The sequence below is a fragment of the Bacillus sp. G16 genome, from assembly GCF_021282335.1.
GTDB lineage: Bacteria > Bacillota > Bacilli > Bacillales > Bacillaceae > Bacillus > Bacillus inaquosorum.
The window spans coordinates 1-113,032 of the sequence record NZ_JAJSOZ010000008.1 but is presented as its reverse complement, the minus strand read 5'-3'; the positions used below and the strand labels follow the sequence as shown (position 1 = coordinate 113,032).

At 41.9% G+C, this 113,032-nt stretch carries 128 protein-coding genes, 5 pseudogenes and 1 other annotated feature (1 of these 134 cut by a window edge); of the genes and pseudogenes, 28 read left to right on the top strand and 105 right to left on the bottom strand.

Features of this window, described 5'->3' with window-relative positions:
- The 4 genes from LWH95_RS12455 to LWH95_RS12440 all read right to left on the bottom strand — a co-directional run.
- A protein-coding gene (locus LWH95_RS12455) for a 5-formyltetrahydrofolate cyclo-ligase (protein ID WP_232919692.1) crosses the window boundary here: on the bottom strand, positions 1-23 show its 5' portion. Its footprint begins 541 nt before the window's first position; 23 of the gene's 564 nt are visible here — the first part of the coding sequence; it begins with the start codon at positions 21-23; the stop codon falls past the left edge of the window.
- Positions 24-107: 84 nt separating this feature from the next.
- Entirely contained in the window at positions 108-257 is a 150-nt protein-coding gene (gene rpmG / locus LWH95_RS12450; RefSeq protein ID WP_003153056.1) for a 50S ribosomal protein L33, read from the bottom strand.
- Between the two features lie 83 nt (positions 258-340).
- The gene (locus LWH95_RS12445; RefSeq protein WP_232919691.1) at positions 341-1,420 is read right to left on the bottom strand and encodes a glycosyltransferase family 4 protein; all 1,080 of its coding nucleotides are present in this window, start codon (positions 1,418-1,420) and stop codon (positions 341-343) included.
- Positions 1,417-1,887, bottom strand: a complete 471-nt coding sequence (locus LWH95_RS12440) for a hypothetical protein (RefSeq protein WP_232919690.1) — start codon at positions 1,885-1,887, stop codon at positions 1,417-1,419. The genes LWH95_RS12445 and LWH95_RS12440 overlap by 4 nt, the downstream gene beginning before the upstream one ends.
- A gap of 179 nt (positions 1,888-2,066) precedes the next feature.
- Here LWH95_RS12440 and LWH95_RS12435 point away from each other — a divergent pair, with 179 nt between their 5' ends.
- A complete protein-coding gene (locus LWH95_RS12435) occupies positions 2,067-2,420 on the top strand; it encodes a hypothetical protein (RefSeq protein WP_003226272.1) in 354 nt (117 codons plus the stop codon).
- On the top strand, positions 2,417-2,881 hold the full coding sequence (locus tag LWH95_RS12430) for an endolytic transglycosylase MltG (RefSeq protein ID WP_232919689.1): 465 nt from the start codon (positions 2,417-2,419) through the stop codon (positions 2,879-2,881). The genes LWH95_RS12435 and LWH95_RS12430 overlap by 4 nt, the downstream gene beginning before the upstream one ends.
- Before the next feature lie 31 nt (positions 2,882-2,912).
- Here LWH95_RS12430 and pstB (LWH95_RS12425) read toward each other — a convergent pair whose 3' ends face one another.
- From pstB (LWH95_RS12425) to LWH95_RS12385, 9 genes are all read right to left on the bottom strand, one after another.
- The gene (gene pstB, locus LWH95_RS12425; RefSeq protein ID WP_003237005.1) at positions 2,913-3,695 is read right to left on the bottom strand and encodes a phosphate ABC transporter ATP-binding protein PstB; all 783 of its coding nucleotides are present in this window, start codon (positions 3,693-3,695) and stop codon (positions 2,913-2,915) included.
- A 10-nt stretch (positions 3,696-3,705) separates the two neighbouring features.
- Complete coding sequence (gene pstB, locus LWH95_RS12420; protein ID WP_232919688.1) at positions 3,706-4,515, bottom strand: phosphate ABC transporter ATP-binding protein PstB; 810 nt, start codon at positions 4,513-4,515, stop codon at positions 3,706-3,708.
- Between the two features lie 20 nt (positions 4,516-4,535).
- Complete coding sequence (gene pstA, locus LWH95_RS12415) at positions 4,536-5,420, bottom strand: phosphate ABC transporter permease PstA (RefSeq protein ID WP_003237008.1); 885 nt, start codon at positions 5,418-5,420, stop codon at positions 4,536-4,538.
- Entirely contained in the window at positions 5,420-6,349 is a 930-nt protein-coding gene (pstC, locus tag LWH95_RS12410; protein ID WP_060399034.1) for a phosphate ABC transporter permease subunit PstC, read from the bottom strand. The genes pstA and pstC overlap by 1 nt, the downstream gene beginning before the upstream one ends.
- Positions 6,350-6,417: 68 nt before the next feature.
- Positions 6,418-7,320: a phosphate ABC transporter substrate-binding protein gene (locus LWH95_RS12405; RefSeq protein WP_003237013.1), complete on the bottom strand. Its 903-nt coding sequence runs from the start codon at positions 7,318-7,320 to the stop codon at positions 6,418-6,420.
- Between the two features lie 154 nt (positions 7,321-7,474).
- Complete coding sequence (gene pbpA / locus LWH95_RS12400; RefSeq protein WP_119914027.1) at positions 7,475-9,628, bottom strand: penicillin-binding protein 2A; 2,154 nt, start codon at positions 9,626-9,628, stop codon at positions 7,475-7,477.
- Positions 9,629-9,741: 113 nt separating this feature from the next.
- Positions 9,742-11,034: an MFS transporter gene (locus LWH95_RS12395; protein WP_225514202.1), complete on the bottom strand. Its 1,293-nt coding sequence runs from the start codon at positions 11,032-11,034 to the stop codon at positions 9,742-9,744.
- Between the two features lie 108 nt (positions 11,035-11,142).
- Positions 11,143-11,751, bottom strand: a complete 609-nt coding sequence (gene sodA / locus LWH95_RS12390; RefSeq protein ID WP_232919687.1) for a superoxide dismutase — start codon at positions 11,749-11,751, stop codon at positions 11,143-11,145.
- Between the two features lie 179 nt (positions 11,752-11,930).
- Positions 11,931-12,413, bottom strand: a complete 483-nt coding sequence (locus tag LWH95_RS12385) for a DUF456 domain-containing protein (protein ID WP_003237020.1) — start codon at positions 12,411-12,413, stop codon at positions 11,931-11,933.
- Positions 12,414-12,523: 110 nt separating this feature from the next.
- On the opposite strand from LWH95_RS12385, the gene LWH95_RS12380 reads away from it, so the two are divergent.
- The 3 genes from LWH95_RS12380 to ispG all read left to right on the top strand — a co-directional run bounded on the left by LWH95_RS12380 (position 12,524) and on the right by ispG (position 14,933).
- Positions 12,524-13,285 carry a DUF1189 domain-containing protein gene (locus LWH95_RS12380; protein WP_232919686.1) on the top strand — a complete coding sequence of 254 codons (762 nt, stop codon included), beginning with the start codon at positions 12,524-12,526 and terminating at the stop codon, positions 13,283-13,285.
- 93 nt (positions 13,286-13,378) lie between these two features.
- Positions 13,379-13,678 (top strand): LysM peptidoglycan-binding domain-containing protein, encoded by a 300-nt coding sequence (locus tag LWH95_RS12375; protein WP_232919685.1) that lies wholly within the window; start codon positions 13,379-13,381, stop codon positions 13,676-13,678.
- A 121-nt stretch (positions 13,679-13,799) separates the two neighbouring features.
- Positions 13,800-14,933: a flavodoxin-dependent (E)-4-hydroxy-3-methylbut-2-enyl-diphosphate synthase gene (gene ispG / locus LWH95_RS12370; RefSeq protein WP_080010835.1), complete on the top strand. Its 1,134-nt coding sequence runs from the start codon at positions 13,800-13,802 to the stop codon at positions 14,931-14,933.
- A 25-nt stretch (positions 14,934-14,958) separates the two neighbouring features.
- On the opposite strand, the gene LWH95_RS12365 is transcribed toward ispG, so the two are convergent.
- On the bottom strand, positions 14,959-15,348 hold the full coding sequence (locus LWH95_RS12365) for a DUF308 domain-containing protein (protein ID WP_232919684.1): 390 nt from the start codon (positions 15,346-15,348) through the stop codon (positions 14,959-14,961).
- Positions 15,349-15,481: 133 nt separating this feature from the next.
- On the opposite strand from LWH95_RS12365, the gene LWH95_RS12360 reads away from it, so the two are divergent.
- Positions 15,482-16,063 (top strand): hypothetical protein, encoded by a 582-nt coding sequence (locus LWH95_RS12360; RefSeq protein ID WP_148981987.1) that lies wholly within the window; start codon positions 15,482-15,484, stop codon positions 16,061-16,063.
- A gap of 41 nt (positions 16,064-16,104) precedes the next feature.
- Here LWH95_RS12360 and zur read toward each other — a convergent pair whose 3' ends face one another.
- Both zur and LWH95_RS12350 read right to left on the bottom strand, forming a co-directional pair.
- Positions 16,105-16,542 (bottom strand): zinc uptake transcriptional repressor Zur, encoded by a 438-nt coding sequence (zur, locus tag LWH95_RS12355; RefSeq protein ID WP_003237031.1) that lies wholly within the window; start codon positions 16,540-16,542, stop codon positions 16,105-16,107.
- Positions 16,543-16,679: 137 nt separating this feature from the next.
- The gene (locus LWH95_RS12350) at positions 16,680-17,561 is read right to left on the bottom strand and encodes a YitT family protein (protein WP_003237036.1); all 882 of its coding nucleotides are present in this window, start codon (positions 17,559-17,561) and stop codon (positions 16,680-16,682) included.
- 115 nt (positions 17,562-17,676) lie between these two features.
- Between LWH95_RS12350 and LWH95_RS12345 the strand changes: the two genes are divergently transcribed.
- The gene (locus tag LWH95_RS12345; protein WP_003237038.1) at positions 17,677-17,931 is read left to right on the top strand and encodes a DUF2624 domain-containing protein; all 255 of its coding nucleotides are present in this window, start codon (positions 17,677-17,679) and stop codon (positions 17,929-17,931) included.
- 27 nt (positions 17,932-17,958) lie between these two features.
- Here the strand turns inward: LWH95_RS12345 and LWH95_RS12340 are convergent, their stop codons facing one another.
- Both LWH95_RS12340 and cshB read right to left on the bottom strand, forming a co-directional pair.
- On the bottom strand, positions 17,959-18,852 hold the full coding sequence (locus tag LWH95_RS12340; RefSeq protein ID WP_019258915.1) for a deoxyribonuclease IV: 894 nt from the start codon (positions 18,850-18,852) through the stop codon (positions 17,959-17,961).
- Between the two features lie 9 nt (positions 18,853-18,861).
- Complete coding sequence (gene cshB, locus LWH95_RS12335; RefSeq protein WP_019258916.1) at positions 18,862-20,178, bottom strand: DEAD-box ATP-dependent RNA helicase CshB; 1,317 nt, start codon at positions 20,176-20,178, stop codon at positions 18,862-18,864.
- A 168-nt stretch (positions 20,179-20,346) separates the two neighbouring features.
- On the opposite strand from cshB, the gene LWH95_RS12330 reads away from it, so the two are divergent.
- Both LWH95_RS12330 and LWH95_RS12325 read left to right on the top strand, forming a co-directional pair.
- Positions 20,347-21,069 (top strand): YqfQ family protein, encoded by a 723-nt coding sequence (locus LWH95_RS12330; protein WP_003237044.1) that lies wholly within the window; start codon positions 20,347-20,349, stop codon positions 21,067-21,069.
- Between the two features lie 122 nt (positions 21,070-21,191).
- On the top strand, positions 21,192-22,136 hold the full coding sequence (locus LWH95_RS12325; protein WP_019258918.1) for a 4-hydroxy-3-methylbut-2-enyl diphosphate reductase: 945 nt from the start codon (positions 21,192-21,194) through the stop codon (positions 22,134-22,136).
- A gap of 22 nt (positions 22,137-22,158) precedes the next feature.
- Here the strand turns inward: LWH95_RS12325 and LWH95_RS12320 are convergent, their stop codons facing one another.
- The 25 genes from LWH95_RS12320 to rpsU form a co-directional block, all read right to left on the bottom strand.
- Entirely contained in the window at positions 22,159-23,280 is a 1,122-nt protein-coding gene (locus tag LWH95_RS12320; protein WP_148981990.1) for a Nif3-like dinuclear metal center hexameric protein, read from the bottom strand.
- Positions 23,273-23,923, bottom strand: coding sequence for a tRNA (adenine(22)-N(1))-methyltransferase TrmK (gene trmK / locus LWH95_RS12315; RefSeq protein WP_003237050.1), 651 nt, complete (start codon positions 23,921-23,923; stop codon positions 23,273-23,275). Before trmK ends, LWH95_RS12320 begins: the two co-directional genes overlap by 8 nt.
- Positions 23,924-24,179: 256 nt before the next feature.
- Positions 24,180-24,542 carry a cytochrome c550 gene (gene cccA / locus LWH95_RS12310; protein ID WP_003237051.1) on the bottom strand — a complete coding sequence of 121 codons (363 nt, stop codon included), beginning with the start codon at positions 24,540-24,542 and terminating at the stop codon, positions 24,180-24,182.
- Positions 24,543-24,870: 328 nt separating this feature from the next.
- Positions 24,871-25,986, bottom strand: coding sequence for an RNA polymerase sigma factor RpoD (gene rpoD, locus LWH95_RS12305; protein WP_003226225.1), 1,116 nt, complete (start codon positions 25,984-25,986; stop codon positions 24,871-24,873).
- Positions 25,987-26,185: 199 nt separating this feature from the next.
- Positions 26,186-28,000: a DNA primase gene (gene dnaG / locus LWH95_RS12300; RefSeq protein WP_003237053.1), complete on the bottom strand. Its 1,815-nt coding sequence runs from the start codon at positions 27,998-28,000 to the stop codon at positions 26,186-26,188.
- 33 nt (positions 28,001-28,033) lie between these two features.
- Positions 28,034-28,528, bottom strand: coding sequence for a YaiI/YqxD family protein (locus tag LWH95_RS12295; RefSeq protein ID WP_003237054.1), 495 nt, complete (start codon positions 28,526-28,528; stop codon positions 28,034-28,036).
- 253 nt (positions 28,529-28,781) lie between these two features.
- Positions 28,782-29,594, bottom strand: a complete 813-nt coding sequence (locus tag LWH95_RS12290) for a pyruvate, water dikinase regulatory protein (RefSeq protein ID WP_003237056.1) — start codon at positions 29,592-29,594, stop codon at positions 28,782-28,784.
- Positions 29,595-29,619: 25 nt separating this feature from the next.
- Positions 29,620-30,258: a transcriptional regulator CcpN gene (ccpN, locus tag LWH95_RS12285; protein ID WP_003237058.1), complete on the bottom strand. Its 639-nt coding sequence runs from the start codon at positions 30,256-30,258 to the stop codon at positions 29,620-29,622.
- 133 nt (positions 30,259-30,391) lie between these two features.
- Positions 30,392-32,431, bottom strand: coding sequence for a glycine--tRNA ligase subunit beta (gene glyS, locus LWH95_RS12280; RefSeq protein ID WP_232919683.1), 2,040 nt, complete (start codon positions 32,429-32,431; stop codon positions 30,392-30,394).
- Positions 32,424-33,311 carry a glycine--tRNA ligase subunit alpha gene (gene glyQ / locus LWH95_RS12275; RefSeq protein ID WP_003226213.1) on the bottom strand — a complete coding sequence of 296 codons (888 nt, stop codon included), beginning with the start codon at positions 33,309-33,311 and terminating at the stop codon, positions 32,424-32,426. Before glyQ ends, glyS begins: the two co-directional genes overlap by 8 nt.
- Before the next feature lie 82 nt (positions 33,312-33,393).
- Positions 33,394-33,569: a binding site (T-box leader), on the bottom strand.
- 39 nt (positions 33,570-33,608) lie between these two features.
- Positions 33,609-34,376, bottom strand: a complete 768-nt coding sequence (gene recO, locus LWH95_RS12270) for a DNA repair protein RecO (RefSeq protein ID WP_133486911.1) — start codon at positions 34,374-34,376, stop codon at positions 33,609-33,611.
- A gap of 36 nt (positions 34,377-34,412) precedes the next feature.
- Complete coding sequence (locus tag LWH95_RS12265; protein ID WP_003230053.1) at positions 34,413-34,556, bottom strand: YqzL family protein; 144 nt, start codon at positions 34,554-34,556, stop codon at positions 34,413-34,415.
- Between the two features lie 143 nt (positions 34,557-34,699).
- Positions 34,700-35,605: a GTPase Era gene (gene era, locus LWH95_RS12260; protein ID WP_003226207.1), complete on the bottom strand. Its 906-nt coding sequence runs from the start codon at positions 35,603-35,605 to the stop codon at positions 34,700-34,702.
- Positions 35,586-35,996, bottom strand: a complete 411-nt coding sequence (locus LWH95_RS12255; protein ID WP_003237067.1) for a cytidine deaminase — start codon at positions 35,994-35,996, stop codon at positions 35,586-35,588. The genes era and LWH95_RS12255 overlap by 20 nt, the downstream gene beginning before the upstream one ends.
- 120 nt (positions 35,997-36,116) lie before the next feature.
- Positions 36,117-36,488 carry a diacylglycerol kinase family protein gene (locus LWH95_RS12250; RefSeq protein ID WP_232919682.1) on the bottom strand — a complete coding sequence of 124 codons (372 nt, stop codon included), beginning with the start codon at positions 36,486-36,488 and terminating at the stop codon, positions 36,117-36,119.
- Entirely contained in the window at positions 36,469-36,942 is a 474-nt protein-coding gene (gene ybeY / locus LWH95_RS12245; protein ID WP_003237071.1) for an rRNA maturation RNase YbeY, read from the bottom strand. Before ybeY ends, LWH95_RS12250 begins: the two co-directional genes overlap by 20 nt.
- Positions 36,943-39,078 carry a cyclic-di-AMP phosphodiesterase PgpH gene (gene pgpH, locus LWH95_RS12240; RefSeq protein WP_232919681.1) on the bottom strand — a complete coding sequence of 712 codons (2,136 nt, stop codon included), beginning with the start codon at positions 39,076-39,078 and terminating at the stop codon, positions 36,943-36,945.
- A 78-nt stretch (positions 39,079-39,156) separates the two neighbouring features.
- Entirely contained in the window at positions 39,157-40,116 is a 960-nt protein-coding gene (locus LWH95_RS12235) for a PhoH family protein (protein WP_060399048.1), read from the bottom strand.
- Positions 40,113-41,309: a sporulation protein YqfD gene (gene yqfD / locus LWH95_RS12230; RefSeq protein WP_019258924.1), complete on the bottom strand. Its 1,197-nt coding sequence runs from the start codon at positions 41,307-41,309 to the stop codon at positions 40,113-40,115. Before yqfD ends, LWH95_RS12235 begins: the two co-directional genes overlap by 4 nt.
- Before the next feature lie 18 nt (positions 41,310-41,327).
- On the bottom strand, positions 41,328-41,609 hold the full coding sequence (yqfC, locus tag LWH95_RS12225) for a sporulation protein YqfC (protein ID WP_003237082.1): 282 nt from the start codon (positions 41,607-41,609) through the stop codon (positions 41,328-41,330).
- Positions 41,610-41,665: 56 nt separating this feature from the next.
- The gene (locus LWH95_RS12220; protein WP_232919680.1) at positions 41,666-42,082 is read right to left on the bottom strand and encodes a hypothetical protein; all 417 of its coding nucleotides are present in this window, start codon (positions 42,080-42,082) and stop codon (positions 41,666-41,668) included.
- Positions 42,083-42,106: 24 nt separating this feature from the next.
- Entirely contained in the window at positions 42,107-43,102 is a 996-nt protein-coding gene (floA, locus tag LWH95_RS12215; RefSeq protein ID WP_232919679.1) for a flotillin-like protein FloA, read from the bottom strand.
- Positions 43,103-43,123: 21 nt separating this feature from the next.
- The gene (locus LWH95_RS12210) at positions 43,124-44,437 is read right to left on the bottom strand and encodes an NfeD family protein (protein WP_232919678.1); all 1,314 of its coding nucleotides are present in this window, start codon (positions 44,435-44,437) and stop codon (positions 43,124-43,126) included.
- Between the two features lie 130 nt (positions 44,438-44,567).
- On the bottom strand, positions 44,568-45,014 hold the full coding sequence (locus LWH95_RS12205; protein WP_003230022.1) for a GatB/YqeY domain-containing protein: 447 nt from the start codon (positions 45,012-45,014) through the stop codon (positions 44,568-44,570).
- A gap of 14 nt (positions 45,015-45,028) precedes the next feature.
- On the bottom strand, positions 45,029-45,202 hold the full coding sequence (gene rpsU / locus LWH95_RS12200; RefSeq protein ID WP_003152957.1) for a 30S ribosomal protein S21: 174 nt from the start codon (positions 45,200-45,202) through the stop codon (positions 45,029-45,031).
- A 172-nt stretch (positions 45,203-45,374) separates the two neighbouring features.
- Between rpsU and LWH95_RS12195 the strand changes: the two genes are divergently transcribed.
- The gene (locus LWH95_RS12195; RefSeq protein WP_232919721.1) at positions 45,375-46,298 is read left to right on the top strand and encodes a Na/Pi symporter; all 924 of its coding nucleotides are present in this window, start codon (positions 45,375-45,377) and stop codon (positions 46,296-46,298) included.
- 34 nt (positions 46,299-46,332) lie between these two features.
- On the opposite strand, the gene mtaB is transcribed toward LWH95_RS12195, so the two are convergent.
- From mtaB to gpr, 12 genes are all read right to left on the bottom strand, one after another.
- Positions 46,333-47,688: a tRNA (N(6)-L-threonylcarbamoyladenosine(37)-C(2))-methylthiotransferase MtaB gene (gene mtaB / locus LWH95_RS12190; protein WP_232919677.1), complete on the bottom strand. Its 1,356-nt coding sequence runs from the start codon at positions 47,686-47,688 to the stop codon at positions 46,333-46,335.
- Complete coding sequence (locus tag LWH95_RS12185; protein ID WP_232919676.1) at positions 47,688-48,458, bottom strand: 16S rRNA (uracil(1498)-N(3))-methyltransferase; 771 nt, start codon at positions 48,456-48,458, stop codon at positions 47,688-47,690. Before LWH95_RS12185 ends, mtaB begins: the two co-directional genes overlap by 1 nt.
- Positions 48,459-48,480: 22 nt before the next feature.
- Positions 48,481-49,416 carry a 50S ribosomal protein L11 methyltransferase gene (gene prmA, locus LWH95_RS12180; RefSeq protein ID WP_019258930.1) on the bottom strand — a complete coding sequence of 312 codons (936 nt, stop codon included), beginning with the start codon at positions 49,414-49,416 and terminating at the stop codon, positions 48,481-48,483.
- 24 nt (positions 49,417-49,440) lie between these two features.
- Positions 49,441-50,568: a molecular chaperone DnaJ gene (dnaJ, locus tag LWH95_RS12175; protein WP_003237095.1), complete on the bottom strand. Its 1,128-nt coding sequence runs from the start codon at positions 50,566-50,568 to the stop codon at positions 49,441-49,443.
- A 199-nt stretch (positions 50,569-50,767) separates the two neighbouring features.
- A complete protein-coding gene (gene dnaK, locus LWH95_RS12170) occupies positions 50,768-52,603 on the bottom strand; it encodes a molecular chaperone DnaK (protein WP_069839515.1) in 1,836 nt (611 codons plus the stop codon).
- A gap of 23 nt (positions 52,604-52,626) precedes the next feature.
- Positions 52,627-53,190 (bottom strand): nucleotide exchange factor GrpE, encoded by a 564-nt coding sequence (gene grpE / locus LWH95_RS12165; RefSeq protein WP_003237097.1) that lies wholly within the window; start codon positions 53,188-53,190, stop codon positions 52,627-52,629.
- Between the two features lie 71 nt (positions 53,191-53,261).
- Entirely contained in the window at positions 53,262-54,293 is a 1,032-nt protein-coding gene (gene hrcA, locus LWH95_RS12160; protein WP_003237098.1) for a heat-inducible transcriptional repressor HrcA, read from the bottom strand.
- A gap of 80 nt (positions 54,294-54,373) precedes the next feature.
- Positions 54,374-55,513, bottom strand: a complete 1,140-nt coding sequence (gene hemW, locus LWH95_RS12155) for a radical SAM family heme chaperone HemW (protein ID WP_232919675.1) — start codon at positions 55,511-55,513, stop codon at positions 54,374-54,376.
- Between the two features lie 52 nt (positions 55,514-55,565).
- The gene (lepA, locus tag LWH95_RS12150; RefSeq protein WP_003237100.1) at positions 55,566-57,404 is read right to left on the bottom strand and encodes a translation elongation factor 4; all 1,839 of its coding nucleotides are present in this window, start codon (positions 57,402-57,404) and stop codon (positions 55,566-55,568) included.
- A 132-nt stretch (positions 57,405-57,536) separates the two neighbouring features.
- On the bottom strand, positions 57,537-57,875 hold the full coding sequence (locus LWH95_RS12145; RefSeq protein ID WP_003237101.1) for a YqxA family protein: 339 nt from the start codon (positions 57,873-57,875) through the stop codon (positions 57,537-57,539).
- Between the two features lie 16 nt (positions 57,876-57,891).
- Positions 57,892-59,097, bottom strand: coding sequence for a spore autolysin SpoIIP (spoIIP, locus tag LWH95_RS12140; RefSeq protein WP_003237102.1), 1,206 nt, complete (start codon positions 59,095-59,097; stop codon positions 57,892-57,894).
- A gap of 62 nt (positions 59,098-59,159) precedes the next feature.
- Positions 59,160-60,266, bottom strand: a complete 1,107-nt coding sequence (gene gpr, locus LWH95_RS12135; RefSeq protein ID WP_003237103.1) for a GPR endopeptidase — start codon at positions 60,264-60,266, stop codon at positions 59,160-59,162.
- Positions 60,267-60,468: 202 nt separating this feature from the next.
- Between gpr and rpsT the strand changes: the two genes are divergently transcribed.
- Positions 60,469-60,735: a 30S ribosomal protein S20 gene (rpsT, locus tag LWH95_RS12130; protein WP_003229989.1), complete on the top strand. Its 267-nt coding sequence runs from the start codon at positions 60,469-60,471 to the stop codon at positions 60,733-60,735.
- Between the two features lie 14 nt (positions 60,736-60,749).
- On the opposite strand, the gene holA is transcribed toward rpsT, so the two are convergent.
- Positions 60,750-61,793 carry a DNA polymerase III subunit delta gene (holA, locus tag LWH95_RS12125; RefSeq protein WP_232919674.1) on the bottom strand — a complete coding sequence of 348 codons (1,044 nt, stop codon included), beginning with the start codon at positions 61,791-61,793 and terminating at the stop codon, positions 60,750-60,752.
- A gap of 39 nt (positions 61,794-61,832) precedes the next feature.
- The gene (locus tag LWH95_RS12120; protein ID WP_003229985.1) at positions 61,833-61,982 is read right to left on the bottom strand and encodes a hypothetical protein; all 150 of its coding nucleotides are present in this window, start codon (positions 61,980-61,982) and stop codon (positions 61,833-61,835) included.
- Between the two features lie 40 nt (positions 61,983-62,022).
- Between LWH95_RS12120 and LWH95_RS12115 the strand changes: the two genes are divergently transcribed.
- On the top strand, positions 62,023-62,157 hold the full coding sequence (locus tag LWH95_RS12115) for a YqzM family protein (protein ID WP_003229983.1): 135 nt from the start codon (positions 62,023-62,025) through the stop codon (positions 62,155-62,157).
- Positions 62,158-62,196: 39 nt separating this feature from the next.
- Here LWH95_RS12115 and LWH95_RS12110 read toward each other — a convergent pair whose 3' ends face one another.
- From LWH95_RS12110 to LWH95_RS12100, 3 genes are all read right to left on the bottom strand, one after another.
- Entirely contained in the window at positions 62,197-64,527 is a 2,331-nt protein-coding gene (locus LWH95_RS12110) for a DNA internalization-related competence protein ComEC/Rec2 (protein ID WP_232919720.1), read from the bottom strand.
- Positions 64,528-64,530: 3 nt separating this feature from the next.
- Complete coding sequence (locus tag LWH95_RS12105) at positions 64,531-65,100, bottom strand: ComE operon protein 2 (protein WP_232919673.1); 570 nt, start codon at positions 65,098-65,100, stop codon at positions 64,531-64,533.
- A gap of 66 nt (positions 65,101-65,166) precedes the next feature.
- Complete coding sequence (locus LWH95_RS12100; protein ID WP_232919672.1) at positions 65,167-65,784, bottom strand: helix-hairpin-helix domain-containing protein; 618 nt, start codon at positions 65,782-65,784, stop codon at positions 65,167-65,169.
- An 83-nt stretch (positions 65,785-65,867) separates the two neighbouring features.
- Here LWH95_RS12100 and comER point away from each other — a divergent pair, with 83 nt between their 5' ends.
- A complete protein-coding gene (comER, locus tag LWH95_RS12095; RefSeq protein WP_232919671.1) occupies positions 65,868-66,689 on the top strand; it encodes a late competence protein ComER in 822 nt (273 codons plus the stop codon).
- Between the two features lie 65 nt (positions 66,690-66,754).
- On the opposite strand, the gene LWH95_RS12090 is transcribed toward comER, so the two are convergent.
- Genes LWH95_RS12090 through LWH95_RS12055 form a run of 8 tightly spaced genes read right to left on the bottom strand, consistent with a single transcriptional unit; the run spans position 66,755 to position 71,767 of the window.
- Positions 66,755-67,498 carry a class I SAM-dependent DNA methyltransferase gene (locus tag LWH95_RS12090; protein ID WP_232919670.1) on the bottom strand — a complete coding sequence of 248 codons (744 nt, stop codon included), beginning with the start codon at positions 67,496-67,498 and terminating at the stop codon, positions 66,755-66,757.
- A complete protein-coding gene (gene rsfS, locus LWH95_RS12085; RefSeq protein WP_003237112.1) occupies positions 67,495-67,851 on the bottom strand; it encodes a ribosome silencing factor in 357 nt (118 codons plus the stop codon). The genes LWH95_RS12090 and rsfS overlap by 4 nt, the downstream gene beginning before the upstream one ends.
- A 17-nt stretch (positions 67,852-67,868) precedes the next feature.
- Entirely contained in the window at positions 67,869-68,429 is a 561-nt protein-coding gene (gene yqeK / locus LWH95_RS12080) for a bis(5'-nucleosyl)-tetraphosphatase (symmetrical) YqeK (RefSeq protein WP_232919669.1), read from the bottom strand.
- On the bottom strand, positions 68,419-68,988 hold the full coding sequence (locus LWH95_RS12075; protein WP_019258940.1) for a nicotinate-nucleotide adenylyltransferase: 570 nt from the start codon (positions 68,986-68,988) through the stop codon (positions 68,419-68,421). Before LWH95_RS12075 ends, yqeK begins: the two co-directional genes overlap by 11 nt.
- 11 nt (positions 68,989-68,999) lie before the next feature.
- Positions 69,000-69,290, bottom strand: coding sequence for a ribosome assembly RNA-binding protein YhbY (yhbY, locus tag LWH95_RS12070; protein ID WP_003226133.1), 291 nt, complete (start codon positions 69,288-69,290; stop codon positions 69,000-69,002).
- The gene (aroE, locus tag LWH95_RS12065) at positions 69,284-70,126 is read right to left on the bottom strand and encodes a shikimate dehydrogenase (protein ID WP_060399063.1); all 843 of its coding nucleotides are present in this window, start codon (positions 70,124-70,126) and stop codon (positions 69,284-69,286) included. The genes yhbY and aroE overlap by 7 nt, the downstream gene beginning before the upstream one ends.
- A gap of 18 nt (positions 70,127-70,144) precedes the next feature.
- Positions 70,145-71,245 carry a ribosome biogenesis GTPase YqeH gene (gene yqeH / locus LWH95_RS12060; protein ID WP_003237122.1) on the bottom strand — a complete coding sequence of 367 codons (1,101 nt, stop codon included), beginning with the start codon at positions 71,243-71,245 and terminating at the stop codon, positions 70,145-70,147.
- 3 nt (positions 71,246-71,248) lie between these two features.
- Positions 71,249-71,767 (bottom strand): YqeG family HAD IIIA-type phosphatase, encoded by a 519-nt coding sequence (locus tag LWH95_RS12055; RefSeq protein WP_003226126.1) that lies wholly within the window; start codon positions 71,765-71,767, stop codon positions 71,249-71,251.
- Positions 71,768-72,128: 361 nt separating this feature from the next.
- On the opposite strand from LWH95_RS12055, the gene LWH95_RS12050 reads away from it, so the two are divergent.
- The gene (locus LWH95_RS12050) at positions 72,129-72,269 is read left to right on the top strand and encodes a sporulation histidine kinase inhibitor Sda (RefSeq protein ID WP_003226124.1); all 141 of its coding nucleotides are present in this window, start codon (positions 72,129-72,131) and stop codon (positions 72,267-72,269) included.
- Between the two features lie 345 nt (positions 72,270-72,614).
- On the opposite strand, the gene LWH95_RS12045 is transcribed toward LWH95_RS12050, so the two are convergent.
- Both LWH95_RS12045 and LWH95_RS12040 read right to left on the bottom strand, forming a co-directional pair.
- Positions 72,615-73,346, bottom strand: a complete 732-nt coding sequence (locus LWH95_RS12045; RefSeq protein ID WP_148982002.1) for an SGNH/GDSL hydrolase family protein — start codon at positions 73,344-73,346, stop codon at positions 72,615-72,617.
- 252 nt (positions 73,347-73,598) lie between these two features.
- Positions 73,599-74,351, bottom strand: a complete 753-nt coding sequence (locus LWH95_RS12040) for a peptidoglycan recognition protein family protein (RefSeq protein ID WP_232919668.1) — start codon at positions 74,349-74,351, stop codon at positions 73,599-73,601.
- A gap of 194 nt (positions 74,352-74,545) precedes the next feature.
- Between LWH95_RS12040 and LWH95_RS12035 the strand changes: the two genes are divergently transcribed.
- Positions 74,546-75,172: a TVP38/TMEM64 family protein gene (locus LWH95_RS12035; protein WP_003237129.1), complete on the top strand. Its 627-nt coding sequence runs from the start codon at positions 74,546-74,548 to the stop codon at positions 75,170-75,172.
- An 18-nt stretch (positions 75,173-75,190) separates the two neighbouring features.
- On the opposite strand, the gene gnd is transcribed toward LWH95_RS12035, so the two are convergent.
- Positions 75,191-76,084 carry a phosphogluconate dehydrogenase (NAD(+)-dependent, decarboxylating) gene (gene gnd, locus LWH95_RS12030; protein WP_232919667.1) on the bottom strand — a complete coding sequence of 298 codons (894 nt, stop codon included), beginning with the start codon at positions 76,082-76,084 and terminating at the stop codon, positions 75,191-75,193.
- Between the two features lie 311 nt (positions 76,085-76,395).
- Here gnd and LWH95_RS12025 point away from each other — a divergent pair.
- Positions 76,396-76,967 (top strand): annotated as a pseudogene (locus LWH95_RS12025) (YqeB family protein).
- Between the two features lie 32 nt (positions 76,968-76,999).
- On the opposite strand, the gene LWH95_RS12020 reads toward LWH95_RS12025, so the two are convergent.
- A complete protein-coding gene (locus LWH95_RS12020) occupies positions 77,000-77,410 on the bottom strand; it encodes a NucA/NucB deoxyribonuclease domain-containing protein (RefSeq protein ID WP_003237136.1) in 411 nt (136 codons plus the stop codon).
- 194 nt (positions 77,411-77,604) lie between these two features.
- Between LWH95_RS12020 and LWH95_RS12015 the strand changes: the two are divergent.
- Positions 77,605-77,955 (top strand): annotated as a pseudogene (locus LWH95_RS12015) (sigma-70 family RNA polymerase sigma factor); the annotation flags it as partial.
- A 27-nt stretch (positions 77,956-77,982) separates the two neighbouring features.
- On the opposite strand, the gene spoIVCA reads toward LWH95_RS12015, so the two are convergent.
- Positions 77,983-79,443, bottom strand: a complete 1,461-nt coding sequence (gene spoIVCA / locus LWH95_RS12010; RefSeq protein WP_232919719.1) for a site-specific DNA recombinase SpoIVCA — start codon at positions 79,441-79,443, stop codon at positions 77,983-77,985.
- Positions 79,401-79,579 (bottom strand): annotated as a pseudogene (locus LWH95_RS21725) (hypothetical protein). The gene spoIVCA and the pseudogene LWH95_RS21725 overlap by 43 nt, the downstream one beginning before the upstream one ends.
- A 146-nt stretch (positions 79,580-79,725) precedes the next feature.
- Between LWH95_RS21725 and LWH95_RS12000 the strand changes: the two are divergent.
- Together LWH95_RS12000 and LWH95_RS11995 are read left to right on the top strand one after the other, a co-directional pair.
- Positions 79,726-81,798: a S8 family serine peptidase gene (locus LWH95_RS12000; protein WP_232919666.1), complete on the top strand. Its 2,073-nt coding sequence runs from the start codon at positions 79,726-79,728 to the stop codon at positions 81,796-81,798.
- Between the two features lie 13 nt (positions 81,799-81,811).
- Entirely contained in the window at positions 81,812-82,759 is a 948-nt protein-coding gene (locus tag LWH95_RS11995) for a S8 family peptidase (protein ID WP_225045804.1), read from the top strand.
- A 22-nt stretch (positions 82,760-82,781) separates the two neighbouring features.
- On the opposite strand, the gene LWH95_RS11990 is transcribed toward LWH95_RS11995, so the two are convergent.
- Positions 82,782-83,549, bottom strand: a complete 768-nt coding sequence (locus LWH95_RS11990) for a DNA/RNA non-specific endonuclease (protein ID WP_332880191.1) — start codon at positions 83,547-83,549, stop codon at positions 82,782-82,784.
- Positions 83,550-83,929: 380 nt separating this feature from the next.
- On the opposite strand from LWH95_RS11990, the gene rapE reads away from it, so the two are divergent.
- The 7 genes and pseudogenes from rapE to LWH95_RS11955 all read left to right on the top strand — a co-directional run bounded on the left by rapE (position 83,930) and on the right by LWH95_RS11955 (position 88,820).
- Positions 83,930-85,057 (top strand): response regulator aspartate phosphatase RapE, encoded by a 1,128-nt coding sequence (gene rapE / locus LWH95_RS11985; RefSeq protein ID WP_232919664.1) that lies wholly within the window; start codon positions 83,930-83,932, stop codon positions 85,055-85,057.
- The gene (phrE, locus tag LWH95_RS11980) at positions 85,047-85,181 is read left to right on the top strand and encodes a phosphatase RapE inhibitor PhrE (RefSeq protein ID WP_101169556.1); all 135 of its coding nucleotides are present in this window, start codon (positions 85,047-85,049) and stop codon (positions 85,179-85,181) included. Before rapE ends, phrE begins: the two co-directional genes overlap by 11 nt.
- A gap of 223 nt (positions 85,182-85,404) precedes the next feature.
- A complete protein-coding gene (locus LWH95_RS11975) occupies positions 85,405-87,297 on the top strand; it encodes a T7SS effector LXG polymorphic toxin (RefSeq protein WP_232919663.1) in 1,893 nt (630 codons plus the stop codon).
- A 21-nt stretch (positions 87,298-87,318) separates the two neighbouring features.
- Complete coding sequence (cdiI, locus tag LWH95_RS11970) at positions 87,319-87,678, top strand: ribonuclease toxin immunity protein CdiI (RefSeq protein ID WP_040082462.1); 360 nt, start codon at positions 87,319-87,321, stop codon at positions 87,676-87,678.
- Positions 87,679-87,729: 51 nt separating this feature from the next.
- Positions 87,730-88,053: pseudogene (locus LWH95_RS11965) on the top strand (tRNA-Val4).
- A 60-nt stretch (positions 88,054-88,113) separates the two neighbouring features.
- Positions 88,114-88,554: an SMI1/KNR4 family protein gene (locus LWH95_RS11960; RefSeq protein ID WP_232919662.1), complete on the top strand. Its 441-nt coding sequence runs from the start codon at positions 88,114-88,116 to the stop codon at positions 88,552-88,554.
- A 92-nt stretch (positions 88,555-88,646) separates the two neighbouring features.
- Positions 88,647-88,820 carry an RNase A-like domain-containing protein gene (locus LWH95_RS11955; protein ID WP_326353974.1) on the top strand — a complete coding sequence of 58 codons (174 nt, stop codon included), beginning with the start codon at positions 88,647-88,649 and terminating at the stop codon, positions 88,818-88,820.
- A 98-nt stretch (positions 88,821-88,918) separates the two neighbouring features.
- Here the strand turns inward: LWH95_RS11955 and LWH95_RS11950 are convergent, their stop codons facing one another.
- Positions 88,919-89,242: a hypothetical protein gene (locus LWH95_RS11950; RefSeq protein WP_039076474.1), complete on the bottom strand. Its 324-nt coding sequence runs from the start codon at positions 89,240-89,242 to the stop codon at positions 88,919-88,921.
- 159 nt (positions 89,243-89,401) lie between these two features.
- Between LWH95_RS11950 and LWH95_RS11945 the strand changes: the two genes are divergently transcribed.
- Positions 89,402-90,049 (top strand): hypothetical protein, encoded by a 648-nt coding sequence (locus tag LWH95_RS11945; protein ID WP_041054790.1) that lies wholly within the window; start codon positions 89,402-89,404, stop codon positions 90,047-90,049.
- Between the two features lie 74 nt (positions 90,050-90,123).
- Here LWH95_RS11945 and LWH95_RS11940 read toward each other — a convergent pair whose 3' ends face one another.
- The 16 genes from LWH95_RS11940 to LWH95_RS11865 all read right to left on the bottom strand — a co-directional run bounded on the left by LWH95_RS11940 (position 90,124) and on the right by LWH95_RS11865 (position 103,713).
- A complete protein-coding gene (locus LWH95_RS11940) occupies positions 90,124-91,098 on the bottom strand; it encodes an N-acetylmuramoyl-L-alanine amidase (RefSeq protein WP_232919661.1) in 975 nt (324 codons plus the stop codon).
- 44 nt (positions 91,099-91,142) lie between these two features.
- Complete coding sequence (locus LWH95_RS11935; RefSeq protein WP_019715076.1) at positions 91,143-91,565, bottom strand: phage holin family protein; 423 nt, start codon at positions 91,563-91,565, stop codon at positions 91,143-91,145.
- 45 nt (positions 91,566-91,610) lie between these two features.
- Positions 91,611-92,504 carry a phage-like element PBSX protein XepA gene (gene xepA, locus LWH95_RS11930; protein WP_041054785.1) on the bottom strand — a complete coding sequence of 298 codons (894 nt, stop codon included), beginning with the start codon at positions 92,502-92,504 and terminating at the stop codon, positions 91,611-91,613.
- An 87-nt stretch (positions 92,505-92,591) separates the two neighbouring features.
- Positions 92,592-92,756 carry an XkdX family protein gene (locus tag LWH95_RS11925; protein ID WP_041054784.1) on the bottom strand — a complete coding sequence of 55 codons (165 nt, stop codon included), beginning with the start codon at positions 92,754-92,756 and terminating at the stop codon, positions 92,592-92,594.
- Entirely contained in the window at positions 92,753-93,088 is a 336-nt protein-coding gene (locus LWH95_RS11920) for an XkdW family protein (protein WP_041054783.1), read from the bottom strand. Before LWH95_RS11920 ends, LWH95_RS11925 begins: the two co-directional genes overlap by 4 nt.
- A 9-nt stretch (positions 93,089-93,097) precedes the next feature.
- Positions 93,098-94,198 (bottom strand): pyocin knob domain-containing protein, encoded by a 1,101-nt coding sequence (locus tag LWH95_RS11915; RefSeq protein ID WP_041054781.1) that lies wholly within the window; start codon positions 94,196-94,198, stop codon positions 93,098-93,100.
- A gap of 3 nt (positions 94,199-94,201) precedes the next feature.
- The gene (locus LWH95_RS11910; RefSeq protein ID WP_032722163.1) at positions 94,202-94,474 is read right to left on the bottom strand and encodes a hypothetical protein; all 273 of its coding nucleotides are present in this window, start codon (positions 94,472-94,474) and stop codon (positions 94,202-94,204) included.
- Complete coding sequence (locus LWH95_RS11905; protein WP_041054779.1) at positions 94,471-95,049, bottom strand: YmfQ family protein; 579 nt, start codon at positions 95,047-95,049, stop codon at positions 94,471-94,473. The genes LWH95_RS11910 and LWH95_RS11905 overlap by 4 nt, the downstream gene beginning before the upstream one ends.
- Positions 95,033-96,079: a baseplate J/gp47 family protein gene (locus LWH95_RS11900; protein ID WP_232919660.1), complete on the bottom strand. Its 1,047-nt coding sequence runs from the start codon at positions 96,077-96,079 to the stop codon at positions 95,033-95,035. The genes LWH95_RS11905 and LWH95_RS11900 overlap by 17 nt, the downstream gene beginning before the upstream one ends.
- Positions 96,072-96,497: a DUF2634 domain-containing protein gene (locus tag LWH95_RS11895; protein ID WP_017697465.1), complete on the bottom strand. Its 426-nt coding sequence runs from the start codon at positions 96,495-96,497 to the stop codon at positions 96,072-96,074. Before LWH95_RS11895 ends, LWH95_RS11900 begins: the two co-directional genes overlap by 8 nt.
- Positions 96,498-96,509: 12 nt before the next feature.
- Positions 96,510-96,776: a DUF2577 family protein gene (locus LWH95_RS11890; RefSeq protein WP_024122153.1), complete on the bottom strand. Its 267-nt coding sequence runs from the start codon at positions 96,774-96,776 to the stop codon at positions 96,510-96,512.
- Positions 96,773-97,753, bottom strand: coding sequence for an XkdQ/YqbQ family protein (locus LWH95_RS11885; protein WP_232919659.1), 981 nt, complete (start codon positions 97,751-97,753; stop codon positions 96,773-96,775). Before LWH95_RS11885 ends, LWH95_RS11890 begins: the two co-directional genes overlap by 4 nt.
- Positions 97,754-97,765: 12 nt before the next feature.
- Complete coding sequence (locus LWH95_RS11880) at positions 97,766-98,425, bottom strand: LysM peptidoglycan-binding domain-containing protein (RefSeq protein WP_021480096.1); 660 nt, start codon at positions 98,423-98,425, stop codon at positions 97,766-97,768.
- Positions 98,418-103,082, bottom strand: coding sequence for a phage tail tape measure protein (locus tag LWH95_RS11875; RefSeq protein ID WP_232919658.1), 4,665 nt, complete (start codon positions 103,080-103,082; stop codon positions 98,418-98,420). The genes LWH95_RS11880 and LWH95_RS11875 overlap by 8 nt, the downstream gene beginning before the upstream one ends.
- A gap of 2 nt (positions 103,083-103,084) precedes the next feature.
- Complete coding sequence (locus LWH95_RS11870; RefSeq protein WP_232919657.1) at positions 103,085-103,222, bottom strand: hypothetical protein; 138 nt, start codon at positions 103,220-103,222, stop codon at positions 103,085-103,087.
- A gap of 41 nt (positions 103,223-103,263) precedes the next feature.
- Positions 103,264-103,713 (bottom strand): phage tail assembly chaperone, encoded by a 450-nt coding sequence (locus LWH95_RS11865; RefSeq protein WP_232919656.1) that lies wholly within the window; start codon positions 103,711-103,713, stop codon positions 103,264-103,266.
- Between the two features lie 726 nt (positions 103,714-104,439).
- Between LWH95_RS11865 and bsrH the strand changes: the two genes are divergently transcribed.
- Positions 104,440-104,529, top strand: coding sequence for a type I toxin-antitoxin system toxin BsrH (gene bsrH, locus LWH95_RS11860; protein ID WP_075058862.1), 90 nt, complete (start codon positions 104,440-104,442; stop codon positions 104,527-104,529).
- Between the two features lie 293 nt (positions 104,530-104,822).
- Here the strand turns inward: bsrH and LWH95_RS11855 are convergent, their stop codons facing one another.
- From LWH95_RS11855 to LWH95_RS11795, 13 genes and pseudogenes are all read right to left on the bottom strand, one after another.
- Entirely contained in the window at positions 104,823-105,266 is a 444-nt protein-coding gene (locus tag LWH95_RS11855; protein WP_003229930.1) for a phage tail tube protein, read from the bottom strand.
- A 2-nt stretch (positions 105,267-105,268) separates the two neighbouring features.
- Positions 105,269-106,669 carry a phage tail sheath family protein gene (locus LWH95_RS11850; protein ID WP_232919655.1) on the bottom strand — a complete coding sequence of 467 codons (1,401 nt, stop codon included), beginning with the start codon at positions 106,667-106,669 and terminating at the stop codon, positions 105,269-105,271.
- Entirely contained in the window at positions 106,670-106,861 is a 192-nt protein-coding gene (locus LWH95_RS11845; protein ID WP_021480103.1) for a hypothetical protein, read from the bottom strand. It lies immediately after the preceding gene.
- Positions 106,858-107,295, bottom strand: a complete 438-nt coding sequence (locus tag LWH95_RS11840; protein ID WP_232919654.1) for a phage tail terminator family protein — start codon at positions 107,293-107,295, stop codon at positions 106,858-106,860. The genes LWH95_RS11845 and LWH95_RS11840 overlap by 4 nt, the downstream gene beginning before the upstream one ends.
- A 12-nt stretch (positions 107,296-107,307) precedes the next feature.
- On the bottom strand, positions 107,308-107,811 hold the full coding sequence (locus tag LWH95_RS11835) for an HK97 gp10 family phage protein (protein ID WP_101861098.1): 504 nt from the start codon (positions 107,809-107,811) through the stop codon (positions 107,308-107,310).
- Positions 107,808-108,170: a YqbH/XkdH family protein gene (locus LWH95_RS11830; protein ID WP_163116820.1), complete on the bottom strand. Its 363-nt coding sequence runs from the start codon at positions 108,168-108,170 to the stop codon at positions 107,808-107,810. Before LWH95_RS11830 ends, LWH95_RS11835 begins: the two co-directional genes overlap by 4 nt.
- Positions 108,167-108,562, bottom strand: a complete 396-nt coding sequence (yqbG, locus tag LWH95_RS11825) for a protein YqbG (RefSeq protein WP_075748306.1) — start codon at positions 108,560-108,562, stop codon at positions 108,167-108,169. Before yqbG ends, LWH95_RS11830 begins: the two co-directional genes overlap by 4 nt.
- A 4-nt stretch (positions 108,563-108,566) precedes the next feature.
- Positions 108,567-108,878: a YqbF domain-containing protein gene (locus tag LWH95_RS11820; protein WP_059352322.1), complete on the bottom strand. Its 312-nt coding sequence runs from the start codon at positions 108,876-108,878 to the stop codon at positions 108,567-108,569.
- 10 nt (positions 108,879-108,888) lie between these two features.
- Positions 108,889-109,824 carry a phage major capsid protein gene (locus LWH95_RS11815; protein ID WP_061573747.1) on the bottom strand — a complete coding sequence of 312 codons (936 nt, stop codon included), beginning with the start codon at positions 109,822-109,824 and terminating at the stop codon, positions 108,889-108,891.
- 18 nt (positions 109,825-109,842) lie between these two features.
- A complete protein-coding gene (locus LWH95_RS11810) occupies positions 109,843-110,817 on the bottom strand; it encodes an XkdF-like putative serine protease domain-containing protein (protein WP_024122165.1) in 975 nt (324 codons plus the stop codon).
- A 5-nt stretch (positions 110,818-110,822) separates the two neighbouring features.
- Positions 110,823-111,695 (bottom strand): hypothetical protein, encoded by an 873-nt coding sequence (locus LWH95_RS11805; RefSeq protein ID WP_024122166.1) that lies wholly within the window; start codon positions 111,693-111,695, stop codon positions 110,823-110,825.
- A 56-nt stretch (positions 111,696-111,751) separates the two neighbouring features.
- Positions 111,752-112,666 carry a phage head morphogenesis protein gene (locus LWH95_RS11800; RefSeq protein ID WP_221777060.1) on the bottom strand — a complete coding sequence of 305 codons (915 nt, stop codon included), beginning with the start codon at positions 112,664-112,666 and terminating at the stop codon, positions 111,752-111,754.
- Positions 112,663-113,032, bottom strand: a pseudogene (locus LWH95_RS11795) (phage portal protein); the annotation flags it as partial. The pseudogene LWH95_RS11795 and the gene LWH95_RS11800, both read right to left, overlap by 4 nt.

Sequence of the window (113,032 nt, the reverse complement as noted above, 5' to 3'; positions counted from 1 at the left end):
TTTTTTCTTAATTGTGATTTCATCTCTCATCCCCCTCGAAATAGAAAAAAAGCCAGAACCTTTTTCAAAGCTCTGGCTTTTTTCTTACACCTTAAACAGCTAGGCTGTTATTTTGTTTCACGGTGTAACGTAGATTTTTTATCACGTGGGCAATATTTTTTAAATTCAACGCGGTCTGGATTGTTGCGTTTGTTCTTTTTAGAAATATAGTTACGCTCACCACATTCAGTGCAAGCCAAAGTAATATTAACGCGCATTATTTTCCCTCCAAACTAAAATCATTTACTTATTCAGACTTATATATAATACCACTATAATGGACGGAAAGCTAGGCTGTTTTTCAATGAATTGCTGAATTATTGATGATACGCTTATAAAGCTGCAAATATGATTCCGTAATAAGCCGGGGATGGTGAAGTTTGATCACTTGTTGTCTGCCGGCATCTTTTATCCGGCATGCTTTTTCCCGGTCTATTAATAACCTGTCCAGCAGAACAGCCGCTTCCTCTGCACGCGTAAAATCAACGGTGATTGCCGTTTTGTCATGAACCGAATAGTCACAAAAACCGCCCGATGGAGAAACAGCAGTCAGCACACCTTGTTCCATGCTTTCTTGCGCGGCAAGCCCAAACGGCTCATAAAAACTAGGGAATACAGCCATTTCACAGTGAGACAGAAACGCTCTGATGTCTCTTCTGTGCAAAAACGGCAGGAACATGACACGGTCCTTCAAGTTCAATGCCTTAGCCAATTTCTCATAGGAGGACAAAGACGGCCCTTCCCCAGCCAGCACCAAATGCAGGTCAGGCTGACGCTGCCTCAAGATAGCAAACACCTTTAACAGCCGAGAAAACCCTTTTTCCGGAACAAACCTTCCAAATGAAAATAGGAACCTTCTATTCATGCTCTTTGGTATTTTCCCCTTTTCTTCTTCCATAGATGCAGGGCTTGGGATAACGGATATTTTTTTACCTGCTGTCTTATCAATAGACCGTTTCATAAAAGTGCTTAATACAATCAGTGCATCAGCAGATTCTATAAGGAGCCGTTCGGTCTGCAGTCGGTATGGGTGCGGTGCTTCTTGGCACGCCTTCTTCCTTTCGCTTTCAAGACCATGGATTGTCGCAGCAAGTGGAAGACCAAGCTGTTGTTTCAAATAATGAGCAGCAGGGGCTGTCATGTCGTCATGAGCATGAATCAGATCAAAGCGTTCATTGCAGGATAACATATGCTGAACCATTGCAAAGTTGGCATCAGCTATGAAATCTTCAAACTGCGCATATGAAAACAGCTTCCTGCTTGGAGTGCAAACCGTTATGTTGATATGCGGTTTTAAATAGGAAATGAGACGGTTTAAATGGACCCCGAGCCCGCTTTTCGGCTCATGAGGATGTTCTAGAGTCAGCATGAGAACGTTCATCGTTCTTTTTCCCCTCTCCCATAACAGGTGTAAGCAGAAAATTGCTTCTCCCATCTGGTGTGCCCGTCCTCAATCTGAAAGCTGTTTATATCGCTAACCCCATTTTCCGCAAGATAGATGTCCTCTGTATCGGCGAGCTTGAGCGTCACATTCATAGAATTAACGATTCTGTACTCAGCCCGATATACAGCATCACCAGCCAGCTGTCCAATCGTCCATTCCCCTTTATCATATGTTGTGCGATTCGTCCTGACAGCTTCGATGCCTTTTCTTTTGATGACAATGCGCAATTCTTTTATCATATCCTGCGTTTTTTCGAAAAGCACCGCTTCAGCCAGCCGCATTGTTTCTTCTGAGATCTCCCAGCGTACGGTCAAGGTGTGAGCGTTTTGAATAATCATGTCGAATGTGTCCCTAAAAAAAGAAAGCCTATGTCGTATATTATAGAGAAATGGATGTTTATCCATAGACTCCTAACATTCTCCTTTCCTATCGTTCACTCGGTGTCCCTATTAAACCATTACATAGCGAGGAAGCAAAGAAAGATTTCTCGACAAAATCTCGTTTTTTTCGCGAATTCCTTTAGAATCCATTGGTTTTATGGTATAAAAAAGAAGGATAAAAAAAGAATAGAAGGTGATGAAACGTGGAAATTGCTATTATTGCGTTGTTTATCGTCAGTATAGCGCTAATTGCATTCTCATATTCTCAAAGAGATCCGATGAAAGATGTAGAACAGGAGCTCGAAACACTGCAGCTTTCTGCGATGCAGGAAATTTACAAGCTCAAAAAGAAAATGACAGTGCTTGAGGAAGAATTACTGGAAACAAACCTTGTCATCCGCAAATCAAAGCATAGCGACATCAATCAAAAGATCGCCAAACAAATACTTTCTAAATATAATAACGGCATGTCCGCTGAAGCGATTGCTAAAGCTGAGCATGTATCAGTGGAAGACGTAAATACGATTATCAAAGATAACGAGAAGGTGCTCGTATGACAAAACGGGGCATTCAGGCATTTGCTGGCGGCATTATTTTAGCGACGGCCGTTCTCGCAGCTGTTTTTTATCTGACAGACGAAGATCAGGCCGCTGCTGTAAAAGAAAGTAAAACAGTAACCGAACAAGACGTGAACAATTACCTTGATTCTAAAAAAATGGTTTCTGTTAACCGTGATGAATATCAAAAACTTCTAGACTCAAAAGAGAAATCCTTGAGCAATGACAGCAGCTCAGGCACGAAAACAGACAAAGTAAAAACGTACAAGCTCACCATTAAAGATGGCATGAGCACTGCAGATGTATCAGATATTCTTGAAAAAGAAGGCATCATCTCCTCGGCTCAAGACTTTAACGACTATGTCATCGATGCCGGCTATCACAAAGAAATCCGCGCCGGAGAGTTTAAAGTAAAATCAGACATGAGCTTCAAAAAGATCGTAAAAACGTTAACACGATAAAAAAACAGGCTGACTGTCAGCCTGTTTTTATTTACCCAAACTTTCCTGTAATGTAATCGAGAGTTCTTTGATCCTGCGGGTTTGAGAACATTTTATTGGTATTGTCGCATTCAACAAGCTCGCCCATGTAGAAAAAGGCGGTTTGATCAGAAACCCTTGCTGCCTGCTGCATGTTATGCGTGACGATTACAATGGTATATTTATTTTTCAGCTCAAGAATGAGTTCTTCAATTTTTCTCGTTGAGATTGGATCCAGTGCAGATGTCGGTTCATCCATCAGCAAAATATCAGGATTTGTCGCTAGCGCTCTGGCGATACAAAGACGCTGCTGCTGGCCGCCTGATAACGAAAGAGCGGATGAATGCAAACGATCCTTCACCTCATCCCATAACGCCACGTCTTTTAATGACTTTTCCACAATGTCTTGAAGCTTCTTTTTATTTTTGGTGCCGTGGACTCTCGGTCCGTAAGCGACATTATCAAAAATGGATTGCGGAAACGGGTTCCCTTTTTGGAATACCATGCCGATATTTTTTCGTAAATCCACGATATCCACTTTATCCTTTAAAATGTTGCTGCCATTATAGTTCAGCTCACCTGCAAGCTTTACATTCGGCGTCATTTGAATCATTAAGTTCAGTGTTTTGATGAAGGTTGATTTCCCGCATCCTGATGGCCCGATGATCGCCGTGACCTCGTTTTCATGAATGCTCAAATTGATATTTTTTAAGGCATGATTCTGTCCATACCATAAGTTCATTCCATTGACTTGATAAACTTCCTGTTTCATTACAGCTTCGGTAGCAATACTCATTGCCGCCCTCCTATCCGAATTTCCCGTTAATATAATCCTCTGTTTTTTGCTGCTTCGGACTTGTAAAAATCTGTTCAGTCTGTCCGTATTCTACAAGCTCGCCGTTTAAAAAGAACGCCGTCCGGTCAGAAACCCGCAGAGCCTGCTGCATATTGTGCGTGACAATAATAATCGAGTATTCGCTTTTCAATTCTGTAATTAATTCTTCTATTTTTGCATTTGAAATCGGATCAAGCGCTGAAGCTGGTTCATCCAGCAAAAGAACAGCCGGCTTCATCGCAAGCGTTCTCGCGATGCATAAACGCTGCTGCTGGCCGCCTGATAATGAGAGTGCAGATGAATGCAAACGGTCCTTCACCTCAGCCCAGAGCGCTGCTTTTGTTAAGCTTTCTTCCACAATCTCATCTAAAACAGCTTTATTCCGCTCTCCGGCATATTTCAATGCATGTGTGATATTGGCATAGATCGATTTCGGAAATGGATTCGGTTTTTGGAAAACCATTCCGATTTCTCTTCTTAAGCTGACAACGTTAATATTGCTGCCCAGTATATTTAGTCCTTCATAAAGGATTTCACCTTCAGCTCTTGCAGAAGGAATTAAATCATTCATTCGGTTAATATTTCTCAAAAAAGTAGACTTTCCGCATCCTGACGGCCCAATCAAAGCGGTCACCGCGTTCTTTTCAATATCCATATTCACGTGGTGAACTGCTTGTTTATTTCCGTAAAATATAGACAGATCTTTCACTTCAAGCACGTGGCGCTGCTTCGGAACGAAAACAGCACGCTCAGGCTTTTCTTTTACCATTTGTTCAGACATGTTTTTCGCCTCTTTCCGTTCTAATTTGCCGTAAGCTTTTTGTAGATCATCGTGCCAAGCCATCTCGCTGCAAGATTAAACACAAGAACAGAAATCACCAGCACCGCAGAACCACCGTTGGCAATCGCTTCAGCATCCGGAATCATTCCTTGCGTATTTACGTTCCAAATGTGCACCGCCAGTGTTTCAGCGGGCCTGAAAATATTAAGCGGCGATGTTTCAGAAAACGGGTTCCACTCTGTAAAATTAAGACGTGGCGTTGTCAGACCGGCTGTAAATAATAGTGCCGCCGCTTCCCCGAACACCCTTCCTGACGCCAAAATTGCTCCTGTGATGATAGAAGGGATCGCACTTGGAATTAAAACTGTTTTTACGGTATGCCAGCGTGAAACACCTAAAGCGAGAGATGCTTCCTTCAGATCTTTAGGGACTGTACGAATCGCGTCTTCTGTCACACGCACCATGACAGGAAGGTTAAAAACAGTTAACGCAAGCGCACCGCCTATGATCGTATATCCCCAGCCTGTTAAGTTGACAAACATCAGTAATCCAAACATCCCAATGACAATAGACGGAAGAGATGAAAGCACCTCTATACATGTTCTGATGAAATCAGTCACTTTGTTATTAGGCGCGTACTCAGCCATGAACACTCCGCCGCCCACACCGAGCGGGATTGTAATCAGCATGGTAATAAACAAGATATAAAAGGAGTTAAACAGCTGGTCGCGTATTCCTCCTCCAGCTGCAATAGCACTCGATTTTGTTGAAATAAAGTCGAAGCTGAGCTGAGAAACACCGTTGATAATAATATAGGAAAACAAGCCTACTAGAATTGCAGCGATAATGGCTGCACACAAACCAAACATTCCAGTCGCCAGTTTATCTGTTATTTTGCGGTTCATTACACTTTCCTCCTAGATGACAAGTAGCGAATAAGCAGGATGAACAAGAATGACATCACCAGAAGCACTAGTCCCATTGACCAAAGCGTATTATTTTCAACGCTGCCGTATGTGGTGTGGCCCATGTTCAGCGTGATGATCGTTGTCAGTGTTCCGGCAGTGTCAAACAGGCTTTCCGGCAGTACTCTTGTATTTCCAATGACCATCTGAACAGCCAAAGCTTCACCAAACGCCCGTGCCATACCAAGTACAACAGCTGTCATTAATGTTGGAAAAGCTGCAGGCACAAGTACTTTTCTGATCGTCTGCCATCTTGTCGCACCAAGCGCGTAAGAACCTTCTCTTAAACTCTTCGGAAGAGAAGCCATTGCATCTGCAGAGATCGATGTGATGGTCGGCAGAATCATGACGGAAAGGACAATCGTTCCCGCCAATAAACTGTGCCCTGTCCCGCTCGATTTGAATTGGGCGATAAACGGTACCAATACTGTAAGACCTATGAATCCATAAACAACAGATGGAATGCCGACTAAAAGCTCAATCACCGGCTGCAGCACTTTCTTTCCCCAATTCGGCGCAATTTCTGTCATAAAAATCGCACCTGCAATGCCAAGCGGCGCAGCAATGAGTGCAGAAAGAATCGTTACTGCAAATGATCCAAAAATAAATGGCAGCACGCCATATTTCGGATCAGCATCTGTAGGGTTCCAATTTAGACTCGTTAAGAATTCAATTGGGCTTACACCATTTACTAGAAAAGATTGCAGCCCCTTAACGCCGAGGAAAATGGTGATCGCAACAGATGCCGCAATCATAATAAGCGCACAAGCTGTCACAATCATTCTTCCCCGAACTTCATCCAATTGCCGATTTTGCCTTGAGCTGATTAAACGCTCGCTCACAGACATATTTTCTCTATTGTTTATCATTGTTTTACACTCCTATGAATGTGTTAAGAGGAGAAACGGTTGTCCCCGCACTCCTCTTTTTATTAAGATCAGCTTTGCTTCCCGTTGGCATCGCGTGTCACTTTCATATCAGTAACCGGAATGTAGCCTTGGTCAGTAACAATGCTTTTTTGAATGTCTTCACTCTTTAGATAATCTAGAAATTCTTTGGCTAAATCTGTCGCTTCACCTTTTGTATAAGAATGTTGATAAGCCCAGATCGGATACTCGCCAGTTGTCACATTTTTTGCTTCAGGTTTTACACCATCAATAGATAGAGCAGTTACTTTGTCATCTGTTAAATATGAGAATGCAAGATATCCAATCGCTCCCGGAGTATCAGCAATGATTTTTTTCACAGTGTTGGAGGAATCTTCAGTAATGCCTTCTGCAGGTTCTTCTCCGTCAAGCGCATATTTCACAAATGTAGCACGTGTGCCAGAAGAATCAGGACGGTTTACAAGTGTAATCTTTTGGTCTTTGCCGCCAAGCTCTTTCCAGTTTTTGATTTTACCAGTGAAGATTTTTTTCAATTCATCTTTAGAAATATCCTTCACACCAGCATCAGGGTTTACAGCTGCTGCCATACCAACGACTGCGACTTGATGATCGACAAGCGCTTTTGCATCGATACCTTCTTTTTCTTCAGCAAAAACGTCTGAATTCCCGATCTGAACAGCTCCTTCAGAGACTTGAGAAAGCCCTGTTCCAGAACCGCCAGCTTGCACCTGTATATCAGCATCAGGGTTTTCTTCCATAAATTTTTCTGCGGCTGCAAGTACTAATGGCTGCATAGCCGATGAACCAGAAATGGTTAAAGAACCTGATGCCTTTCCTTCTCCTTTTGCAGAATCGCTATTCGATTTTTCACTTTCTCCTGCATTTCCGCATGCAGCTGCAATGATCATAAAAGCAGCCATCAGAAGCATAAGCACCAATTTGTTTTTTTTCATTTCCTGAATTCCCCCTGCGTATAATGTGTAATTTGTCCTACACGTATAGAGTAAAGGTTCTATGTAAAAAGGGTTTGAACCGAATGTTAAGGTTTTGTAAATCAATGCGTTTTTTTGTATAAAAAAAACGCCCACATCATGTGAGCGTTTCTTTTTAGTTATCAGAAGACGTTGTGTTCTCTGCATTTTCTTCGATTTTATCTTTATTCTTTTGTTGCGTATCTTCTTTGTCCTGCTTCGATTTCAGCTCAAAATATTTATCCATTACCTCTCTGCCGATTTCGTTTGTAATGGTATATTTAGCGCTGTAATCAATATAAGCCCAAGGTACTACGACAGAGATCGCAATTTCAGGATTATCAGCCGGCGCATAAGCGACAAGTGTCGTATTATATGTCGCTGTTCCTGTTTTTGATTTATCAGGCCCGTCATAGAACGATTGTGCTGTTCCTGTTTTCCCGGCAGGCTGATATGATGCTGACGCAAATTGGCTGGCAGCTGTCCCTTTTGTCATCACTCGTCTGAATCCGGCCTGTACTTCTTTAATGTATTCACTCTTCATGTCGATTTTATTCAGCACTTCCGGCTGAACGGATTGCACGACAGCACCAATCCCTTTTTCAGCATTAGGTTCTCTGACTTCTTTTACTAGCTGAGGCTTCAAGCGGTAGCCGCCATTTGCAATCGTTGATACATATTGTGCCAGTTCCAGCGGTGTATACGTATCGTACTGGCCGATTGCATAGTCAAGCAAGAATCCCGTTAATCTGTCTGTTCCTTTATAGCCTGTCATTTCATTCGGAAGATCAATTCCAGTTTTAACTCCCAATCCAAATTGGCTGAAATAATTCCGGAATGTATCAAAGGCCGTTGTATCAATCGGTAAAGCTTGATGCGGTTTATATTCACCTTTTCCGAGTGCAATCGCCGTTTTAAACATAAATACGTTGGAAGACTGCTCTAAGGCTCTTTGAATATTGACCGGTCCTAAGTTCGTCCATGACTTTTTACCATTTTTATCCTGGCTACCAATATACAATGGTTCATCCTGAAAAACGGTATTCAGGTTGATGGCACCGGTTTGCAAGCCCGTCAGCACGGTTGCACCTTTGACAGCCGAACCCATGGCATAAGATGACGTCATATTTCCTAGCGCGTAATCATCAATTTTATATTTCCCATTTTCTTGTTTAATCTGCTTACCCGCCATTGTCAGCACTTCACCGTTTCTCGGGTCCATCATGACAACGAATGCCCGGTCTAATAACCCAGTGCTTGGTCTTGCTTTAGCAGATTTGAGATTCTTCTCAATGATTTTTTCCACTTCTTTTTGCAAATCAATGTCAATCGTAAGTACGAGATCTTTACCGGCTTTCCCTTCAGAAACGGTTTTTGTTCCCGTGACATTGCCGTTTGAATCCGTGATGTTTTCCACCTTTGCTTTTTGTCCCTGCAGAAGACTTTCGTACTGGTATTCAATATAACTTTTTCCGACCCTGTCATTTCGGCTGTAGCCAAGAGACAGATAATGGTCGAGCAAGTTGGACGGCAATCCTTCATCAGAGCTGGAAACACTTCCGAGCACTGAGCGAAGAAGGTTTTTATACGGATATTCGCGTTCCCAATCGGACGTGACATCAACACCCGGCAGTTCGTCTAAATGTTCACTTACAACTGCCATTTCTTTCGCTGATACATCTTCGTTTTTGATATATTGAGGGGTCAATGCATATCCTGAATCCATCTGTCTTTTGATGGCTAGGATCTGCATGTCTTTATCCGTCAGTTCATTCAGCTGCTTATCAGTAATTCGTTTTAGCTGGAGCTGATATAAATCGTCATCGGATAATGTTTTGTCTTCAACCTGCTTTCTTTCTTTAGCGGTAATCAACTTTTTGGCTTCTTTCGGCCTAGTTAAAATCCAATAATCCTTTTTATCCCGTTCTGTTACTTTTTTTGTATCAACTTTAATCATATCAGACAGCTTTTTTGCGATCTTTAAACGCTGGTCTTGCGTGGTCGATTTAGATCTGGTGTATGTGATTGCATTTAAAGCCTTATTTGTCACGATGGCATTAAAGTTTCGATCATAAATTTTCCCGCGCGGCACCGCCGAGCTGACTTCACTTTGTTCCTGCTGATTGGCTTGGTTTTTGTAATCATCGCCTTGTACGATCTGCTTGATGCCTAATTCCACAATGATCCAGGTGAATATGACAAAGGCAGCCAAGAATAAAATATTCAGCCGGATCGGAAGCGACTTCTTTTTCTCTTTATGATTTTGCTTTTTTGGTTTATTTCTCCTCATAACATCACCTTTTTCTATTTACAGAAAGAAAAGACACTCAAGTAAGAGTGCCAGTTTTCATTCTAAAGGTTTTTTCGACTTTTTTCTACAGATAACCCCTTTTTGACAAAAAATTATCTTTCACCTTTTAAAAGATTCGGTTCAGTTACCCGTTTTTGGCCGTCTTCTTCCATGGTTTCATTTTCCTCTTCTTTCTCCTTAAAACGGATATCCTTAACAAAGTAATAAATCAGCGGATGTCCTATGCCCAATATAGCGAGTGACAAAGGAATTCCCACATCCTCTTTCAGAAGGGCCACGATCAAGAGAAAGCATAAAATGGAGACAATCCTGCCGGCGTTTAAAAACAGTTCCCTCAGCACGATATATTCAATTCTTGCTTTTCTGGCATGCCGCGCCCGGCCTATCACATCATATGTAAGTGATACATATGGCACGAGCAAAAGAGGATAGCCGATGGCAATAAAAACGCCGTACGTCAATAATGTCGTAAAGCTCATATGAAACAGAATCAAAAACAGCGCGCCATACAGAATAAGGCCGCCCAGCAAGATTGATTTTTTTCTGGCCTTTTTCTTAATCAGCCTGGATGCAAAGTAGTAGGCAAAGAAGGAAACAGCTGAGTTGACAAGGCCGAATGTGCCGAGGGCCAGTTCGCTGTTTGTCTCAATAAATACAAATACACTGATTAAGAAGACAAAAATCCCTTCTCTCAAGCCTTGAAAAAAATGCGCATTCGTAATTCTCCGCCAATTCATATTGCTATGGCGCTCTCCAAATACTTTGCTCAGCATAAAACGGCCCTTTGATTCTCTCCGTTTTAAAAAAAAGCTCATCACGACAGCCAAGGCAAATAAACTGAGGGAGAGACTGAAAATTAATGTGTAACCCGTATTATTTTCAAGCCTTGAGATAACAAATCCCGCTACAATCGGACCGATCATCCCTGCAGAGGAAGACAGAATGCCCATAAATCCGTTGAAAAAGTCTCGCGTCTCCGGCTCTGTTATTTCAAAGGTCAGCACGTTAAACGCTAGCCAATAAAAGCCATAGCCCACTCCGAGCACCGCACCGATCAGCACGAGCCGGCTGGCCGCCGTTTCTCCGGCTAAAAGCACACTTAAATAAAAGGCGGCTAAAAAAATGACGCCGAACCTTAAAATGAACACCCTGTCTATTTTTTTGGCTAACCGTCCAGCCAAATAAAAGGTTAACGGCTGCATTGTCACAATGGATAAATTATATATCGCCAAATCAATAAATTTCCCTGACTGCTTCCAAAGGTACACATTAACAAATGTATTGGACAATGCAATTCCCAGCGAATAAAGCCCGCCAATGGTCAGCAGAAAGAGTAACCCTTTGTTTACGTCTACATCGCCAATTACTTTTTTTAGTTTGCTCATTACTGACTCCCCTTTACTATCCCTTAGTCTGTCTCACTCAAACCGAGATATGTAAAAAGAAGACAGAAAAAAACAAGGCCCCCCCTATTGAGGACCTTGCTTGTGTCATTATTTTACTTCGCTGTATAGACGAGCCACTTCGTCCCAGTTCACAACTTTCCAGAAAGCTGAAATGTAATCAGGACGGCGGTTTTGGTAGTTAAGGTAGTAAGCATGCTCCCAAACGTCAAGTCCTAAGATAGGCGTTTTGCCTTCAGAAAGCGGAGAATCTTGGTTTGGTGTGCTTGTGATTTCAAGCTTACCGTTGTTCACAACAAGCCATGCCCAGCCAGAACCGAAGCGTCCAGCTGCTGCAGCTGCGAATTGCTCTTTGAATTTGTCAAAGCTTCCAAATACACTGTTGATCTCCTCAGCAAGCGCGCCAGTCGGCTCGCCTCCGCCGTTTGGAGATAAAAGTGTCCAGAATAATTTGTGGTTCGCGTGTCCGCCGCCATTGTTGCGGACTGCAGTGCGGATGTTTTCAGGAACAGAATTAAGATCTGCAACAAGCTCTTCAACTGATTTGTTTGCAAGAGCCGTGTTTCCTTCAACCGCTTTGTTTAAATTTGTAACGTATGTGTTGTGGTGTTTCGTATGGTGAATAGTCATAGTTTCCTTATCAATATGCGGTTCTAAAGCATCGTACGCATAAGGTAATTCTGGAAGTTCGTAAGCCATGATAAATTCCTCCTTAATATATATGTACTGAAATGCCGCTTCACAGCGAGCCTTTCTTCATTCAATGTAACAAAAGAACGCTGTGTAATCAATGAAAATGCTCACATTTTGGCTCATTTCAGCGGACATATTTCACTTTAACCGATAATCCGCCCCATTAAACCTGCCGCCGGCAATTCTTATAGGACCGTCCATAAAAAATATCCGATCATCAAAAGCTGTATGATGCCCTTTGCAATAACCCCTGTTAAAAAGCCAATGAGTGAGCCGAGACCAATTTTAAACGCTGACTTTAAGTCCTTTTGATGAACGATAAGTTCTGCACAAACAGCCCCGATAAACGGCCCTAATATGATCCCCGCAACCGGAATGACGAAAGGCCCGATTAATAAACCGATCGTGCTTCCCCATATGGCGGCTTTGCTTCCGCCAAACCTTTTTACTCCAAGCAGATTAGACACGTAATCTGCTGCGAATAATACTGCGGCAAAAACAGCTTCAACGAGCCAGAACATATATGAATACGGACTGAATGAAAACAAAAATCCGTACAATACAAAGCCGGCAACGATAAATACTACGCTCGGAATAACGGGATACACCAGCCCTATAAAAGCGATGATAAATACCGCCGCAATCACCAGCCAATATAACATATCCATAAAATCCATCCTCCCTTTTTACATCTATCTTCTTCATGTCTTCCTTGTATTCACACGCAGGCAACGATACAATAAGCAACATATATTAGTATAGCTAGGAAGTGAAGATAGTGAATGTATTTCAGCTTTTCATCAAAAGTACATACTCTCCCCGTGATATTGCAAAAACAAGATTTCAAGGAATCGGAAAAGCGATTCTTTATGTATTTTTGCTCTCTGTCCTTTTTGCAATTCCTACCGCTTATTATGTAAGCTCAGGGACCGTCAAATCAATGAACGGCTTTAAAACTGTTTTACACAAAGATTTCCCTGATTTCAAAATTTCAAACGGCAAACTTCAAACCGATGAAAAAAAAGCCACGGAATCACAGGCAAATGGCTTCGTTATCGTGTTTGATCCGACAGACGCCTACGGCACTGAACAAATCGAAGCAAAGCAAAACGCGATCGGCATCCTTCAGGACAAATTTGTTTTGGCCATTGACGGACAAGCCCAAGAAATGCCTTACTCAATGATGCCATCAGATTTAACAAAAAAAGATGTGATTGCGGGTTTAAACCAAAATAAAACGATGATCACAACTGTTCTTTCATTTCTCATTTTTCTCGTAACAGCGGCAGGAAAATTTATTGAAGTATCATTCTTAGCGCTTATCGGGGTAATCATGAAGAATGCACAGAAAAAGCATCTGTCCTACCATCAGCTTTGGAAGCTTTCTGCCTATTCGATCACCCTTTCGACTGTGTTCTTTACGATCATGCGGGCATTAGAAGCAACAGTTCCAAGTGAATTTTTACTGAACTGGTTTGTCAACTTTGTCATCCTGTTTCTTGTTTTGAAAGAGATCCCGTCCAAAAAAGCTGTTGCATAATCTGAGACTGCCTTCGCAGTCTCTTTTCTTTTGTCATGAATCGAAATGGACAAGCATACTATAGTATAAATTTCGTATGCGGGAGGAAAAGCGATGAAGCGTCTCACTTTTGTATGCAGCATTGTTTTTATTCTTTTTATTCTTTTTTATGATCTTAAAGTTGGAACGATCCCCATCCAGGACCTCCCTGTCTATGAAGCATCAGCAAAAACGGCTGAACAGGAACCAGCCTATAAAACGGTGAAGGTACAGCCGGGTGACACCGTTATGTCAATTGTCGGACCAGCAGGTTCTCCTGACGACATTGTAAAGGATTTTGAAACACTGAATCCGAATGTGAAAGCCAACTCCATTCAAGCGGGAACAGCGTACAAATTCCCGGTCTACCCTTAATTAACGTTAATTTCTTGTCAGTTCGGCGAAGACACTGTTACAATGTAATTTGTAAAATAAATTCACATAAACCATACTAGAATTGTTATATCTAGAAGCGGCAACTACAATTAAGGAGCGATTGCAAGTGAGTGAAATCACACATCGTACAAAAACGCGTCCCGTCAAAGTGGGACCTTTAACAATAGGCGGCAACAATGAAGTTGTTATCCAAAGCATGACAACAACAAAAACACATGATGTAGAAGCAACGGTTGCGGAAATTAACCGTCTGGCTGAAGCCGGATGCCAAATCGTCCGGGTAGCATGTCCGGATGAACGGGCGGCAAATGCCATCGCGGATATTAAAAAACGCATTTCCATTCCGCTCGTTGTTGACATACATTTCGATTATAAACTTGCGTTAAAAGCCATTGAAGGCGGCGCAGATAAAATCCGAATCAACCCAGGCAACATCGGCCGCCGTGAAAAAGTCGAAGCGGTCGTTAAAGCGGCGAAAGAAAAAGGGATTCCGATCAGAATCGGAGTAAACGCTGGTTCACTTGAAAAACGGATTTTAGAAAAATACGGTTATCCGACAGCAGACGGAATGGTAGAGAGCGCACTTCATCACATTAAAATTCTTGAAGATCTTGATTTTCACGATATTATTGTCAGCATGAAGGCATCTGACGTCAACCTTGCGATCGAGGCTTATGAAAAAGCAGCGAAAGCATTTGACTACCCTCTGCATCTTGGGATCACTGAGTCAGGAACACTGTTTGCCGGTACAGTAAAGAGCGCAGCAGGACTCGGCGCGATTTTAAGCAAGGGCATCGGGAACACCATGCGTATTTCATTAAGCGCAGATCCTGTGGAAGAAGTAAAAGTAGCAAGGGAGCTTCTGAAATCTTTCGGCTTAGCCTCCAATGCTGCCACACTCATCTCATGTCCGACTTGCGGCCGTATTGAGATTGATTTGATCAGCATCGCCAATGAAGTGGAAGAATACATTTCTAAGGTGAAAGCGCCGATTAAAGTCGCTGTTCTCGGCTGTGCAGTAAACGGACCTGGTGAAGCGAGAGAAGCTGATATCGGAATCGCAGGAGCACGTGGTGAAGGACTGTTGTTCCGGAAAGGAAAAATTGTCCGTAAGGTTCCAGAGGAAACAATGGTAGAGGAACTCAAGAAAGAAATCGACATTCTTGCTGAGGAACACTACGCAAAGCTTGAAGCTGAAAAAGCAAAACTAAAAGAAGAAACACAAAAAGCTTGACGGGAACCCGTCAAGCTTTTTTGTGTTAGAAAAATGGAATAATAAATATTCCAAGCACTAATGAGACGACACCGATACCCATCGCCCAAGCTCCTAGGCCTTGGGCACCTCTTCTTCTTGCGATATAGCCGACAATAATACCGGCAGCTCCCAATAAAACAGGCAGTACAAACAATGAAATAATGGACAAGGCTAATGCAATATAGCCTATTCCCCGCCCTTCATTGACATTGCCGCCGCTGCGGTCATTGTCTCGGTCATTGCTGCGGTCAGTAGCACGGTAAGGCTCTGCGATTTCAGCAGCCGTTTCCTCAAAAAAACCATCGTTGTCGCGGGTAATATTTGATCCTTCAGAACCATGATCTACATAGTAGCTGTTGTTATCACGTTTTTCGTAATCGTTTGCCACCTTCAATTCCCCCTTCTGTTTTTATTAAAGGAGCTTTTATAGTTTGATCTATTTTGCCTGATTCATGTTTGCTAAACTTTTCTGTTAATGTCAATTGTTTATGTTACACTGGAAGGGATGAAACTGAAGGAGTGTGGGCATGTTACGCTTAGGAATAGATATTGACGGCACAATCACGGCTCAGGATACATTCGTCCCTTATTTGAACCGCTCGTTTAATCTTTCCATTTCATTAAACGATATGACGGATTATGATTTGACAAAACTGTTAAACATTACGCAGGAAGAATTTTGGGATTGGATGAATCAAAATGAAGCCATCATATATAAGGAAGCATTGCTTGCGCAGCATGCAAAACAGTCACTTGACCTCCTCAAAGAGGAGCACAAGCTTATTTATATTACAGCGAGACGGACTCATTTAACTGATATTACTTATGAATGGTTTGACAGACAAAATATTCATTACGACCACATCGAACTCGTTGGCGGTCATCATAAAGTTGAGGCAGTCAAAAAACACAACATTGACTTGTTTTTTGAGGATCATCACGGAAACGCAATGATGATTGCGAAAGAAGCCGATATACCGGTGATTTTATTCAATTCCCCTTATAATCAGCTTCCGCTTGATTCAAACATCATCAGAGTCAGCAACTGGCTTGAAGCCGTTCAATGGATTAACAAAAATAAACATCATATCATACGTGTCAACAACTGAAAAAGGAGCCCAACCGGGGCTCCTTTTTCTCATATAAACAATTACGCAGTAGTGTTTTCTTGGTTTTCCGCTGTACAATCAGGGCATGTGCCGTAAATCTCAAATTTATGTCCGCTGATCTGATAGCCATCCAAATCATCACAAAGCTTGTCCATCGGGCATGATTCAATTTCTTTTGTTTTGCCGCAGGCAAGACAAATAAAGTGATGGTGATGGTGGGTAAATGAACACTTAAATCGGAAGAGTTTTTCACCGGACAGCTCAGTTGTTTCCAAAATACCAAGTTCTTCATATAAAGAAAGATTTCTGTAGATTGTATCAAAGCTTAAGCCGGGATAATCATCATTTAATGCAGACAGTACGTTTTTAGCGGTAAGATACCTGTCTGAATCAGCAAAAAGCTGCAGCATATCTTCACGTTTATTTGTATATTTATATCCGTTTTCTTTCAGTAGGTTCAGCGCTTCTTGTACGTTCATGAAGGGTCCCCCTTTTCGCTTTGCTTAAGAACGTATCACATGTATGAAAAAGAAAATGGCAGCTGTCTGACCAGCAAGCCATTTTCTTTACTGCAGATAAAATTATACCCATAAAATGAATAAAAGTAAATGAAAGCCTAGTGGATTGCGTTTTTGAATTTTCCGCCTCTCGTTTCATGCGTATTCATAATCGTAATGAATGCATTTTGATCGACTTCAAACACGATCGATTTTAGCTTAGTCACTTCCAGCCTTGTGACAACCGCGTAAATCACGTCCTTTTCTTCGTCCGTATATCCGCCTTTCCCCTTCAGCTTGGTTGTTCCGCGACCGAGACGGTGCAAAATCGCGTCGGAAATCTCATCATACTGATCAGACACAATAATGACAGCTTTTGTTTCATCAAGCCCCTGGATCACGGCATCAATGGTTTTCATCGCAATATAATAAGTCATGAAAGAGTACATCGCTTGCTCAGGACCGAACACAAAACCAGCCCAAATGAAAATGAATACATTGATGAGCATGACGAACTCACCAACTGAAAATGGCAGCTTTTTCGTCAGCAAAATACCGAGAATTTCTGTACCATCCATTGAACCTCCGTTTCGAATAACGAGCCCGACGCCAAAGCCGAGCAAAAGACCTCCGAACACAGTGGCCAAAATAGGCTGAGTTGTAATGGCTTCTACATGATGAAGCGAGGATTCAATAACGGCAAGCCCGACAATTCCAATCATCGTAGAGACAAGGAAGGTCTTACCGATATATTTATAGCCGAAGATCATAAAAGGAATATTTAAAATGACAACGAATAAAGCGAAATTCAAAAAGGGGTTTGACATAAAGAGGTGGTCTAAAATAAGTGATACACCGATAATCCCGCCATCAATAAAATCGTTAGGGATTAAAAATAATTCAATACTTACAGCCGCAGATGCAGCTCCTGCCAGAATCATGAAGACCCTGAAAATAAAATGGGAAAATGTTTCTCTCTTATGTTGTTTTGTTGGGGTCATAAAATCTCCTTTCCTGCAATAACTATTTTAAATACATTATAAATCTATTTTACCATTAAACACTGACACATTTTACTGATTTGCCCATACATTAAGTCTGGAGGTGGAATGGTCGATGATTTTATTTCAAAGAATTATTTTGCAGCGGCTTAACCAGGCTACTGCTGACGATTTGCTGAAGTACTCAAAACAATACGGAATCAGCCTAACAAGACCGCAGGCCGTTGAAGTAGCAAACCTGCTATACGGGAAAAATGTGAACATCTTTAATGAGAGTGAACGAATGCGGCTGCTGAAACAAGTAGAGGCAATTACATCGAAAGAAACAGCCCAAACCGTTAATGAACTATTCAAACAATTTACAAGCTGAAAAAATGGGGGACTTATCCCCCATTTTTTATTGCTGTAAAATCTTTTCAAGCAATGTGTCATCAAATTGTTTTTCTTTCAGCATTTCAATCTCAAAACGGTATGGCGGTTTTTTATTCTTTTTATCTTCACCGACATACGGCGTTTCAAGGATTTTCGGAATGTCTTTTAACTGCTCATGGTGAACAACATACTGCAGTGCGTCAAATCCGATTTCACCAAAGCCGATGTTTTCATGGCGGTCTTTTCTTGCGCCTTTGACATTTTTGCTGTCATTAATATGAAGCACTTTAATACGGTCAATACCGACGATTTTATCAAACTCAGTCAACACTCCATCAAAGTCTTCGACAATGTTATATCCCGCATCATGTGTATGGCACGTGTCAAAGCATACTGACAGATGCTCATTGTGTGTAACGCCATCGATAATCTGCGCAAGCTCCTCAAAGCTTCTGCCGCATTCAGATCCTTTTCCTGCCATTGTTTCTAATGCAATCTGGACATTTTGATTCGGATCAATCACTTCATTTAAGCCTTCAATAATTTTCTTGATGCCTGCTTCAGCTCCCGCTCCTACGTGAGCGCCTGGGTGAAGGACAATTTGCTTCGCTCCGATGGCAGCTGTCCGTTCAATTTCAGAACGAAGAAAATCGACACCAAGCTCAAAAGTGGACGGATTTGTCGTGTTGCCAATATTAATAATATAAGGCGCGTGTACGATAATCTCGTCAATACCGTTTTCTTGCATGTGTGCCCGGCCAGCTTCTATATTCAAGTCTTCAATTTTCTTTCGGCGCGTATTTTGCGGTGCGCCTGTATAGATCATAAACGTGTTCGCCCCATAAGAAACTGCCTCCTGGCTTGCTGCCAGAAGCATATGTTTTCCGCTCATAGAGACGTGTGAGCCTATTCTCAACAACAGGTTCCCCTACTTTCTTTTTTTAGATTGGTTTCTTCTCTGTTTTTTCTTGATTTTCTCCATCTCGTAGCTCATTTTCTTTTTATATCCAGGCTTAACCTTCTTCGGCTTTTTCACGAGACGATGCGCAATTTCATCCGCTTCGTTCGACGTTTTTTTACGCTTTTTGCGGCGCTGGCGGTCATCGCCTTTTTTCCACTCGCCCTTTTCAAGCTCCAAGTAATCAAATTCAATGCCCATTTTCTCAAGTCTGACTAATGAATCCTCATCAGAGAGCTCATAAATGGTCATCGCTTGTCCTGATGAGCCGGCGCGAGCCGTTCTGCCCACACGGTGAACATAAAAATCGAGATCATCCGGCAGCTCATAGTTGATAACATGGCTGACACCTTTAATATCAATGCCTCTTGCGGCAAGGTCAGTCGCAATGACATAAGTGAATTCCAAATCATTGATCTGCTTCATGACTTTTTTCCGCTCACGAGGCGTTAATCCGCCGTGCAGCAGCCCGATTTTCATGCCTTTTCCAGTCAAATATTGAGCGATATGGTCAGCCGTGTTTTTCGTATTGGCAAACACAATGCCCAGGTATGGATTCAGATGAGACATGATGTCAAAAAGGAGCTTGTCCTTGTCACGATGTTTCGAAGGAATGAGGATATGCTCGATCTTCGCAGCAGTCACCTGTTTTGGCTCCACGTGGGCGTATTTCGGATTTTCCATATATTTTTTCAAAAATGGTTTCAGCTTTTCCGGAATGGTCGCTGAGAACACAAGCATTTGCAGATCCTCAGGCATGCGTGAACCGATGTAATCTACATCTGCAAGGAATCCCATATCCAGCATTAAATCCGCTTCATCAATGACGAGAGATTCCGCTTTATAAACACTTAACGCCTGTTCTTTGATTAAATCGGCAATACGTCCTGGCGTACCGACGACAAGATGAGGCTGTGTTTTCAATTTATCAATTGATTTTTGTTTATCTGTGCCTCCGATAAAACATTTCGAGCGAATCTGACTGCCTTCTTCACCTTGTGTGATTTTAAGTGCTTCCTGATGAATCTGGTTGGCAAGCTCTCTTGTCGGAGCCGTAATGACAACCTGAACGACATCCTTAGCAGGATCGATTTTGTTTAATAAAGGCAGTAAATAAGCGTGAGTCTTTCCGGTTCCCGTCTGAGACTGGCCGATGACGCTTTCTTTTTTTAACACTGCAGGAATCAGCCTTTTCTGAATATCAGTCGGTTCATAAAAACCAAGGCGGTGCACTGCATCTATAATAAACGGTTTCAATTCATAAAGTTCAAATTTAGTTTCTTTCATTTTTCCCAGCTCCTTAAAGCGGCACATTATGTGTCCATCATCACATTATACCCGATTTTGCTTAAAAACACCACGTTTGGAAGGCGTTTGTTTTATTCAGTTATGTAAAGCAAATACCGCAGCCCATGCATATTCTAATAGCAGAGAGAGCTGAAAGGAGGTACAAGTATGTTTTCACCGCAGCAGCCGATGAGAAATTATCCGCAGCCCGGACCGCCCCGCCCCATGCCAAATCAGCGAATGATGGGCAGAAGACCGCCTAATTTGCAAAGACCTTCATTTGGACCGCAGCAGCAAGGTTTTCAGCAATCCGGACAATTTCTTCCTCAGGCAAATGCCGGAGCGAGAAATGGTGCGGGCGGAGGCTTAAAAGGAATGCTGTCAAAGTTCTTACCCGGAGGAGGAGGCACTGGCGGCGCCGGAGTTCCAGGAGCAGGCACAGCAGCGAGCGGAGGAGCAGGTCTGCAAGGCATTCAAAATATCGCCAATCCTGCATCTTTATCCAGTATGCTTGGGAATGTGCAAAAAGTGCTTGGCATGGCGCAGCAAGTCACCCCCATGATCCAGCAGTACGGCCCATTAGTCCGCAATCTGCCAGCAATGATGAAGCTGTACAGCCAGTTAAGTAAAAGTGATGATACAGAGAGCAATGAGGAAAATGAAAAGCAAACAGAGTCAGAAGAAACCTCGGAAATCGAGAACGAGGCTGAAGCAAAAACATCAGATGGGAACAAAAAATCAAAACCAAAAAGTTCTTCTCCACCGAAGAAATCAAAAACATCTGACAGTAAAGAACAAGAATCAAAAACATCTGCCCCGAAGAAAAAAGAAGCTGTCTCTCCTGCTTCGAAAAGAACATCAGGCAGATCAAAGCCGAGATTATATATTTAACATTCTTTGATATCTGAAGTGAGATTGGCTATAATGAGATCAGAAGAATGCAAGAATAGAGCCGTTTGATTACGGCTTTTTATATTGCCTTTACTCACTTCAGTATTGGAGGACTACCGAAAATGGACGTAATTAAAATTTCACCGCGCGGCTATTGCTATGGCGTTGTTGATGCTATGGTCATTGCCAAGAACGCGTCACTTGATAAAAGCTTGCCAAGACCCATCTATATACTCGGGATGATTGTTCATAATAAACACGTTACTGATGCGTTTGAAGAGGAAGGAATCTTTACTTTGGACGGCGCTAATCGTCTGGACATCCTGAAGCAGGTTGACAAGGGAACTGTCATTTTCACTGCGCACGGCGTTTCTCCCGAAGTCAGAAAAATCGCTGAAGAAAAAGGATTAGTCGCAATTGATGCCACATGTCCGGACGTGACAAAAACTCACGATTTAATTCTAGAGATGAAAGAAAAAGGATATCACGTGATCTATATCGGCAAAAAAGGTCATCCGGAGCCAGAAGGAGCCGTTGGCGTAGCGCCTGAGATCGTTCACTTAGTTGAAACGGAAGAAGATGTGAAAAACCTTGATATCCAAGCAGAGAAATTAATTGTAACCAATCAAACAACGATGTCTCAATGGGATGTTTACGACATCATGGAGCTTGTAAAAGAGAAATATCCGCATGTCGAATACCACCAAGAGATTTGCCTGGCTACTCAGGTACGGCAGGAAGCTGTATCAGAACAGGCGAAAAAAGCGGACTTAACGATCGTTGTCGGTGACCCTAAAAGCAACAATTCAAATAGGCTTGCTCAAGTGTCAGAGGAAATAGCCGGCACAAAAGCATACCGAATCGGCGACCTAAGCGAATTAAAGCTCGAATGGCTTAAAGGCGTGAATACTGTTGCCGTTACTGCGGGGGCTTCAACACCAACGCCGATCACAAAAGAAGTCATTCGCTTTTTGGAGCAGTATGATCATGAAGATCCATCAACTTGGACAATCGAACACAATGTACCGCTCAAAAAAATACTCCCGAAAGTAAAAGCAAAAAACTGAGGCTGTTAAAGCCTCAGTTTTTTTATAGAAATGTAAATGGATTTGTATCTGTCTCAGAAATAAAGATATTTACGTCCAGCTTTTTATCTTTGCACATTGCCGTCAGTTTTCTCGTGACGCCTTTTTTCATGATTTTTTCCGCATAATGGCCCGGATCAACAACATTCAGGCCAAGCATCATCGCATCATGGGCCACATGGAAGTATAAATCTCCTGTAACGTAAACATCGGCGCCCTTCCGTTTCGCATGATGAATATACTTGTTACCATCTCCGCCAAGAACAGCTACCTTCTTCACTATGCTGTCAGCCTCACCCACCATTCTAACGCCATTTACTTCAAGCTTGTCTTTCACAAATAAAGCGAATTCCTTGAGCGTCATCTCATTTTTAAGTGTTCCGACACGGCCGAGCCCTTTTTCGGCAGGAGACTGCTCAACAGGATAAATGTCGTAAGCGACTTCTTCATATGGATGGCTTTTTATCATTGCTCTTATAACAGCTTTTTCGATGCTTTTAGGAAACACAGTCTCAAGCCTTATCTCATGAACAAGCTCAAGCTCTCCCACTTCACCAATAAAAGGCTTGGCGCCGTCTAATGGCTTAAAGCTGCCGATTCCTTCAGACGAAAACGCGCAATGGCTGTATTCGCCGATATGGCCGGCTCCTGCATTTCCGAGCGCCGCTCTGACCTGCTCTTCATATTCCTTCGGCACATATACGGCCAGCTTTTTCAGAGGATCAGTATAAGTAGGCGCCAGCACTTCCGTCTCACTCAGCTCTAATGCTTCAGCAAGCAAATCATTCACGCCGCCGTCCGCAACGTCTAAATTTGTATGAGCTGCATAAACTGCGATATCATGCTTCAAACACTTTTCAATTAACCTTCCGGCAGGCTGATCTGTTGAAATATGCTTTAGCGGCCTGAAAATAGGAGGATGGTGTGCAATAATCAAATCAACCTCTTTTTCAATTGCTTCATCGATAACGCTTTCCAGCACATCAAGTGTAACCATCACATTTTTAATCGGTTTGTTTAAGGTGCCGATTTGCAGTCCGATTTTATCGCCTTCGACAGCATAGGCTTTCGGGGAAAATTGTTCAAACAGCTGGACGATCTGCTGCCCATTTACTGTTTTAGCCATGATCGATAACCTCCTTTAGCAGCTCCATTCGATCGGCGAGCTCCTTTAATTTTTGTTTATTTTGCTCTGTAGTTGCAGCTCGGCTGATCTGTTCATAAATGCTTTGTGTGTGCTCAAGCTCTTGTGTCCATTTTTTCAAAAAGACAGCATTCTTTTCTTTTGCCAAGAAAGGGCCGACGAGCATTCCGGCTGATAAAGAAATACCGGCATAAGCCGCATCTCTGTCTCCCGCTTCGGCGACAAGCACCTCATAGCACTTTCCGTCCTCTTCAAGGATCACCTCGTCTATCAACGCATATCCTTCTTTATAAAGCCACTCTCTGATATGAACAGCATGAATATTCGGCTGTAAAATAAGCCGTTCCTTTCCCGTTAATTTGTCTTTACCCGCTTCTAAAATGTGAGCGATCAAAGATCCGCCCATCCCGGCAATCGTAATGGCATCGGCTTCACCTTTTTTAATGACTTCCAGGCCGTCTCCCTGCCTTACAGAAATGTGCGAGCTTAAGCCTGATTTTTCAACCTGCCGCTTGGCAGACAAAAATGGGCCGTCTGTTATTTCTCCGGCAATTGCTTTGCTTGCTTTATGATTCAGCACCGCATAACAAGGAAGGTAAGCATGGTCAGACCCGATATCGGCCATCACCGCTCCATTCGGTATGTACTCAGCTACTGTTTGCAATCGTTTAGATAATTTTAATTCGTTCACTTGTCATCACAACTTTTCTCAATCATTTTTTCCTTTTCTATCATATAAAAAATCAGCCAGGAATCCAAGCTGAGCGAATGATTTTAAGATTATTTCTTTTGATGCGGCTCTACTACGCGGCAGACAAAAATAAAAGGCTGTCGAGAACATCTCGGCGGCCTGAGAACGTATAAGGAGAAAGATAGATCTTTTATTTAATTTTTGATACCCATTCTGCCATATCATCCAGCTTATCGGCCGGAACAAGACCGGAAGGCATTCCATTACCGCCTTTTTCGATCTTTGTTTTAATTTCAGCGACATCTTTCTTATCCCCTACACCTTTTAAGCTAGGACCCGAAACACCTTCATAATTTTCACCGTGGCACGCGATACAGTTTGCCTTGTATATATCCTCCGGTGAAGCGTTTGCATCATCTTTTTCAGCAGATTTGCTTTCTCCGCCGCTTGCAATCTCCCGAGAGTCATCAAGCCCCTTTACTGATAAAAAGAAAGTCAGACCAATACCTAAAACAGCGATCAGTAAAAATGGAATAAGCGGATTCCATTTCATTTCCCTTCCCCCTTTTTGATCCTTCCCCCTATGTAAACACTTCTAATTCTAACTTATTTTTACAAAAAGTAAATGGATTGATATACAAAAGTTTTTTATTCACACTTTATACAAAATTGAATAGAAACATGCTTATTTCTCTGATATCCTTTTTATTCTATTGTATAATGTATTGTATACGCTTACAATAGAAAATATGGATTCAGTTTTGAAATTTTTCGCCACAATGTTCATTTGCAAATGACATCATTTTTCAGTAAAATAAAGACATATTATCCATATATCTTTTTTAAAAAAAGAAGAACGGATCTGCAAGACCCGTTCCATCTTATTCGAGGAAATCTTTCAAACGTTTACTTCTGCTAGGATGTCTTAGTTTCCGCAACGCTTTAGCTTCGATTTGTCGAATACGCTCTCTCGTTACTCCAAATACCTTGCCGACCTCTTCTAATGTTCTTGTACGGCCGTCATCAAGACCGAATCGAAGACGCAATACATTTTCTTCACGATCAGTTAACGTATCAAGCACATCTTCCAGCTGCTCTTTTAATAGCTCATATGCGGCGTGGTCTGAAGGTGAAGTTGCTTCTTGGTCTTCAATGAAATCACCAAGATGCGAGTCATCCTCTTCACCAATCGGTGTTTCCAGCGATACCGGCTCTTGTGCAATCTTTAAGATTTCGCGTACTTTTTCAGGTGTTAAATCCATATCTTCCGCAATTTCTTCAGGTGTTGGTTCTCTTCCTAAATCTTGCAGTAATTGACGCTGCACACGGATTAATTTATTAATGGTTTCAACCATATGAACGGGAATCCGGATCGTTCTCGCCTGATCGGCAATGGCGCGAGTAATCGCCTGTCTGATCCACCACGTAGCATACGTACTGAATTTATAACCTTTGCGGTAATCAAATTTTTCAACGGCTTTCATCAGACCCATGTTGCCTTCCTGAATCAGGTCAAGGAACAGCATTCCGCGTCCGACATACCGTTTTGCGATACTGACAACAAGCCGCAGGTTCGCTTCAGCCAATCTGCGTTTAGATTCTTCGTCACCTTCTTCAATCTTCTGAGCGTAGGCGATTTCTTCTTTTGCAGAAAGAAGGTTAACCCGGCCGATTTCCTTTAGATACATACGAACTGGGTCATTGATTTTGACACCAGGCGGTACACTTAGGTCATTAAGGTCAAATTCTTCTTCGGCTTTGGCAAGCTGCTGAATATTAGGATCTTCTGTTTCTTCATTCTCACTAATTAATTCAACACCTTGTTCACCTAAAAATTCATAATACTCATCCATTTGGTCTGATTCAATTTCAAAGCTGGACATACGCTCGGCAATTTCTTCATATGTCAAAACGCCACGTTTTTTACCAGACTCTGTTAATTGCTCTTTTACTTGGTCGAATGTTAATTCTGTCTCGTGGGTTTGTTTATCAGCCATTATGGATCCCTCCTTCCAAAGCTTGCAACGAATTCTATAAGCGGTATGATTCTTATTCGGTCCATTCAGGCGTTTTCTATGTGAACTGCCTTTAACAATGTGCGAATAATGAAATGACAATTCATGATGAGGTCAAGCGATCTATTTGCTCCTCCGCAAGGAATCATTGCCAATAAATGCTTCTCACCAGTTTATCTAGTTATTTTAAAGATCGGTTCAATGTAACGATTTCTTGAGCCAGAGAAGCAGCTCTTAAAAAATCTTTTTGCCTTTCGGCTTCGGCTCTTTCCGCCTCTTTTTCTTTTATCATTGACCAATTTCTGTGATTCAACACTTTTTTTACATAATCTGATAACTCGGCTTCGCTGAGCTCTTGATTGACCTGGAGCATTAAAATATCAGACAAGAGCTGGCTTATATGATCATCCGTCACTCTGGCCATCAGATGCTGAGGCGTCAGCTCGGCTCCCTCCTCATAAAAAGCGTAAAGATAGGCGGCTAATGCGCGATGCTCATCAATATTAAATTGAAAGCCTACCCGGTCAATCACTTTTTTGATGACGCTTCGATCTCGAAGCATGTGGGCGAGTAACAGCCTTTCCGCATTTTCATACGCCGGACGCAGACGTTTTTGCCTTGCTTTTGTCGTCAGATGCGCTCGCCGTGTTTTCGTTTCACCGCCACCATTGTCAGCAGGTTTGTTTTGCTTGCTGAAAACAGTCAGCTGCTCAGTTAAAGACTCCTGTGAAAGCGAAAACTCTGAAGCAAGCTGTTTTACATAGACTTCCTGCTCAAGAGACCCTGAAAGCGTGCTGATTTCTTTCAGTACGTCTTTAATGTAAGCTAAGCGATCGCCTTCATCGGACAGGTTCTTTCCTTTTCGGAAATATTGCATTTTGAACGCCATCACGGTGACACTAGCGTCGATAATGTCGTTTTTAAATTTGTCCCCGCCGAACTTTTTGATGTAATCATCAGGGTCCAATCCGTCAGGAATCATTGCAACTCTGACTTTGCAGCCTTTATTTTGCAGAAGCTCAGAAGCTTTTAAGGTGGCTTCATAACCGGCTTTATCAGAGTCATAGCAAAGAATGATTTCTTCGACATTTCTTCTCAGTATCTTGACATGATCATCTGTCAGAGACGTTCCCATCGTGGCTATGCTCTCTTTTACACCCGAGCTTACGGCCGATATGACATCGGCAAACCCTTCAAATAAGACTGCTCTTTCCTGCTTTCTGATATGAAGGCGGGCCTTATAAAAATTGTAAAGCAGTTTACTTTTATGAAAGAGCGGTGTTTCTGGACTATTCATATACTTAGGCTGCTGGCTGCCAAGAGCCCTGCCTGAGAATGCAATAACAGCCCCGTGATGATCATGGATCGGAAACATGACGCGGTTTCTGAAACGGTCAAAATATCCGCTTCCGTCTTCGCGTCTGATCAGGAGTCCCGCTTTTTCCATTTGCGCCTCACTAAAGCCCCTCTTCACGAGAAATTTCGTGATGAAGTCCCAAGAATCAAGGGCATAGCCGATCTGAAATTCATCAATCAGCTCTTTTGTAAAGCCCCTGGAAAGCAGATAATCCAATGCCTCTTGACCTTCTTTTGTATTTATTAACAAATGATGGTAAAATTTCTTCAGGAGCTCATGAGCCTCAGCCATTTTTTGATCTCCAGAAGATTCTGGCCGAGCTCCGGAATGGACTGTTATATCATCTGGAAAATCAATTTGGTATTTGTCAGCAAGGTGAGAAACAGACTCAGCAAATGAATAGCCTTCCATCTGCCTTAAAAAAGAGAAAACATTGCCGCCCGCTCCGCAGCCAAAGCAATGAAAAATCTGTTTGTCGGGCGATACGGAAAACGAAGGTGTGCTTTCTCCATGAAAAGGACAGAGTCCAAAGTAGTTTCGGCCTTGCTTCTTTAATTGAACATAATCACCTATGACTTCAACGATATCTGCCGACTTTTGTACCTGATCCACAATTTCATCTGGTATCCGATTTCCCATCTTATAACACTCCGTCGTACATTATTCGATGCTTTAGTGCAAAATCCCTTCATCGTTCGACAGGATTTTTTGCAGCAGTGTAATAAATCGTTCTCGATCTTCATTATTCAATTTTTTAGGCCCTTTGGCGTATATGCCTTTTCTCCTTTGTTTGCCTGAAAAATGACGGCTCTCAAGAGCAAAATCAATCGTGTCTTCTTTGTAAAGACGCCCTCTTTCCGACATGACGGAGACATTTCTGTTCAACAGCAGGGATGCTAATCCGATGTCCTGCGTTACAACGATATCTCCCGGTTTTACGTGATTTGCGATATATAAATCAGCAGCTTCTTTATGAGGATCAACATACTTCCATTTTTCTTCCTTGCTTCTGGAAAGCTGATAATGTTCAAATGAAGCGACAAAAAGAACTTGGACTTCATAATCGGATGCTGTTTGTAAAATTTCATCTTTTACCGGACAGGCATCAGCATCGACAAAAATCGTCTTTTCTTGTTCATTAAGAAGAGTAATTCTCCATCCCTCCATTAAACTCCTGCATAAAAGCAAGCAAAATCGCACATCCTTTATCATTGCGGATGTACATAAATTTGTCGAAAAATTTCCGGGAGAAATTCTTGACATCTTACCCATAATAGTTTATTCGTATCACACGAACCTTAAACCTAAAATTAATCATTTTATCACAATTTTTTATTATAATACAAACTTCACAAAGATGCTATTGTTTTTCATTATTCCCTTTTGGCATAGCCAAAAACCCAGGATAGAGCGTCCTGAGTTACATGTTTTTTGTTTTGAGATGATGGATGATATTCGCTGTTTCTTCAACCGCTTTATTTGAAACATCAACAACCTGGCACCCGATCCGATCCACAATCTTTTCGAAATATTCCAGTTCCTCTTTGATTCTGTTGATATTTGCATAGATCGCTTTGTCATTAAGCCCGAGTGATTTTAACCGTTCTTTTCTGATATGATTCAGTTTATCCGGGCTAATCTTTAAGCCGATGCATTTTTTCGGATCAACATTAAAGAGTTCTTCCGGCGGGTCAACCTCGGGAACAATCGGAACATTGGCAACCTTCAGGCGCTTGTGGGCGAGATATTGAGACAGCGGTGTTTTAGACGTTCTTGATACGCCGATCAAAACGATATCAGCTTTTAAAATCCCTCTTGGATCACGTCCATCATCGTATTTAACTGCAAACTCGATGGCCTCCACTTTTTTGAAATAGTCTTCATCAAGCTGTCGCACCCGCCCCGGTTCGTATTTCGCTGTTAAACCGTAGGCTGTTTCCATTTTATCAATTAACGGGCCGATAATATCATAATATAAAACATTTGCTTTTTCCGCTTCGGCAATCAAATATTCTCTGATTTCCGGCACCACAAGTGTAAAACAGATAATGCCGCCGTCTGCCTTTGCAAGTGAAATCACTTCATTGATAGTGCCTATATCTTCAACATAAGGAATTCTTCTTACATGTGTATCGTCCGCTGAACCGTTAAATTGGCTGAGCGCTGCTTTTACTACCAATTCAGCCGTTTCACCGACTGAATCCGATACGACATAGATGATGCGGTTATTCATATTATCCCCCCGTTAGTTTGCGATCTTATAGGATTTCATTTTCAGATAAACTGACAAGTATTTTTGTCATATTCGTTTTTGTCACTCTGCCGATCACTTCAAAGCCTTTATCGGTATCTTTGATGACAGGCAGTGCATCAATTTGTTTTTCTATTAAGTGCTTTGCAATGTCCATCACATAATCCTCGCGCCTGCACACCGTAATATTCGGCATCCTTGTCATAATGATGTGAACAGGGACTGATGTAAGCTCCTGCTGGCCAATGCTCGCTCTCAGCAAGTCTTTTCGTGAAAGCACCCCGACTAAAACAGCATCGCGGTCCACCACAAACAGAGTACCTACATCTTCTAAAAACATGGTGCAAATCGCATCGTACACAGAAACGTTTTCGTGAATCACAACGGGGATAGATTGAAAGTCTTTCACCTGAAGCTTTTTGAGTTTATCTGCCAAAAGCTGTGTGCCGGTTTTTCCAGTGTAGAAATAACCGACTCTCGGGCGCGCCTCGAGGAATCCTGACATGGTGAGTATGGCTAAATCCGGACGCAAGGTTGCCCTGGTTAGGTTCAGCTTTTCTGCAATATGCTCCCCTGTAATCGGCCCGTTTTCTTTTACAATCTGCAAAATATGTTCTTGCCGTTTATTTAGTTCGATCGTACTCACCACCTTTTCACTTCATATCTATGTAAAGAAACAATAATCCATATTATATCGTAAATATCTTGTAATCAAACAAAAAAACTTATAAATGGGGAAAAGACGATTACCGATCACACAGCAACCGCCTTTTCTCTCTTTATTTTACAATAAGGGCATTCATATTCGCAAAGGACTTGATCTCATCCGCCAAGTTTACCATTTGCGCTAGTCGGTTTGCCTTTAATGTCTCGTTATCCGCTATAACCATTGTATGATCGAAGTATGCATCGATCGGTTCTTTTAAGGCTGAAAGTGAAGAAAGGGCCGCCTCGTAATCTTTTTTACTGAAGCTTTCCTGCAGATTTTGCTTCGCTGTTTGATAGGCATCAAACAGTTTTGCTTCGTATTCATTTTCAAATAGATCAGGCTGAATGTCTCCGCGGACTCCTTTTTTGCTGATAGAAATCACTCGGCCTAAAGCTTCCGCTGTTTCCTTAAAGCCCGGCGCACCAAGTTTTTGTTCCAGCACTTGTGCTTTATGCAGGGCTGAGTACGGCTCAAGCTCAGAGCTTTCCAGCACGGCATCGATGACATCGTGTCTGATCTGTTCAGCATTCAAGACATATTTCAGGCGCTGAGTGAAGAAATCCAGCAATTCATTTTCTTTATCGGTTTGTACAAAAGTAAGCAACTCTTCAAACGAAATTCCCCAGTTGCGGTCAAGAAGAATTGCAACGATACCGCTCGCTTGGCGGCGCAGCCCGTAAGGATCCTGAGAACCGGTCGGAATAACACCGATAGAGAAGAATGAAGCGATTGTGTCAAGCTTATCCGCCATTGCTACAACTGCTCCGATGAAAGTAGAAGGCGTTTCTCCGCCTGCTGATCTAGGCATATAGTGTTCGTTGACTGCCGTAGCCACTGCTTCATCTTCACCAAGCATTCTCGCATACTTTTCACCCATAATTCCTTGAAGCTCAGGGAATTCGTATATCATATGAGTGACAAGGTCGAATTTAGAAATTTCAGCAGCTCGCTTCACATGTTTTAATGTATCTTCATCAGCTTGAAGACGAACGGCAAGCTTCTCTGCGATTGAAGTGACTCTTCTAACCTTATCAGCAAGAGAACCAAGATCTTCATGGAAAACAATGTTTTCAAGCTTCTTCACGTTTGCATCAATGTTTAGTTTCTGATCTTCCTTGTAGAAGAATGAAGCATCAGATAAACGCGCGCGCAGCACTTTTTCATTGCCTCGGGCCACATTTTCGATCGCGTGGCTGTTGCCGTTTCGGACTGTGATAAAGTGCGGCAGCAAATCACCGTTCTTGTCTTTGACAGGGAAGTAGCGCTGATGCTCTTTCATTGTCGTGACAAGCACTTCCTCAGGAATTGACAGAAACTCAGATTCAAATGAACCGTAAAGAGCTGTCGGATATTCTACTAAATGATTCACTTCATCAAGAAGGTCTTCGTCAACTGGAATGCTCCAATTGTTTTCTGCAGCCATCGCTTCCAGCTGAGATTGAATCATTCGCTTCCGGACGTTAGGATCAGCAATAACGTGCTGTTCTTTCAGCTGCTCTTCATAAGCTGAAGGTGATTCAATTGACACTTCATGTCCAAGGAAACGGTGTCCCTGTGTTGTTCGTCCAGACTCAACGTTTGTGATCGAAAATGGAATGACATCCTGTCCAAATAAAGCAACAATCCATTTGATTGGCCGGATATAACGCAAATCTTCATTTCCCCAGCGCATGTTCTTCGGGAAATGCAAGCTCGTAACTAAGCCGCTCAGTTCCGGAAGAAGCGATTTCGTTTCTTGGCCGGCTTGGAATTTTTGCACGAATACATACTCTGTGCCTTTCACTTCTTTAATGTACAGGTCTTCCACATTCGCGCCTTGGCCTTTTGAAAAGCCGATCACCGCTTTTGTCCAGTTACCGTCTGCATCAAGAGCAATTTTTTTCGCAGGCCCTTTCGCTTCTTCTTTTATATCAGCCTGTTTTTCTGCTACATCTTTTACAAAGACAGCGAGACGTCTCGGTGTATTGAAGAGCTTTACTTCACCGTGATTAATATTTTTTTCTGTAAGCCAGCCTGTCAGCTTCTCACCAAGCTGAACCATGCTTTCATTCAAAAAGCGCGCCGGCATTTCCTCTAATCCGATCTCTAAAAGTAAATCCTGTTTACTCATGAGAAGAACCCTCCCCTTTAAGCATTGGGAACCCTAGTTTTTCTCGTTCCTCATAATAGGTTTTTGCTACTTTTCTCGCTAAATTCCGCACTCTTGCGATATAGCCTGTCCGTTCGGTAACAGAGATCGCACCTTTGGCATCAAGCAGGTTGAAGGTGTGCGAGCATTTCAGCACATAGTCATATGCAGGGTGAACAAGTCCGTTGTCCATTTGCTTAATCGCTTCTTTTTCATACGTGCTGAACAATTGGAACAGCATATCGACATCTGACGTTTCAAACGTATAAACGGAATGCTCGTATTCCGCCATCATGAATAAATCTTTCACTGTAAAGCCGGACGTCCATTCCAAGTCGAAAACATTTTCTTTATCCTGGATATAAGACGCAAGACGCTCAATTCCGTACGTAATTTCTACAGAAACCGGTTTACATTCAAGTCCTCCGACCTGCTGGAAATACGTAAATTGTGTAATTTCCATTCCGTCAAGCCATACTTCCCAGCCTAGACCCGCGCAGCCTAAAGATGGATTCTCCCAGTTGTCTTCAACAAAGCGGATATCATGCTCAAGCGGATCAATTCCAAGAGCGCGCAATGAATCTAAATACAGCTCTTGAATGTTATCCGGGGATGGTTTAATAATGACCTGAAATTGATGATGCTGATACAGTCTGTTCGGGTTCTCCCCGTATCGGCCGTCAGCAGGGCGTCTGGAAGGCTCTACATAAGCCACTTTCCACGGCTCAGGCCCAATACTGCGCAAAAATGTATACGGGCTCATCGTACCGGCCCCTTTTTCTACATCGTAAGCCTGCATAAGCACACAGCCCTGACTGGACCAATGCTTTTGCAAGGTTAGAATCATGTCTTGAATGTTCATTTCAAGCACCTCCACTTTTCCTTCATAAGATGACTGCGGCAGCAACCAAAAAACTCCCGTCTCTATGCTTGCCAGCCGCAAACATAGGGACGAGAGTTCTCCCGCGGTTCCACCCTAGTTGCTGAGATCAAAATCCCAGCCTCTTTTTTTAAAATTGCTCAAGAATGCCTTTCGTTGCGCGCTCATCCTTAGCTTACACCGCCCTAAGGTCGCTTTCATGAGGTAAACGCAAGTACTTCTTTCTCTCACTGCAACATATTTTATAATAAATGATCATATAAAAAGATGGACCAGATGTCAACTTTTGTTTTCACCCATAAGATGTTTCATGCTTTCCATTTGATCTAAAAAGCGCTTTGATTTTAAATATAACCCTGAATATTCCTCATAATATAAATCAATCACTTGCTTCAATTCAGCTTTTGTTTCCTGTTTTAAGGACACAGTGCCCAGCCTCGACAGATCGAAGTAATAAAACAGCCTCAACAGCCTTGCCGTTTGCGGTTTAATCGGAATCCTGTAAGGATCTTTTTCAAAACAGCGATGGCAAATAAACCCGTTATCACGGACAGAGAAATGAAATGTCCCGTCCTGGCTTTTACAATGCACACAGTGATTCAGCTCAGGATACAGCCCCATGACACCGAGCATCTTCATTTGAACAATGAAGATGATGACATCCGGATCTGTTCCTTCATTCAGCTGTTTAAACGATTCTAAAATGAATTCAAACAAGAAAGGGTTTGGCTTTTTTTCTTCTGTGCCTCTGTCGACTAGCTCAGCAATATACGCAGCATATGCTGTTAAAAACAAATCTTCCCTGATGCCTCTCATGCTGAGGATCATTTCACCCTGCTGAAGCGTTCCGAGGCCCGTTGTTTTTTGCATTAAGAATGAACCATACAAAAAGGGCTGGCTGACTGCTGATAAACGGCTGTTCGGTTTTTTGGCGCCTCTTGCCATAACACCTATTTTTCCGTGTTCTCTTGTCAGTAAAGTAACGATTTTATTCGTCTCTCCGTAATCGTTTGTGCGAAGAACGATTCCTTCACATTTTGTCAGCATTTCCGCACCTTCCTAAAGCAGGAGCGGCCAAGAGGTTTATAAAATTGGATAATCAAATCGGGCTAGCTCATCTTCTAGTTCTTCGGGTCTTTCCATGTTCTCTTTTTCCAGCTCTTTAAAAAGAAGATACGTATCAACATTTCCTGTTTGAGAAAATACGTTCCAGGTAAAATTCAACACAAGAAACCCACCTTTCTGTAGTTAAACTAGCTTACCTAAACTCCAAATTCTTACCTTTATCTTGACCAGATGTCCTCCATTTCATGTTAAACAAAATTTGCTAATGCATCCCTGTTCCTGTGAGATAATGACACAGCAAGAGATTAATATTCGTCCTCTTTGAAGCCAAAATCGCGAAGCTGGGACATTTTATTGCGCCAGTCTTTCTGCACTTTGACCCACAATTCAAGGTAGACACGGGAGCCTAACAATGCTTCAATATCCGCTCTCGCTCTTTTTCCGACCTCTTTCAGCAGACTTCCTTTTTTCCCGATCACAATGCCTTTTTGAGAATCACGTTCGACCACAATCGTTGCCGCTACATGCACAGAACCGTTGTCCTGCCCTTTTATGGATTCGATGGCCACCGCAATGCTGTGCGGGATTTCTTCTCTCGTCAGATGCAGCACCTTTTCTCTGATTAATTCAGAAATGATAAAGCGCTCCGGGTGGTCAGTTACCTGGTCACTTGGATAGAATTGCGGCCCTTCCGGCAAATATGCTTCAATCTGGGCGAGCAATGTTTCGATATTATTTCCTTCTAAAGCAGAAATCGGAACAATTTCCTTAAAAGGATAACGTCCGCGGTATTCGTCAATTAACAGAAGCAATTGATCAGGATGAATTTTGTCAATTTTGTTTACGATTAAAAATACAGGCGTAGACATCTTCTGCAATTTCTCAATGATGAATTCGTCGCCCTTCCCGTAGCCTTCCTCTGCATTGATCATAAACAAGATCAAATCGACTTCTTTTAATGTATTTTGTGCCACTTTCATCATAAAGTCCCCAAGTTTATGCTTAGGCTTATGAATCCCTGGTGTGTCAATAAAAATCGTTTGTGATGTGCCTGTCGTCAGAACTCCTTGCACCTTGTTTCTCGTCGTTTGGGGCTTATCGCTCATGATCGCAATTTTTTGTCCAATGACTCTGTTCAAAAATGTAGACTTTCCTACGTTTGGTCTTCCAATAATGGATACAAATCCTGATTTAAAACTTTCGTTCGTCATGTAAATCCTCCGATGAAAATGCGCCTGGCAATAATTCTTCCACAGTCATTTCTTTTATTTGTCCTTGTAAATTAGTCAGTACGACAATAACGTCCTTTGTGCAAAGCTCAGAAATCACCTGGCGGCAGGCTCCGCACGGAGATACCGGTCCAGGGGTGTCAGCCGCAACGGCCAGCATCTGAAACTCTGTATCCCCTTCAGAAACAGCTTTAAATAAAGCGGTACGCTCAGCGCAATTGCACATGCTGTATGCCGCGTTCTCGATGTTGCAGCCTTTGTACACTTTTCCATCCTTGGTAAGAAGAGCGGCTCCTACTTGAAACTTGGAATACGGCGCATATGCCATATCACGCGCTTTTAAAGCTTCTGTTATTAATTCTTGTTTGTTCATGTGTACATGTTCCTCTCTTACCTTTAATGGTACCGCTATCACTTTATATTTTACATAATCGCGCGCTTTTTTTCACGCCCATTTCTAAAAATGTAAAATAAATGTAAGAATTTTCAGCCATTACAGCTTTGGCAAAAAAATAAGTAAACCAATGATACACGAAATGACAGCAAAAACGCAAACAGCCCCGGCGGCAGCGTCCTTAGCCGCTTTAGCAAGAGGATGATGTTTGTCTGTTATTAAATCAACCGTATGTTCAATGGCTGTATTTAAAAGCTCAAGCGAAAACATTCCGCCGATCAATAGGAAAATAATCGCCCACTCAATCGGGCTGAGCTCCACTAGGGAGCCGCAAATGAGAACAGCGCAGGCAGCCGCGGCATGAAATTGGAAATTTCGCTCCGTCCGCGCTGTTTCCCATATGCCCCGGCCTGCATGCACGAAGCTTTTGAAGAATCGCTTCAGCTCATTTCTATGATCTCTTGAGTCCATAGGCGTCCAGCAAATCCTTTTGCTTAGTAAACATCTCCTCTTCTTCCTCTTTCGTCATATGGTCATATCCTAAAAGATGCAGAAATCCGTGCACGGCAAGAAACCCGAGCTCTCTCTTAAAAGAATGATTATACTCTTCGGCCTGCTCCCTTGTGCGATCTGCACTGATGATAATATCACCTAAAACCGGCGGCATTTCCGCGCCTACGATTTCAACCTCGCCTTCTCCCTCTTCTTCAAGAGCAAATGAGATGACGTCTGTCGGCGCATCCTTTCCGCGATAGTCTTTATTAATCTGCTGTATGTCTTCATTGGTAACAATCGTGACAGAAACTTCAGCCTGATCCTGAACACCTTCACGCTCAGCGGCAAATTGAAGCAGATTTTCTACTTCTTTGAGCATCTCTTCTGAGACACTCCCCGTTTCATCAACGATATCAATCAGTAAACTCATCTATTTCACCTTCTTAGTAGCCTCCGGATATTCGATCCGGGAGTGGAAAATTCCTTTTAATGTTGCACAGAGCGTTTTTGCGATTGTATCAAGCTCTTTAAATGTCAAATCGCATTCGCTAAACTGTCCGTCCTGCAGCTTATCGGATATAATACCCCGGACAAGCTTTTCAATTCGTTCAGGGTTTGGGTTATGCATGGATCTGACGGCCGCTTCAACACTGTCAGCCACTGATATAATCGCGGCTTCCTTTGACTGCGGCTTCGGTCCCGGATAACGGAACTCTTCTTCTGTAATCTGATCGCCTTTTTCCTTCGCTTTATAATAAAAGAACTTTAAAAGCGAGGTTCCATGATGCTGCTCAGCAATGTCGACAAGCTCTTTCGGAAATTTATAGCTTCTTAGCATGTTCGCACCGTCAGTGGTATGCGAAATGATGATATTTTTACTTAGCTGAGGAGACAGCTTGTCATGCGGATTATCAATATTCATTTGGTTCTCAATAAAATATTGCGGCCGCTTTGTTTTTCCGAGATCGTGGTAATACGCGCCGACTCTTGCAAGCAAGCCATTAGCCCCAACCGCCTCACAGGCTGCCTCTGACAAATTGGCGACCATTACACTGTGATGATATGTACCTGGTGTTTCTGTTAGTATTTTACGCAGCAGCGGATGGTTAGGATTAGACAGCTCGATCAGCCTCATAGTGGATAAAATGCCAAAGCCTGTCTCAAAAAACGGCATCAGCCCGATGATCAATACAGACGAAGCAAATCCCGATACAACCCCCATCAGCATTAACGTGCCGATTTCAAGACCCGACAGCGCAGTGTTTTGGATCAATAATAAGGAAAGAACGACAACCATATTGATAAACGCCACGAAAAGCCCTGTCTGCAAAATCTTTGATCTGGCATTGTGTTTTCCTAAAAATAAAACACCTGAAATCCCGCTGATCAAATAATAAATTCCGATGACATAATTAAATGTACCTGTCACACCCTGATTAAACATCATACTTCCGCAAATCGCAAGAATGATACTTCCCAAAATGGCGATGCGTTCATTCATCAGCAGTTTGATTAGAATCGCGCCGGCCGCAATAGGAACAAGATAACCGATATTATTATATTCCATCTTCTGAAATAAACTGACAACCTCCATGATAACAAGCAAAAGCGTTGTGATAATGGAGAAAAGCAGGATGGATTGGTTTTTAACCTTCAGGTTTTGTTTCTGTTTTTCAAAATAATATACAAGTGTTGCAATGAAAAGTCCGATCATAATCAATAGGCCGCTGATCGGCTTAAAGAGATTTGAGTTATTTAACAACCCGGTCAGCTCGAGTTTTCTGTACACTTCCCGATCAATGAGGTCATTTTCTTCCACGAGCACCTGGCCCTGTTTGATCTGAACCTGCTGGACATTGTCTGACGCTTCCTGACGCTTTGCCTCTGTCGCTTTCGGATCGAAGACGTAATTCGGAATAATAGCAAAACGCCCGATTTCTGTCGCTGCTCCCAAGTATTTAGACGGAATAGAATTGCTCTTTAGCTCTTTTTCTACTTTATCCTTTGCATCAGATAGTTTATCCGACGGGATTTCACTGCTCATGACCGTATTCACTGCCGTAATGACCGTATCTCTGACGAAAGAAAAGTCTTCACTGTCTGCTTTCAGCAATGTCTTGATGGAATCCTCTGAAATAGAATCATTCACATCTGACGTCAGTTTGTTCTTTACAGACTTAACCATTGATTTTTCTGACGATGATTTGCTGTCTTCTTCCGCTGATTTTTTCACTTCGCTGATACTGTCGAATATAGATGACACAAGGTCAATCCGATTGTCTGTATATTCTTTTTTCAATGTATATTGATCTTCAACCGCGTCCTCAGCGGCTTGCTTCTTTTCCTCTGTGGCTTTTTGATCTTCCACGGTTGCCGGAGCATAAATGGTCTTGTCGCTGACTGAAAACAGGTCTAAATCAAGTGTTTCCGGCTTAACATGTACAAAGAGCAAAGCAAACATAATGGCAGCCAGCAGAAGATACAGCAGGACATGCATGGAGCGGGCATTTTTAAAGCTGCTCCATTTGTTTGGTCTGCTTTTGGTCTTCCCCTTCTTTTTCAACACAAGAACCTCCTCTTGAAACATCAAGCCCATAAGCAATCATAAAAATGACCCGATAACGCGCGATCGGGTCATTCAGCATTAATTTTGCTTATCGTATGCTTCAATAATTTTCGCAACAAGCGGATGTCTGACCACGTCTGTCTGGTCTAGCTCAATCATAGAAATGCCGTCTATTCCTCTCAGCATCTCCTTCGCTACTGCAAGTCCCGATTTGACGCCTTTCGGCAGATCAATTTGGCTAACGTCACCTGTAATGATCATTTTAGAGCCAAAGCCCAGTCTCGTCAAAAACATTTTCATTTGAGCAGGCGTGGTATTCTGTGCTTCATCAAGTATAACATAAGCATCATCAAGCGTCCGTCCTCTCATATATGCAAGCGGAGCAATTTCAATGATGCCTCTTTCCATCAGACGTTCTGTATGATCTGCCCCAAGCACATCATGAAGAGCGTCATACAGCGGGCGCAAATAAGGATCTACTTTCTCTTTGAGGTCACCTGGCAGAAAACCGAGGCTTTCACCGGCTTCCACGGCAGGTCTTGTTAAAATGATTTTTTTGATATGTCCGTTTTTTAAAGCATGGACTGCTTTTACGACAGCCAGGTACGTTTTCCCGGTTCCCGCCGGACCGATGCCGAATACAAGGTCATTCCGCTTCATGGCGGCCACGTATTCCCGCTGTCCTATCGTTTTTACACGGATTGATTTGCCTTTTGCGTTTTTTGTAATTTCTTCTTCGTACATGCTTTCAAAGTATTCAAGTTCATTCTTCTTTGCCATTTTGACGGCGTAAATCACATCACGTTCAGAGATCTCTATCCCCTTGCGAATTAAAGCGAGGAGCGATCCCAGCAGCTTATCTGCAATCTGAAACGATTCTTCATCGCCTGAAACATAAATCGTTTCGCCGCGCGTAATGATATTTACATTCAGATCTTTCTCCATCAATTTCAAAAAAGAATCTTGGTTCCCGAACAGTGAAAGCGCCTCGTCCGGGCTTTTCAGTTTTTGATTCATCGCAAGTAAATGTTCTGTCATTCTTCAGTCTCCCTGACAATAGGTGTGGTTTGAACGATATCTTCTATAACTTGGTAGAGAATAATCAACTTTACTTTACCATTCTCAACAGTCTGGTGCAAAACTTTTTCACTTTTCACCTCGCCGTTTTCGCCTATTTTATCCTCTACATCCAGTTTACCCATTTTTATGCCTTCTTGAACTGCTTCTTCTTTCGTATATTTTCGCAAAGCTTCTTCACTTTCTCTCGTTTGCTCTTTGATATAGGATATAGGGAGCTTAAATCCGAGAAAATTCAGCGAATGCTTTTCTTGTTCTGTTTTTGGGTGCTTCAATTCCTCTTTTTTAAATGTCATACCCCAGATCGGGATGGCCAAAGAGCCAAAAGAAAGCTTGTGCTTTGTCCTTACTTTGCCCGTATAGACGTTAAATAATGTTTCAAGCGGGACTGTCACTTCAGATTTGTACCAGGTTTCTCCGTAGATTTCTGCTTTTGAGGCGACTTCCTGCTGTTGCTCTTCGCTGCCGATGAGTCCTGAAACAAGTAGCTGTCCCTTTTCCACATGATCGTGGATTGCGGCCATCGGCTGTCCTTTTTGTACAAACATTCTTGTAATGGTTGCTTTCTTTTTGGCGACAATATCGCGCGGGCTTACATACTTTTCTTTTTCGGGCTCATTTTTCTCCACGACTTTCATATGAATGGTCGTCCCCTTCAGATCAACACCGACCCAGGTGATATTGTCTATTCCATTGGTTAACGATTTTTGTATTTTTTCGGGCGACATCATTAAAAACTGCAGACGCCCCTTTTTGACGCCGATTTCATTAAGATGCTGCATCATTTGATGTTCCGTTTCCGGCTTAGCGCCTGTCACATCAATTTTCCACACCATATTGGAAAGCAAAAACAAAAGGATGAAAAACATTGCAAAACCGATCGTAAACCCTATATTCAGCTTTGATTTCAGTAACAGGAAAGGGAATCCCTTCCTATTAATAAATCGGGCTTTACATTTAAATTTTCTTCTCACCCGCCGAAAGGCATGTACATCCTGAAGCTGTATATATAACGATACGGCTTCTTTCTTTTTTTTGACATGAAAGACCGGAATCCCCTGTCTTGTGCATTCATTAAGAAGCCGTTCAATCCCTCTTCCCGTCAATTCAAGCTGGACCTTACCCGAAAAAAAAGACAACCATTTATTTTTCACAACATTTCCCCCTCGGCTTTATGACTCAACATATCGAACGACATCAATCGTACCCTCCAAAAGAATTTCTTCCGGAAGAATCGCCTTGATGACAAAGTTTTTTCCTGATATGATGCACTGGCCCTGCTTCAGCATCAGCCTCACTTCATTCTCACTGAAAAGCAAAAGACCTCTATGGTTTTCTATGTAGATATGAAGTCTGCCAACCATTGTAATCCGCGGCAGATCCATCATAACGTCCGGGGGAATTTCCAATGCTCTTGTCAGCCAAGCTTTCACACGATTCTTTCTTTGCCCCATACAAAAAGAACCCCCTTTCATCTCATATGTATGATTTGAAAGGAGGTTCTAACACTTTAATTTTTACGGGCCGAGCGCATCGTATGGTGAGGTTTTTTCGCCCTTGGAGGCCCGAATACCTCTCCTAAGACGATCCCCTGTACCACAGTGTCTTTATTAACCTGGAGCATTTTTTGTTTTGTGTATACTGCTTTTTGTTTACCTGCAGTAAGATCACGTTCCAGCCCTTTCAGGTTTCTTTCTGTTTCCCTGCGTCTTTCTTCCGCTTCCCGTCTTACCTGTTCCATGCGGTTAGGAATAGGGGCAGATACTTCTTCTGCCTGCTTCTTTTGAGGAGAAGCAGTTTGCATCTGCTGAGGCTTTTTTCTGTTTTGGCTACTTTTCTTTTCTTCTTTGTTCTTTTTGCCGAAAATCGCAGAAATGATTCCGATAATCGCTGCAATAATAAGCGGATTGGTCAGTATATCTTCCATCAGAGTTCTCCCTTCTTAGAGAGATTATGATTTGCGGTCTTCATCAGACGAATCTTTCGTCAGCTTGCCGAATGAATCACGCATTTCTGTGTCAGCATCGATGTTTTTGATATTCATGTAGTCCATGACGCCAATATTCCCTTCACGTAAAGCTTCTGCCATCGCAAGCGGTACTTCCGCTTCGGCTTCTACCACTTTCGCGCGCATTTCTTCTACGCGGGCGCGCATTTCCTGTTCCTGAGCGACAGCCATCGCACGGCGTTCTTCCGCTTTTGCTTGCGCGATGTTTTTATCAGCCTCAGCCTGATCGGTTTGTAAGATCGCACCGATATTTTTACCGATGTCAACATCAGCAATATCAATCGAGAGAATTTCAAACGCAGTTCCTGAGTCCAATCCCTTTCCAAGGACTGTCTGAGAAATCATATCAGGGTTTTCAAGCACTTTTTTATGATTATCTGATGAACCGATTGTAGAGACAATCCCTTCGCCGACACGGGCTACAATGGTTTCTTCCCCTGCTCCCCCGACGAGGCGTTCGATATTCGCTCTTACTGTGATTCTCGCTTTCGCTTTCATTTCAATCCCGTCCATGGCAACACCGGCAATAAATGGTGTTTCAATCACCTTAGGGTTAACACTCATCTGCACGGCTTCCAATACGTCACGGCCGGCAAGATCAATAGCAGCACAGCGTTCGAATGTGAGTTCAATGTTGGCTCGCTGAGCAGCGATCAGGGCATTGACAACTCTGTCAACGTTTCCTCCTGCAAGATAGTGGCTTTCAAGCTGATTGGTAGCAACATTAAGCCCAGCCTTATGCGCTTTAATCAATGGGTTCACAACTCGGTTTGGTATAACGCGGCGAAGCCTCATCCCTACAAGAGTGAAAATACTGATTCTCACTCCGGCTGCTAACGCTGAAATCCAAAGCATCACAGGCACAAATGTAAAAAATACAGCTAAAACAATGATTCCTACTACGATAATAGCCAGAATCATGAGTGTTGATGGATCCATATCTATTCTCCTCGTTTCTGTTTAAATTTCTCGCACGACAATGCGTGAGCCTTCTACTTTAATCACTTTTACTTTCTTATCTTTTTCTGTAAACGATCCCTCTGAAACGACGTCAAGACGTTCATCATCAATAATGACGGTACCGGCGGGACGCAGCGGTGTAAAGGTTACACCCACTTTGCCCATTAAGTCCGTGCGTGTTTGATTTGATACGTAGCCGCTCTCCGTATTTGTAGAATCATTTAATATCAATTTCTTAAAGAATTTCATACGCTTTCCCAACACCCTTGTCAGTAAAATGAAAGCTGTAATAGAAACAGCTGAGGCGATCAAGAGAGAAACCGCCATGACAGTGAAGCTTCCCGCGGCTAAAAACAGGCTCGCAATAATCGCTCCTAAGCCCAGTAATCCAATGATTCCCCCGGGAAGGAAAATCTCAAGCAGGATGAGGATCACCCCTGCTATAAAGAGGAGAACCGTTTCGTATCCTGCAAGGCCGGCTGCGAGATGCCCGTAAAAGAACAGCAGCAAAGCAATGAATCCAATCGTTCCAGGTATGCCGACACCCGGGGAAAAAAGCTCCACCGTCAGACCTAAAAAAGCGATTGTCAGCAGAATAGGAACAATGACCGGGTTCGTCAGCCATCTTGCTGTCTTTTCCGCTAAGCTTTCCTTTGCATAGCTGATGTGTGCTTTTTCAAACCCAAGCTTCTTTACGAGCACGGATAAATTGTCAGCATTGCCTTCTGAATAGCCAACATCAATCGCCTTATCAGCATTAAGTGTCAGCAGATCACCCTTCGGCGCGCCGACTTCCTTGGCATCTATATCCGGGTCAGCCATTGCGAGCGCATATTTTGGATCGCGATTATTTTTCACTGCGGCATCTTCCATCTCTGCAAGCCAAAGCGATTCAGCTTTTTGGTCAGCGGCATTGCCTTTACCGTCAATAATCGCGGCCGCTCCCATTTTTCCGCCGGGCGCCATATAAATGTTATCGGCTTGCAGGGCAATATATGCACCAGCTGACAACGCGCGTTTGTTTACATATGCAGTTACAGGGATCTCGCTTTCGGTTATCAAATCCGCTATATCAATAGCTGATTTGACCAATCCTCCCGGCGTATTGATATCAAGAATAATATGATCTGCATGGGCTTCTTTTGCATCCTGTAATGAACGGGACAAAAACGAGGCGAGACCCTGTTCGACATTTTTTTCAATCGGGATCACATAAACCGTTTGTTTTTCTGCTTTTGCGTTCAGCTGTACGCCTAATAAAGAAAGTAAAAATATGCTCAATAGAGCAACACGGAATCCTTTGATGTGAAGCAAGGGCGGTGTATCCCTCCTTCCTTTAATAATAAGTGCCTTCTCTTCATACGTAACAAATGTATCAAAGGTTTCATTTTTTTATGTATAAAAAAAGACATCTCTCTTAGAAAGATGTCCTTTTCTTTGCCATTTAAGACAGTTGACTGCTCACAAGTTTATTAATTAAACTTCCGTCAGCTTTACCTTTTACTTTAGGCATAATTGCCCCCATCACTTTGCCCATGTCCGCTTTTGAGCTCGCACCGACCTCCGCGATGGTTTCATTTACGATTGTACGCAGCTCTTCTTCTGACAGCTGCTCAGGTAAATAAACTTCTAAAATGTCCAGCTCTTTTTGAACTTTATCTACTAAATCTAAACGATTAGCGTTTGAAAATTCCTGGAGGGAGTCTTTACGTTGCTTAAGTTCACGAGAAAGGACAGTGAGTTCCTCATCCTCGGTCAAACTGTCTTTCTTAAGCTTAATTGCTTCATTTTGAAGTGAAGCCTTAACCATTCGAACGACAGTCAGTTTGTCTTTCTCACGGTTTTTCATATATAGCTTCATATCCTGGTTAAGACGCTCAAGAAGACTCATAAATCCACCCTCTTTTAGAATTTGCGTTTTCTAGCAGCTTCAGACTTTTTCTTGCGCTTTACGCTAGGTTTTTCATAAAATTCACGCTTTCTTGCTTCTTGCAAAGTACCTGTCTTTGATACACTGCGTTTGAAGCGACGAAGAGCATCTTCAAGCGATTCGTTTTTTCTAACGACCGTTTTTGACATTCTCTTTCCCTCCCTCCGAATACACCAATCGACTACCTTTAAGTTACACATATAAACATGTACTTTGACATTATAATATAAGCCATCAGTCAGGTCAACTAAGTGAGTTCACTTTTCCGTCATGAGCGCGACTGCCTGTCTATATAATGATGGAAAGGGGTTGGTGAATAAGATGGTGATTCTGATCAGTTTTACTGCTCTTATATTATTCTTTCTCGCAGGCATGAACATGCTTCGAAAAGGCTTAATTTCAATGGCGTACTCAAAAATTGAAGAACGTTTGCTTTTATTTACGAACCATCCGTTAAAAGCGTTTCTTATCAGTATTGTATTTACGGGGATTCTTCAGAGCAGTTCAGCCTTTATGGTTATTGTCATTGGCTTTGTAAGTGCAGGCGTTCTTTCTTTTAAGAGAACGATACCGATGATTCTAGGAACAAATGTCGGGTCGACCTTTACAACTGAATTTATTGCCATCAAAATGGATGTGTTGATTTGGATTCTTTTGATAGGCGGTTTATTGTTTTTTCTGACTGGCAGGTATCCCTTAAGACAGCTGGGAACAAGCTTCCTCGGACTGGGCATCATCTTTTTTTGCATCAGCGGGTTTAGCCACCTTGCAGGACCGCTTACAAAGCTGAAAACGGGAGCCAACGTTCTATACCACGTTAACGACTCAAACTGGTCCGCTTTGCTCATCGGTATGGTGTTAACTGCCATCATTCACTCAAGCTCCGTCTGCATCGGCATTTTGATGAGCTTTATGAATGAAGGCATTATCGGACTGACACAGGCGATGAGCGTCGTACTCGGGTCAAATATCGGGACATGCATTACAGCTGTCATGGCTGCTGTATCCGGCGGATATGCAGCGAAACAGACAGCGTATGCCCATGTGGTATTTAACGTGCTGGGCGTGGCTATTGTTTTTCCTTTTCTGACAGCAGCGACCGGCTTTGTAGAACAGTTATCACCTGATCCCGCACAAAGGATCGCGCATTTCAGCCTTTTATTTAATGTGGTAACAGCTCTTTTATTTCTTCCGCTTACAAACTTGTTTTACCGCTTGATTCACTTCCTTATTCCAGCTAAATAAAAAACCAGTGCATGTAAATGCACCAGTTTTTAAATTAAGAAGACAAACGCATATGTTCAGTTATTTCGTCCTCAACAACACGGACAAATTGCCCTTCGTTGTATGGATAACCTGCTTTTTTGATTTTGACCTTCACGATTTTGCCGATCATATCTTCCGTTCCTTTGAAAACAACCTTCATATAGTTGTCTGTGTAACCGACAAACATGTTCTCTTCTTCTGTTTCCTTATACGCTTCCTCAGGGATAATCTCAAGCACTTCATTTTCATACTGAGAAGCGTATTCCTTCGCAAGTTGATCAGAAAGAGCAATCAGGCGGTGTACACGTTCATTTTTCACGTTTTCATCCACTTGGTCTTCCATTCGCGCAGCTGGCGTTCCTGTGCGCTTACTGTAAGGGAAAACATGCAGTTCAGAGAATTTATGTTCTTTAATAAAGTTATAGGTTTCCATAAATTCTTCTTCTGTTTCGCCAGGGAACCCTACAATAACGTCAGAAGTTACAGCTAAGCCTGGCAATGCTTTTTTCAATTTGTTTAAACGGTCTGCAAAAAACTCCATCGTATATTTACGTCTCATCCGTTTAAGCACTGTGTTTGATCCGGATTGGATAGGAATATGCAAATGATTCACAATCTTATCTGAGCGGTCTAAGACCTCGATCACTTCGTCTGTGATCTGGCTAGCCTCGATCGAAGAAATTCTGATCCTTTTAACGCCTTCAACACGAGTGTCTAATTCTCTCAAGAGTTTAGCGAAGTTGTAATCTTTCATATCTTCGCCGTAGCCGCCTGTATGAATACCGGTTAGAACAATTTCTTTATATCCGGCATCGACAAGCTGCTGCGCCTGTTTAATGACTTCTTCAGGATCGCGGGAGCGAAGCAGGCCGCGGGCCCACGGAATGATACAGAATGTGCAGAAATTATTGCAGCCTTCCTGTATTTTCAATGACGCTCTTGTCCGGTCCGTGAAAGCAGGTACATCAAGCTCCTCATACACTCTTGCTTTCATGATATTGCTGACACCGTTAATCGGCTGGCGTTCTTCTCGGTATTGGTCGATGTAGCCGAGCATTTTTTCCCGGTCCTGTGTTCCGACTACAATATCGACACCAGGGATCGCCATAATCTCAGCAGGCGAGGTTTGCGCATAGCAGCCTGTGACACAGATGACACCGTCAGGATTTTGACGAATGGCGCGTCTGATCACTTGGCGGCTTTTTTTATCTCCCGTATTTGTTACCGTACATGTATTAATGACATATACATCAGCTGTTTGTTCAAAGTCTCTTCTTTCATAGCCCGCTTCTTTGAAAAGCTGCCAGATTGCTTCTGTTTCATAATGGTTGACTTTACAGCCAAGCGTATGGAAAGCAACAGTTGCCATTATTGATCACCTCTTAATAACTCTGTTTGATAAGAAATCGCACTCAACGCGTATAGCGGAGCGGTTTCTGTCCTTAAAATTCTCGGTCCAAGGCCGCACGGTACACCGTCTTTCTCTGTGAGCCGTTCAACCTCCGCTTCTGTTAAACCGCCTTCGGGACCAAAAACGATCAAAAGGGATGATCCTTTCGGAAGGCTGCTTACAACCGCGCTGAATGCGCTTATTTCCCCTTGCTTCGATGACTCCTCGTATGCAACGACACATTTATCGAAATCCTGCATCCTTTGAAGAAGCTGCTGAAAAGAATGGACATCCATCACTTGCGGCACTTCGTTACGGTACGATTGTTCAGCCGCTTCCTTCGCGATTTTCGTCCATCTTTCCCGCTTTTTCTTTGCCTTTTTATCATCCAGCTTAACAACTGAACGAGCGGCTTGGAAAGGAATAAAGGCATGAGCTCCGAGCTCAGTCCCCTTTTGGATAATCCATTCAAGCTTATCTCCTTTCGGGAGGCCGCTCGCAATATAAACCTTTATCGGAAGCTCTCTGTTTTCATTCGTCCATTCTACCACAAGACAGGACACATTATCTTTGGAAACAGATTGTAACTCACATTTTGCCTCGAAGCCGTCCTGAGAGCAGCAGATAATCAGATCTCCCTCATTCATTCTCATAACGTTCACAATATGATGAACATCTTCGCCGGTAATCGAAAAAGCCGGCGCTTCCTCCATTTGCTGCTTCGTGAGCTCGATAAAATATCGTTGCATACGCTGTGACACCTACTAACTGTTATTTTTTCGCAATAATGCTGACCCAATCTTCCATTGAAAGGATTTCTACAATGGTAAAGCCAGCTTGTTCCAGTGCTTCTTTTACTTCTTGTTTTTTATGGCCGATGATTCCTGACGTAATAAAATGGCCGCCTTCTTTTAACAGGCTGTACGCTTGTGAAGTAAAGCGAAGAATGACTTCAGCCAAAATGTTGGCAACAATCACATCATGTTCCCCTTCAATCCCGTCTAACAAATTATTTTGCTTCACTTGAGCAGTATCGCTCACTTTGTTCAGCTTGAGATTGAGGCGTGCACTTTCTACAGCTACGGGATCAAGATCGTATGCATGAACCGATTCCGCCTCAAGCATTGCAGCCGCAATACTTAAAATTCCGGAACCTGTACCGACATCAATCACCTTATCGCCCTTTTGCACAAAGCGTTCAAGCGCCTGAATGCACAGTACGGTTGTTGGGTGTGTTCCTGTACCGAATGCCATTCCCGGGTCCATCTCAATAATCAGTTCATCTGTATGGACCGGCGTATATTCCTCCCACGTCGGCACAATTGTAAACTTTTCAGAAATTTTCACAGGATGATAATACTTTTTCCAGGCAGTGGCCCACTCTTCTTCATTCACTTCAGAAATCGTGATGTGATTTCTGCCCAAATCAATATTGTAAAGAAGCAGATTATTAATCGTTTCTTTAATGCCATCCACCGTCTCGCCTAGAAAACTGTTAACCGGCAGGTATGCTTTAACAATGACACCCTCGTCTGGATAATCATTGGGGTCGAGCTGGTAGATTTCCCCGTACACATTCTCACGTTCTTTAATTAAATCAAGCGGGTCCTCTATCACAACCCCACTTGCACCAGCTTCATGCAATATATTTGAGATAGGTTCGACCGCTTCATGTGTTGTGTGAATGCTTAATTCGGACCATTTCAAAACTACCAACTCCTCATCCAATAATTAATCGCCTTTAAACGCGCGTTTTACCTTGTCAAAGAAACTCATTTCCTGTTCGTCCGGCAGGTTTCCGCTGACCTCGGCAAATTCGCGGATAATGTCTTTTTGTTTATCTGTCAGGTTTGTCGGCGTAACGACGCGGACGACGATATGCTGGTCACCCTGTCCATAGCCTCTGACATTTTGAACGCCTTTGCCTCTTAATCTGAATTTTGTTCCTGTTTGTGTACCGGCTGGAATTTTCAATTTCACTTTTCCATGCAGCGTCGGAACTTCCACTTCATCACCGAGAGCAGCCTGAGCAAACGTTAACGGCATTTCACAGTAAATATCATCGCCGTCACGCTCGAAGAACTCGTGGGCGCGCACGTGGAACACGACAAATAAATCCCCGGCAGGGCCGCCGTTTACTCCTGGTTCACCCTGTCCCGCGAGACGAAGCTGCTGCCCGTCATCTACACCGGCTGGAATTGTCACGTTAATTTTTTTGCGTTTTTTGATTTTTCCTTTGCCGCCGCAATCCGCACATTTGTCTTTAATAATTTTGCCCGTACCTTCACAGTGGTGGCAGACACGTCTGTTAACAACTTTTCCAAACGGTGTATTTTGCTCCACGTTTAACTGGCCGGAGCCTCCGCAGTGGGAGCACGTTTCAGGGGTTGTTCCAGGTTTCGCACCTGAACCTTTACATGTGTCGCACGTTTCCTCACGCGGAATTTCGATGGTCGTTTCTTTACCGAAAGCGGCATCCTCAAACGACAAGGTCATCGTATACTGCAAATCGGCACCTTGGCGCGGTGCGTTAGGATCTCTTCGTCTTGTGCCTCCGCCGAAAATACTTGAGAAAATATCATCGAAACCAAAACCGCCGAAATCGCCGCCGCCAAAACCTCCGCCGCCGAAGCCCTGATTAGGATCAGTATGCCCAAATTGGTCGTAATGCGCACGTTTTTGGTCATCTGACAGGGTTTCGTACGCTTCTTTTACCTCTTTAAATTTTTCATCCGATCCGGCTTCTTTGTTAATATCAGGATGATATTTTTTTGACAGCTTCCGATAAGCTTTTTTAATTTCATCCTTTGAAGCGCTCTTACTTACTCCCAGCACTTCATAGTGATCACGCTTACTCATCTCGCTTCACTCTCCCGAATTTCTCACATAAATTAGATTGTATCATTTTGAATTATGATTTTTCAATTCCTTTTATCCCGGGCAAGAAAAAAAGTCAAAGCCAAGAGATGCCTGACTTTGACTTTCTAATCATTGAATCAGATTATGAAATGGGTTCTTTTCGGTCAGCCCCAGAAGCGGGACTGACTCGGAAAGGAACTTATTTTTTGTTTTGGTCGTCGTTTACTTCTTCGTATTCAGCGTCGACAACGTTGTCATCCGCTTTGCCTTCAGCGTTTGCTCCGCCTTGAGCTTGCTGTGCTTTAGCAGCTTCTTCATAAAGCTTCATAGAAAGCTCTTGAACGATTGTTTGAAGCTCATCTTTTTTCGCTTTGATTTCTTCAAATTCGTTTTTCTCAATCGCTGCTTTTAAAGCGTCTTTGGCATCGTTGGCTTTTTTCACTTGTTCTTCGTCCACTTTGCCTTCAAGATCTTTTAATGTTTTCTCAGTTTGGAAAACAAGCTGATCTGCTTCGTTGCGGACTTCAATTTCTTCTTTTTTCTTCGCATCAGCATCAGCATTTTCTTCCGCTTCTTTTACCATGCGTTCGATCTCATCATCAGAAAGACCTGAAGAAGATTTGATAGTAATGTTTTGTTCTTTTCCTGTGCCTAAGTCTTTTGCTCTTACGTTTACGATACCGTTTTTGTCAATATCGAAAGAAACTTCGATTTGAGGCACGCCGCGCGGTGCTGGCGGGATATCAGTAAGCTGGAAGCGGCCGAGTGTTTTGTTGTCGGCAGACATTGGGCGCTCACCTTGAAGAACATGGATATCAACAGCTGTTTGGTTATCAGCAGCAGTTGAGAACACTTGAGATTTGCTTGTCGGGATCGTCGTGTTGCGGTCGATCAGTTTTGTGAACACGCCGCCCATTGTTTCGATACCGAGAGAAAGCGGTGTAACGTCAAGAAGAACTACGTCTTTTACATCACCAGTGATAACGCCGCCCTGAATTGCAGCACCAAGCGCTACAACTTCATCTGGGTTTACGCCTTTATGCGCTTCTTTTCCAGTTTCTTTTTTGATTGCTTCTTGTACAGCAGGGATACGAGTTGATCCGCCGACAAGGATGACTTTGTCGATTTCGCTTGCAGAAAGTCCTGCATCTTGAAGCGCTTGACGGACAGGACCCATTGTGCGCTCTACTAAATGAGAAGAAAGCTCTTCGAATTTAGCGCGGGTTAATGTAAGTTCAAGGTGAAGCGGTCCTGCTTCTCCAGCTGTGATAAACGGTAAAGAAATTTGCGTAGAAGAAACGCCGGAAAGATCTTTTTTCGCTTTTTCAGCTGCGTCTTTCAAACGCTGGAGCGCCATTTTGTCTTTTGACAGATCAATGCCGTTTTCTTTTTTGAATTCAGACACAAGATGATCGATGATGACTTGGTCAAAATCGTCCCCGCCAAGACGGTTGTCGCCGGCAGTTGAACGAACTTCGAATACACCGTCGCCAAGTTCAAGGATTGAAACGTCGAATGTACCGCCGCCAAGGTCATATACTAGGATCGTTTGATCTTCATCTGTTTTATCAAGTCCGTATGCAAGCGCTGCTGCAGTCGGCTCGTTGATGATACGTTCTACTTCAAGACCTGCAATTTTACCAGCGTCTTTTGTTGCTTGACGCTCAGCATCGTTAAAGTATGCAGGAACTGTGATAACTGCTTTTGATACTGTTTCGCCAAGATAGCTCTCAGCGTATGATTTAAGATGTTGAAGGATGATAGCAGACACTTCTTGAGGAGTGTAATCTTTTCCTTCAATTTCAACTTTATAATCTGTACCCATATGGCGTTTAACAGACATGATTGTGTTAGGGTTTGTGATAGATTGGCGTTTAGCCACTTCCCCTACTTGGCGTTCGCCGTTTTTGAATGCAACAACTGATGGCGTTGTGCGGTTTCCTTCAGCGTTAGCAATAACTTTAGGCTCTCCGCCTTCAAGCACTGCCACACATGAGTTTGTTGTACCTAAGTCGATTCCGATAACTTTACTCACTTGAATAACCTCCTGCTATGTAATTATTGATTCACTTTGACCATGGAAGGGCGAATGACGCGATCCTTCAGCTTATAGCCTTTTTGCATTTCCTCAACAACAATGTTGGAGCCGTAGTTTTCATCTTCAGCCTGCATAACGGCTTGGTGCAGATTAGGATCAAATTCCTGCCCTACAGCTTCAATGGCTTCCACACCTTCTTTTTTCAAGGCTTCTACGAGCTGACGGTGGACCATTTCCATTCCTTGGAGCAAACTTTTCGTCTGTTCATTGTCGGCTTCAACCTGAAGCGCTCTTTCAAAGCTGTCAAGAGCCGGCAGCAAATCAGCCACGATGTTTTGAGAACGGTATTTTTGGGACGCTTCCATCTCTAAACGGCTGCGTCGTTTATAGTTTTCAAAGTCTGCTTGAACACGCAAAAGTTTGTTTTCTTTTTCCTCAAGCAAACCTTGCAATTCGTTAATTTGATTTTGAAGAAGTTCGCTTTCATTTGTTTCTTCCTGCTGTTCTTCAGCGGCTGCTTGTTCTTCAATGACTTCTTGCTCTTCTGTTTCGTTTTGTTCAACGGTTTGTTTTTCTTCTGACATTGTGTTCACCTCCCTCAAAGTGTAAGGAGAAGGGCGGGTGCTGCCCTTCGATAAAATTTGCCAAAATTCCCTTATTCATCATACAAACTTGTTAATGCTTTTGACAAGTCCGAAGTCACATGCTGAAGCAGGCTGACAACCCTGGAATAATTCATGCGGGTCGGGCCGATGATCGCAATTGAGCCGATCTGCTTCTGATCGACAGAATAAGAAGCCGTAATCAGACTGCAGTTTTCCATCTCTTCATAGTCGTTTTCTTTCCCGATTTTAATCGAAATTCCCGTGTGTGGGGATTGAACAAGCTTTAAAACGTCCTGTTCTTTTTCGATTAACGAGAGCAGCGACCGAACTCTGGTAATATCATGGAACTCCGGCTGGTTCAGCATGTTGATTTTTCCGCCGAAAAACAATTTTTCGACGTGGCTTGTGGAATGAAAGGTAGAACGAAGCGCGTCAAGAATATTGTCATAGTTCGTAATGTGCTGTCTTAGGTACATGACGACTTCCTTAAATATGCGCTCATTCAGTTCATCCATTGGAACGCCGCTTAAACGGTCGTTGAGTATATTTACCAGTTTTTCAATATCAGACAGATCCATTTTGGCTGGAAAATTAATCGTTTTGTTTTCCACATGTCCCGTATTGGTAACGAGAATCGCTACTGCCATATCGGGCTGAATCGGTATGATTTGAATCTGTTTAAGGTAATTCTCACTCAGCTTCGGCCCGAGTACGATGGATGTATAATTCGTCAGATCGGACAAAATTTGCGCTGATTTTTGAACTGTCTTCTCCAGCTCGAAAATTTTCTCTTTGAAGATCGAGTGGATTTGGTCCAGATCGCTTTTTGTCAGTTTGACGGGTGACAGCAAATGGTCAACATAGTACCGGTACCCTTTTTCTGACGGAACACGTCCTGAGGATGAATGGGTTTTTTCAATGAAGCCCAATTCTTCCAAGTCAGCCATCTCGTTTCTTATTGTTGCAGAGCTAAATGTGATTTCATCTTTTTTCGAAAGAGTTCTTGACCCTACCGGCTGCGCCGATTTAATAAAATCGTTGATTATGACCTGAAGGATCAGCAGCTGACGATTTGTTAACATCATCATCACCTCTGTTAGCACTCTCGATAAGCGAGTGCTAATTCTATAACAAAAGTATCAAACCACAAGAAAAATGTCAATTATAACTCACCCAAAAAAGCGCCAAAAACTTCATTACCTAATAATTTTCCCTGATGAGTCAAACAAACGGCAGACTCCGAATTGTGAATCAGCCCTTTTTCAGCGAGGTCTTTTAATACACTTGGGAAAAGTTCATCCAGGGAACGCCCGTATTTTTCTGCAAATCGTTTTTTACTGACACCGGCTATTTTTCTCAGGCCTAAAAACATTTCTTCTTCAATTTGTTCTTCTGTTGTCACTTCATGTGTATCTCTGTACGGAAAGCCTTTTTCAGCTATCAGATCAATGTAATGTTTGACAGGTCCGACGTTTACTGTCCGTGTACCGCTGATATATCCGTGGGCTCCTGCTCCGAAACCGAAATATTCCTCGTTGCTCCAATACGTCAGATTGTGCTTAGATTCCATGCCTGCCTTGGCAAAGTTGCTGATTTCATATTGATGAATGCCGTGAGCTTCCATCCGGCTCATCACCATTTCATACATTTCAGCTTCCTGCTCCTGTGGCGGCAGATGCAGACGACCTTTTTGCATCAGATTATAAAATACCGTTTTCGGTTCTACAATGAGTGAGTACACGGAATAATGCTCGGCGTCCAGCGATAAAGCAGTATTTAAAGAATGATCCAGATGCTTGAGGGTTTGTCCCGGAAGTCCGAACATTAAATCAAGACTGATATTGTCAAATCCGATTTCCCGCGCCCTTTCAAAAGAGGCAAATACATCTTTTTGTTTGTGCACTCGGCCGATTTTTTCTAACAGATCGTCTTCGAATGTTTGGACACCGAAGCTGAGGCGATTTACGCCTGCTTCTTTTAAAATTTTTAATTTCCCTGCGGACAAGTCGTCCGGATTTGCTTCAACCGCAAATTCCGACAAGGCGCTTGAGGGCTTCAGCACTCGGATGATCGTGTCCATCAGCTTTTTGAGCTGTTCCTCAGACAGGGAGGTCGGCGTGCCTCCTCCGATAAAGATCGTTTTGATGTCAGGCTGCCCTGTTTTTGCAATTGTATTTATCATTTCCTGTTCGAGCGCGTTTAAATACTCATCGACAGGCTGGCTTTGAATAAAATATTTATTGAAATCGCAGTAGTGGCAAATGTGCTCACAAAATGGGATATGGATATAAGCTGATTTCAACGAATTCACCTTCTTTACAGAAAGAAGCCGCAGTACAGGACTGCGGCGGCTTCTATTGTTTTTTCGGACTGTCGTCCATTTTCAGAACTGCCATGAATGCTTCTTGCGGCACTTCAACTGAGCCGACCTGCTTCATTCGGCGTTTTCCTTCTTTTTGTTTTTCAAGAAGTTTCCGTTTACGTGAGATGTCCCCTCCGTAACATTTAGCCAATACGTTTTTACGCATTGCTTTTATGGTAGAGCGGGCCACGATTTTCTGGCCGATTGCGGCTTGGACCGGAACCTCGAACTGCTGGCGCGGAATGAGCTCTTTCAGTTTTTCAACGATCACTTTTCCGCGTTCATATGCGTAATCACGATGCACGATAAAGGAAAGAGCATCGATTTTTTCACCGTTCAGCATAATGTCCATTTTCACAAGCTTAGACGGTTTGTAGCCGATCAGTTCATAATCAAAGGACGCATAGCCTTTTGTGCTTGATTTCAGCTGGTCAAAAAACTCGTATACGATTTCCGCTAACGGCATGTCATAAATGATGCTGACACGGTTTGCGTCCAAATATTGCATATCAATGAAATTGCCGCGCTTGCCTTGGCAAAGCTCCATTACAGCGCCGACGTAGTCATTCGGCACCATCATTGTCGCTTTTACGTACGGCTCCTCAATCCGTTCGATCTTTTGAGGGTCCGGCATGTTGGACGGGTTGTCGACAACGACCTTTTCGCCGTCTGTCATATACACGTCATAGATAACGCTTGGCGCTGTCGTAATCAGGTCGATGTTGAACTCACGCTCAATGCGCTCCTGAATGATCTCCATGTGGAGCATACCTAAAAATCCGCAGCGGAACCCAAATCCAAGCGCTTGTGAAGTTTCCGCTTCATATTGAAGCGCGGAATCATTCAGCTCAAGTTTTTCAAGGGCTTCCCTTAAATCATTATATTTTGCTGTATCAATTGGGTACAATCCGCAGTACACCATCGGGTTGAGCTTTCGGTATCCCGGCAGTGCTTCGTCTGCAGGATTGGCAGCGCTCGTTATTGTATCACCGACACGCGTGTCACCGACATTTTTGATAGAGGCAGTCAGGAAGCCTACATCACCGACCGTCAGTTCATTTGTCGGAGTCGCTTTCGGCGTGAATACGCCGACTTCTGTTACTTCGAATTCTTTGCCGGTTGCCATCATTTTGATTTTTTGTCCCGGTTTTACCGTTCCTTCAACGACTCTGATATACGCCACGACACCGCGATAGGCATCATAAAGCGAGTCGAAGATCAGCGCTTTGAGCGGCGCCTCTGGATCTCCGGTCGGAGCGGGCACCTTTTCTACGATCTGTTCTAAAATCTCCTCAATCCCGATACCGGCTTTTGCTGACGCAAGCACGGCTTCTGATGCGTCAAGGCCGATGACGTCCTCTACCTCTTGGCGCACACGTTCAGGCTCGGCACTGGGAAGATCGATTTTATTGATGACCGGAAGTATTTCAAGATCGTTGTCAAGCGCTAAGTAGACATTGGCGAGCGTCTGCGCTTCAATTCCCTGTGCTGCATCCACGACAAGAATCGCTCCTTCGCAGGCAGCAAGGCTTCGGGATACTTCGTACGTGAAGTCGACGTGTCCCGGCGTATCAATCAGATGGAAAATATATTCCTCTCCGTCTTTTGCTTTGTATTTAAGCTGAACAGAGTTTAACTTAATCGTTATGCCCCGTTCACGTTCAAGATCCATAGAATCGAGCAATTGTTCTTTCATTTCTCGTTGAGTGATTGCCGACGTTTTTTCTAAAATACGATCCGCTAAGGTCGATTTTCCGTGGTCAATATGGGCAATGATAGAGAAATTCCGTATTCTCGACTGCCTCTCTAAACGCTTTTCTTTATCTGTCACAATCTATCACTCCTACTATTAAACGCAAAATACACTAGCTTAGATTATATCAATAGGATTGTAAAGATTCAATGTAAAACAAGAAAGAGAAAAGTTCCCTGTCAAACCTGGGCTGCTTTTCTCTTTCACGCACTATTGATTCAGATCCCGTATCCATTCATACATTGACTGGGCAGTGTTGGTTACGGTGTCCGAAAGCGCTTTTCCGGCTTTAGAGAACATATTGAACGTTTCCACCTGTTCCAGCTCTTTTTGTTTTTCTTCTAAATCTTTCGCCGTAACTGTTTCTCCTAAAATCGAAGCTTCTTTTTCATTATTTTTTCCGTCGGTGAGCGTAAACGCTCCCTTAAGTGAAGGGTCATGATAGCCTTTCATACTCAGCATCCCATTATTCGCCTGCTGCATGCCGAACAGTACGCCTAAAAACATGATCGTGACAAGCAGCAAGCATTTGCCAAAGTATGCAATCAAATCAACCACCTATTTCTTATTGTTTTTTCGTCTCGCCGCTCTCTGCGTTGACCTTTTCAGCATCCCAGTATATTTCGCTGAATACGTCTGCGGCTGCGTCAGCTGCACGCTGCAGCTCCTCGAGGTTATTATCTACTCCGCCAAATTCGAGCAAAAGCGCTCTGTCGGTTAAGTCCTGATTGTAAACACCGTTATCTCCTGGCGAGCCTTTTGAAAAGACACCTGTGCTGAGTCCGGGGTATTTTTTCTCCATCAGCTTATGAAGCTCGCTTGCAATTTTATAGTTTTCTTCGAAATTCTTGCTTTTTTTGCCGACGACAAAGGCGACCCGGGCATAGCTTTTCCCATTAATCGTTGCTGTCGTATCTTTTTTGCGCCGTGAGTCTCTGTGGATGTCAATGATATATTGCAGATTTTTGTTTGAGGTGAGCGCATCTTTGACAACCGGCCTTGATTCATCATAGGATCTGGCATAGTTTAAGCCTTTTTTGTTCAGTTTTGCCTGTATATCGGTTTTATTCACTGTGGCTCCGATGCCTTGGGATTCAAGCGCTTTTCCGAACATATCTCCTACGAGCGTGACGTTGGCTTTAGAATGGCGCGCCATATCAGGATCGGTCTCGCCTTTTAATAGAGGGAGATATGATTCCGTATTGTGTGTGTGATAGATAAAGACGACCTTTTTATCACCGGTTGTTTGTTTCGGCGGATCTTTTTGCGCATGATCTGATTGTGTTTGCTGTTTTTCAATCTCTGCCAAATTCGCTTCTCTTTCTTCCTCCATCACCTTTGACGGCGGCGGCGATTCCGCCGGCATATTCGTATAATCCGTGCCTTGTCCAGCTAACAGGATCTCGGTATCAAATTGTGCAAACCCCGGCAGCTCCCGGCCAAGAAAACTCCGCGGATCTTCGAGGTTAATGCTTGTCGCCAGCTTCAAAGAAAGACGTGAAAGATGGAATGAGCTGTCGGTTTGAGAAAGGTCAGAAGCGAAATAATGGTTTTCCATCCGCAGCAAGTGTGCAAACATGTCCCCCGGCAATTCTTCAGCAATCCCGTAAAAAGAGTCAGACGACGGCCTGAGTTCCGGCCGGAGAGACGTCAGCACACCGGATAGAACAAAAATCACGATAAGGCTTGCGATAAATAGAAAGATGGCTTTTACCGCTTTCCCGCCATTTACCGCAACAACAATTTGTCTGTTTCTGCGTTTATTTCTCATTGAATCCCTCCAGCGCTTGTCTAGTAATTACTCTATGAACAAGCTAGAGGAAGTAGAACAGTTTAGTGATTGTAGGAGCCTTTGTTTTCTTGTGACACTTTTTCATGAAGCGCTGTGTTTAATCCATTCGCCAGCACATTAGCCATATCGTCGATAAAAGAATCAACTTCCTTCGGCGTGACCATTAAATTGTGGCCTAAAGGCGACAGCACCTCGTGAATGAGCTGCCGTTTTTCATCTTCTTGAAGGGTTCCGACGATGCCGAGGAACGATTGACGCTGCTTTTGATCAGGAAGATCTTCTTCAGTGAGCACTTTCTTTTTCCCAAACGTCATGCCAGCCGGAACAAGTGATCTTGACGGCCTGTCATCCTTCATTTCTCTGCCAAAATGTTTTAATATGTAGTCCACCGTGTCGCTGGCAATCGTCACCGCGTCAACGACCGTCGGAACTCCGATGGCGATCACCGGTACACCGAGCGTGTCTTTGCTTAAATCTTTTCGTTTATTTCCCACACCTGATCCCGGGTGAATGCCTGTATCCGATATTTGAATGGTTGTGTTGACCCTTTCCACGGCCCGCGCCGCCAGTGCATCAATGGCAATGACAAAATCAGGCTTCGATTGCTCTATCACGCCTTTAATAATGTCGCTTGTTTCGATTCCCGTAATCCCCATCACACCAGGTGCAAACGCACTGACAGGCCTATACCCTTCCTGCACGTTTTCCGGCTGAAGCTTGAACAGGTGCCTTGTTACCAATAGATTTTCTACAGCCATCGGTCCCAGCGCATCAGGTGTCACGTTCCAGTTGCCGAGCCCGACGATCAAACAGCTCGCATCTTTTGAGATATTAAGGCTTTCAAGAAAAGCCGAGAATTCCTCCGCAAAGACAGCAGAGACTTTTTCCTGCATTTCCGAATCATTCTCTCTGATTCCTTGCGCCTCAAGCGTTAAATAGCGCCCTTCTTTTTTTCCCGATAGCTCCGCGCCTTCCTTTGTAATATCAACAGTGCGGATTTTAATGCCGCCGCGATCTCGTTCTTTTTCGATAAAACCTTTAATTTCTTTTGTCGGCACAGCCTGCTGATTGGCCATTGCTTCCTTCGTTTCCACTGCCAAATCGGTTCGTATCAAATACTGATTAACATCCAGTTCACTCTTTTTCATCAGGGGCCTCCTTCACATTCAGTACCTATATTGTTGCCATTTGGTGTATGAATCATGCTAAAAAGAGATCCTTCAATGAAAAATACTTTACATTTATATTGCAATCTAAAGATGTGTTTGATAGAATACAATTTGTTCTATTGTGAAGAAGATTTAACCTTAAGACACTGTGCTACAGGTTGTATCTTAGGAGGTGAAACACATGCCAAACATTAAATCAGCGATTAAACGTACAAAAACAAACAACGAACGCCGCGTTCATAACGCGACAATCAAATCTGCTATGCGTACTGCAATCAAACAAGTTGAAGCTTCTGTTGCTAACAACGAAGCTGACAAAGCGAAAACTGCTCTTACTGAAGCAGCTAAACGTATTGATAAAGCAGTGAAAACAGGTCTTGTACACAAAAATACCGCAGCTCGATACAAATCAAGACTAGCGAAAAAAGTGAACGGACTTTCTGCATAATATAAAAACGATCCTCAATGATGGGGATCGTTTTTTTCATTTCTTTTTAACAGCTGTAAAAGGAACAGTTCGAGCAGGAGCTGCTTGTCCTTTTTCCCTGTTTTCATCTCATAGTCCATAACGGCAAGCTGTTCAATAATTGACCGGAGCTCCGCCTCTGAAAAAAGCCTTGCTTGATCCATCGCCAGCTTTACCCGAAATGGGTGAACTTTTAAATTAGAAGCGATTTGTTTTTGTCCGTATCCTTGCTCCGCGAAGTATTTTGTCTGCAGAATCAGCCGGAACTGGTTCGAAATAAGCGCCATGATTTTGATCGGTTCTTCGTTTTGTTTGAGCAAATCATAAAAAATTTGCAGGCTCTCCGTTCGTTTGCGGTTGACGATTTTATTGATCAGCTCAAAAATATTTTGCTCCAGGCTTCTCGCAACAAGCATTTTCACATCATCAAGCGTAATTTCTTCACGATCTCCAATAAACGTGCAGAGCTTTTGAATCTCCTGAAAAATCAATGACAGATGTCCATTCACAAGCAGAACCAAATGTTCCGCCGCTTCAGTGCCGATTGTTTTCTGCTCGGTTTTTGCAAGGTTAACAGTAAAGTCTGTGGTCTCCTTTGCGTTTAATTCCTTCGCCTCCATCATAAACGCGTGCTTCTTTAGCGCTTTCGTCAGTTTTTTCCGCTCATCCAGCTTTTCATACGGGGCAAGCAGGACAAAGACCGTGTAAGGCGCAGGCGATTGTATATATGTTTCAAGCGCACTGACGTTGTGCTCAATTTTTTCTTTTTTCTTCTCACCTGTTAAAAAATATGGATTTTTCACAATGACAAGACGCCGCTCCCCCATAAACGGAAACGTTTCAGCATCTGCAATCGCTTGATCCAGCGGGTCCTCTTCCAGATCAAAAACGGATAGATTGAAATCCTTTGTCTCCTGATCAACAACCGTCTGTCTGATCCTGCTGACGGTTTCTTGCAGCAGATACGTCTCTTTTCCGTATAAACAATAAACCGGATGGACATCTCCTTTTTTCAGGCTTTTCCACACATCAAATACCATTGTTGTACGACTTCCTCTCTTTCGTCATCCCCTTCTATCCTAAATTGAGTTTGCAAAATAGTAAAGAGGAAGCCTGACTGCTGCTTCCCCATTTATATTAAACGCCTGTTCGCAAGCCCCCGGGACAGCTTGTAAAAAGGCGATAATCACCAGAACAGAAAACGTTACCTTCGCTTCTAGATTTTTCAAAACGATTCCATTATACTTAAAGCAGTCAGGAGGGATAAAGTTGAATGATTTTGAAAAAAACGTTCAAAGCAAACGAAATGATGCTGTAGATTCAGCTGTTGGTTTTGTTGTGTCCTTCGGATTTTTCGCCTTCTTGTTTGTTATGGCAACGGTTATTCACCTGGTTGGTTCATAACAGCGACTGCCCGGGCTGCTGATTTCTCGGCAGTCTTTTTTAGTTCGTCTCTGTTATATCTGATGTATCATATGGAGGATAGACAGAAAAGGTTCCAACTCTGTTTTTATATCGATATTGGATCGTTCCGCTTTGATCGGTACGCAGCACGCGGATGGAATGTCTCTGTAATATTTGCAGAACCTCTTGATGGGGATGATGGTACCGATTGTTTTCTCCCGCTGAGATAATGGCCGTTTTCGGCTGAAGCTGTTTGATGAATTCTTCACCGGTAGAGCCTTTGCTTCCATGGTGCCCCACCTTTAACACGTCTGCTTTTATATTCGGAAACACGTTCATCACCTCCTGTTCCCCTTCTTTCTCCAGATCACCCGTCAAGATCCAGCTCATACCGCCCATTTTCATCCACAGAACGAGAGAAGAATTATTTTTGCTTGCCGGATCAGGTGTTTCCGGTGACAGCACTTGAAACTGCAAATCCTTTATTTGCAATACATCGCCTCGCTTCACCTCCTCTATTGTCACGCCCTCTTCTCTGGCTGCCCGCAGCACTTTCTCGTCTTTAGGTTCAGAAACGAACCCTTTCGGAATCACAAGGCGCTTCACTTTATGGTGCTTTAGCAGAGTCTCCGCCTCTCCGATATGATCTTGGTCAGCGTGCGTCAGAATCAAAGCGTCAAGCTGTTTGATTCCCTTGGCGGTTAAAAACGGAATCAGCGCCTTTTCCCCGAGTGAAAACGGGTGCTGTTTTTCCCGCCAAGACTCGGATAAGTAAGACAAAGTGCCGCCTGTATCAATTAAGACACGTCCCTGCTGATGCGGAGCACCGACATACATGCTGTCACCCTGCCCAATATCAATCATATCGACTTCTCCCTCGGAGCTAAGACTCGGATAAATGAGAAGAAGACAGAGCACCGCGCAGCAAAGACCTCCAGTAATCGCCAGTTGCGAAAAGGAACGTTTTTCAATCGTCATAAGCAATAGGATGATCGTAACCGTGAATAAAAAGAGCAGAGCAGGTGCGGGACGTGCAATGATGATCGTGAATACATCAATATCTGCAATTCTTGTGATCAGCCTGTTGGTCCAGCTCATCAAGAAATCAAACCAGCAGAAGAAAAATCGACCAGCCGAAGCGGAAAGGCTTAATAGAAAAACACCTGCTACAGCCCCCGGCAAAACACAGAATGTATAAAAAGGAACCATCAACATATTCATCGGTATGCTGATTATCGAAAACTGCTGGAAATGATACAAGAGAATAGGAAGTGAGCCCAGCTGAGCGATTATAGATACCATTGTCAGCTGGCCCAGTGAGGTTTTGAGTTGTTGAAAAATAGAAGAGGATAGAATTAAAGAAAAACTGACGGCGAATGAAAGCTGAAAACCGGCTTCAAAGAGATGGTAAGGATTGAAGAGCAAGAGGACGATGTATGAAAGGCAGATTGCACCGGCAGAATGTACCCGCCATTTAACGAGGCTCCCAGCTAAGTAAATACCCGACATCAGAGCGGCGCGAAGCACTGAAGGAGCAGCCCCTGTCAAAATCACATAGAGCGGCAAAAATAGCAGCAACAGAAGTGACGCCTTTTCTCTTGTTATACCAAGGCGAATCATGATATAAAACAACCCGGCTGTCAAAATGCCGACATGGAGTCCTGAAATCGCCAAGAGATGGACGACACCAAGCTTTTGATACGCGTTAAGCACTTCGTCTTCCACATAAAATCTGTCACCGACTGTAAGTGCTTGTACGATTCCTGCCGAATCAGGAGGCAGCAGGCCGTTTGTGAATGATACGATGTATTTTCTTAAACCGAGCAGTTTATCCTTGAAATTTGCAGGTTCGCTGCAATTATGGATAGATGTGACAGAATAGTTCCAGTGAATATGCTGCCGGTAAAGATACTCGTTATAATCAACTGTGCCCGGCACAGTTGCGTGTTTGGGCTCTTCCAGTGCACCCGTCAACTCACATGACATTCCTGGTTCTATGTATGACAGCTGATCTTTTTCATCAGCAGACTGAATGCGATATGAAGCGGCCCATTTTTCGCTATCAGGTGTCTTAATCACCATAGACATACGGTCTCCGTCAATTTTAGGAATACTGTCAATCAAAGCCTTGGATTTATAAGTGCCCTGCTGATATGAAGAGACATTCCGGGAATCTGTGACCGTATACAGTGCAAAAAACAATATAAAAGAGAAGAAACAAACAAAAATGAGAAAAGCGTGTCTCGTTTTGATGAAAATGATGAGGAGAAAGAGGAAGAAAAGAAAAACAGCGGAGAAATAAGCGGCGGCAGTAATTCCAGCTGTTGCCGAAGCTGCCGCCAAAGGCAATAACAAACGCGAATTACGCATCAATCACACGTAGCTCGTAAAAAGTGTATTCGCCTGTTCATGTATTTTCTTCAAATCTTCCTCTGCAAGACCAGCATCCGCTAGTTTCTCTAAAAGACCAGCTACAAATGAAAGCTTTTCCCTATTTTTCAGATCAACGATCATTTCATCGAGTTCAACCTGTTCAACAGTTACACCCGCCTGTTCAAATAATTCCTGTGCATACGGATTTGTTTTGTAGTCCTCAGCATAATAAACCGTTTTGATACCAGCTTGAATGATAGATTTACAGCATTGAATGCACGGATAATGCGTCACATAAATCTCCGCTCCATCAGTTGGCACCCCGAACTTAGAGCATTGAAGAATTGCATTCATTTCAGCGTGAATCGTTCTTGCGCAATGATCATCTATTATCAGGCATCCTTCGTCTGCACAATGCACGCCGCCCGCGATTGACCCGTTATAGCCGCCTGCAATCATGCGTTTGTCTCTGACTATAGTAGCGCCGACAGACAGTCTCGGGCAGGTGCTGCGCAGCGCCAGTAAATGGCTTTGAGCCATAAAGTATTGATTCCATGAAATTCGTTCCACGTTGTTCCCTCCAAATGTTGTGTTGCCTGACCTTTAGTTTACCTATCATTATGCATGACCGTCAAATCACTTTACTGTAATGGAAGACTTTATTTTCTCAAATGACTTTTCACCTATTCCTGAAACCTTAGTGATATCTTCAATTGTCTGGAAACGCCCGTTTTCCTCCCGGTATGCAATAATAGCTTCAGCTTTTGACGGTCCCACCCCTGAGATGCCTTGTAATTCCTCTAAGGTGGCTGTATTGATATTTACGAGCGCTCCCTTCCCTCCATCGCTTTGAACAGCGCCTACGGCTCCTTGCTGCACCGCCGTCTCCTCTCCCTTTTTCGGGATGTATACCACTGTCCCGTCCTGAAGCAGCTCCGCCAAGTTCACTTGCATTTCGTCTGCTTGTTCACTGGTCCCGCCCGCTTTCTCAATTGCCTGAGATACTCTGTCTCCCGTTCGCATTTCATAAACGCCAGGATGCTGAACAGCACCTTTAATGTCAATCACAATTGTTTCGTTTGACTCGTCTTTTACTGCTTCCTGCTTTACCTCCGCATTTTCTGTCTCAGTTGATACAGCCTGCTTCACCGGCTCTTTGTTTTTTCCGCTGGAAAAGATGAAAAATAACGCTATGAAAACAGCCGCAGAAGCCGCTAAAATAATTGTTTTTTTATGCTGATTCAACCAATTCATCGCGCATGTTCCCCGCTTTCGTCATATTTTAGTTCGATAACACATATGGTTTAGAGGATAATAGCTCAAAGGAGGGGAAATCATTGAAGATAGGCTTTATCGGCACAGGAAATATGGGTACGATCCTTATAGAATCATTTATTGAATCAAAAGCAGCCGATCCCTCAAACATAACAATTACAAACCGCACAATTGAAAAAGCGTTGCACATAAAAAACCGATACAACAGCATAAACGTAACAGAAAGTCTGGAAAAGCTTGTTTCTGAAAACGAGATGATTTTTATTTGTGTTAAGCCGCTTGATATATATCCTTTACTGGCAAGAGCGGTGCCTTATTTAAGAAAGGATCATATTCTCATTTCAATTACAAGCCCAGTTCAAACTGAACAGCTCGAACAGTATGTGCCGTGTCAAGTGGCGCGAGTGATCCCTAGTATTACGAACAGGGCGCTGGCAGGCGTTTCTCTCGTCACTTTCGGCACGAGCTGCGGAGAATCTGCAAAAATGAAAATCAATGAGCTGATGGAGCACATCTCTCAACCGCTAGAAATTGAAAGTGACATCACGAGGGTGGCATCAGATATTGTAAGCTGCGGTCCCGCTTTTATGAGCTATCTGATTCAGCGGTTTATAGATGCAGCCGTTTCGGAAACGTCAGTGTCTAAACAGGACGCTATTCTGATGTGTAAGGAAATGCTTGTCGGAATGGGAAAACTGTTAGAAACCGAATTGTATACCCTGCCTGCGTTACAGGAAAAGGTTTGCGTTAAAGGCGGTGTGACAGGAGAAGGCATTAAAGCGCTGGAAAGCGGTGTGCAGGATATGTTTCACCGGGTATTTCAAAATACTCATTTGAAATACGAGGAGGATATTTCCGCAGTGAAGAAGCAGTTTCATGTGTAAACGAGTATGTCATGCTTTTGTCTGTAATGCAAAAGCTTAAAAAAGCATTTTAAAAAACCATCGTTTTAGGAAACGATGGTTTTTGACTTCTGCGCCTTGAAAAATAGGCGTTCTGATTGTCCTGATGGCTCTGAATCCGTAAAATCAGCTGTCACATGGTGAAGCTGAAAGCCGCAGCTCTTCAGCATGTCTTCGTATTCATCCACTGGGAACGTTCTTTGTTCGTGCGTCTCATCAAAACGGTCATACGCTTCTCCGTTCCACACAAAAAACGACATGTCATGAATGACAGAAAGCTCCTCACTTCCAGCAAAGCTCTGCCAAATATAGCTGATATCTTCGTCCTGGTCAGCAAATGTGCTACCTGGAAAGACTTCGGCAATTTTATATGATGAATGAACATCAAACAGCAAAATGCCTTCAGGCTTCAACACCCGAAATACACTTTTAAAGGTTTCGATCACATCATTTTTCGTTTTTAAATAATTCAATGAGTCACAGCATATCGCAACAGCGTCAAACTGGCCGTCAAAACCGGCAATCTCTCTCATATCCTGCTGAAGAAAAAGAATCGGCTGGTTACTAGAGACCTTTTGCTGGGCGTAAGAAAGCATTTCCTCACTGAGATCAATGCCCGTGACCTCGAAGCCTTTTTCGGCAAGCCGGATTGAGATTTCTCCCGTACCGCATGCCAGATCAAGGATACGGCCTTTTTCCGGGAGAGATGCTTCAATCCACTTTGTCCATTGATCGTAAGGTGCGTGAGACATTAACTCGTCATACACGCTTGCAAAGCCTTGGTAAATCATTGGTTCATTCCAAGCTCAAGATCCGCGAGCGGAGCGTCTCCCCACAGCTTTTCTAGGTTGTAGTAGCTTCTTTCATCCTTGTGGAAGACATGGACAATCACATCGCCAAGGTCAACGAGCACCCATCTTGCTTCATCGAAGCCTTCCATCTTTTTGACTTGAATGCCGTTTTCTTCAGCCTGATCCTTGATTTCACGGGCAATCGCCTGCACCTGTTTATCTGAATTTCCGTGGCAGATCAGAAAATAATCAGCAACCAGAGATATGCCTTCCATATCCAATGCTAAAATATCCTCTGCCCGTTTATCATCGCAAGCCGCAGCTGCGATCTTTAAAATGGACTTTTGGTTCATTCACAAATTCCTCCTGTTCAGTTGCCAGACACAAGCCAGTTATACGTTAAAAATGTGTCTGGAAAAACCGGTTGATTTTTTTTCATAAGAAAAACCATTGTATTTTTGATGGATTGAATCAGCGCTTGATTCAAATCTGTCTCGCAAAGCTTACGCACCTCATCGACACCGGGAAATGCCCGGTTGGGCTCAATGTAATCGGCAACGTAAATGACTTTTTCTAAAAGTGTCATGCCAGGCCGTCCAGAGGTATGATACCTGATGGCGTCAAGAATGTCTTCATCTTGTATCCCCGCTTCTCTTTGGACCAAATAAGCGCCGACCGGAGCGTGCCACAGTTCCGGATTATGGTCCAATAATTGCGAAGGCATTTTTTCCCGTGCAATAATTTGTTTCATTTCTTCTTTCGGGCGGAATTTAGCGTAATCATGAAAGATAGCCGCTGTTTCCGCTTTTTTAGAGTCGGCTCCAAAACGCTCCGCAAGTTCGATCGCCGTGTTCATCACGCCAATTGTGTGGATATATCGGTGTTCGGTCAATTGCTGCTTAACGCAGGCAAGTGCCTCCTCACGATTCATACAAACCATTCTCCTCTACATACTTCTTCACTTTATCAGGGATTAAGTAGTCAGTGGGCTTCTTGCTTTTAAACCGTTCCCTTATCATAGTTGATGATACCTCAAATTCCGGAACGTCTGCAAAGAGAAGCGGATAAGGGGTTTCAACATGAAAACCGGGGCGCTTTACTCCAATAAATTGAATGAGGTTCAGCAGCTCGTCCAGCTTATACCATTTCGGCAAATATTCAATCATATCAGCACCGATAATAAAGAACAGCTGATCATTCGGATAACGCTGCTTCAGTAAAGAAACGGTATCAAAGGTATATGAAGGCCCTTCTCTTTCCATTTCAGCCAGCTCCAGCTTAAAGGACGGATTAGACTGAATTGCAAGCTTCAGCATCTCCACTCGGTGAAAGCTGTCCGTATAGTCTTCATCCTGTTTATGGGGCGGAATTTGATTAGGCATAAACCAAATTTCATCAAGCCCCGCCTGATACAGCACCTCATTCGCCATTAAGAGGTGACCGTTATGCGGAGGATCAAACGTGCCTCCAAAAATTCCGATTTTCTTCATTTCAACCACCTTTAAGGAAGCTCGATTTGTTTATTTTCCTTTGATTCCTTATATAACACAATTGTATTGCCGATTGTCTGCACCAATTGAGAGCGGCTTCCTTTTACGAGAGCTTCCGCAACATCGTTTTTATCCTCTTCACAATTCTGAAGAACACTGACTTTAATCAGCTCTCTCGCTTCAAGCGCCTCGGCAATTTGTTTAATCATGTTGTCGTTTACTCCGCCTTTACCTACTTGAAAAATCGGCGTTAAATGATGCGCTTTTGAACGCAAAAAACGTTTTTGTTTACCTGTTAACATTCTTTTCCTCCTAATTTTCCTATTACAATTGATCTCATTTTTTCAATATCAGGCTCTCGCCCAGTCCACAATTGAAAAGACAATGCCGCCTGTTCAACAAACATGCCTACTCCATCGAGTGTTTTCAGGCCTTTTTGGTTTGCTTGTTTTAAAAGGGCCGTCTGAATTGGATTATACACGATATCACAAACAACGGCACTGCTTGCAGCACGCTGTAATGAAAGCGGCACATCGTCCACGTTCGGGTACATGCCCACAGACGTTGTATGGATAATAACATCATACTGTTCAAGCCGCTCTTCTGCTTCTTTTATGCTTAACACTTCTTTATTATGGAACGAGGGAGTGGATTCTGTAAGCTGCTTTGCTTTTTCTAACGTCCGATTGCAGATGTCAAACTTTTTTGGGATATTACGGGCGATTGTTGTAAAGATGGCTCTTGCCGCTCCGCCCGCACCGATCATTAAGAATGACAGTTCAGAGATGGGCTTGTCCAATACCTTCATTAATGACTTTACAAAGCCTTCCCCGTCGGTATTGTATCCGACAAGCTTGTCTCCCTCTCTTCTGACCGTGTTTACGGCACCGATCACTTTTGCACTTTCATCAATATGATCCAGATAATCCATAATGGAAACCTTATGCGGAACAGTCACATTGATTCCTTGTATACCAAGTGCTCTTATTCCTTTTACCGCATCTTCCAAATCATCTTCTTCTACTTTGAAGGCATGGTAATGTCCGTCTAAACCGAGATCTTTCAATGATGCGTTATGAATATCAGGTGACATGGAATGGCCAATCGGATTTCCGATAACCCCGTACAGCTTTTTCATACTCCTCTCCCCTTTTCATTAAATTAATGAGCGCCGAACAAATACGTGAACGCCTTTTGGCGCGTAAGCAGTTACTTTTTTATCGGCATCATGCACTGTTACCCAGCCTAACCCAGAGAAAACGATATCTGTCTTTTTGTCTTTGATCGTAAACGTATGGGCCACTAATTCCGGAAACTCATCCATTTCGTCTTTTCCCGGAGGTGTGAGCAATTCCCCTGCATGCTTTTCATAAAGCGCGTCTGCATTTTCCAGCTTTGTTCTATGAATCATCAGCTCATTTGGCATATAGCAAATAAAAGGAGATCTTTCCCCGGACACATAATCAAACCTTGCAAGTCCGCCAAAATACAGTGTTTGCTGATCATTAAGCTGGAATGTGCGAGGCTTCAGCTCCTTTTTAGGAGATAATATTTTTAAATCCTTTTTATTAACATAATGCGCCATTTGATGGTGGTTGATAATTCCCGGCGTATCATAAAGCGCTGAGCCATCGTCCAGCGGGATCTCAATTGCATCAAGGGTTGTGCCCGGAAATTGGGATGTCGTAATAATATCTTCTTCACCTGACACTTCTTTAATAATCCGGTTAATAAAGGTTGACTTCCCTACATTGGTACACCCGACAACATAGACGTCTTTGCCGTTGCGGTAATGCTCAATTGCATCAATGACTTCTTTGATCCCCTGGCCGCGTCCAGCACTGACTAAGAATACGTCAACCGGTTTTAAGCCAAGCTCTTTCGCTTCACGCTTCATCCACTGGATCAGACGTTCTCTTTTCAGTGACTTAGGCAAAATATCGGCTTTATTGCCAACCAATAAGATAGGGTTTCCTCCCACCAAGCGCTGCAGCCCATTGATCCAGCTGCCGTTAAAATCAAAAATATCAACAATTTTAACAACGAGAGAATCTGTTTCCCCAATTCCATGAAGAATGTTTAAAAAATCATCATCCGTTAAGGAGACGTCTTGTATTTCATTATAGTTTTTCAGTCTGAAACAGCGCTGGCAAATCACATTTTCTTTCGTAAGCGATGCAGGCGGCGCGTATCCCAGACCTGTTTTGTCCTCGGTTTGGATTGCAACTCCGCAGCCGATACAAACAACCTTTTCCATTTCTTACTCCTCCCACTGAATGTGCCCTTTTCGTTTGAGAGCACTCAGTATTCTGCGTTCGACCTGGCGGTTAAAGCGCGTAATGAATCCGTCAGAGGAAGCGACAGGTACGACCAAAATCGTATGGTAGCCGTTTCGGTTTCCCCCGAGTACATCGGTCAGAAGCTGGTCTCCGATAACAACGCAGTCCTCTTTTTTCAGCTCCATATTGCGCACCGCTCTGTTAAAGGCTTTGCCCATCGGTTTTCTTGCTTTATAGATGAATGGGATTCCAAGCGGTTCTGAGAAAAGTTTTACTCTTCTTTCATTATTATTAGAGACAATCGTCACTTTAATGCCGTGCTCCTTCATTTCTTCGAACCACTCGATCAAACGCGGCGTCGCATTCGGTCTGTCCCACTCAACAAGCGTATTATCCAGGTCAGTAATAATTCCTTTTACATTTCGTTCCTTTAATTTCTCAGGTGTAATATGAAAAATATTTTTTACAAACTCGTCAGGTAAAAAAAACTTTTTTAACAAAACCCGCACCCTTCCCTTTTCTTTCTCTTTAAAATGATTGTCGAAAAAAATCGAACTTGCGCCTAAAGAAAAACTGAGCAAAAAAATTTCGACAAAAATTGGGTTTCTTCACCAGGTGTGGATAAAATTACACACACTATCCACTCTTATTACATCACTCTTTAGACAAATTATAAACACGATACTCACAAGTTATCCACTTTCTGGTGTGGATAACAGAACGATTGTTCTTATATGAAATTCATGGTAGATTAAAGATAACTTCAGCCTCAGAGGAACGCAACTTATCAATGTATGCGTTAAAATCATGAATGATTCCAACTTTTAAGGAGGTGTCTCTCCCATTAATTGGGTTCCTAGCATGAGAAAACTGTCTGATGAATTACTAATAGAGTCTTATTTCAAAGCCACCGAAATGAATTTAAACCGTGACTTTATCGAGTTAATTGAAAACGAAATAAAAAGAAGATCGCTCGGACATATTATTTCCGTATCTTCTTAATAGGAATTTGTCTATTTTTTCCGGGCGTATTTCCTTTTTTTACTCAGATGACTGATATTATATCACTTCGGTTACGCGCTTTACTACTGTTTTCAGCAAAAAACACCCCTAAAAAGAGGTGTTTTAAAGGGACGGTTACTATGGTAACCAATATATGCCGCCCACAACCAGGAGAACAACAACTAAAACAACGATAAAAGCGTATCCATATGCCCGACTGGCGTATGGCCAGCTGCCGAAAGGATACGAATAGGAATAACCGCTGCACATGTGAAGTGCCTCCTTTAATAAGGTTTTCTAACAGCCTATGTAGGTGAAATAAAACGGCTTAGGCCGTTGTCCGGCTCAGCGCTTCAGAACCTGCCCATCTAATATTCCTTCATATATAATCCTTGCCCCTTTAGGTGTCATATGATTGCCTGAAGGATCTATCAGACCGGATTGGATAAGCGCTTCATCAGTTGCTTTTCCGCCGTCTTCTTCTACAAAATGCTGCCAGTTGTCTACAAGAGGGACGTCCAGGCGCTTCGACACATCTCTTGTAATATCATTGTATGAGTTGTGCCATTTCCTCGCCCCGCCTTTCGGTTCAAAAGCAGCTGCTTTATATCTGGAATAGTAAAACAGGTGGTGCTTCCCGTTTCCTTCAATAATTGGGATACACGTCATCAAGATTGGCTTGATACCGTGTTTTCTGCTTTCTTTAATAAAATAAATCAGATTTTCTCTAAAACGCTGCTTTGACACTCTCGGTTTCCCCTCAGTCAGTATCGCTGCGTCATTCGTGCCGAACATAATAAACAAACACTTCGGTTTTTGATCCAGCACATCTGTCTGAAACCGCAAACGGGCATCCTCTGTCGTCTGTCCGCCAATTCCCGCATTGAGTATATCAAGCTTTCCGCGTTCAGCCGTTTTTAATATATTGACCCACTGCTGTGCTTTTGGATAATCGCGATAATCCCAATTTGAGCCTCGCGTGTTGCTGTCTCCAAATGCTACAACGTCTTCGTATTCCTTTCCATCGCATCCTGCTGTAACGAACAGCAGAAGGAAAAGGATGAAAAAATGCTTCATCTTTACACCCCCAAAAGCCTCATCTTAATGTTATACCTCTGTTCCCCTTCGTTCAACGAAGAGTTTTTTCGTTATCACTGTTTTTTTCCTATTGTTAACGTGTCCCCCTTAGTGAAAATCATTCTGCTTTCATTTCTGCATATCAGGTGATTCTTTTAAAATTCCCTTCTTCTCAATCGAAAAAACCCGCAAGCAATAGGAAAGAAAATAACCTGTATCCGCACTGGAAACAGGTTATCCTTACCCCTGCATTCACTTTAACTTCGATTTAAGCTTGGCCTTTGTTTTTGGTCCATAGATGCCGTCAGCAGTTAATCCGTTCATGAGCTGAAAACGCTTGACGGCATTTGCTGTTTTCGGTCCGTAAACTCCGTCTATCCCATTATTTTTGGCACCTTTATCAGGATAAAAATGAAGCGCGGCTAAAGCCTTTTGCAGCTGCAGGACTTTCGTGCCCTTACGATAAGGCGAAGTGAGTTTGATAATACCTGACGGCAGCGGATATGTTGGAGACGACTCTTTTGGAGGTGTATCGGAAGAAGAAATTCCGTTTATAAAAGAATTCCAGCGATCCAAGAGTTTGCGCGGACATTCTTTTCCGGACCAATTTTTGTGGGGAACGACATGTTTCAGCGGAATATTGTTTTCCTTCATTAGTTTCCGGATCAGCCACTGGGCATTTGCTATTGCTTTTTCAAAGTCGCCGTCAGCATTTTCGCAGATCTCAATCCCGATCGATTTGCGGTTCCCTGTCCCATTTGTGCCGTCGCCCGCATGCCAGCCATTTTCATCTATCGGAAGATGCTGATAGATGACTGAATCATCAACTGTAAAATGCCAGCTGACAGATGTGCTTGGATTTTTCACATAATTGGCGTGCATTTTCGCATTTGCGCCTTTTTCGGTATTTGCTGTATTATGCACCGTAATGTAAGCAGGACTCATCGCATAGCCAGGACGATTATCGTTCGATGTCGGTATAAAATCCTTTTTTATCGTTACCATTTCCATCCCTCCCTACTATTAAAAAATGCAGAAAACAGAAAGATGGACAGCCTATTTTACAAGATAAAAAAGAATTGTGTTCTCAACCTAAACATGGTTTTCAGTTGAACCGCTGAAATGACACCAGTTATACTAACTCTAGATGACGGAGGTTTTGGCTCCTGACATCATCTTAGTTGGGAGTGACCATAGAAATGTTAAAAAAGATACTAGGTATCATCATAATTATTACTATCATTGCAGTCGGTTTTTTTCAGAAAGAAGCTTGGCTTGATGCGATTAAAGCAGGAGGAATGTTTTCTGTTTTATTCAGTATGCTGCTGATTGCTGCCGATGTTTTTTTCCCAATTGTGCCGTTTGCTTTGGTTGCGGCTTTAAATGGCGCTGTGTTCGGAATGGCAAATGGGATCTGGATTACACTGACCGGCTCAATGCTTGGTACGATGATGCTGTTTTTTCTCGCCAGGTACAGCCTTAGAGATTGGGCCAGAAAAAAAGTTCAGGCCTATCCTGCCATCCAAAGCTACGAGGCTTCCTTTCACAAAAATGCTTTTACCGCTGTTTTATTAGGAAGGCTCATCCCGGTCATTCCTTCTCTTGTAATGAATGTGATATGCGGGCTGAGTCAGGTTCGCTGGCATGTTTTTTTCTTCGCGTCTTTCATAGGGAAAATCCCGAATATTGTCGTTGTCACCATTGCAGGTGCCAATTTTACCAGCAATAAATTACTGTCTTTCAGCATTTACGGAGCCTACATTCTGATCATTATGCTGATCATTTATAAAAAGTTCCCTCATCTGCTGAACGTGCAAAAAAAATAAGGTGGCCTGTTCGCCCCCTTACTTTTTTTCTGTCGCATGGCCTCCAAATTCATTTCGAAGCGCAGCGACAACCTTTCCTGTAAACGTATCGTCTGTTAAAGAACGGTATCTCATCAGTAACGACATGGCGATTACCGGAGTTGCGGTCTGCAGATCAAGCGCTGTTTCCACTGTCCATTTTCCTTCACCTGAGGAATGCATAATGCCTTTGATCTGATCCAGCTTCGCATCTTTAGAGAAAGCACGCTCAGTCAGCCCCATAAGCCAAGAGCGAATGACAGAGCCATGATTCCACACTCTGGCAACCTTTTCGTAGTCAAAATCAAATTGGCTGTTTTCAAGCACTTCGAATCCTTCACCGATTGCCGCCATCATTCCGTACTCAATGCCATTATGAATCATTTTCAAGAAATGTCCGCTCCCCGCTTCACCAGCGTAAAGATATCCGTTTCTGACGGCAGTGTCTCGAAACAGCGGCTCTACAATCTCCCATGCCTCGGGGTCACCTCCCACCATAAAACAGGCTCCATGGCGCGCGCCTTCCATTCCGCCCGACGTTCCGGCATCGAAATAATATATACCCGCTTCTTTCATTTGATTGTAGCGGCGAATCGATTCTTTATAATGAGAGTTTCCGGCTTCAATGATAATATCGCCTTTGCTTAATAAAGGTGTCACATCACGCAAAACAGCATCGACAACGCCATGCGGTACCATAACCCATAGTATACGCGGCGTGTCTAATGAAGAAATCAACTCATTTAGATTCGTTGTCCCCTCGGCCCCATATGCTTTCAGTTCATCGACAGCCGCTTGATTTACATCATATCCGACCGCTTGATGACTGCGGTCAATGAATTGCTTTCCTATGTTTATGCCCATTTTCCCTAAGCCGATTAATCCGATTTTCATGTCTGTTCCTCCCGGTTGTTTAAAAAGCCTTTATTCTTTATGTTCCCTGTGAACTGTATTGTGATACGTATAAAATGAGGCCGAAAGGATTTAACTGTCCCCTCTCCTTTGTGATTTGTATGTTCTTCCGCTTGTTTTTTTCGAAACAGCTCTAATTGCACGACTGTAAAATCAGGTGCGTTGCTTATCTTTTTGTTCCCCCATAACCGACTCTCCCTTTATATCAAAAACCATCATTTTATCCTTGATTTACCATCTATTTAAGTTAAAATATGGGGGAGAATTCGATTTATTCAGTAAAAGAAGGTGACATATTGCAGGATCAATCTCATACTCTCATTGGAGTTACGAAAACCGCTGCATCTCTTTTATACACTGCACTTGCAATCATCGGACTTACGATCGGGTATATTATCCCGCAGTTTGCGAAATGGGCATTATCCCTTCCGTGGATTCCTTTTGAAGGACCGCTTCGGCTGGTCACCTCTTTTCAGGGATCACCAGCTGCATTCATCACTGCGCTGCTTGGCATGTGTGCAGGGATTTGGTTCGCTCATTCTATTATTGCAATGCTGCTGTCTGTAAAAATTACAGATGACACAGTGGAATTAATCAAAGGAAAGAAAGTACAAACGATTCGTTCCGACGACATCGCTCTTGTGTTTATCGATCACAAACGGCTTGTCCTCCTAGGAACAGCCGGATATGAATTGGCACGAGAAGAAATTGATGAAAAACCTGAAAAGGTCGAGAAGGCCTTTAGAAAGCACAATTACGATTGGGCAGACAGTTGGGCATCGTTGTTCGAGACGAAGGCACACGCCAGTATTGGCGAAAAGCAGAAACCTATCCTCCGAACATTCAGCATCGCGAAGGATCGTAACAACAGAGGCTCAAGAAAGAGCCTCTTCTCGATTACTGCACAATAAACCGCACTCTGGTGCCGTCAGGATAACCACTCATTTGATTCCCTACCCACGAGCCGGCCCCGCGATTATCAGAAGGCGTCACATATCGGACGTCAGCTCCTGCGCCGCCTTCCTCGCAAACCGCCATTGGCCACTCATCCCGGTCATAGCCCGGCTTCGTCGGAATTCCTTTTAATGATTCCTCTCGCCTTTTGTCCGCTCCATCCCTGTCGATGGTACAAATATCAGAATGTCCCTCTGCTATCGCATCTCTAATATGATCCCCTGTTTCCGGATAACGAGACAGCGGAAAATACAACACTTTGTCATACAAAGAAGCGCTCTTGATCGGCTGCGGAACCACTAAACAAAGAAAAACTGCTGCAGCAAGAAGCAGGCCTGCCATCCATTTTTTCATTCCCATCCCCCCATACATCGTTCATTTCAATGTATGGGCGCATGATAAAGATTATTTTTAAAATTTGAAGTTGGCCTGCTGCTCACGAAAGCCAGGCTCCCCTGCGAGAAATTTCCCGGTACAGACACAGACAGCCTCCTGCTCACATACATTTACATATAGGCTTTTGCCTACATACTTTTGTGGAGGTGACGATGGTGACAGGTGTTTTCGCAGCGTTCGGCTTTGTTGTTAAAGAGCTTGTCTTTTTAGTATCTTACGTGAAAAACAATGCCTTTCCACAACCGCTCTCAAGCAGCGAGGAAAAAAAATACTTAGAGCTCATGGCTAAAGGAGATGAACATGCCAGAAACATGCTGATTGAGCATAATCTTCGCTTGGTCGCCCATATTGTGAAAAAGTTCGAAAATACAGGTGAGGATGCAGAGGACTTAATCTCCATCGGAACAATCGGGCTGATCAAAGGAATTGAAAGCTATTCCGCCGGAAAAGGGACAAAGCTGGCGACGTATGCTGCGCGGTGTATTGAAAATGAGATTGTAATTACAAAAGGGGGGTGCACACACCCCTCTTTAATACGTTTCAATATATACGGTGTCAGAATCCACAACGATAACTTCTTTCACGATAAAGTTAACAATTGTTTTTTTATCTTCAAGAGTTAAGTTATCTGCACCGATTGATTGAAAATAGTCGATGGCTCTCTTTAGAGCATTTTCACTTGAGCTTGTATCATCTAAGACTTTCATTTTTGATTGAATTTCGCTACACTTTTCAGTAAGCTGGTTTTGCTTTTTTTGCAGCTCAATAATTTGTGCTTTGATTTCATCAATATCTAAATCATCGTCATCGCTTAGGCTGATTAGCGTTAAAAGACGCTTGCGGCCTTTTTTTGTTTTCTCTATCTCTTTTTGAATAAGTTCTAATTCATCAGACAGGTGATTTGATTGTTCAATCTCTTTAAAAGAAGCATACTTTTGAGGATTTGTGATGAATTTAAAAATTTCACCCCATACATGCCGGTTCAATTTATTCTCAGACATTTCTTTTCCGCAGCCGCGATCCTTTGCGCCAGAATAATTTTTCCGGCAAGTATACACATAGTAGTCTTTACCATGTGATTTTCTTTTCTTCCCTGTCATGGTATTTCCGCATTTCCCGCATCTAACCAAACCCGATAACAAATAATTGTGGGGACTGATACTCAAGTGCTTTCTTTTGCTTTGGCCTAAAAGCTCTTGGGCGTAATCCCATTGTTCAGGTGGAATAATTGCTGGAATTGCCACAGTGATTTGCTCTTCTTCAGGTCTTATTTTAATTATAGATTTGTTCCCTGCCTGTTTTGAAACATAGGAACCCTCTGTATCATATTTATACTGTTTATGTTCACCCTTATAAGAAGAGTTCATTAATATCTGTCGAACAACCTGCCTGTGCCAGACTTTGGCACCTTTTTTTGTTTTAACCCCCATCTGAGTTAAATGTAGAGCAATACCATTTACTCTGCCGAAAAAAGGGCTTTTATGATCGGTGAAATAGTTGAAAATCATTCGAATAATTTTTGCTTCCTCTTCAAATATTTCAAGAGTTCTTTTCTCTTTAACAAATTTATAGCCATATAGTTTGGAATCTTTAATGATCATGCCTTTTTTCATTTTTTGAAGTCGGCCGCTTGATGTCCGTTCTTTGATTTTGGCTTTTTCGAATTCTGAGATTGCTCCGCGCATTGCGAAAAATAATTGACCTTCTGGAGAATTGGCGTATTCTCCATTTACAAATATCAATGGTATATTTCGCTTTCGGAGTTCATCATCAATGATAAGCTGATTCATTAATTTCCGAGAAAGACGGTCTGGATCATAACAAATGACTTGACTTATAAGTCCTTTGCTTGCATCCTCCCTTAAGCGATTCAAAGCAGGACGTTCTAAAAGCTCACCAGAAAATCCTTCATCGGCATACTTCAACACATCCTTAGTCCCTGCTTTCTTTATGCAGGCCTCGATCTGGCTGTCGATGCTCGATCCCTTGATCGCTTGTTCCTCGGTCGATACTCTTACATATATTGCTATCACCCTGGATCTCCTTCCTATAAAGTTTTATTAAATAATGATAGCAATCGTTAATGCATTTGTCAGCTTGCGGTCCCTCGATGATTTTCACCTTCATAAAATGCATCACCCCTTGGGTAATGCTATGTAATAACTGTTTGTCCTAATGAAAAGTTAATTCAAAAACCTCCTAGCAATTAGATGTATTATATTTACATTTATGGTTATTATTGATGATGAAACTAATTTAAAGGAGATATTGCAATGACAAATCATCAAGTTGTTTATACTTATCGTGCAGGAGAAAAAATCCCATTAAGAAAAGAGGCAGATCAGTTTGTTATACGTTCTCTTCCGGAAGAGGTCAAAGAAAAACTAGGTGTTACTGATGTAAAACAAGTTTCTTCCTCCTCTACAAAAGTTAATGTAAAGGCTACTGATCTAGAACCTTTAATGGAAGAGGCTAGAAAAGTTGCTCCAACTCATCATGCTTATTATGTTGCTGATACAGGATCTGAGTTTTTACCAACTGATCGCATACTTGTTACTTTCCGTACTACTCTTTCTCCTGAAAAGGTTAGTGAGTTTGCAGGTCGTTATGGCTTAATAATTAAAAAAGCCTATAGTAATCAAGATTATTTATTTCAACTAACAGATCATACCGGAATGAATCCTCTTAAATTAATAGTGAAATTAACAGAACAAGAACCACTTGTAGAAAATGCTGATCACGACTTAAATCGTCGAGTAATGAAATATGACCTGTCACTACCAACTGATTCCTCTTATTTACAACAATGGCATTTACACGGAAGATTCAGACATGCTGATTTTGATCCTCGCTCCTCTTCAATGTGTGAAGACGCTTGGAAACTCTTGAATAGTTTCGGAAGCCCAGAGGTTGTTATTGGGATTACAGATGATGGGTGTAGAATGAATCATAAGGATTTTAACTCACCTAACAAATTTGCTGGATGGGGATATTTTGAAGGTGAACAACTAATTAAAAAAAATGATGCAAGCGCAAAAATTGATAATATGTATACAAAGAGTAATGATCATGGCACTTCTTGTGCTGGAGTAGCTGCTGCAGAAGTAGATGCTGAACTGACAGTTGGTGCTGCACCTGGTTGCCGCCTATTACCAATCAAATGGGAATCAGAAGGCCCAAGCTTATATATAAGCGATAGCAAATTATTAACTGCGCTAGATTATATTTCAGATAAAGTAGATGTATTGTCTAATTCATGGGGAGGGGGACCTTTTAATTATTGGTCAATTCAAGTAGTTAATCGAATTACGGAATTGTCTATAAATGGAGGAAGACGCAAAAAAGGAATCATCTTTTTGTGGGCCGCTGGAAACGAAAACTGTCCAATCAATCATAGCGCCCCTCTTGAAGTTCCTTATACAAACGGGTGGAAATTTCATGCAGAATCTGGAACTTATAAATGGATTGGAGTTAAAACATCTAAACATTTTAGAAATAATCTAGTGGGTATACCAGGAGTCATGCATATTGCTGCTTTAGCAAGCACAGCTCAACGGAGCCATTATTCTAACTATGGTACTGGAATCTCGATTACTGCTCCTAGTAACAATATTCATGAATATTATCGTATGTCTGTAAAGGGACTTGGTATAACAACTGATATAGGTACTGATATTGTAACTACTACACCTGACTTTGGTGGAACATCTAGTGCAACACCACTTGTTGCTGGGATCGCAGCATTAGTTATTTCAGCAAACTCTGATTTAAAAGGTCTAGAAGTTATCACTATTTTAAATCGAACAGCCTCTAAAAACTTAAACATGAAAGGCTATCCTAAGACACCACCATCTGCTAGTTACGATCCAAACCCAACTTGGGACGTATCTCCAGTTGCACCTTTTGAGAAAGGAGATTTTTTAGACCTTAATGACCCTAATGGGACGTGGAGCCCTTGGTTTGGATTTGGAAAGGTTGATGCTAAAGCAGCAGTTACTATGGCGCTTCGTCTTAAAGGATCAGAGCCTACTTTAGATAAATCGACTCCTGCTATATCATCTCATAGTGAACATTTTAATAATCAAACAAGTTACTATATTGGACAAGTACACAATGGAAATTTCGAACATGTTCATTTGCAATCTTCGTTTGGTAATGAACGTTTTACAAAAATAAGTGTTGTAGCGGGGGAAATGCCCCGTGACTTTGATTTTTCTTCATATGAAGGAAAAACGATTGTTGTAAGTGGTAAACCATCTAGTGGTTGGATCTTCTCAACACAAGTTTTAGGTGAAACCAATGAAGCTGTAGCAGAAGCTGTAAAAAAATTAAATGGTGAATATTAGAAATGGAGAAGTTATGAGTTATCTAAAACCAATTCCATTTGAGGTTAAATCTATTTTAAAAAACACTTTTGAAATTCCGTTTGGTGTAAAGATAATTAAAGCACCTGATGTCTGGGAGGATAGCAATAAAGGGGCAGGTGTTGTTGTTGCTGTACTTGATAGTGGATGCCAAGTAGATCATCCTGATTTAAAAGGACGGATTATTGATACACATAACTTTGTAGACAAAAATAATTTAAAGGATGTTAATGATTTGACTGGACACGGTACTCATGTAGCCGGAACTATTGGTGCCGTGATTGATGGAAAAGGTGTTGTTGGAGTAGCTCCAGAGGTGAGATTACTTATTTGTAAAGTCGTAAAGAGGATTACAGAGGGTCCCGCAAAAGGGAGGCTAATTGCAGATTATTTTGATATGGTTAATGCTATTGAGTACTGTATTAAATGGAGAGGAACTAAACAGGAAAAAGTACGTATCATCTCAATGTCATTAAGTGGTGAAGAAAAGCCACCGGAACAGCTACATGAAGTTATTCAAAAAGCTGTTCAACATAATATCCTGGTCATTTGTGCTGCAGGAAATAAAGGCGATGCAAATGAAAAAACAAATGAAGTTGGTTACCCTGCTTACTATAAAGAAGTAGTATGCGTAGGATCAGTGAATCCTTTTAAGAAATTAAGTAAGTTTACAAATACAAATAATCAAATTGACTTAGTCGCTCCCGGAGAAGAAGTACTATCAACATACCCGAAAAATAGCTATGCAACACTTAGAGGAACATCAATGGCAACTCCCCACGTAGCGGGAGCTGCCGCTCTGATTATTAATCAATATGAAAAGAAACTCGGAAAAATTATTACTGAACAAGAACTCTATAATGAGTTAATAAAGCGTACCGTTCCCCTTGGATATAGCAAAGAAGCAGAAGGACATGGTTTTCTAACTTTAACAAAAGGATGACCTACATAGGTCATCCTTTTTCTTATGTTAATTCACGGTCTAAAATTAAATCATCCATACTGCTAATAGGATGTGCTTCAGGTGTTTGTATGTTTTCTCTTTTCGTTAAATTGCTTTCAAAATACAACAAAGGATTTGCCCGATACAGGCGATTCTCAAATTCAATTCCTGTCATCTCACTGATAGAATTTAAGGGAACTTGATAAGTTTCTAGTGGCTTAAACTCTCTTCCCCTGTTATCGTACCAGAAATCATCTTGTTTTATTACAAAAGCTACAGATCGTAATTTCTTTTTCAAGTCGACGAAAAACATAACTTTCCAAAAACCCGCAGGAATTTGAATACCACAGCTTAAATTTTGATTCTCACCACAATAAGGACGGTCATTCATAGTAAAAATAGGACCTGTAAAAACAGACAATTTGTTAAGCATATTATCATTATAATTCAACATCCATTCCTCTATATCGTTCCAAATTTTCGTATTTATTTCGCAATGTTGAAGAACAATATTTGCCCAGCAGAATGAATCATAATTTCCCGCTTTCGCTTCATCCCATGTACCCCAACATACATCACGTCTTCTAACCATATGACCTCGGTCCCACGGATTGTTACGATATAGTTCGTTTCCTACTTGATTTTCTTTACCTATCCGAAGATCAAAATGCCAGTCATCATTATCTCGTTCGATGTCTTTTAAAAGGTTTTTATCAACATTATTTGCACCATAAATCAGAAATCGGCGTTTTTTATTCATCACTAATGAGAAATTTGTAAAATTAAAAATTTCACCGTCATTTAGTGATTCTTCTTATGTTTTTCCAACTAATCTTGGGGGATTAATTATATAATCTTCACCTAAAAAATTGATATTATAGCCTTTACCCATACTCACTTTAATAATCGCCCTCCTAAAAAGTGTAATCAAAATATCGACCAACAATTATTGTTGTTTTAATTCAATTTCCTATTCGTTAACATTAACCTTTTTAATTTTGTGTTTTAAGTAGTGAAATGAGAAAAAGGTCAGCTGATTTTACAGTTCAACCAAAATTATTATTGCGGTCTCACCGAAAATTTAAATTGCGGTGCCCTATTGCCTTTTTCTGCGAACAAAAACTTGTTAATATTTACAGTACTAGTAGAGTTAAGGGAAGGGTGAATATCTTGATATCAATCACATCAGCTGAAGTGGGAATGAAAATTAATGAATGGCATAGGCATATACAAAAATTCAACGTTACTGATGCTGAAATGTTAAAGGCAGAAATAGAACGTGATATAGAGGTTATGGAAGAAGATCAAGACTTGCTTATTTATTATCAATTAATGGCCTTTCGCCATAAAATCATGTTGGAATACACGCTGCCATCCGATGAAAACCGAATGGAACTTTCAGAATATTTAAAGAAAATCGAAGGACATAAGAAAAAACTAGACAATATGCGGGCATATTATTATAACTTCTTCCGCGGGATGTATGAGTTTAGAAACGGTAAATACACAAAGGCCATTACATATTACAAAAAAGCTGAACGCAAAATTCCAACGATCTCCGACAAGATTGAAAAAGCTGAGTTTTATTTTAAGTTATCCGAAGTCTATTATCATATGAAAATGACTCATATCTCAATGCACTACGCTGAACTATCATACAACATCTATAAAAAACATGAACTTTATTCTGTTCGGCGTATTCAGTGCCATTTTGTCATTGCCGGTAACTACGATGACCTTGAAAACCATGAAAAAGCTCTCCCCCACCTTCAAGAAGCTTTAAAAGGTGCCGAGCTGCTTAAAAGTAAAAATATTCACATCTATGCCACTGCATTTTTCAATCTCGGCAACTGCTATCACAAAATGGACAACCTAAATAAGGCTGCACGTTACATCGAACAAGCCTTGGTTCAATACAGAAAAATAAACTCTGACGTACTTCCACAGGCCTATCATGACCTAGCGTTGATTTATTTTAAACAAGGCAAAAAAGAACAAGCAATGGATTGCTTCCGCAAAGGAATTAGAAGTGCTGTAGATTTTAAAGACGAACTTTTTATGAACTTATTTGAAGCATTAGACGTTCTTTATATAAGAAATGGTGATACACCTAAACTCCTCAACATTTTTTCTCGTTTAGAGAATGGCAAAGGATACCCTTATCTGGAAGAGCTGGCATTGTTAGGAGGCAACCTTTTCGATTATAATGGAAAAATAGAGGATAGTATCATCTGTTTCAAGAAGATGGTATATGCTCAAAAGCAAATATCGAAAGGGGAATGCATGTATGAAATCTAAATTGTTTATCAGTTTATCCGCCGTTTTAATTGGACTTGCCTTTTTCGGATCTATATCTAATGGCGAAATGAAGGAAGCATCCCGGAATGTAACTCTCGCACCTACTCATGAATTCCTTGTTTGATTCGATAAACAACGTTAGTTCTAATTCCCTTTAGCCGTTTCATAACGGCTTTTTCTTATTTTAGCCATGAAAAGCATTTCACAAAAGCTGGTCAAACCCCAAAAACTAGATCAAAAGACACAGATCGAATGATTCATTTCCACCCTTTGATCCACATAACACTTAGTTTCATCATTCTTCCATGGTAATATTTTGTTATATGATTAAATGAAAGGGTATGATTATGAAAGTCTTTGAAGCTAAAACACTTATGTCTGAAGCTACAGACCGCGCCAAAGAATATAAAGAACTAAGGACGCAAATGGTCAACTTGAGAAAAGCTTTACAAAGCGTTGCTGAACTTGACGACAGCGAATTCTCAGGTAAAGGCGCTAATAACATTAAAGCATTCTATCACGATCATGTTGGTGTAACTGATCAATGGATCGACTACATTGACATGAAGATCGCGTTTTTTAATAGCATTGCCGGGGCTGTCGAGGACAAAGGTCTCTCTGATGCTTATATTGAAGAATCTTTTTTAGAACATGAACTGGCTAACGCCCATAAAAAATCAAAGTCCATCATGTCTGAACAGAAAAAAGCCATGAAAGATATTCTAAACGATATCGACGACATCCTCCCGCTCGACTTGTTTTCAACAGAAACCTTCAAGGATGAGCTTGCAGATGCCAATGATAAACGCAAAAAAACAATTGAAAAACTAGGTGACCTTGACGAAGATTTACTGACAGAATATGCTATGTCAGAACCAAATGAACAATTCATCAAGTCAGACTTCCAAAAGCTCCAAGAAGCAACGGGCAAAGGCAAAAACGCTACACCCATTCACTACAACGCCAAGGCGTACCGTGAGAGTGATATACATAAGAAAAAAGGCGATATTGAGAAGCGAACGGAAGCTTATTTGACGATTAAGAAAGAGGAAGCGAAGGAACGCGAGATAAAAGACTTAAAGAAAAAGCTTGCGAATGGTGTCTCAGATCCGGATGAGTATTTAGAAATTGCGAAGAAGATCGGGTATGAGAACCTTGAACCTGCACAGTTACAGTATGTGGTGCAGCTAGAACAAGCAAAACAGCTGAAGTCCGTCGGTGAAAGTGTAATCAATGCGGGTAAAACGGCATTGGATATCATCGATGGGGTTAATGATGGGCTTAACGATGCGATTGATGATACGATATATGGCATCAAGGACTTGGTTGTAGGCGCATGGGAATTTTCACAGCTCCCTATGGAACTAAAACTTGCAAAAACAATCACAACAGTCTTAAGTGTCCCCTCCTACCCTAAAATAATTTGGACAAACATCGTCGATTCATGGAATGATAAAATGATAAATGGCAATGCATATACAAGAGCACATTATATCAGTTATGCGGTCGGTAATATCGTTGGTCCAAAAGGTGCAGGTGCTGCAGTGCAAACCACTACTAAGCTCTCAAAAGTGGGTAAAGTGGTTGAAGGTGGAACAGCCGCTTCTCATGTGAATAAAGGAATTACAAAAGGAAACAACCTTATTAATCCCTTTTTTAAAAACAGATATGAACCTGCACTTGTAGGAATTGCACAAGATATTGAGAATACTCATAACGTTAAAAACACACCACTGTTAAAAAGTATAATTGAAGAAGAAAAAAATAATGCTTTTCACAAAATAAATGTTACTTTTAGGCAAGGATATGATACCCATTTAGTTGAGGTAGAAGATATAGTTAGAAAGAAAAATAAAGGAATTGTCGGCGGTCACAATCTACAGAATTTTGAAAAGGCATTTATTGATAAAGGTTGGGATTTAGAGAGTTGTATAATTTCAAAAAGAGAACACCCCACAATTGATGGTATCTATGAAATTGAATATGGTTTACCTGCATTAGATAGAGAAGGAAATATCAAACCTGGAGAACTAAAAAAAGTCCGTACTCCAAAGACAGTTTATGATCCCGAGAAGATCTCAAACGAACAAATGTTGCAGTGGGGAGAAGAAGCAATGAAAAATGGAGAAGTAGTCGGGAGAAAAGTAACTGGATACGCTAAAAATGGTCTCAAGTTTGAAGGTTATATTGATGAAGCTACTGGAGAAATAACAAATTTTTTCCCTACCTTAAATGATTAAATAATTCGGAGTGAAAGTGAAATGGATAATAAAAACAAAGACTTAATCAACTATTTTTTTCAAGTTATGGGTGATGAACGTTTTTTACGCATTTTAGAGAAATTCTCCAACGGAGAGGGTTATGGAATAGAGAATGTCTGGTGTGTATTTGCTGATGACTACGAAGAGTGGGAAGAAGATTATTTTGGAGATGAGGGTATAGCTTTTTATTTCGATTACCCAGCAGTCGAGGAAGATGAAGAAGTCATATTAGATTACGAAAATTTCTATAAATATTTAAATGAATTTGTTAGGGAATATGTAGAACGACACCCAGAAAATAAACCCGAGGTAGAGAACTACATGAAAAGAATTAAGGAAAAGTATGATATTAAGGTATAAATAAAACTTCATATCCGTTATATAAATAATAATCTTTAAGGGAAATAACATATGAAATATCCATACAAATTTGAAGAAGATCCATTTGGTGATGTAGGAATAGTATTGCCAGAAGAAATCAGTATTTTCTCTGATTTCATTGAAAACATCGCTACAGAAGAACAAGCCAACGAGTATATAGATTACATTGAGAAGGTTTCAGAAGGGATATAGATTGAGTTAAATGCTACAAGTGTGCTCATCAAGAAAGATGTGACAATTGTTGAAAACTCTTTTAGGGTAGAAGAACCCTATGAAAACTCAATTGAAACCGATCAATTTAGAGAATTGCTATTAATATGGCGAGATAAGATTCCAGATATATTTAAAGGTTGAATAAAATTAAAACCCTTCTTACATAAAGAAGGGTTTTACATATCGAGGCGGAGATACCATATGGTTGAATGGGATTTCGGAGAGCATCCTGTTAGTAACGAGGAAATTATTGAAGTAGAAAACCTGTTACAAGTAAAGTTCCCAAAAGATTATTTAGAATATGTCAAAATCTATTCTGGCGCTACCCCCTCTCCTGAAACTTTTGATCTTGAAGATAGGGAAAAAATTGCATTCGGATACTTACATAGCTTCCATAAAGAAAGTGAGTCATATATAGTTAACGTTTCTAATCGTTATCGAGACGGCAGAATGCCAGATAAAGTAATACCGATTGCTGATGACGTGTTTGGCAATGAAATCTGCTTCGATTATCGTCTGAACAAAGAGAATCCGTCCGTAGTTTTCTGGGATCACGAGATTGCATATGAAGATCCTGATAAAGCTTTGAGTCATATATGTGATTCTTTTACAGAGTTGGTTAATAAACTATACGAGGAATAAACGGATAAAGCCTTTCTCCTTCTTTTTGAGGAGAAAGGATCTTTTTATGTAACACAAGGGATAACTCTCCCACCTGGTGAGAATTAGCGCTAATTGATAGACATATCGGTAAGACTGATGAAAAGTTATTACAGAGACTACAGAAAAACAAGAAGATACGTGCCTCTTCTAGTTTCATTGATAGGCCAACTGCAGAAAGAGTTGCTAATGAAAAAGAAAGACCGGGAAAAGCGAACAAGAAATACGCGAGGCTACAAAAAGCCTGATCCGCAAAGGTGCTGTTTCATGGGATAAAGAAAAGAAAATATGGATTATTTAAAAAAGCCCTTCTCATATTGAGTTGGGCTTATTGAGGATAATAATTTTATCTTTCCTCAATAGGATTGTGTTTTGTTGCTTTCAACCCTGTTATCACTTTTTTGATGATCCTTAGTAATACATAAACCATCAGAACGGCGATTAAATAATTAACAACGTTAAACTCTGTCTTTATAAATTCTGTTGGAGTAAATAACAAAAACCTATTTCCTACAAATCCATCATAACTACGATAAATCACAAATTGAATAGGGAAACCGAGAGCATACCCCAATTCTGAAACCTTCTCATAGGGTATTACAAAAATCGAAATAAGTGGAACTAGAAAGCTTATCAAACCTAACTTGTATTTTTTCAATCGGTTTTTCATGCAATCACTCCCTTCCCCTTATATGTTACCCGGCAATTATAACATATCCAAATAAATAAATTTATTGAAAAATATAAATCTTTTGGTTTTTTATGGATTTCGGGACTTTCATATGTTTTAATTGGTTTGTAAGAACTAAATTGAATGGAGGTTGAAAGTATGAAAAGGATTTTAGTCTTAGTCATTGCCCTTGGCTTGGCTTTGGTACCTTTTGCTTCAGCCAACGCAGAATCCACAACAAAAGAGATTGCTGAAACAAGGAACCAAGTGGAAGAGTTACAAAAGGACCTTGGTTTTGAATTAGTGGATGTCTCAAGTGAAGAATTTTCAAGTGTATCTAAAAAGGATTTTTTGAAGTTTGACTCAGTTCAGGATTTTGAAGAGTTTATTAAAGATGCCCAACAACCACAAGAGTTTGAAGAGACTATTAACGTTAGTGAAGATACTCCCCTAATAAAACCACAAGTGAGTGACTCACATGTTATCAATTGGTGGGCGCCTTTTACAGGTTGGGGTATGACAGGGATGGCTTGCTGGAAAAATATCGCGTTTAATTATCAATATAAATTTGTAAATAAAAAGCCTCAGTTCACCAAAGTGTCAGGTATTAACTCTTATGTTACTGGCCTTAACGTAGCTTGGTGGAAACAAACTGGGAAGAGCTATAACATTACTAAAAAGAAAACAACTAATGATACTGCAAAAATTAAGGTTGTAGGGGCTATGGTTCTCGGTATAGACATTAAAGGATTTACGATTGGAGCTAAAATCGGACAAACTTGGAACGGTAGTTTGACTTTATATTAAAAGCAAAAAGGGGTATTGATACCCCTTTTTATTTTATTCTCTTTCCGTAATTAAGTGCATAGTCAGAATGCTTTTTATTTCAATTTCTCTTCAATTTTCGCTTTTGTCTTAGGTCCATAAATGCCATCAGCAGTCAGGCCATTTACTGACTGGAACCGTTTGACCGCGTTTGCTGTTTTCGGGCCGTACACGCCGTCAATGCCGTCATTCTTCGCTCCTTTATCCGGGTAGAAATAAAGAGCAGCAAGAGCATTTTGAACTTGTCTGACGTTTGTTCCTTTCGTCATCGGACTTGTCACTTTAATAATTCCGGAAGGAAGCGGGTACGATGTCTTTTTGCCGCTTGTTTTAGTGCTGCTGGATGAACTGGATCCTTTTAATTTCAACTTTTGGCCAACTGTAATTTTATTCGGGTCTTTAATGTTATTCCAGCTCTGAAGATTTGCCACACTCACTCCGTGCTCTTTTGCTATTGCAGAAAGAGTATCACCTTTTTTCACTGTATATGTTGTTCCGGATCCTGAAGAGCCGCCTGAAGACGCTGAGCTTTTGCCTCCGATTTTTCTTAATTCATCAGCGATAGCGGCTTTTACTTCATCCCATCGACCCTCTGACAAAATCCGGTGAGGGCAATATTTCCCGTTCCAGTCTTGATGCTTGCGGACACGATCAATACCCCAGCCTCGCTCTTTGAGCAACTGCGCCACAAACTTAATAGCGAGTTTTTCTGCTGCCTTATATTTAGGACCTCCTGATTTGCTGTAGCAGATTTCAACGCCGATAGACTTACGGTTCCCGGTGCCATTTGTGCCGTCTCCTGTGTGCCAAGCGTTACGATTTATTGGAATTCCTTGAATGACTTGTTTATCGTCTACTGCAAAGTGAAAACTCGTTGAGCTAGAGTTATTCTTCATGTAGGAAATTTCATTGACTGCTGAAGCATCATTCGCAGTGTTGTGAATAGTGATATATTCAGCTTTCATTGGATTAGGACATTTCAATCCATACTTTGATTTAGAGACTAGATTCTTTACAACTTTAGTGGCCATATATCCTCTCTCCTTCTGTCTGTGTAATAAAAAAAGCCACTCGCTTAGCCAGCAACTTTGTCTGCGTTATCCTTACTCTGTTCTTTTTCGTTCTCAATTGTTTGTAATCGATCTGTTATCGTTGAAGGGATTTTAACACCGATCTGTGCTAAGTTTTCAGTTATTGACAAGCCTTCATTAGCGATATAAAAAAGAACGGTACCAAAAGTTAGGACACCGTTTAAATTGAGGACTGTATCAATAACGTTTGCTAAAATGACCGCAAAGAAATTGAGTAGCTTGCGGACATAGCCAAACCATGCGCTTCGGCTTCGCAGTTTTTTGAATTTCCATGCCTTGATTACTCCTGTTAAAACGTCAATTATGCTAAGTACTAGAAGTAAATCAAGGTACTTCACCCCTCCAAATAAATATACTCTTGCTAAATCTAATGTTTCAAAATTGATAAACAAACTTGTCTCCTCCATTTCTAATCACCTCCCCCGAGGCAAATAAAAAAGGACAGCCTGATCTTATGAGACGGCCGTCCCTCTAACTGAAAAGTTTCCATTTGTTAAAGCTGTAAGCTCCATAACAATTTCTTTAAAACCAGTAATGTTAAAAGACCAAGCTTCTGATTTCCCTTTTGTGCTAGTGGCAAATGTTCCGTCATCCACTTTCTGCCCTCTAAGGGCTCTTTTTGTTCCCGATAAGGATTTACCCCAGAACTTCAATTCACTTGTCTCAGCTGTCCCATAAACCTCAATGAGTAACGTTTTGAATGATCCAACGGTGAATGGGTTACCCTCACCTATTGTTTCTGTTTTATCATGAAATACAAAATCCTTTGTTTTTGCTTGAGTGTCTACTGAGCTTAGATTCAAGCCTTCAGTCTGAACTTTTAAACGACCATCATCAGTTAAGCCGCTTTTATCCAGCTGGACTGAAAACGGAGCAACTGCTGTAATCGGAACAGTGTGGTTTATGTTTATATCCTCTTCACCGGCGCCCAGTGACTGGTATAGTAAAAATTCTGACTGCTGCAAGTTACCATTTGCGTACCTGAAACGGAAATAGCGTTTAGTTAAATGAATCCATTCGGTTTCGCCAAGTGTATTTGCTTTAACAACCAACGAAGAGACTGTGGTCCATGAATTCATATCGTTACTTTCTTCAATGAATAAGGTACCTTCACGATCAGAATAAGCATGACCTTTTACTTTTGAAATTAAAATCTGACCTAATCGATCTTGGCCATATTGCGTGTACACTTCGGTCGCTTTTAAGACTGCGTTTGTCAGCAGCTCCGCATTACCTGAAATAGTAGCCACGGGTACTATAAAATCCTGGTTCCCTTCTCTGTACGGTTTAGCCGCTCCTGGCTTACCCGTTGCATCTGTGGGGAATTGAAAACTATATGATGCCATAGAAAATCCTCCTTCTATTGTTGATCATTAGTGGTGAGCATGGGTTTACAACGGAATCACCCCCTTTAAGGCAAAATTAAAAAAGCCCTAAATGGCTTCTCCTGTGATCTCTTTATACTGTTCAGCTGTAATGAGTTTTTTCTCTACCCCTTTTTGTAAATCCTCAGGCGAGCAATCTTTATAACGAATTGCCTGTTTCACCATTTCAGGAGTAGCCCAGTCATAATGTAAAGCCCAAATCCAATAATTCATGAATCTTTCCCTCCTTGTAGAGTAAGCAGTTGCAACTTTATTTTTGAGAGCTCGCTTCCCAAAGTTTGGTTTAATTCTTCAAACTGTTTACGAGCTAGTTTTTCCTTTGATAACTCTTTTGCAAGCAGATCCACTTGAACTGGTGGTTCAGATGCAGATATACTCTGAAGCTCTTCCCACCAAGATTTTAACTCTGCTTCCGTTGGTATAGGTGCCCTAATATTCCACTCTGCTATATATGAGGGAGTTCCATCACCATTATTCTGGACGATAAAATCCTTTGTGGGATCAGCTGTTGGGTATTTAAAAAGAATAGCTTCACCTATATTCATCGTTACCTCCTAAAATCTTGGATAGTTTCGGCCTCCAAGTTCTTGTATATCAAAAAAGTTAAATACGCCGTTTTTATCATCTACTGCCCTTTTCAAAGTCTCGTCTCCTCCATAATTACAATAGCACCAGATTTCAACGTAATCTCCTTTATTCATGGGTACAGTTGCATTGCCGTTTAAACCCAGATTCATCCCATTATCCTTTTCCTGAAAGTCTCCTCTTACATGATGCAGTGTTTTATACGCTTTTCCATTTAGGTAAACTTTCAAATGAAAGTTAATATAAGATGTGTAATTTAAGGTGTATATACTTGCACCGATTAAGTACATTCCATCATTCGGAGCAATAAATCGATTGTTTTTAGTATCAAAGGCATTATGGCTATCTTTGATGACCCTGTTAAATGCAATTTTGGTGTGATCAATCTTTTTCAAATACTGAACACCAGTAGTTCCAATATTCGCATGAGCAAAACCTGATATCTTTTGCCACGGAGTCCAGCCTGAACCACTCCACCAGTGTCTAATCCAGACTCCTGTACTGTCGTAGTAAGTCCCAGACTCATTCCCTGTTCCGTAAAAGTATTGAGTGAAACGGTAATTATTATATTTTTCATTTTTGACAATGCCATAACCTAAAGGGTAGCCAGTAGTATTCCCTTGTCCAATGTCCATTAAGGTCAGTCCTAACGGATATTCTTCCCCTCCTGTTCTTGCATCTTTAATAGCATTGTCTCCAGGAATTAACGTTAGATTGTTATTTTTGTAGTTGGTATCCACGTAATGTTTTGCATCCGATAAAGCCTTATCAGCTTTTTCCTGAGCTCCGGTAGTTGTTTCTTTTGCATTCCAATTCTCCCGCTCTACTGGTGTTATGTGCCGTTGTGAATCATTAAGATGCTCTTCAAATTCTTTTTTCGAAGCCTGCTGTACATTATCTACGTTCCCCAGTCCGATTTGCGCCTTTGTTGTGTTGTGAGGGTTGTTCATGTCATTTTTATGTACAGCTAAATCTTTATGCGCGTCTAGAATACCTTTCTCCCACCGGTTCACATCATCCTCATTTATCAAATCATCCGGAAGCCAATTTGTTTTTGCATCATAAGCCATTTGCTACACCACCTCGAAAGTAATCCTAAAATCTAGCGTTCTATTATTACTGACGTCTAAATCTGTTGTTCTTTCCGTAATTACGTTGTTTTGTTCATCAAGGATCTGCACACTCTTAATATGTTTGATATCTTCCTCTCGTTGAGTAAGTACCGTGACAACCGCACCGTGAATGGTGAGTTCCACAATTTCTGTTTCACTCCCATTCAGTAGCACTTTCGATATCCTATTTTTCAAATCTGCAGCTGTACGCTCTCTATAAACCTGCGTAATCATGCAAGGACCACCTCGTTATTATTGAGCGTGACGGAATAACCTACCTTTAGCTCACTTGCTTTTCGATACCTTCTGTTATTCAAAATGACAGTATCTTTTATCTTGAGTGGCTCATTCACAGCAGCTCGCAAGGTATATGCCAAATGAGCTGGCTTCATATTCTCCAATGTTTCTATGAGCTCGCTCATATGCTGCATATCATCTATATCAATATCAACATTAAAACGGTACTGTCCTTGAAGCAGCCTGACCTGAGCAGACGGATTTTTCAGGAACCGGTTCAATGCCTGTTCAATGGCCTTATATGTTGCGGGCGGTATATTGGACATTTTAGAGATTAGACGCAATCGGCGGATCTCATCGGGGTCACCTGATTCCCGCGGTACGTTCAAAATCTTTTCCCATCGTTCAAGCCCCCAGGTTGCCGTAGTAATAAACAGCTGATCTGTCAGATCAAAGATGCTGTTATTTTGCTTCTCAAATTCCGGAGCTTCCGCTTTAAGAAGTTCAGCCATTTCCTTTAACTTGGTAAGGAACGGAGGCAGGTAAGCAGTCATTTCATCGAGTTTGCTCAATGATGTTCACCTGCCCCAATTTAGGGATTTCGACGTCACTCAGAACCAAATTTTCGGCCACGCCGTTGATTTTAATATCTGCGTAATCACTTACTGAAGGTGAATTGTAGACGATATTATTAATCTGCGATAAACGGATGACGTTATCTTCAAAAGCAATCTTTTTAAAAAGATTTAAAACGCCTGATTCGATTTCTTGCTTTACCTGATCGATAGAGCTATTGACCTCGGGAAGTACCTCGGCTGAAATCTCAACCTCTTTCCATTCCGCACTCTCCACTGTGACAAAGGCACCTATTGGCGCTTGTCCCTCACCTTGTCCGGGTTCAGGATCAATATAGTTTTTCACTTTTGATATTAAAATATCAGAAGCAGGTTCCAAGTTAGCATTAGTCACGACAATTTTGACTGTGCCGTCCCCGTTCCAAAGCGGAAAGACCTTTACCTTCCCTACTCCGTCTACTTCTTCAGCCCATTGTTTATAGTGAGCTTTATTGGCACTGACAGCTTCCCGACGCACGCGGGTAAAATATCTAGCTCTTAAACTTTCATCATCCTCCTCTTCTCGGCCAGGAATTAGAATCTCTTTCACGATCGCTTTTTGGAGTCCTGGTATGGTGTCTAATGACAATAGATTCTGGCCTGAAATATTTGCGTTCCCCGCTTCTCCGGCTGTTTCACATTCCAACGTCCCGTCAACTGTGTATTGAAAATAAAGATTATCAACATAAAAGCGAGAGCCTACAGGAATGGTCACACCTTCAGTAAACTCCGCTGCCCTGACTGCTTTTGTGGCAGCCGTTCGCTCGATGCCGGCTTCAGTAGCACGACGATCTAAGAATTCTCCTTGTGCTGTGTCCGAGAAGACAAGTTCCAGCACCGTATCGAGCCAAATGTAAGACTTGGCCAATTCTGCGGCTGCAGGAGCTAAGGCATTATAAATCACGCTGCCTTCCCTTGTATCAATGTCCGCTGAAATCCTGTTCAACATACGATCCATAATCACTTCAAAGGTTTGATCTTCAAACATCTTCGCCAAGCACCTCCTCGATCTCCAATGTTCCTTCGTCAGTTTCGACTGTAAAGGAGACACGGAACGATTCGCCTTGTTTATCTATTTCAAAATCTGTAACAGCAGAAATTCGGTCGTCATAGATCAGTGCTTCCTCTATCAGCCGAGGGATCTCCATTTTCTTATATGCGTCTGTTGTTTCGTTATCTGCCAGCACGTCTTGAAGCTCATTTCCAATGTCATGACTGTAAACAGAATATGCATATCGCTCAGTATGGAGAGACAGATATACAAACTGCTTAATCGCTTCAAGGCCTGTGATAATTTCATTTGTGATACAGCCATTTTCAAAATCTATTTTGTAGGTTTGCGAGGTCTCTATGACCTCGCTGTCATCCTCTATATCCTCAAACTCGATTTCCGGAGACAAAGCCATTCCAAACACCTCCTATATTTTGTCGAGAATAAAAAATGATTGCCCGCCTTTTAAGGAGACAATCATCACACGCTCACCTGTATTCAATGCTTCTTCTTCACCGGCCCGCAGCCGCTTTGGAACAATAATCAAATCGGCAGGTATTATTAATTTGTCACTTTCATTAAGCTTTATTTCAATAGGTGAAACGGAAACCACTTCAGCCGGCATAATATCCACTGGTGACTCAGAATCAACTGCACCGACAGCCAAATGTTTGATTGCTTCACTTAATCTCATGAGGAAACACCATCAGGGATAGAATTTTTCTCAACCACATCAATGGTCATCGTGTGTGTCGATCCTTTAAATTCGTGTTTATCTGTATCAATCCAGTATGTTTTCTTAACCCCGACTTCCGGAATTGAAATATAGACGGGCAAACCGCTCTGAAGATCTGGAATCCCAATTGCTTGAATACTTTTGAGTTCTTTTTTGACGCCTTTCTTCTGTGCCTGTTTAACTTTCGCACGCTGCTGAAGCTGTGCTTGGTTAATGTTATCTGATATTGTTTCAACATACTGAAGCACGCCGTATTTGCTGATACCCGTGTTGTCACTTACGGTAGCCGTATAAGTTTTATTGTCTTTCTGACGCCGCAGCTTTACTCTTGTGGCTGTGTCATTAATGGAAGTGCTGTATTGATAACCAGTAATGTTCACACCCGATTCTAGCACCCATACTTCTGACGGATCAGGCCAAGCGCGAAGGCCGAGCTTCCCCTTCGCCGAATATAATTGATAATTCCTTCCGGTTTGGCTCTTCGTTTGTTTCAAGGCTTTCAGAATCATGTCATAAAGGCTCGTATCATCTTTAAACACTAATGATTTAATGGTGTAACCTGTATTTGCAATGGATGTCGTTGGAATTTGAAAATCTCTTGCCAGGCGCTTAATAATCTCGTCTGCACGCTTATTGGAGAACACATAAACATCTTTGTTCTTAACCAGATATTGCAGCATGTCATAAGCCGTAAAGGTCAGCCCATGTTCTTCCGGATTGCGAGAAAACACAATACCTCGAAACAGCTCTTTCCCTTTCCACTTAAACAGAACCGTATCTCCTTCTGATACGCTGTAATATGAATGGGTTCCTTGTTTCGTTATGATCTTTGCTGTGATCGATCGGGGTGCCTGATACCGTTGTCCCTCAAGAGAAACACTTTCAGTTACCAGCTCAAGCCATTCCGTTTCTTTAATGACGAAAAGTTCTATCATGTCATCACCTGCTTACTGCGGTATCTTTAATTTTTGCCCAGGAAAGATCCAGTGTCCTGGCTGTCTGATATTCCGTTTGCTTCGTTTGATCATAGCCTTTTTATTGACGTTCCAGATCTTGCGCCATTTTGTGCTGTCTCCATAAAATTTGCCGGCAAGGTCCCACAGTGTATCGCCTTTCTTAACGGTGTACGTTTTAGGAGCTGATTTAGATGGCCGTTTCTTCTTCGTCTTTTTCTTCTGCTTGATCTTCCGCGGCGAAGCAGTTTTGTATTCCTTCAGCTTTATTTCATAATCACGATCACCTATATCTTTTTGGCCCTCGCTATAAGAAAAAACCTCGATACTGCAAGTTAAATTAATTTTCGTTCCAGTAATTAAGAATTGAACCGGCTTTTTAGATTTCACCCATTTCTCGATCTTTGCAATAGCATTTTCAGGAGAAGGAAATCCTTTATACTCAGCAAGCGGGCTATGTTTCTTTGGAAAAAAAGAAGAGAACGAAATTTCTTTCGCTCCCGGTTTATCAATAAAAGTGATCTCCCCAAAACTAGCCACTTTTACTGATTCATTTTGAATTGTGTTGGATATATCAATTTGTTCAGGAAGGACCGGAAGCCGCAGCTTGTCCTTCCCTTGTGAGATCCAGAATTCATATATGGATTTAGTCAAAAGCAACGACTCCCTTCGTTCCAATGTTGATATCCTGTTCAAGCTCATCGACAAGGGCCTGCTTAATCTTAGCTACAAGACTGTTCATGTCTTGGTCATTGTGAAAATGCTGATCGCCATTAAACTGAATAATGACCTCTTTGCCGCCTGCAGCTGTAAACGTTGTTTGATTACGACCCGTTGTGGCAGCTGTTACCTGACCGGAAGATAATTCAGTTTGCCCGTTTTTAGATGGGTCTGTTACTTCCATTCCGAGTGCCTTAGCTGCTTGTGCTAACAGATAACGTCCACGGATACCTCGCTCCTCTGGAATGATCCATTCCCGTTTGTTTCCTTCACCGACACGTGCAATCTGCTCTTTGGTAATAAGTCCTCCGTTAGCGTAGCCAACATATGGACCTCCGTGCCTCATGCTTCTAATGCCTGGTACATTATTAATAGATCCATATCTGCTTTTGATATAGCCAATCGCAGCAGCAGCGTTGTGAATCGGGTTAAGAATGTTATTCATGCCCGGCAATTTGTGTGCGTTGAAGGTACTTGGGATTGTCTGCATGAGTCCCTGAGATGGATGCCCTGCTTTCGCATTACTATCCCATAAGTTGATTGCCTTCGGATTACCCCCTGACTCATGCTGAGCAATTGTCATTAGCCCTGGAAGCCAGCTCATTGGTGTCTTTGTGGCCATGATAGCGGCCATAAGCCATTGCTTCACATTTCCGCTTACTGCCCCCATTCCGGAATAAGCAGCAGCTAGTGAACCTGCTTGTTTTTCAGCAAACTTTTTCACATCAACTGAATCCAGACCTTTTACAATACCAATAGAGGCAAAACGACCGAGACTCATCATGACACGGGAAGGTGAATGAATATCAAGCTCTTCACGAAATGCCTTCTCAACTTTTTTCGCCAGTTCCTTGGCAGCTTCATGGACTTCACTTGCCTTAGAAGTCATGCCAGAAACAAAATTACCGACCATACCGCTTCCCCAGCCGTTTGATGATTCTTTAGAGCGGATAAACGGCTTGTTAATATGAGTGCTGACGTATTGATCAGTACCAGTTTGTGAACTATTTTGTCCTGAAGCAAAACCTTTGACCGTTCCACTTCCCCATGAAGAGGATTTATTTACGGTGTTCTGGAATGGTGTTTTAACCTTCGTCTGCAAGAAGCCATCTGTACCGGTTGAAGTACTGTTTTGACCTTTAGCATAACCATTGACCATTTGCTTTCCGTAATTCGGAGAATAAGAGATTAAATTGTTCATTGGCTGTCCAACGTTTTTCTGTTTCCATGCTTCCATAGAAACAACATTATCTCTAATTCCTTGATCAAAGCTCTTCGTGAACTGTTGACCAAATGATGTTGCTTGTTCATCAAGACTGGATGTGTCAATAATAGGAGATACAGAAGCAGTCACCGCCGCACTACGGACTAGCGGGGAAGTTGCTGGTTCACCTCCTGCAGATGAAGCAGATGCTATATCATCAACAACACTCATCCCTAATTTCGAAGCAGCTTGAGAAAGGAGCATTTTGCCGCGACCTTTATTATTCTCAACAGGAATAACAAACTCTTTACCTGCTTCACCAATCCAAGATATTGTTGGCTTCGTAATGTAACCACCAGTAGCATGTTTCTTTGGCTTTTCTTTTCCCGTACCAAATAAATAATTTACGCCATTCTTCACATATCCCCACGCTTTACCAGCAGTTTTTTTCGCACTTGAAGCTACTTTCCCACCGACTTCTTTTACTCCGCCCAAAATACTGCTTCCCAATTCCTTTACACTTTGCCACTTTTCAGACCACCACTTCTTACTAAAAAGGGTTTCTGAGATGGAACTCTTAACACTTTTCCATATTGATTTAGCATTGTCCCATTTATTTTTGGACCAGCTTTTTACACTTTCCCATTTTCCTGACCACCACTTCTCGCTAAATAAAGTGGATTTCAGTTTTCCTTTAACAGATTGCCAAACAGAAGATGCGCTGTCCCATTTACTTTGAGCCCAACCTTTTACGCCTTCCCACTTTCCTGACCACCACTTCTCACTAAATAAAGTGGATTTTATTTTTCCCTTTACGGACTCCCAAACAGATGATGCACTATTCCATTTGTCCTGTGCCCAGCTTTTAACACCAGACCACTTCTCAGACCACCATTCACTATTAAATAAAGTAGACTTCACCTTTTCTTTTACATGAGACCATGTATCACTTAACCCATTGAGAGAAGTCTTCGCATTACTCTTAATGCCGGACCATTTTTCAGACCACCATTTTTGATCAAATAATGTACTGTTTAGTTTCTTCTTTACTTCTGAACCATCAAACGCTTTACCTAAACTTGAACCACCCATGGTGCCTGCTATACCACCAACTATTCCACCAATGGCTGTTCCCACTCCTGGAATAACACTGCCAATAGCTGCTCCTGTAGCCGCCCCAGCAAGGCCACCGCCAGCTGATCCAATTTTTTCACCAACATTGTCTTTATTCATCCCAATTAAATCTGTTGCCGCTAACGCTGTTCCTAATACAGGGACTCCCTTTGCAAACTTGCCAACACTTTTCAGAGGACTTAAGACTTTTCCGAACTTCGATGTACCGCCTGCAGCTCTACCAGCTGAGTATAGCTCTGATCTCGTAGTGGTTATTGCTGGTCTTGATCCTCTGGTTGGATTAGTACTTACAGTTCTACTGGAACGCCTTCTCTCCAATTGTCCAGATGACACAGTAATTGATCTGTCAGAAGGGTTCATTCGGTTTGGATTACTGCGTTGACCTAAAACTCTTTTCCCTCGTCTTCTACGAGTGCGATCATTTTTACCTCCATCGCTACAACAGCAACATGTTAAGCTGCCGCTTCGAGGTAAACTCGTTGGACCTGTAGCAGTTTTGGATTCTCTGCCCCCTGTGCTGGCATTACGATTACTGTTCCTCCCTTCACTTTGCGTATTAGTGCCAGCTTTAGGAGTACGTTTTGGAATTAACTTTCGGATTACGCCTGCTGCATCACTTCCGACAGTACCTATGCCTTTTAACAGCGGACGTAGTATTTTCAAATAACCAATCAACCCAATTAAAGAAGGGATCACAACTTTAATCGCTGTTTTCAAATCATCCCAATGGTTGACGCTCCACTCAATGGCTACGTTTAACTTATCACCTATCTCCTCACCAAGATCGGCAATATCTTTTTTGATCTCTTTAAGTTTTTCCTGACCTTCTTTACTGTTAATGAACGAGCTGATTTTATCAAAGGCTGGCCCTAATCCAGTTAGCAGAGAAGTTCCCATATCCTTAGATATGCTTTCAAAATCTCTCATTGCATCATTAACCGGTGTCATCGGGTTATTATCCCGAAGTTTCGTAAAGCTTCGTTCCAATTCACCGCTTGTTTTGGCACTTGTACCAATACCTTCAGCCATATCCAAGATCGGCTGTTTAAGGTCTTCGTACTGTGTTCCAATAAGCTCAGTCGCGATAGCAGCCCGCTTTGTTTTGTCTTTCACTTTAGAAAGGGCTTTTGCCACCCTAAATAGGCTTTCCTCACCGCTTATTGAACCATCTTTGAAGCCCTTGAACATTTTCTTAGTTTCCTTGGCTCCGAACAGCATTTTAAATGCGTCCACTTGGCTATCAGACATTTCGGTTCGGCGGATGTTAAACTCACGCATACTATCGGCTAGGTTATCGAAGTTTCTGGCGCCACCCTTTGTTCCTTTTATCATGGCGTTTGCAATTTGGCCGCCTGTGAGCTTCAAGTCTTTAAAGGTGGAACTGTATTCATTCATCGTGTCCAATAAATCGTCAGCTTGGTCACCGGCATTCCGATATACATAAGCAATTAAGTCTCCGCTTTGTTTCCCAGACAATTTCAAGTTGTTATACATCGAACTAAAAGCACGATCTACCTCTGCCTGATCAGCATTCATAAGCTGGGCAATCTTACTTGACGACTCAGTCAAATCAGCCAGAGCTTTTTTAGACGCCCCTGTCTGTTGTGATAAGTTTCTCAAAGATAAACTGACTTCTTCACGAGAACTGCCCGCTTTATTGTTGAAATAGATCTGATCCGTCATTCTTGCAACATCTTTCTTATTAACGTTTGAAGTTGCTGACACGTAAGCATCCTGAGACATTGTACTCTTACCAGAACCCATAATTGAACCTGCAGAAAAACCGCCTGCAACTGCCAGAGTAATGGTAGCATCCTTCAAGCTGTCTATTTTCGCTTCAATTGCATCCAGAGCCGCTGAAGCTCTATCCTTAATAGAAACAGTTGGCTCAGCGTGCGAGCGATTCAAATCAGAGAGACCTCCACGGATCAAACGAAAACGTGGTGTAGCTTGATCATTTACGGAAACTGTCACCTCATGGCTGCCCTCGGTAAGATCCTCAGCTTGCTGGCGTATAGAATGTAAGCCATTCGAAACTCGATCATCTAAATCCACTTCAAGCAATCGAACCCGAGCCGTCAAACGGTTGGCTGATCGGTCAATTCGCTGCATAACTCTCTCAGTCCGATCTTCAGCATCAAAAATAAGAGGGCCATTAGCAGCCCTCTTAAGTCTTTCAGCATTGCCTTGTATCATCCGAAGCTTGCGAGAAATCTTATCATGTAATTCAAACGTCGCTGTTAGTTTAGCCATAGTTAATTACCTCCCTTCTTCGCTTCCTTTTCTAACAGCTCAAGCTTATAACCGATTAACCCATATAAGAGCGCCTTGAATTCTTTCGGGGCCTCATATAGTTCTCTTAATTCTGACGGGGCGTATTTGAGGTCATGCATAGCATAGTAAAGATATACAGCCTCTTTATCCCCGTCCTTTACTAGTTTTTTGCTGCTTCTTCAAGGTCTTCAAGATCATCATCAAAGCCGTTGATTTCAATTGCTTTGTTCAGCCAGTTTGCATACTCACCTCCGACAGAAAGAACACGTTTGGCGACTTCCACTGGATCTTCTGTTTTGTAAGCCTCACGTAGTTCCTTAGCTTTAAAGTTCGGGTAAACAGTCGTTTCAACCGCAATACGAGCATAAAAACGTTGGTTGTCCAACTCCTTTACGCGACCGCGGCCTTTTACATTTTTGTAAGTCGTATTCTCTTTCTCAAGTTCGTCAATGCGTTCAGTCGTAATTGCTTTGAAAATGAATGGAACAACGTTGCCTTCTTTGTCTACAAAACGTTTAGAAATCGGCACTTTTACTTCTTCCGCTTCAATTGTTTCTCCTGGCATAAAGAATGAAAGATCGTATACCTTTTCGTTTTGTTTTTCACTCATGTTTATTAGCTCCTTCATTTACAATTTAAATTTTTTGGATATAAAAAAAACACATTCAAAAACTTTTGAATGTGCTTTCCATATAATTCATGTATAATAAATTCTTGAAGCTACCTTTCCTATCTTCGATTTAAATGTAAAGGAAGGTGGTAATAATGAGTTCATGTAAATGCCTCCTGAAGGGAGGTGAAATATATTGAACACAGACCTTCTTATGGTTATTGCAACCTACGCTGGGTTGGTGCTAAAGGTTGCGGAACTATTAAAACAAAAGAAAGACACGGGAGCGTCAAAAAGAAAATCTCACGTGTCAAATGAAAAAAAGCTAGGTTAATCAGTAGCTTCAAGTAAAAGCTAGAGTGTGGCAGCACTCTGGCTTTTATATTTTATGCATTTCTCATGAAAGAAATACACGTTAACAAGTTGTAATGTGGTATTGTGGTATTGTGGTACCAACTATAAGCTTACGCCAGTAGTTGCAATACTTTTGCTTGGCACCATTATAACATGAATATATATTGATTATATAATTATTTGTATCTTTTATTTGTTACTTTTTTTATCTCTGAGTTCAAAATGACCTAATCATAGAATCCTTAACCCTTTTTCTTCCATGAAAAATCCTCGGATTTTGAAAGTGTTATGGTACAATATGGTTTGTATAAATGAATTTTGGCTTTCAACATCTCAAGGGCGGTCTGGCTCACTCCCTCATGAAAGGGGGTGATGCACGTGTCAACATTTCAAGCATTAATGCTTATGCTTGCTTTCGGGTCATTTATAATTGCCCTGTTGACTTATATAAAGAAGAAATAGACCCACCCCTTGAGCTCGGCAAAGTTAAAGGGTAAAGTCTATCCTAAATACTTTCATGAAGTTGTTAAGCCAGCCCTCTTGATGGGCCAACATTTATACTGACCCGGCGGCAACCGGGTCTTTTTGTATTTTATGCATTTCTTTTGAAAGAAATACAAGTTTCTATTTGAAACTTGTTCAGTTGAATTACTTCTAACGTAATCTTACCACATTTTTTCGTGAATATCTCGTCTGAGCTTCGTCATCTTTTACGCAAGCTTTTCGTAATCTTTTTTGCGATTTTGTAAAAGTAATTAGAATGTTGATTTTAACTGCTCAGGAACATCAAAGTCCTCAAAAGTAAACGGTACTTCTTCCTCTAATGCTTCAGAATCAACATCAAGCCCAGCGATTTTCGCAGAATCAAAGTTCACGTCGTACAAGGTGACTCGTTCAGTGCCACGACCTGAAGAGGCGTCATCCAGAACAGCTTGTAAGGTAAAGTAAGGATCGCTCCCCTTTTTCACATAGTCCATCATAATAAGAACAAATTGAGAAGTCACTTTATAAAAAGTGGCGGTTCCCGTTCCATTTGCTCCAGTCGTTTTGTGCCCCGTCATCCGACGGCCCATGATATTGACCTCGGATTTATTTTTCTCCACATTGGCCTCAAAAGTTTTGATATGGGCCATTTCTTCTCCATCAAGAAACAACCTGCCCTCTTTACCTGAAATGGTGTTTTGCGCTTTTAATGCCATTCCTATTTCACCTCAACATTAAAGTAGAATTTTTCAGCTGCATCCACCGGTTGAACTGCAAGATCAATCAGGAAGCCGTCACGATCATTATTCAGAGCAATTGTAATGTCATTCTCTGAATCAAAATCAGTAATGCCCCCGTTATCTTGAAGAACACTCAAGTATTGAGTAATTAGCGTTTTTACAAACTGCAGTCCGTCATTTGTAGCGGGAACATCACTGCCACTCGCTTTTCGAGACTTGATCAATGCTTTCAGTTGAGTTGTCAGATCGTTATTGATTGCATCAAGTACACGGACAATTTTGTTTTTCTGGAACATCTTATTTTTCTCTGCTGTTAGGCTTGTGAGTGAATTAATGTCCTTTTCAACCGATACTGATTTATCACGAGAATCATAAGTAAACAAGAATTCCCCATTTGACAATCGTTCAACGATTTCGTCGTTGTCAATTCGGTTAAGGACATCTACAGCTCCCTCGTATTCTACAAATGTAAGTGATTGATTAAATGTAGCCCCAGCACTTGCGCCTGCAACCCAAGCAGTAGCTTTTTCAGGAGTGATTTCCGTTCCATCTTCAAGTAGGACACCACCAGTTACATTGATAATACCCTCATGGTCTCCCTTATAATTTGATAGAACACCTTGAACCTTTTGCCCTTGGTTGTCTCTCAGCCGTTTGATAAACGCAACAAACGTTGCTTTTAATTGCTCGTTATCCTCTACAGGTAAAGCGATTGTGTCAAAGTATTCCGTTTCAGCCGCTTCCAAGAAAGCTGTATAATCAGCATTGGTCGGTGTTTTGTCTGTTCCACCTGACAAGCGGATTCCGGAAGTTGCCGGAAGAGCACCGCTGACGTCTTCAGGGGCCGTACCAGTTAACGGAATAGTGACTGTTAAATCCCCTTTCCCTGTAAACGTGACATAGTTATTTTGTTTAAGTTCTTCAGCTTTAGAAACTGTTTGTTTATCAACTTTTGACTGATCAAGGTAGGTAGTGACATCCACTTTTGAAGAGTCAATAACGTTTTCTGTAATGCTGATAATGATGTCATTTCCTTTAGTACCGCCATAAAGAGCAGTAGCCTTTACACCTTCGCTAATGTCTGCTGAAGCACGAAGACCTTCCGTCAGACGATAAAGCAAGACTGTACTTGCCTTTTTCATTGCTTCACGTAAAAGCAACAGCGAAGGATCATCAATGTTCAACCCCACTTTTTTATTCAGGTCCTCGATTGAAGAAATAGAAATGAATTTCTTAACCTCACCCCAGCTGGACGCTATCGGCAGCGCAACTGTTCCACGTTCTCCGGCAGAAACACGGTTCTCCGCGGTCGTTTTGAAGTTAAAGTAAATACCGGCACGCTCTTTTTCCTTGCCGGGTGTGAATGTTCCGCCGTTCATCTATTTGACCTCCTTTTGAAGAAACTGATTAATTAACTTCTTCGCTTCCGATTTTGTAATACTCGTTTTATGAACATGAAAAAGAGCACCGTCAAACACCTCGGGTTTTACCCCAAAGAGCTCTCGACTGTGCTCTCGCAAATCCTTAATATAAAAAGCATTTTCCGCTTTCTCTTTTTTAGTGGCCATCATTTCACCCCACTTTTAAATTTAAAACCATTAATTGAACTTTGTTCCTCCCGCTCATACCAATAACGACTCGTCCAGTTTAAGACAATGGTCGCGTAATCGTCTGATACCCGCGTTTCTATTCGAGATAGCCGAATAAAATCCCCCGTATCCTCGCCAGATTCCTGCATGAGCGGAATTATGCCTCTATTGCTTCTAAGTGTATCCGCAATTCTTTCCGCTTCGTTATGGGCTTTCTGTGCGTTCTCGTGAAAGAGTTTCACGTTTAAAACATAAAATTTCTGAAACGTGGATACTGTGTCCACCCCATCGACTGTGGAAGCGGGTGGAAAGTAAAGAGACGGAACAGCAAAGTCCTGCGGTATTTCTTCTTCATACACTTGAACAGGATACAGTTTGTATAGATAGCCCATAATTGAACCTACTTCTTGATTCATGGCAACACCGCCTTAAAATTCTTCATCAATCCATTGCTGCAGTTTCCGCTCAAGGCTTCTCTCAAACATCAACTGAAATATAGCCATGGCGTTATCCCAAAAGCCAGAACCGTCTACCCATTGGAACTTCAGCAGCATACCGGAATTTCTTTCGGCAGGGTCATATTCGAAACGGTTGCCTTTCCACCGCCCTGGAACCCACCGTCTATCCTGATTTTTAGACGGATCGATAGTAAAGTGCCCGTCATTGACGTATGGGGCGTATTCCAGATTTGTTCCAACATCCAACTTTAAGCTGCCTTTTGTCATTGAAAAGATATTATCCTGGTCACCTTTCTGAAAGGAATTAAGCAAGCGGCGTGTGTCTACCGTCTTCGTCCTGATAATTTCATCTTGAATAATGTCTAGGAACTCAAAACCCATAGCTTCAAGCCACTCCTCGTATTTCCCTTTCAATTCTCCACGAGAAGCACGGTTTAATGACTGAATGAACTGATCAAGACCTTTGATCTTCACAAATATTCAACCTCCCGCACTGCCGTAACTTCCCAATGATGATTCCTGACTTTGCGGGGCTTCTGTAATTTATAAGCAGTACCATCCCAAACCGCCCTGTCATTTACTCGAATATCAGTAGTAGCAGGGAAATGCACAAGGAATGATTGATAAATAGCTACATTCGGTTCTTGTTGGATAATGGACTGACTCTTTTCTGTAAAATAACACGGCTGATTTTCTATGTCCGGCTCATCAGGGTACGAAAAAACCGGTTGAACATCTTCAACCGGCACCCCGAATTTTTGCTTTCTATTTTCTTTTTTCTCCTGCAGATGGTAAATGTCACATCTGTGAGTCAATAAGGATTGATAACTCATATTGATCTCATCCGCACTTTCGCTTCAATCCCTTCTAAATCAGGGTTAGCCGGTTTCACATAATCTTTTATTAATGCATACACATCAGGTTTTTGAAGAGAACTGCCATCCCCTAGAGTATAAGAATAGTCACCAATTTTTTCAGTTGTATATCCTTTAATAATTGACTCGTCGCCATTTATAAGAGCATAAAACTGAGACAACTTTAATAGGGCCAGTCGAACCGTTTCAGGCAAAGGAATATACTCTGCATCTGAAAAATCATGTCCAACTTTAAGAATGATATCGGCAGTTGCTTCAAGTATATCCTGTTTTAACAACTCGTCAGGTCTGGTCTTTACAGACTCAAAAACCGAATAACTCTTTAATTCATCGGGAGTGATTAACAGCATGAGGTCACTCCCCTTTGTTATCTATTTGCTTAAGGATGTAGGCAATTCTTTCATCTGCGTTTTTGAAGTCAGACGGATTGCCACCAAGATTAGAAATAATGGATTCATGCTCTGCTTTATTCATACCTTTCAATTCCGATTCAGTATAATTTATCGGATCATCCTTTTGATTCTTAAGATCTTTACCCAGCACAAAATATGGATTTTCATTTAAATACTCATAGAGCTTTTTCGATACTGTTTGACTGACACCTGCTCGAAAGGTTATTCCCATAACATTGTACGTTTTGCCTTTAATAAGCTTTGCAGTATACACGCCAGACCACCTACTCCTTCACTTTCACGATCTTGGCTACGGCGTCCTCTTCTTCAAAAACACTATCCAATTTCGCTGTCAAAACAATGATAAACATACGGCGACGAATGTCCTTATCTACTTCAATTCGAATGTTACGAGAGAATCCGAGAATAATATTCTTCGGATGAGTTAGGATGATATCAGAAACATCGGCTGCAGTATCTCCCTCTCCAATCGTATAAGGCTGTAAATTTGCAATACCTTTGACCGGAACACCAAACGCAGAAGAAAGACCACCTTGAACAGCTGCATCCCCTAAGTTCGTTTGACGATCCGCTACACGATCTTTCCATTCAACCTCAATACCAGGCGATGTATAGAAACGGAACTCCTGCGGAATTCGCAAATATTTAGGAGGTACAGCTTTGTATCCTCGTTTAAATGTTTGGCGTGTCAGTTCCTCACCTGCAGCATCGACAATATGAGATGTAGCTTGTTTTCTGATGCCATCTAATTGTGCAAGATATGAGTCGGACGAAGATGTATCCCCATTTACAAGCAACTCTTCAATATCAACCGCAGCACGTTCAGCTATCATTTGCATGATTGTATTTTGAAGGCCATCTTTTTCGATGTTGTTTTCAAGTGTGTCATAAGTGATGTTAACTTCAGCAATAACTTCTTTTGTGCTTAAGTTAACTGTGCTAGTTGATGGAACTGATTTTTGATCTTTAGTTAACGCAACTCCTTCTTGGGCTGCCCTTAAAATACGCTGACCAAAACCGATCTTCTCGATTTTCTGTGTGTCATGGTCCATTTGAATAACACGCGCATCTCTTAAAATAGTTGGCGTATCTTGAACCATTCGAATAAAAGTTGAAGCTTGAGTAGGGTTCATAATCCCGCCGCTCTCTAAAGTAGAAAGCGTCATTTCTGCTTTATTAATAACCTCTTGATTTCTCATTCGTATCCTCCTTATCCATTAAAACAACCCTGACCAGATTGATTTTTGAACTTGTTCAGAACCCGATTCTTCGGTTTGCTTAGATGTTCCACGTTTTTTTTCGATTGCTTCAATTCGATCAACGAGCGGTTGAACAGCTTCTGATATTGCCTTTTTCAACTTCTCGCCCTCTTTTTCAACCTCTTCGTCTGTTTTTTCTTTATCTTTCTTTTTAGGATCTTCTTCTTTTTCTAGATCTGCCAGCCGCTTCTCAATCGGCTCTAAAGCGGCTTGAATTGATTTCGTTACTTCCTCCGAAGTCATTTCTTTTTCCTCCTCTTCTGTCTCAACCTGACTCAGCAAGTTACCGAGAGCAGTATGAGCATTTTTAATTTCCTGCAGGTTTGAAGCGGAAAACTTTCTCCCTGCCTTTTCAACTGGCTCTTCATATGATTGTTGTTGTTTACCCATAAAAAAGTTTTTGAGCAAATTAAAAAGCCCTTTCTCATCTGTTTTCTCTTGAGAAACGGGCTTTTCTTCTTGCTTTTCAATTGTCTCGGCAGTACCAGCCATTGAATAACCGGTAATTTCGCCTTTTTTGATTTGCTCCCATACTTCTTCTGAAGCCTTTGTCACAAGAACCCATGAACCCTTTTTAATGGTTTCCCCATTCATTTCAAAGTTTGCCGGTGCGACATAGGACTCAACCACCTCACCAACACCGCCCTGAAAATCATGTTGCTTGTCAATTTCTCGGGCATCTTTCAGGAATCCATGAGCGGCTTTTTCGATTTCTGCAGCTGTCATGAAATCACCGTGGGCGTCTACTGTATCCGGCTCATATACGATACCGTACACAAGTTTTTGCTCGTCCGCTTCTTTGGTAAGAACCTTGACTTCTTTTTGAAATACCGGCTTTTCTTCTGACTTCATAAAAAAGAACTGCTTTTGATTAGCAGCCTTGTCTACATACGAAACATGTGTGATTTTTGCATTTACTAATTCTCTTGGCATGTTGTTCACCTCCTTTCACGATTTAACCATTGTTTGTATTTCTCTTCATACTCCTTAATTGCTCTCTTTTCGCTATTAACTTCATTATCTCCCTCAGTAAATCTCCTTAAGAAAGGAAATCTTTGAACCAAACGTTTAGGTATTATAAATCTACAAAATTTAGTTCCCCAATTATCTTTTTCTTCTTCAGTTAAATGAATCATAAAATTTACAAATAGAACAAATACCAACAAGATAGAAATCAACTGGGTGAATAAGAAAACCCAACCATAAATACCTTCTAGCATATGTTCTTCTGAAAACCTGTCTGTTATAGTTACATACACCATAATGATATCCAAAAAGGCTGCAAAAATAACAGTGTGACTAAAATACCTATATCCCCTCAACAGCATTCGGAACCATATATTTTCTTTACTTTCAATAATTAAATACCATCGTACTTCTTTATTAACAACCTTGTGTTCCGTATAAAACACCTGCTCAATATCATTTTTCAGAATTACAAACTTGGTCATAAGTCTATCTAGATTTTCACTGGTTTTTTCTGAAAGATAGACATAATAAAGTTCCTCTAGTTCTACAAACCGTTTAATAATACGCTTATCTTTTAATTTAACAAGTGAATTGTGGTCTTTTGAGTATTTATCAAAAAACTCTTTCAGTTCTTCAGTAATATCAGTAATCTTAACTTTATTTAATATGTTTTTAATGGAGAAGAAAAGAGACCCGCTTGCTTCCATTAGACTTTCAGTTAAAATAGTTTCATTTCTTTTCAGTTTGTTCCGTTGCATTACCAAGATTGATGTTAGGATCACAGTCACAATGGACCCTAATAATGCTCCATAGTCTTTTAAACATGTTAAAATTGTTTCCATATACTCCCCTCCTATTTTACTTTACGAAATAAAATAGCCAGGGTTTCAATGGTTCTCTAAATTTCTTTTAAAGCTTCTCTTCGAATCTTTTCCTTTTCCTCAGCTGACAACCCTAAGATATCGTTATCTACCACAGGTGATAGAACACAATGGCAATGAACCCGCTCACCTGCAGATAGTTTAGGATCTCGTGGAAACATGCATGTCTCGCCACTACCTGGTATCTGAAATTCTTCATCTACGCCAATTACTGTGCCATCAAGATCAATATGATTCTCACGCGGGTTGTTTTTCTTCCCTCCGCTGTGCCGCCATTTCTTTTTCTTAACTGCCGGCGATTGTGCATATGACTCATGCTGAGCGGCAGAGGAAGCAGCAAGCACTTCAGTGATGGCCGTGGTACGCGCCCGCTCCCTATCAAATTGTGGCATGTCTTTGAGAGTCAACTCAATGTCTTGGATTGTAGAACCGTTTTCGATTGCATCCGTCAGCACGTTTTCTACTGCTTCATGAGTGTTTAACTTCATGATCTGAGCCAGTTTTTCAGACCAACCCTTAATCCAATTAATTGTACGATTGGATAAGACCTTAAAAGGCACTTCCGGATCTATAGAGTCCATGATCACTTCGGCCAGTTCTTCAATGGTCTGCTGCAAGAATCCCTCGGTCAGTTCCTGAAATTCTTCCTCGAAATCATCCTCCGCGAATAGGTTCTGTGTAAAAAACACTAGAAGCGCTTCTAAAGTCGCTTTCGAATCTTTGCTTACAAAACCATTCAGACCGTCTAAATACTTCTTACGCTGGCGTCTGAGCAATTTGGCGATTCCTTTTTCATATTCTTCAACAAATTTGGGTATCTTAGAAAGGCCGGGGAAATCAGGTACACTCTCCATTAGATTCTTCATCTCATCTTCCTCGGCTTTTTTAATAAAAGCATTTAGACTTTCCAGCAGTTTATCTGTTTTGTTCATCTCTTCAGATCCTCCAAAACATCCCGCATATCTTTTAATAATCCAATCATATCAGGAGTACCGGCCTTAGATTTAAACAGCGTAGCCGAAGGATCAGAAGCAGACGACTCGTTAGTCTTACCAAGCGGCCTATTGTATTCTTCCTCAGGCCATTCCTCAAGCGTCTTACCAAGAACTCTCCCAGCTAAATCACGTAGATCATTCGGAGAAACTGCACCAGCTGTTATAAACGGTGTTAAAACCTTAGCAATCTCAAGCGGATCTCTAAAGTCAGGCCCTTTTAACAGAAGACGAACCTTATGAATCTCAAGATCATTTAGAAATAAAGCATTCAGTTTACCTGTGATTAACTTTCGTTCAGGCTGA

What these genes read in the sequence shown, in the direction of transcription:
- LWH95_RS11940 (WP_232919661.1), bottom strand. Translation starts at nt 91,098, where the DNA reads ATGGCCACTAAAGTTGTAAAGAATCTAGTCTCTAAATCAAAGTATGGA.
- LWH95_RS11855 (WP_003229930.1), bottom strand. Translation starts at nt 105,266, where the DNA reads ATGGCATTAAAAGCGCAAAACACCATTTCAGGTAAAGAGGGCAGGTTG.
- cshB (WP_019258916.1), bottom strand. Translation starts at nt 20,178, where the DNA reads ATGAAAGAAACTAAATTTGAACTTTATGAATTGAAACCGTTTATTATA.
- LWH95_RS11865 (WP_232919656.1), bottom strand. Translation starts at nt 103,713, where the DNA reads ATGAGTGAAAAACAAAACGAAAAGGTATACGATCTTTCATTCTTTATG.
- LWH95_RS12445 (WP_232919691.1), bottom strand. Translation starts at nt 1,420, where the DNA reads ATGAACGTTCTCATGCTGACTCTAGAACATCCTCATGAGCCGAAAAGC.
- LWH95_RS12090 (WP_232919670.1), bottom strand. Translation starts at nt 67,498, where the DNA reads ATGATTTACCAAGGCTTTGCAAGCGTGTATGACGAGTTAATGTCTCAC.
- LWH95_RS11945 (WP_041054790.1), top strand. Translation starts at nt 89,402, where the DNA reads ATGAAAAGGATTTTAGTCTTAGTCATTGCCCTTGGCTTGGCTTTGGTA.
- spoIIP (WP_003237102.1), bottom strand. Translation starts at nt 59,097, where the DNA reads ATGAGAAATAAACGCAGAAACAGACAAATTGTTGTTGCGGTAAATGGC.
- rpmG (WP_003153056.1), bottom strand. Translation starts at nt 257, where the DNA reads ATGCGCGTTAATATTACTTTGGCTTGCACTGAATGTGGTGAGCGTAAC.
- yqbG (WP_075748306.1), bottom strand. Translation starts at nt 108,562, where the DNA reads ATGCTGTTAATCACTCCCGATGAATTAAAGAGTTATTCGGTTTTTGAG.
- zur (WP_003237031.1), bottom strand. Translation starts at nt 16,542, where the DNA reads ATGAACGTACAAGAAGCGCTGAACCTACTGAAAGAAAACGGATATAAA.
- LWH95_RS11895 (WP_017697465.1), bottom strand. Translation starts at nt 96,497, where the DNA reads ATGGCTTTGTCTCCGGAAATCGAGTTTGAGGATATAGAGGATGACAGC.
- LWH95_RS12325 (WP_019258918.1), top strand. Translation starts at nt 21,192, where the DNA reads ATGGACGTAATTAAAATTTCACCGCGCGGCTATTGCTATGGCGTTGTT.
- LWH95_RS12000 (WP_232919666.1), top strand. Translation starts at nt 79,726, where the DNA reads ATGACAAATCATCAAGTTGTTTATACTTATCGTGCAGGAGAAAAAATC.
- LWH95_RS11870 (WP_232919657.1), bottom strand. Translation starts at nt 103,222, where the DNA reads ATGCATGACCTCAAATACGCCCCGTCAGAATTAAGAGAACTATATGAG.
- LWH95_RS11840 (WP_232919654.1), bottom strand. Translation starts at nt 107,295, where the DNA reads ATGAATCAAGAAGTAGGTTCAATTATGGGCTATCTATACAAACTGTAT.
- rpsT (WP_003229989.1), top strand. Translation starts at nt 60,469, where the DNA reads ATGCCAAACATTAAATCAGCGATTAAACGTACAAAAACAAACAACGAA.
- LWH95_RS12075 (WP_019258940.1), bottom strand. Translation starts at nt 68,988, where the DNA reads ATGAAGAAAATCGGAATTTTTGGAGGCACGTTTGATCCTCCGCATAAC.
- LWH95_RS12385 (WP_003237020.1), bottom strand. Translation starts at nt 12,413, where the DNA reads ATGGATATGTTATATTGGCTGGTGATTGCGGCGGTATTTATCATCGCT.
- LWH95_RS11975 (WP_232919663.1), top strand. Translation starts at nt 85,405, where the DNA reads ATGAAAGTCTTTGAAGCTAAAACACTTATGTCTGAAGCTACAGACCGC.
- LWH95_RS12185 (WP_232919676.1), bottom strand. Translation starts at nt 48,458, where the DNA reads ATGCAACGATATTTTATCGAGCTCACGAAGCAGCAAATGGAGGAAGCG.
- xepA (WP_041054785.1), bottom strand. Translation starts at nt 92,504, where the DNA reads ATGGCATCATATAGTTTTCAATTCCCCACAGATGCAACGGGTAAGCCA.
- LWH95_RS12430 (WP_232919689.1), top strand. Translation starts at nt 2,417, where the DNA reads ATGACAAAACGGGGCATTCAGGCATTTGCTGGCGGCATTATTTTAGCG.
- bsrH (WP_075058862.1), top strand. Translation starts at nt 104,440, where the DNA reads ATGCACGTGTCAACATTTCAAGCATTAATGCTTATGCTTGCTTTCGGG.
- sodA (WP_232919687.1), bottom strand. Translation starts at nt 11,751, where the DNA reads ATGGCTTACGAACTTCCAGAATTACCTTATGCGTACGATGCTTTAGAA.
- LWH95_RS11875 (WP_232919658.1), bottom strand. Translation starts at nt 103,082, where the DNA reads ATGGCTAAACTAACAGCGACGTTTGAATTACATGATAAGATTTCTCGC.
- glyQ (WP_003226213.1), bottom strand. Translation starts at nt 33,311, where the DNA reads ATGAACATTCAAGACATGATTCTAACCTTGCAAAAGCATTGGTCCAGT.
- LWH95_RS12235 (WP_060399048.1), bottom strand. Translation starts at nt 40,116, where the DNA reads ATGACAGAACATTTACTTGCGATGAATCAAAAACTGAAAAGCCCGGAC.
- pstB (WP_003237005.1), bottom strand. Translation starts at nt 3,695, where the DNA reads ATGAGTATTGCTACCGAAGCTGTAATGAAACAGGAAGTTTATCAAGTC.
- pbpA (WP_119914027.1), bottom strand. Translation starts at nt 9,628, where the DNA reads ATGAGGAGAAATAAACCAAAAAAGCAAAATCATAAAGAGAAAAAGAAG.
- LWH95_RS12360 (WP_148981987.1), top strand. Translation starts at nt 15,482, where the DNA reads ATGTTACGCTTAGGAATAGATATTGACGGCACAATCACGGCTCAGGAT.
- yhbY (WP_003226133.1), bottom strand. Translation starts at nt 69,290, where the DNA reads ATGTTAACAGGTAAACAAAAACGTTTTTTGCGTTCAAAAGCGCATCAT.
- LWH95_RS11915 (WP_041054781.1), bottom strand. Translation starts at nt 94,198, where the DNA reads ATGGCTTATGATGCAAAAACAAATTGGCTTCCGGATGATTTGATAAAT.
- LWH95_RS12330 (WP_003237044.1), top strand. Translation starts at nt 20,347, where the DNA reads ATGTTTTCACCGCAGCAGCCGATGAGAAATTATCCGCAGCCCGGACCG.
- yqfC (WP_003237082.1), bottom strand. Translation starts at nt 41,609, where the DNA reads ATGGGGCAAAGAAAGAATCGTGTGAAAGCTTGGCTGACAAGAGCATTG.
- LWH95_RS11925 (WP_041054784.1), bottom strand. Translation starts at nt 92,756, where the DNA reads ATGAATTATTGGATTTGGGCTTTACATTATGACTGGGCTACTCCTGAA.
- LWH95_RS11805 (WP_024122166.1), bottom strand. Translation starts at nt 111,695, where the DNA reads ATGGAAACAATTTTAACATGTTTAAAAGACTATGGAGCATTATTAGGG.
- dnaG (WP_003237053.1), bottom strand. Translation starts at nt 28,000, where the DNA reads ATGGGAAATCGGATACCAGATGAAATTGTGGATCAGGTACAAAAGTCG.
- LWH95_RS12375 (WP_232919685.1), top strand. Translation starts at nt 13,379, where the DNA reads ATGAAGCGTCTCACTTTTGTATGCAGCATTGTTTTTATTCTTTTTATT.
- LWH95_RS11845 (WP_021480103.1), bottom strand. Translation starts at nt 106,861, where the DNA reads ATGATGGCCACTAAAAAAGAGAAAGCGGAAAATGCTTTTTATATTAAG.
- LWH95_RS12345 (WP_003237038.1), top strand. Translation starts at nt 17,677, where the DNA reads ATGATTTTATTTCAAAGAATTATTTTGCAGCGGCTTAACCAGGCTACT.
- aroE (WP_060399063.1), bottom strand. Translation starts at nt 70,126, where the DNA reads ATGAAAAAGCTGTACGGGGTTATCGGAAATCCGATTGGCCATTCCATG.
- grpE (WP_003237097.1), bottom strand. Translation starts at nt 53,190, where the DNA reads ATGTCAGAAGAAAAACAAACCGTTGAACAAAACGAAACAGAAGAGCAA.
- LWH95_RS11885 (WP_232919659.1), bottom strand. Translation starts at nt 97,753, where the DNA reads ATGATAGAACTTTTCGTCATTAAAGAAACGGAATGGCTTGAGCTGGTA.
- LWH95_RS11810 (WP_024122165.1), bottom strand. Translation starts at nt 110,817, where the DNA reads ATGCCAAGAGAATTAGTAAATGCAAAAATCACACATGTTTCGTATGTA.
- LWH95_RS12050 (WP_003226124.1), top strand. Translation starts at nt 72,129, where the DNA reads ATGAGAAAACTGTCTGATGAATTACTAATAGAGTCTTATTTCAAAGCC.
- pstA (WP_003237008.1), bottom strand. Translation starts at nt 5,420, where the DNA reads ATGAACCGCAAAATAACAGATAAACTGGCGACTGGAATGTTTGGTTTG.
- LWH95_RS11935 (WP_019715076.1), bottom strand. Translation starts at nt 91,565, where the DNA reads ATGGAGGAGACAAGTTTGTTTATCAATTTTGAAACATTAGATTTAGCA.
- LWH95_RS12100 (WP_232919672.1), bottom strand. Translation starts at nt 65,784, where the DNA reads ATGAATTGGTTGAATCAGCATAAAAAAACAATTATTTTAGCGGCTTCT.
- LWH95_RS12035 (WP_003237129.1), top strand. Translation starts at nt 74,546, where the DNA reads ATGTTAAAAAAGATACTAGGTATCATCATAATTATTACTATCATTGCA.
- floA (WP_232919679.1), bottom strand. Translation starts at nt 43,102, where the DNA reads ATGGATCCATCAACACTCATGATTCTGGCTATTATCGTAGTAGGAATC.
- LWH95_RS11815 (WP_061573747.1), bottom strand. Translation starts at nt 109,824, where the DNA reads ATGAGAAATCAAGAGGTTATTAATAAAGCAGAAATGACGCTTTCTACT.
- LWH95_RS11995 (WP_225045804.1), top strand. Translation starts at nt 81,812, where the DNA reads ATGAGTTATCTAAAACCAATTCCATTTGAGGTTAAATCTATTTTAAAA.
- LWH95_RS11960 (WP_232919662.1), top strand. Translation starts at nt 88,114, where the DNA reads ATGGTTGAATGGGATTTCGGAGAGCATCCTGTTAGTAACGAGGAAATT.
- yqeK (WP_232919669.1), bottom strand. Translation starts at nt 68,429, where the DNA reads ATGAATCGTGAGGAGGCACTTGCCTGCGTTAAGCAGCAATTGACCGAA.
- phrE (WP_101169556.1), top strand. Translation starts at nt 85,047, where the DNA reads ATGAAATCTAAATTGTTTATCAGTTTATCCGCCGTTTTAATTGGACTT.
- rsfS (WP_003237112.1), bottom strand. Translation starts at nt 67,851, where the DNA reads ATGAACCAAAAGTCCATTTTAAAGATCGCAGCTGCGGCTTGCGATGAT.
- LWH95_RS11920 (WP_041054783.1), bottom strand. Translation starts at nt 93,088, where the DNA reads ATGAATATAGGTGAAGCTATTCTTTTTAAATACCCAACAGCTGATCCC.
- LWH95_RS12205 (WP_003230022.1), bottom strand. Translation starts at nt 45,014, where the DNA reads ATGAGTCTTCTTGAGCGTCTTAACCAGGATATGAAGCTATATATGAAA.
- cdiI (WP_040082462.1), top strand. Translation starts at nt 87,319, where the DNA reads ATGGATAATAAAAACAAAGACTTAATCAACTATTTTTTTCAAGTTATG.
- pstB (WP_232919688.1), bottom strand. Translation starts at nt 4,515, where the DNA reads ATGTCTGAACAAATGGTAAAAGAAAAGCCTGAGCGTGCTGTTTTCGTT.
- LWH95_RS12295 (WP_003237054.1), bottom strand. Translation starts at nt 28,528, where the DNA reads ATGGAGGGATGGAGAATTACTCTTCTTAATGAACAAGAAAAGACGATT.
- LWH95_RS12395 (WP_225514202.1), bottom strand. Translation starts at nt 11,034, where the DNA reads ATGAGCAAACTAAAAAAAGTAATTGGCGATGTAGACGTAAACAAAGGG.
- dnaJ (WP_003237095.1), bottom strand. Translation starts at nt 50,568, where the DNA reads ATGAGTAAGCGTGATCACTATGAAGTGCTGGGAGTAAGTAAGAGCGCT.
- hrcA (WP_003237098.1), bottom strand. Translation starts at nt 54,293, where the DNA reads ATGTTAACAAATCGTCAGCTGCTGATCCTTCAGGTCATAATCAACGAT.
- LWH95_RS12290 (WP_003237056.1), bottom strand. Translation starts at nt 29,594, where the DNA reads ATGAATAACCGCATCATCTATGTCGTATCGGATTCAGTCGGTGAAACG.
- LWH95_RS12020 (WP_003237136.1), bottom strand. Translation starts at nt 77,410, where the DNA reads ATGAAAAAATGGATGGCAGGCCTGCTTCTTGCTGCAGCAGTTTTTCTT.
- LWH95_RS12220 (WP_232919680.1), bottom strand. Translation starts at nt 42,082, where the DNA reads ATGGAAGATATACTGACCAATCCGCTTATTATTGCAGCGATTATCGGA.
- LWH95_RS11830 (WP_163116820.1), bottom strand. Translation starts at nt 108,170, where the DNA reads ATGAGTTATCAATCCTTATTGACTCACAGATGTGACATTTACCATCTG.
- LWH95_RS12440 (WP_232919690.1), bottom strand. Translation starts at nt 1,887, where the DNA reads ATGGATAAACATCCATTTCTCTATAATATACGACATAGGCTTTCTTTT.
- era (WP_003226207.1), bottom strand. Translation starts at nt 35,605, where the DNA reads ATGACGAACGAAAGTTTTAAATCAGGATTTGTATCCATTATTGGAAGA.
- rpoD (WP_003226225.1), bottom strand. Translation starts at nt 25,986, where the DNA reads ATGGCTGATAAACAAACCCACGAGACAGAATTAACATTCGACCAAGTA.
- LWH95_RS11850 (WP_232919655.1), bottom strand. Translation starts at nt 106,669, where the DNA reads ATGAACGGCGGAACATTCACACCCGGCAAGGAAAAAGAGCGTGCCGGT.
- LWH95_RS11900 (WP_232919660.1), bottom strand. Translation starts at nt 96,079, where the DNA reads ATGTTTGAAGATCAAACCTTTGAAGTGATTATGGATCGTATGTTGAAC.
- LWH95_RS12250 (WP_232919682.1), bottom strand. Translation starts at nt 36,488, where the DNA reads ATGGACTCAAGAGATCATAGAAATGAGCTGAAGCGATTCTTCAAAAGC.
- yqeH (WP_003237122.1), bottom strand. Translation starts at nt 71,245, where the DNA reads ATGGAAAAGGTTGTTTGTATCGGCTGCGGAGTTGCAATCCAAACCGAG.
- gnd (WP_232919667.1), bottom strand. Translation starts at nt 76,084, where the DNA reads ATGAAAATCGGATTAATCGGCTTAGGGAAAATGGGCATAAACATAGGA.
- cccA (WP_003237051.1), bottom strand. Translation starts at nt 24,542, where the DNA reads ATGAAATGGAATCCGCTTATTCCATTTTTACTGATCGCTGTTTTAGGT.
- LWH95_RS12040 (WP_232919668.1), bottom strand. Translation starts at nt 74,351, where the DNA reads ATGGTAACGATAAAAAAGGATTTTATACCGACATCGAACGATAATCGT.
- holA (WP_232919674.1), bottom strand. Translation starts at nt 61,793, where the DNA reads ATGGTATTTGATGTGTGGAAAAGCCTGAAAAAAGGAGATGTCCATCCG.
- LWH95_RS12045 (WP_148982002.1), bottom strand. Translation starts at nt 73,346, where the DNA reads ATGAAGCATTTTTTCATCCTTTTCCTTCTGCTGTTCGTTACAGCAGGA.
- LWH95_RS11800 (WP_221777060.1), bottom strand. Translation starts at nt 112,666, where the DNA reads ATGAACAAAACAGATAAACTGCTGGAAAGTCTAAATGCTTTTATTAAA.
- ybeY (WP_003237071.1), bottom strand. Translation starts at nt 36,942, where the DNA reads ATGAGTTTACTGATTGATATCGTTGATGAAACGGGGAGTGTCTCAGAA.
- LWH95_RS11910 (WP_032722163.1), bottom strand. Translation starts at nt 94,474, where the DNA reads ATGATTACGCAGGTTTATAGAGAGCGTACAGCTGCAGATTTGAAAAAT.
- LWH95_RS12110 (WP_232919720.1), bottom strand. Translation starts at nt 64,527, where the DNA reads ATGCGTAATTCGCGTTTGTTATTGCCTTTGGCGGCAGCTTCGGCAACA.
- LWH95_RS12350 (WP_003237036.1), bottom strand. Translation starts at nt 17,561, where the DNA reads ATGACCCCAACAAAACAACATAAGAGAGAAACATTTTCCCATTTTATT.
- glyS (WP_232919683.1), bottom strand. Translation starts at nt 32,431, where the DNA reads ATGAGTAAACAGGATTTACTTTTAGAGATCGGATTAGAGGAAATGCCG.
- pstC (WP_060399034.1), bottom strand. Translation starts at nt 6,349, where the DNA reads ATGATAAACAATAGAGAAAATATGTCTGTGAGCGAGCGTTTAATCAGC.
- LWH95_RS12320 (WP_148981990.1), bottom strand. Translation starts at nt 23,280, where the DNA reads ATGGCTAAAACAGTAAATGGGCAGCAGATCGTCCAGCTGTTTGAACAA.
- LWH95_RS11890 (WP_024122153.1), bottom strand. Translation starts at nt 96,776, where the DNA reads ATGAGATTAAGTGAAGCAATCAAACATTTGGCTGTCGGTGCAGTTGAT.
- trmK (WP_003237050.1), bottom strand. Translation starts at nt 23,923, where the DNA reads ATGGCCGATATCGGGTCTGACCATGCTTACCTTCCTTGTTATGCGGTG.
- LWH95_RS12255 (WP_003237067.1), bottom strand. Translation starts at nt 35,996, where the DNA reads ATGAACAAACAAGAATTAATAACAGAAGCTTTAAAAGCGCGTGATATG.
- LWH95_RS12405 (WP_003237013.1), bottom strand. Translation starts at nt 7,320, where the DNA reads ATGAAAAAAAACAAATTGGTGCTTATGCTTCTGATGGCTGCTTTTATG.
- rpsU (WP_003152957.1), bottom strand. Translation starts at nt 45,202, where the DNA reads ATGTCAAAAACGGTCGTTAGAAAAAACGAATCGCTTGAAGATGCTCTT.
- mtaB (WP_232919677.1), bottom strand. Translation starts at nt 47,688, where the DNA reads ATGGCAACTGTTGCTTTCCATACGCTTGGCTGTAAAGTCAACCATTAT.
- LWH95_RS12195 (WP_232919721.1), top strand. Translation starts at nt 45,375, where the DNA reads ATGGTGATTCTGATCAGTTTTACTGCTCTTATATTATTCTTTCTCGCA.
- recO (WP_133486911.1), bottom strand. Translation starts at nt 34,376, where the DNA reads ATGCTGACAAAATGTGAAGGAATCGTTCTTCGCACAAACGATTACGGA.
- gpr (WP_003237103.1), bottom strand. Translation starts at nt 60,266, where the DNA reads ATGAAAAAGAGTGAACTGGATGTTAATCAGTATTTGATACGAACCGAT.
- LWH95_RS11950 (WP_039076474.1), bottom strand. Translation starts at nt 89,242, where the DNA reads ATGAAAAACCGATTGAAAAAATACAAGTTAGGTTTGATAAGCTTTCTA.